The organism is Winogradskyella echinorum (assembly GCF_014297365.1).
GTDB lineage: Bacteria > Bacteroidota > Bacteroidia > Flavobacteriales > Flavobacteriaceae > Winogradskyella > Winogradskyella echinorum.
This window is the reverse complement of the sequence record NZ_JACOQD010000004.1, coordinates 57,672-173,014: the sequence shown is the minus strand read 5'-3', so window position 1 is coordinate 173,014 and position 115,343 is coordinate 57,672. Positions and strand designations below refer to the sequence as shown.

103 protein-coding genes (2 of these 103 cut by a window edge) are annotated in these 115,343 nt (G+C 32.3%); 35 read left to right on the top strand and 68 right to left on the bottom strand.

What is annotated here, in order from left to right:
• From H8K90_RS14000 to H8K90_RS13940, 13 genes are all read right to left on the bottom strand, one after another.
• Positions 1 to 578, bottom strand: partial view of an enoyl-CoA hydratase/isomerase family protein gene (locus tag H8K90_RS14000; RefSeq protein WP_186846619.1) — the 5' portion only. The gene continues 181 nt to the left of window position 1, outside the view; the window shows 578 of its 759 coding nt (coding positions 1–578); the start codon lies at positions 576 to 578; its stop codon lies beyond the left edge, outside the window.
• A 2-nt stretch (positions 579 to 580) separates the two neighbouring features.
• Complete coding sequence (gene paaZ / locus H8K90_RS13995) at positions 581 to 3,118, bottom strand: phenylacetic acid degradation bifunctional protein PaaZ (RefSeq protein ID WP_186846618.1); 2,538 nt, start codon at positions 3,116 to 3,118, stop codon at positions 581 to 583.
• 129 nt (positions 3,119 to 3,247) lie between these two features.
• Complete coding sequence (gene pcaF, locus H8K90_RS13990) at positions 3,248 to 4,459, bottom strand: 3-oxoadipyl-CoA thiolase (protein WP_186846617.1); 1,212 nt, start codon at positions 4,457 to 4,459, stop codon at positions 3,248 to 3,250.
• 90 nt (positions 4,460 to 4,549) lie between these two features.
• Positions 4,550 to 4,954: a hotdog fold thioesterase gene (locus tag H8K90_RS13985; RefSeq protein ID WP_186846616.1), complete on the bottom strand. Its 405-nt coding sequence runs from the start codon at positions 4,952 to 4,954 to the stop codon at positions 4,550 to 4,552.
• Positions 4,955 to 6,109: a 3-hydroxyacyl-CoA dehydrogenase NAD-binding domain-containing protein gene (locus tag H8K90_RS13980; RefSeq protein ID WP_186846615.1), complete on the bottom strand. Its 1,155-nt coding sequence runs from the start codon at positions 6,107 to 6,109 to the stop codon at positions 4,955 to 4,957. It abuts the gene before it with no gap.
• A 93-nt stretch (positions 6,110 to 6,202) separates the two neighbouring features.
• On the bottom strand, positions 6,203 to 7,138 hold the full coding sequence (locus H8K90_RS13975) for a threonine ammonia-lyase (protein WP_186846614.1): 936 nt from the start codon (positions 7,136 to 7,138) through the stop codon (positions 6,203 to 6,205).
• 56 nt (positions 7,139 to 7,194) lie between these two features.
• Positions 7,195 to 7,980 carry an enoyl-CoA hydratase-related protein gene (locus H8K90_RS13970; protein WP_186846613.1) on the bottom strand — a complete coding sequence of 262 codons (786 nt, stop codon included), beginning with the start codon at positions 7,978 to 7,980 and terminating at the stop codon, positions 7,195 to 7,197.
• An 83-nt stretch (positions 7,981 to 8,063) separates the two neighbouring features.
• Positions 8,064 to 8,564, bottom strand: a complete 501-nt coding sequence (gene paaD, locus H8K90_RS13965; protein ID WP_186846612.1) for a 1,2-phenylacetyl-CoA epoxidase subunit PaaD — start codon at positions 8,562 to 8,564, stop codon at positions 8,064 to 8,066.
• A 79-nt stretch (positions 8,565 to 8,643) separates the two neighbouring features.
• Positions 8,644 to 9,474, bottom strand: coding sequence for a 1,2-phenylacetyl-CoA epoxidase subunit PaaC (paaC, locus tag H8K90_RS13960; RefSeq protein ID WP_315970283.1), 831 nt, complete (start codon positions 9,472 to 9,474; stop codon positions 8,644 to 8,646).
• 27 nt (positions 9,475 to 9,501) lie between these two features.
• Entirely contained in the window at positions 9,502 to 9,789 is a 288-nt protein-coding gene (paaB, locus tag H8K90_RS13955) for a 1,2-phenylacetyl-CoA epoxidase subunit PaaB (RefSeq protein WP_173280079.1), read from the bottom strand.
• Positions 9,790 to 10,069: 280 nt separating this feature from the next.
• Positions 10,070 to 11,026, bottom strand: coding sequence for a 1,2-phenylacetyl-CoA epoxidase subunit PaaA (paaA, locus tag H8K90_RS13950; protein WP_186846610.1), 957 nt, complete (start codon positions 11,024 to 11,026; stop codon positions 10,070 to 10,072).
• Positions 11,027 to 11,098: 72 nt separating this feature from the next.
• A complete protein-coding gene (locus tag H8K90_RS13945; RefSeq protein ID WP_186846609.1) occupies positions 11,099 to 12,172 on the bottom strand; it encodes an FAD-binding oxidoreductase in 1,074 nt (357 codons plus the stop codon).
• 68 nt (positions 12,173 to 12,240) lie between these two features.
• Positions 12,241 to 12,810: a TetR/AcrR family transcriptional regulator gene (locus H8K90_RS13940; protein ID WP_186846608.1), complete on the bottom strand. Its 570-nt coding sequence runs from the start codon at positions 12,808 to 12,810 to the stop codon at positions 12,241 to 12,243.
• A 48-nt stretch (positions 12,811 to 12,858) separates the two neighbouring features.
• On the opposite strand from H8K90_RS13940, the gene H8K90_RS13935 reads away from it, so the two are divergent.
• Positions 12,859 to 13,164, top strand: a complete 306-nt coding sequence (locus tag H8K90_RS13935) for a rhodanese-like domain-containing protein (RefSeq protein ID WP_186846607.1) — start codon at positions 12,859 to 12,861, stop codon at positions 13,162 to 13,164.
• Here H8K90_RS13935 and H8K90_RS13930 read toward each other — a convergent pair.
• Positions 13,159 to 13,773, bottom strand: coding sequence for a DUF4230 domain-containing protein (locus tag H8K90_RS13930; protein WP_186846606.1), 615 nt, complete (start codon positions 13,771 to 13,773; stop codon positions 13,159 to 13,161). The two genes, H8K90_RS13935 and H8K90_RS13930, sit on opposite strands and share 6 nt — an antisense overlap.
• Before the next feature lie 224 nt (positions 13,774 to 13,997).
• On the opposite strand from H8K90_RS13930, the gene H8K90_RS13925 reads away from it, so the two are divergent.
• Together H8K90_RS13925 and H8K90_RS13920 are read left to right on the top strand one after the other, a co-directional pair.
• On the top strand, positions 13,998 to 14,768 hold the full coding sequence (locus tag H8K90_RS13925; protein ID WP_186846605.1) for a hypothetical protein: 771 nt from the start codon (positions 13,998 to 14,000) through the stop codon (positions 14,766 to 14,768).
• A gap of 329 nt (positions 14,769 to 15,097) precedes the next feature.
• Complete coding sequence (locus H8K90_RS13920; RefSeq protein WP_186846604.1) at positions 15,098 to 15,988, top strand: hypothetical protein; 891 nt, start codon at positions 15,098 to 15,100, stop codon at positions 15,986 to 15,988.
• A gap of 5 nt (positions 15,989 to 15,993) precedes the next feature.
• Here H8K90_RS13920 and gldC read toward each other — a convergent pair whose 3' ends face one another.
• Positions 15,994 to 16,329: a gliding motility protein GldC gene (gene gldC, locus H8K90_RS13915; protein WP_186846603.1), complete on the bottom strand. Its 336-nt coding sequence runs from the start codon at positions 16,327 to 16,329 to the stop codon at positions 15,994 to 15,996.
• Positions 16,329 to 17,297 (bottom strand): gliding motility lipoprotein GldB, encoded by a 969-nt coding sequence (gene gldB, locus H8K90_RS13910; protein WP_222611365.1) that lies wholly within the window; start codon positions 17,295 to 17,297, stop codon positions 16,329 to 16,331. Before gldB ends, gldC begins: the two co-directional genes overlap by 1 nt.
• Positions 17,298 to 17,381: 84 nt before the next feature.
• On the opposite strand from gldB, the gene nadE reads away from it, so the two are divergent.
• Together nadE and H8K90_RS13900 are read left to right on the top strand one after the other, a co-directional pair.
• On the top strand, positions 17,382 to 18,170 hold the full coding sequence (gene nadE, locus H8K90_RS13905; RefSeq protein ID WP_186846601.1) for an NAD(+) synthase: 789 nt from the start codon (positions 17,382 to 17,384) through the stop codon (positions 18,168 to 18,170).
• Positions 18,171 to 18,302: 132 nt separating this feature from the next.
• Positions 18,303 to 18,932 carry a response regulator gene (locus H8K90_RS13900; protein ID WP_186846600.1) on the top strand — a complete coding sequence of 210 codons (630 nt, stop codon included), beginning with the start codon at positions 18,303 to 18,305 and terminating at the stop codon, positions 18,930 to 18,932.
• A 2-nt stretch (positions 18,933 to 18,934) separates the two neighbouring features.
• Here H8K90_RS13900 and dnaG read toward each other — a convergent pair whose 3' ends face one another.
• Positions 18,935 to 20,902: a DNA primase gene (gene dnaG, locus H8K90_RS13895; protein ID WP_186846668.1), complete on the bottom strand. Its 1,968-nt coding sequence runs from the start codon at positions 20,900 to 20,902 to the stop codon at positions 18,935 to 18,937.
• Positions 20,903 to 21,357: 455 nt separating this feature from the next.
• Here dnaG and H8K90_RS13890 point away from each other — a divergent pair, with 455 nt between their 5' ends.
• On the top strand, positions 21,358 to 21,786 hold the full coding sequence (locus H8K90_RS13890; protein WP_186846599.1) for a helix-turn-helix domain-containing protein: 429 nt from the start codon (positions 21,358 to 21,360) through the stop codon (positions 21,784 to 21,786).
• Between the two features lie 37 nt (positions 21,787 to 21,823).
• Positions 21,824 to 22,993: a thioredoxin-like domain-containing protein gene (locus tag H8K90_RS13885; protein ID WP_222611364.1), complete on the top strand. Its 1,170-nt coding sequence runs from the start codon at positions 21,824 to 21,826 to the stop codon at positions 22,991 to 22,993.
• 204 nt (positions 22,994 to 23,197) lie between these two features.
• Here the strand turns inward: H8K90_RS13885 and H8K90_RS13880 are convergent, their stop codons facing one another.
• The 4 genes from H8K90_RS13880 to H8K90_RS13865 all read right to left on the bottom strand — a co-directional run bounded on the left by H8K90_RS13880 (position 23,198) and on the right by H8K90_RS13865 (position 26,818).
• The gene (locus tag H8K90_RS13880; RefSeq protein ID WP_186846597.1) at positions 23,198 to 24,304 is read right to left on the bottom strand and encodes a coiled-coil domain-containing protein; all 1,107 of its coding nucleotides are present in this window, start codon (positions 24,302 to 24,304) and stop codon (positions 23,198 to 23,200) included.
• Positions 24,305 to 24,387: 83 nt separating this feature from the next.
• Positions 24,388 to 25,173 carry a hypothetical protein gene (locus H8K90_RS13875; RefSeq protein ID WP_186846596.1) on the bottom strand — a complete coding sequence of 262 codons (786 nt, stop codon included), beginning with the start codon at positions 25,171 to 25,173 and terminating at the stop codon, positions 24,388 to 24,390.
• Positions 25,160 to 25,723: an RNA polymerase sigma factor gene (locus H8K90_RS13870; RefSeq protein WP_186846595.1), complete on the bottom strand. Its 564-nt coding sequence runs from the start codon at positions 25,721 to 25,723 to the stop codon at positions 25,160 to 25,162. The genes H8K90_RS13875 and H8K90_RS13870 overlap by 14 nt, the downstream gene beginning before the upstream one ends.
• A 117-nt stretch (positions 25,724 to 25,840) precedes the next feature.
• Positions 25,841 to 26,818, bottom strand: a complete 978-nt coding sequence (locus H8K90_RS13865; RefSeq protein WP_186846594.1) for a polyprenyl synthetase family protein — start codon at positions 26,816 to 26,818, stop codon at positions 25,841 to 25,843.
• A gap of 132 nt (positions 26,819 to 26,950) precedes the next feature.
• Here H8K90_RS13865 and H8K90_RS16905 point away from each other — a divergent pair, with 132 nt between their 5' ends.
• Positions 26,951 to 28,192 (top strand): T9SS-dependent choice-of-anchor J family protein, encoded by a 1,242-nt coding sequence (locus H8K90_RS16905; RefSeq protein ID WP_222611363.1) that lies wholly within the window; start codon positions 26,951 to 26,953, stop codon positions 28,190 to 28,192.
• A gap of 52 nt (positions 28,193 to 28,244) precedes the next feature.
• Here H8K90_RS16905 and rlmN read toward each other — a convergent pair whose 3' ends face one another.
• From rlmN to rsgA, 10 genes are all read right to left on the bottom strand, one after another.
• Positions 28,245 to 29,285: a 23S rRNA (adenine(2503)-C(2))-methyltransferase RlmN gene (gene rlmN / locus H8K90_RS13855; protein ID WP_186846593.1), complete on the bottom strand. Its 1,041-nt coding sequence runs from the start codon at positions 29,283 to 29,285 to the stop codon at positions 28,245 to 28,247.
• 92 nt (positions 29,286 to 29,377) lie between these two features.
• A complete protein-coding gene (queA, locus tag H8K90_RS13850; RefSeq protein ID WP_186846592.1) occupies positions 29,378 to 30,427 on the bottom strand; it encodes a tRNA preQ1(34) S-adenosylmethionine ribosyltransferase-isomerase QueA in 1,050 nt (349 codons plus the stop codon).
• A gap of 73 nt (positions 30,428 to 30,500) precedes the next feature.
• Positions 30,501 to 31,724 carry a 3-phosphoshikimate 1-carboxyvinyltransferase gene (locus H8K90_RS13845; protein WP_186846591.1) on the bottom strand — a complete coding sequence of 408 codons (1,224 nt, stop codon included), beginning with the start codon at positions 31,722 to 31,724 and terminating at the stop codon, positions 30,501 to 30,503.
• Positions 31,725 to 31,757: 33 nt separating this feature from the next.
• Positions 31,758 to 32,084 (bottom strand): nucleotide pyrophosphohydrolase, encoded by a 327-nt coding sequence (locus H8K90_RS13840; RefSeq protein WP_186846590.1) that lies wholly within the window; start codon positions 32,082 to 32,084, stop codon positions 31,758 to 31,760.
• 2 nt (positions 32,085 to 32,086) lie between these two features.
• A complete protein-coding gene (locus H8K90_RS13835; RefSeq protein WP_186846589.1) occupies positions 32,087 to 34,039 on the bottom strand; it encodes a DUF3858 domain-containing protein in 1,953 nt (650 codons plus the stop codon).
• A 29-nt stretch (positions 34,040 to 34,068) separates the two neighbouring features.
• Positions 34,069 to 36,129, bottom strand: a complete 2,061-nt coding sequence (locus H8K90_RS13830; RefSeq protein WP_186846588.1) for a DUF3857 domain-containing protein — start codon at positions 36,127 to 36,129, stop codon at positions 34,069 to 34,071.
• 52 nt (positions 36,130 to 36,181) lie between these two features.
• Entirely contained in the window at positions 36,182 to 38,011 is a 1,830-nt protein-coding gene (locus H8K90_RS13825) for a DUF3857 domain-containing protein (protein ID WP_315970282.1), read from the bottom strand.
• 192 nt (positions 38,012 to 38,203) lie between these two features.
• Positions 38,204 to 38,731, bottom strand: coding sequence for a metal-dependent hydrolase (locus H8K90_RS13820; RefSeq protein ID WP_186846586.1), 528 nt, complete (start codon positions 38,729 to 38,731; stop codon positions 38,204 to 38,206).
• Positions 38,731 to 39,183 (bottom strand): D-aminoacyl-tRNA deacylase, encoded by a 453-nt coding sequence (dtd, locus tag H8K90_RS13815; protein ID WP_186846585.1) that lies wholly within the window; start codon positions 39,181 to 39,183, stop codon positions 38,731 to 38,733. Before dtd ends, H8K90_RS13820 begins: the two co-directional genes overlap by 1 nt.
• A complete protein-coding gene (gene rsgA / locus H8K90_RS13810; RefSeq protein ID WP_186846584.1) occupies positions 39,180 to 40,130 on the bottom strand; it encodes a ribosome small subunit-dependent GTPase A in 951 nt (316 codons plus the stop codon). The genes dtd and rsgA overlap by 4 nt, the downstream gene beginning before the upstream one ends.
• Before the next feature lie 83 nt (positions 40,131 to 40,213).
• On the opposite strand from rsgA, the gene H8K90_RS13805 reads away from it, so the two are divergent.
• Positions 40,214 to 40,708, top strand: a complete 495-nt coding sequence (locus H8K90_RS13805; RefSeq protein ID WP_222611362.1) for a hypothetical protein — start codon at positions 40,214 to 40,216, stop codon at positions 40,706 to 40,708.
• 36 nt (positions 40,709 to 40,744) lie between these two features.
• Here H8K90_RS13805 and H8K90_RS13800 read toward each other — a convergent pair whose 3' ends face one another.
• The 5 genes from H8K90_RS13800 to H8K90_RS13780 form a co-directional block, all read right to left on the bottom strand.
• Positions 40,745 to 41,401, bottom strand: a complete 657-nt coding sequence (locus tag H8K90_RS13800; RefSeq protein ID WP_186846583.1) for a carboxypeptidase-like regulatory domain-containing protein — start codon at positions 41,399 to 41,401, stop codon at positions 40,745 to 40,747.
• Positions 41,402 to 41,554: 153 nt separating this feature from the next.
• Positions 41,555 to 42,637, bottom strand: coding sequence for a bifunctional 3-deoxy-7-phosphoheptulonate synthase/chorismate mutase type II (locus tag H8K90_RS13795; protein ID WP_186846582.1), 1,083 nt, complete (start codon positions 42,635 to 42,637; stop codon positions 41,555 to 41,557).
• Positions 42,638 to 42,659: 22 nt separating this feature from the next.
• Entirely contained in the window at positions 42,660 to 43,511 is an 852-nt protein-coding gene (locus H8K90_RS13790; RefSeq protein ID WP_186846581.1) for a prephenate dehydrogenase, read from the bottom strand.
• A 5-nt stretch (positions 43,512 to 43,516) separates the two neighbouring features.
• Entirely contained in the window at positions 43,517 to 44,659 is a 1,143-nt protein-coding gene (locus H8K90_RS13785; RefSeq protein ID WP_186846580.1) for a pyridoxal phosphate-dependent aminotransferase, read from the bottom strand.
• Positions 44,656 to 45,483, bottom strand: a complete 828-nt coding sequence (locus H8K90_RS13780) for a prephenate dehydratase (RefSeq protein WP_186846579.1) — start codon at positions 45,481 to 45,483, stop codon at positions 44,656 to 44,658. The genes H8K90_RS13785 and H8K90_RS13780 overlap by 4 nt, the downstream gene beginning before the upstream one ends.
• A 339-nt stretch (positions 45,484 to 45,822) precedes the next feature.
• Between H8K90_RS13780 and gldA the strand changes: the two genes are divergently transcribed.
• The 3 genes from gldA to H8K90_RS13765 all read left to right on the top strand — a co-directional run bounded on the left by gldA (position 45,823) and on the right by H8K90_RS13765 (position 50,163).
• Positions 45,823 to 46,719, top strand: a complete 897-nt coding sequence (gene gldA / locus H8K90_RS13775) for a gliding motility-associated ABC transporter ATP-binding subunit GldA (RefSeq protein WP_186846578.1) — start codon at positions 45,823 to 45,825, stop codon at positions 46,717 to 46,719.
• Positions 46,720 to 46,878: 159 nt separating this feature from the next.
• Positions 46,879 to 48,969, top strand: coding sequence for a phosphate acetyltransferase (pta, locus tag H8K90_RS13770; RefSeq protein WP_186846577.1), 2,091 nt, complete (start codon positions 46,879 to 46,881; stop codon positions 48,967 to 48,969).
• Between the two features lie 3 nt (positions 48,970 to 48,972).
• Positions 48,973 to 50,163 (top strand): acetate/propionate family kinase, encoded by a 1,191-nt coding sequence (locus H8K90_RS13765; RefSeq protein ID WP_186846576.1) that lies wholly within the window; start codon positions 48,973 to 48,975, stop codon positions 50,161 to 50,163.
• Here H8K90_RS13765 and H8K90_RS13760 read toward each other — a convergent pair.
• The 11 genes from H8K90_RS13760 to H8K90_RS13710 all read right to left on the bottom strand — a co-directional run bounded on the left by H8K90_RS13760 (position 50,149) and on the right by H8K90_RS13710 (position 59,867).
• Positions 50,149 to 50,898 (bottom strand): head GIN domain-containing protein, encoded by a 750-nt coding sequence (locus tag H8K90_RS13760; RefSeq protein WP_186846575.1) that lies wholly within the window; start codon positions 50,896 to 50,898, stop codon positions 50,149 to 50,151. The two genes, H8K90_RS13765 and H8K90_RS13760, sit on opposite strands and share 15 nt — an antisense overlap.
• 36 nt (positions 50,899 to 50,934) lie before the next feature.
• Complete coding sequence (locus H8K90_RS13755) at positions 50,935 to 52,026, bottom strand: acyloxyacyl hydrolase (RefSeq protein WP_186846574.1); 1,092 nt, start codon at positions 52,024 to 52,026, stop codon at positions 50,935 to 50,937.
• Positions 52,027 to 52,283: 257 nt separating this feature from the next.
• Complete coding sequence (locus tag H8K90_RS13750; RefSeq protein ID WP_186846573.1) at positions 52,284 to 52,613, bottom strand: 2Fe-2S iron-sulfur cluster-binding protein; 330 nt, start codon at positions 52,611 to 52,613, stop codon at positions 52,284 to 52,286.
• Positions 52,613 to 53,662 carry an NAD(P)/FAD-dependent oxidoreductase gene (locus tag H8K90_RS13745; protein ID WP_186846572.1) on the bottom strand — a complete coding sequence of 350 codons (1,050 nt, stop codon included), beginning with the start codon at positions 53,660 to 53,662 and terminating at the stop codon, positions 52,613 to 52,615. Before H8K90_RS13745 ends, H8K90_RS13750 begins: the two co-directional genes overlap by 1 nt.
• A gap of 4 nt (positions 53,663 to 53,666) precedes the next feature.
• Positions 53,667 to 54,245: a precorrin-2 dehydrogenase/sirohydrochlorin ferrochelatase family protein gene (locus H8K90_RS13740; protein WP_186846571.1), complete on the bottom strand. Its 579-nt coding sequence runs from the start codon at positions 54,243 to 54,245 to the stop codon at positions 53,667 to 53,669.
• Positions 54,246 to 54,247: 2 nt separating this feature from the next.
• On the bottom strand, positions 54,248 to 55,027 hold the full coding sequence (cobA, locus tag H8K90_RS13735) for a uroporphyrinogen-III C-methyltransferase (RefSeq protein ID WP_186846570.1): 780 nt from the start codon (positions 55,025 to 55,027) through the stop codon (positions 54,248 to 54,250).
• 5 nt (positions 55,028 to 55,032) lie between these two features.
• A complete protein-coding gene (locus tag H8K90_RS13730) occupies positions 55,033 to 57,126 on the bottom strand; it encodes a HEPN domain-containing protein (protein ID WP_186846569.1) in 2,094 nt (697 codons plus the stop codon).
• Between the two features lie 89 nt (positions 57,127 to 57,215).
• The gene (locus H8K90_RS13725; RefSeq protein WP_186846568.1) at positions 57,216 to 57,836 is read right to left on the bottom strand and encodes a phosphoadenosine phosphosulfate reductase domain-containing protein; all 621 of its coding nucleotides are present in this window, start codon (positions 57,834 to 57,836) and stop codon (positions 57,216 to 57,218) included.
• Positions 57,833 to 58,093 carry a DUF2061 domain-containing protein gene (locus H8K90_RS13720; RefSeq protein ID WP_186846567.1) on the bottom strand — a complete coding sequence of 87 codons (261 nt, stop codon included), beginning with the start codon at positions 58,091 to 58,093 and terminating at the stop codon, positions 57,833 to 57,835. The genes H8K90_RS13725 and H8K90_RS13720 overlap by 4 nt, the downstream gene beginning before the upstream one ends.
• A gap of 125 nt (positions 58,094 to 58,218) precedes the next feature.
• Complete coding sequence (locus H8K90_RS13715) at positions 58,219 to 58,629, bottom strand: RrF2 family transcriptional regulator (protein ID WP_186846566.1); 411 nt, start codon at positions 58,627 to 58,629, stop codon at positions 58,219 to 58,221.
• A 32-nt stretch (positions 58,630 to 58,661) separates the two neighbouring features.
• The gene (locus H8K90_RS13710; RefSeq protein WP_222611361.1) at positions 58,662 to 59,867 is read right to left on the bottom strand and encodes a polysaccharide lyase family 7 protein; all 1,206 of its coding nucleotides are present in this window, start codon (positions 59,865 to 59,867) and stop codon (positions 58,662 to 58,664) included.
• 363 nt (positions 59,868 to 60,230) lie between these two features.
• Here H8K90_RS13710 and metK point away from each other — a divergent pair, with 363 nt between their 5' ends.
• Positions 60,231 to 61,487, top strand: coding sequence for a methionine adenosyltransferase (gene metK, locus H8K90_RS13705; protein WP_186846564.1), 1,257 nt, complete (start codon positions 60,231 to 60,233; stop codon positions 61,485 to 61,487).
• A gap of 139 nt (positions 61,488 to 61,626) precedes the next feature.
• A complete protein-coding gene (locus H8K90_RS13700) occupies positions 61,627 to 62,100 on the top strand; it encodes a hypothetical protein (protein ID WP_186846563.1) in 474 nt (157 codons plus the stop codon).
• Between the two features lie 267 nt (positions 62,101 to 62,367).
• On the opposite strand, the gene H8K90_RS13695 is transcribed toward H8K90_RS13700, so the two are convergent.
• Positions 62,368 to 64,893, bottom strand: a complete 2,526-nt coding sequence (locus tag H8K90_RS13695) for a S9 family peptidase (protein WP_186846562.1) — start codon at positions 64,891 to 64,893, stop codon at positions 62,368 to 62,370.
• A gap of 183 nt (positions 64,894 to 65,076) precedes the next feature.
• On the opposite strand from H8K90_RS13695, the gene H8K90_RS13690 reads away from it, so the two are divergent.
• Positions 65,077 to 66,081, top strand: coding sequence for an App1 family protein (locus H8K90_RS13690; protein ID WP_186846561.1), 1,005 nt, complete (start codon positions 65,077 to 65,079; stop codon positions 66,079 to 66,081).
• On the opposite strand, the gene H8K90_RS13685 is transcribed toward H8K90_RS13690, so the two are convergent.
• The 4 genes from H8K90_RS13685 to H8K90_RS13670 all read right to left on the bottom strand — a co-directional run bounded on the left by H8K90_RS13685 (position 66,078) and on the right by H8K90_RS13670 (position 69,748).
• Positions 66,078 to 66,692 (bottom strand): deoxynucleoside kinase, encoded by a 615-nt coding sequence (locus H8K90_RS13685; protein ID WP_186846560.1) that lies wholly within the window; start codon positions 66,690 to 66,692, stop codon positions 66,078 to 66,080. The two genes, H8K90_RS13690 and H8K90_RS13685, sit on opposite strands and share 4 nt — an antisense overlap.
• Positions 66,693 to 66,695: 3 nt before the next feature.
• A complete protein-coding gene (locus H8K90_RS13680; RefSeq protein WP_186846559.1) occupies positions 66,696 to 67,478 on the bottom strand; it encodes a hypothetical protein in 783 nt (260 codons plus the stop codon).
• 61 nt (positions 67,479 to 67,539) lie between these two features.
• Positions 67,540 to 68,223: a response regulator transcription factor gene (locus H8K90_RS13675; RefSeq protein ID WP_186846558.1), complete on the bottom strand. Its 684-nt coding sequence runs from the start codon at positions 68,221 to 68,223 to the stop codon at positions 67,540 to 67,542.
• On the bottom strand, positions 68,213 to 69,748 hold the full coding sequence (locus H8K90_RS13670) for a sensor histidine kinase (protein ID WP_186846557.1): 1,536 nt from the start codon (positions 69,746 to 69,748) through the stop codon (positions 68,213 to 68,215). Before H8K90_RS13670 ends, H8K90_RS13675 begins: the two co-directional genes overlap by 11 nt.
• Before the next feature lie 125 nt (positions 69,749 to 69,873).
• On the opposite strand from H8K90_RS13670, the gene H8K90_RS13665 reads away from it, so the two are divergent.
• From H8K90_RS13665 to H8K90_RS13640, 6 genes are all read left to right on the top strand, one after another.
• Positions 69,874 to 70,551, top strand: a complete 678-nt coding sequence (locus tag H8K90_RS13665) for a hypothetical protein (RefSeq protein ID WP_186846556.1) — start codon at positions 69,874 to 69,876, stop codon at positions 70,549 to 70,551.
• 12 nt (positions 70,552 to 70,563) lie between these two features.
• The gene (locus tag H8K90_RS13660) at positions 70,564 to 71,433 is read left to right on the top strand and encodes a GLPGLI family protein (RefSeq protein ID WP_186846555.1); all 870 of its coding nucleotides are present in this window, start codon (positions 70,564 to 70,566) and stop codon (positions 71,431 to 71,433) included.
• 118 nt (positions 71,434 to 71,551) lie between these two features.
• Positions 71,552 to 72,409: a GLPGLI family protein gene (locus tag H8K90_RS13655; protein ID WP_186846554.1), complete on the top strand. Its 858-nt coding sequence runs from the start codon at positions 71,552 to 71,554 to the stop codon at positions 72,407 to 72,409.
• Positions 72,410 to 72,502: 93 nt separating this feature from the next.
• Positions 72,503 to 73,417, top strand: a complete 915-nt coding sequence (locus H8K90_RS13650) for a GLPGLI family protein (protein ID WP_186846553.1) — start codon at positions 72,503 to 72,505, stop codon at positions 73,415 to 73,417.
• A 101-nt stretch (positions 73,418 to 73,518) separates the two neighbouring features.
• Positions 73,519 to 76,308: a TonB-dependent receptor gene (locus tag H8K90_RS13645; RefSeq protein ID WP_186846552.1), complete on the top strand. Its 2,790-nt coding sequence runs from the start codon at positions 73,519 to 73,521 to the stop codon at positions 76,306 to 76,308.
• Between the two features lie 115 nt (positions 76,309 to 76,423).
• Positions 76,424 to 77,980 carry a M20/M25/M40 family metallo-hydrolase gene (locus H8K90_RS13640; RefSeq protein ID WP_186846551.1) on the top strand — a complete coding sequence of 519 codons (1,557 nt, stop codon included), beginning with the start codon at positions 76,424 to 76,426 and terminating at the stop codon, positions 77,978 to 77,980.
• Positions 77,981 to 78,018: 38 nt separating this feature from the next.
• Here H8K90_RS13640 and H8K90_RS13635 read toward each other — a convergent pair whose 3' ends face one another.
• From H8K90_RS13635 to H8K90_RS13610, 6 genes are all read right to left on the bottom strand, one after another.
• Positions 78,019 to 78,450 (bottom strand): carboxypeptidase-like regulatory domain-containing protein, encoded by a 432-nt coding sequence (locus tag H8K90_RS13635; protein WP_186846550.1) that lies wholly within the window; start codon positions 78,448 to 78,450, stop codon positions 78,019 to 78,021.
• 123 nt (positions 78,451 to 78,573) lie between these two features.
• Positions 78,574 to 80,385 (bottom strand): peptidase associated/transthyretin-like domain-containing protein, encoded by a 1,812-nt coding sequence (locus tag H8K90_RS13630; RefSeq protein ID WP_186846549.1) that lies wholly within the window; start codon positions 80,383 to 80,385, stop codon positions 78,574 to 78,576.
• 150 nt (positions 80,386 to 80,535) lie between these two features.
• Positions 80,536 to 82,956 (bottom strand): sodium-translocating pyrophosphatase, encoded by a 2,421-nt coding sequence (locus tag H8K90_RS13625; protein WP_186846548.1) that lies wholly within the window; start codon positions 82,954 to 82,956, stop codon positions 80,536 to 80,538.
• Between the two features lie 148 nt (positions 82,957 to 83,104).
• Positions 83,105 to 83,629: an inorganic diphosphatase gene (locus tag H8K90_RS13620; RefSeq protein ID WP_186846547.1), complete on the bottom strand. Its 525-nt coding sequence runs from the start codon at positions 83,627 to 83,629 to the stop codon at positions 83,105 to 83,107.
• 149 nt (positions 83,630 to 83,778) lie between these two features.
• Positions 83,779 to 86,289, bottom strand: a complete 2,511-nt coding sequence (locus H8K90_RS13615) for a DUF5686 and carboxypeptidase-like regulatory domain-containing protein (protein ID WP_186846546.1) — start codon at positions 86,287 to 86,289, stop codon at positions 83,779 to 83,781.
• A gap of 88 nt (positions 86,290 to 86,377) precedes the next feature.
• On the bottom strand, positions 86,378 to 87,355 hold the full coding sequence (locus H8K90_RS13610; RefSeq protein WP_186846545.1) for a pyruvate dehydrogenase complex E1 component subunit beta: 978 nt from the start codon (positions 87,353 to 87,355) through the stop codon (positions 86,378 to 86,380).
• A 119-nt stretch (positions 87,356 to 87,474) separates the two neighbouring features.
• Between H8K90_RS13610 and H8K90_RS13605 the strand changes: the two genes are divergently transcribed.
• The 6 genes from H8K90_RS13605 (at position 87,475) to H8K90_RS13580 (ending at position 94,085) form a co-directional block, all read left to right on the top strand.
• Positions 87,475 to 88,599 (top strand): T9SS type A sorting domain-containing protein, encoded by a 1,125-nt coding sequence (locus H8K90_RS13605; RefSeq protein WP_186846544.1) that lies wholly within the window; start codon positions 87,475 to 87,477, stop codon positions 88,597 to 88,599.
• A gap of 120 nt (positions 88,600 to 88,719) precedes the next feature.
• The gene (locus H8K90_RS13600; protein ID WP_186846543.1) at positions 88,720 to 89,466 is read left to right on the top strand and encodes an electron transfer flavoprotein subunit beta/FixA family protein; all 747 of its coding nucleotides are present in this window, start codon (positions 88,720 to 88,722) and stop codon (positions 89,464 to 89,466) included.
• A 112-nt stretch (positions 89,467 to 89,578) separates the two neighbouring features.
• Positions 89,579 to 90,541 carry an electron transfer flavoprotein subunit alpha/FixB family protein gene (locus H8K90_RS13595; protein ID WP_186846542.1) on the top strand — a complete coding sequence of 321 codons (963 nt, stop codon included), beginning with the start codon at positions 89,579 to 89,581 and terminating at the stop codon, positions 90,539 to 90,541.
• A gap of 111 nt (positions 90,542 to 90,652) precedes the next feature.
• Positions 90,653 to 91,267 (top strand): bifunctional nuclease family protein, encoded by a 615-nt coding sequence (locus H8K90_RS13590; protein WP_186846541.1) that lies wholly within the window; start codon positions 90,653 to 90,655, stop codon positions 91,265 to 91,267.
• 15 nt (positions 91,268 to 91,282) lie between these two features.
• Entirely contained in the window at positions 91,283 to 93,082 is a 1,800-nt protein-coding gene (locus H8K90_RS13585) for a NupC/NupG family nucleoside CNT transporter (RefSeq protein ID WP_186846540.1), read from the top strand.
• A 178-nt stretch (positions 93,083 to 93,260) separates the two neighbouring features.
• Complete coding sequence (locus H8K90_RS13580) at positions 93,261 to 94,085, top strand: thymidylate synthase (RefSeq protein WP_186846539.1); 825 nt, start codon at positions 93,261 to 93,263, stop codon at positions 94,083 to 94,085.
• A gap of 81 nt (positions 94,086 to 94,166) precedes the next feature.
• On the opposite strand, the gene H8K90_RS13575 is transcribed toward H8K90_RS13580, so the two are convergent.
• Positions 94,167 to 94,469, bottom strand: a complete 303-nt coding sequence (locus H8K90_RS13575) for an isoamylase early set domain-containing protein (protein WP_186846538.1) — start codon at positions 94,467 to 94,469, stop codon at positions 94,167 to 94,169.
• Positions 94,470 to 94,755: 286 nt separating this feature from the next.
• Here H8K90_RS13575 and H8K90_RS13570 point away from each other — a divergent pair, with 286 nt between their 5' ends.
• The 6 genes from H8K90_RS13570 to lspA all read left to right on the top strand — a co-directional run bounded on the left by H8K90_RS13570 (position 94,756) and on the right by lspA (position 103,443).
• Entirely contained in the window at positions 94,756 to 95,688 is a 933-nt protein-coding gene (locus tag H8K90_RS13570) for a dihydrofolate reductase (RefSeq protein WP_186846537.1), read from the top strand.
• A 174-nt stretch (positions 95,689 to 95,862) separates the two neighbouring features.
• Positions 95,863 to 96,747 carry an ABC transporter ATP-binding protein gene (locus H8K90_RS13565; RefSeq protein ID WP_186846536.1) on the top strand — a complete coding sequence of 295 codons (885 nt, stop codon included), beginning with the start codon at positions 95,863 to 95,865 and terminating at the stop codon, positions 96,745 to 96,747.
• 21 nt (positions 96,748 to 96,768) lie between these two features.
• Complete coding sequence (locus tag H8K90_RS13560) at positions 96,769 to 100,350, top strand: M1 family aminopeptidase (RefSeq protein ID WP_186846535.1); 3,582 nt, start codon at positions 96,769 to 96,771, stop codon at positions 100,348 to 100,350.
• 81 nt (positions 100,351 to 100,431) lie between these two features.
• The gene (locus tag H8K90_RS13555; protein WP_186846534.1) at positions 100,432 to 101,991 is read left to right on the top strand and encodes an NAD(P)/FAD-dependent oxidoreductase; all 1,560 of its coding nucleotides are present in this window, start codon (positions 100,432 to 100,434) and stop codon (positions 101,989 to 101,991) included.
• 43 nt (positions 101,992 to 102,034) lie between these two features.
• On the top strand, positions 102,035 to 102,928 hold the full coding sequence (gene fabD, locus H8K90_RS13550) for an ACP S-malonyltransferase (protein ID WP_186846533.1): 894 nt from the start codon (positions 102,035 to 102,037) through the stop codon (positions 102,926 to 102,928).
• 11 nt (positions 102,929 to 102,939) lie between these two features.
• The gene (gene lspA, locus H8K90_RS13545; protein ID WP_186846532.1) at positions 102,940 to 103,443 is read left to right on the top strand and encodes a signal peptidase II; all 504 of its coding nucleotides are present in this window, start codon (positions 102,940 to 102,942) and stop codon (positions 103,441 to 103,443) included.
• On the opposite strand, the gene H8K90_RS13540 is transcribed toward lspA, so the two are convergent.
• The 4 genes from H8K90_RS13540 to H8K90_RS13525 all read right to left on the bottom strand — a co-directional run bounded on the left by H8K90_RS13540 (position 103,440) and on the right by H8K90_RS13525 (position 107,291).
• Positions 103,440 to 103,631: a hypothetical protein gene (locus H8K90_RS13540; protein WP_186846531.1), complete on the bottom strand. Its 192-nt coding sequence runs from the start codon at positions 103,629 to 103,631 to the stop codon at positions 103,440 to 103,442. The genes lspA and H8K90_RS13540 overlap by 4 nt on opposite strands.
• A gap of 189 nt (positions 103,632 to 103,820) precedes the next feature.
• Complete coding sequence (locus H8K90_RS13535) at positions 103,821 to 105,098, bottom strand: metal-dependent hydrolase family protein (protein ID WP_186846530.1); 1,278 nt, start codon at positions 105,096 to 105,098, stop codon at positions 103,821 to 103,823.
• Between the two features lie 11 nt (positions 105,099 to 105,109).
• Complete coding sequence (gene galE, locus H8K90_RS13530; protein WP_186846529.1) at positions 105,110 to 106,129, bottom strand: UDP-glucose 4-epimerase GalE; 1,020 nt, start codon at positions 106,127 to 106,129, stop codon at positions 105,110 to 105,112.
• Positions 106,130 to 106,133: 4 nt separating this feature from the next.
• Positions 106,134 to 107,291 carry a DegT/DnrJ/EryC1/StrS family aminotransferase gene (locus H8K90_RS13525; protein WP_186846528.1) on the bottom strand — a complete coding sequence of 386 codons (1,158 nt, stop codon included), beginning with the start codon at positions 107,289 to 107,291 and terminating at the stop codon, positions 106,134 to 106,136.
• Positions 107,292 to 107,410: 119 nt separating this feature from the next.
• Between H8K90_RS13525 and H8K90_RS13520 the strand changes: the two genes are divergently transcribed.
• Positions 107,411 to 108,646 carry a 3-deoxy-D-manno-octulosonic acid transferase gene (locus H8K90_RS13520; protein ID WP_186846527.1) on the top strand — a complete coding sequence of 412 codons (1,236 nt, stop codon included), beginning with the start codon at positions 107,411 to 107,413 and terminating at the stop codon, positions 108,644 to 108,646.
• A 94-nt stretch (positions 108,647 to 108,740) separates the two neighbouring features.
• Complete coding sequence (locus H8K90_RS13515; protein WP_186846526.1) at positions 108,741 to 109,121, top strand: hypothetical protein; 381 nt, start codon at positions 108,741 to 108,743, stop codon at positions 109,119 to 109,121.
• A 74-nt stretch (positions 109,122 to 109,195) separates the two neighbouring features.
• On the opposite strand, the gene H8K90_RS13510 is transcribed toward H8K90_RS13515, so the two are convergent.
• The 5 genes from H8K90_RS13510 to H8K90_RS13490 all read right to left on the bottom strand — a co-directional run.
• A complete protein-coding gene (locus H8K90_RS13510; protein ID WP_186846525.1) occupies positions 109,196 to 110,200 on the bottom strand; it encodes a LacI family DNA-binding transcriptional regulator in 1,005 nt (334 codons plus the stop codon).
• Positions 110,201 to 110,273: 73 nt separating this feature from the next.
• Positions 110,274 to 111,260, bottom strand: a complete 987-nt coding sequence (locus H8K90_RS13505; protein WP_186846524.1) for a T9SS type A sorting domain-containing protein — start codon at positions 111,258 to 111,260, stop codon at positions 110,274 to 110,276.
• A 149-nt stretch (positions 111,261 to 111,409) separates the two neighbouring features.
• Positions 111,410 to 113,146 carry a T9SS type A sorting domain-containing protein gene (locus tag H8K90_RS13500; protein WP_186846523.1) on the bottom strand — a complete coding sequence of 579 codons (1,737 nt, stop codon included), beginning with the start codon at positions 113,144 to 113,146 and terminating at the stop codon, positions 111,410 to 111,412.
• 370 nt (positions 113,147 to 113,516) lie between these two features.
• Entirely contained in the window at positions 113,517 to 114,401 is an 885-nt protein-coding gene (locus H8K90_RS13495; protein WP_186846522.1) for a glycoside hydrolase family 17 protein, read from the bottom strand.
• Between the two features lie 11 nt (positions 114,402 to 114,412).
• Positions 114,413 to 115,343 carry the 3' portion of an MFS transporter gene (locus tag H8K90_RS13490; RefSeq protein WP_186846521.1) on the bottom strand. It continues 485 nt past the right edge of the window, so 931 of the gene's 1,416 nt are visible here — the last part of the coding sequence; the start codon falls outside the window, past its right edge; it ends in the stop codon at positions 114,413 to 114,415.

Below are 115,343 nucleotides of genomic sequence, written 5' to 3'. Positions count from 1 at the left end.
TCATCTAGTTCTTCGTTACTTTCAAATACATGTGTAAACAAACCTTTTTGTTTAGCCCATTCTGCTGGATAAAATGTATTAGCATCAATTGCGATTTGCGACATTCCGCTTAAACCTATTTTACGCTCTATTGCTGGTCCAACTACAAATGGCCCAATACCAATATTTAGCTCACTTAACTTGATGGCTGCAAACTTTGAAGCCATACAATAATCTGTTGAAGCTGCTAATCCTACTCCACCACCAACGGTTTTACCTTGTATGCGACCAATGATAAATTTTGGACATTTACGCATCGCATTAATCACGTTAGCAAAGCCTGAAAAGAAAACTTTCCCAGTTGCTTTGTCATCAATATTTATTAACTCTTTAAAACTTGCTCCAGCGCAAAATGTTCTGTCTTTTCCGCTTTTAAGCACGATTACTTTAATAGCATCGTTAGTTCCTGCATCTGTTATAGTTTGTGCTAATTCTGCTAAAACATCTCCAGGTAACGAATTATGAGCAGGATGAAAAAATTCTATGTATCCTACTTCGTTTTCTATTTTTATTTTAACGTATGGCTCTTTTTCTGACATAATTATATTAATCCAAATTGTTCAAAATGATGGTTAAGGTGTTTTCTTTCTAATAAATACGATTCGTATTTATTCAATTCTCCGAAAACTAAATTCTTTAGTTTAGCTTCTGGGTTTTCTTTAAAAAACTCTAAATACTTTTCACGTTGTGCTTTAAACTTTTCAATAGCTGTTGCTAAATCGGAATGCTTTAAAGGTTCTAAAGTATTTTTTTCTAATTGTGGAAATTGACTATTCTTAGGAAACTTATCATAGTTCCATAAACTATTATGCACTTTATCTAAAATGGTTGATGGTGTTGCAATCTCAAAATCTTGAATGTCTCCGGAAGCTATCTTATAGGTATATTCTAAATGCTCAATCATGTGTTGTGGTGTCATGATTCCCCATTTTGGTTTTGCATCTGCATTTAAATTAGAAAGACATTCCGTAATTTTATCTTCTGTCATTTCGACAAAGGTGTCTTGTTTTTTCTGAACCATTGTTAAAATGGTTGCAACAGCGACTAACGGACTATCTTTTTCGGTTTTCTGACTTTCCGGACGGTTTTCAAAATTAGCATCAAATACCTCAACGTGCCATTTTACGATTCCGCTTGGGTGTTCTGCAGAAGCTACATCTCTATCTACTTTTTCTTTACACGTTAAACGTACATAAATGGTATCGTTATGATATAATGGTCGTAAAAAACGAATACTATCTAAACCATAATTAGCTGCTACAGGTCCTTTATTTGGATACACAAACAATCCTGCTGCTGCAGAAATAATAAAATATCCATGCGCTGTTCTCTTTTCGAAAATACTTCCATCTAACGAAGTAATATCAGTATGCGCATAAAAATGGTCCCAAGTTAAATTGGCAAAATTTTGAATATCATTATCTGTTAAAGTTCGCTTGTGTGTTTTTAAAGACATTCCTGGTTGAATATCTTCCCAATGGTATTGAAACGGATGCTGTTCTGCTTCCTTGTATTCTGAATTTTGTTGATAAATTCCAGTAATTTCAGTAATTGTTGTTGGCGAACCTTGAATGGCTGTACGTTGTAAATAGTGTTTAATACCACGTATTCCTCCCATTTCTTCGCCTCCACCAGCACGTCCTGGACCTCCATGTACTAAATATGGTAATGGCGAACCATGACCTGTACTTTGCTTCGCACTTTCTCTGTTTAACACTAAAATTCTTCCATGATGAGATGCAGCATTTATCACATAGTCTTTTGCAATATTATCATCGTTTGTAGCGATTGAAGACACTAGTGACCCTTTTCCCATTTGCGCTAAAGTTATAGCTTCATCTAGATTTTTATAAGGCATTATGGTACTTACTGGACCAAATGCCTCACGCTCATGAATAACGGTGTTTTGAAATGGGTTATCTGCTCGCAATAAAATCGGACTAATAAAAGCACCTTTTTTAACATCTGCACCAATAGTTTCAATTTTATCTAAACTTCCATAAACTATTCGCGCTTCTTTTGACAAATCATTTACCGAATCGCGAACAGCTTGTACTTGTTGATGACTGACTAAAGAGCCCATTCTAACCTCTTTTAATCTTGGGTCTCCAATAGTGACTTTATCCAATTGTTTTGCTAATGCAGTTTGCACATCATCAACTAATTTTTCTGGAACAATAATTCTACGAATTGCTGTACATTTTTGTCCAGCTTTAACCGTCATTTCTTTTCTGACTTCTTTTATAAACAAATCGAATTCTGGTGTTCCAGGCACTGCATCTTCTCCTAAAATAGAAGCATTTAAAGAATCGGCTTCCATAGTAAAAGGTACCGATTCTTCAATTAATCTTGGATGCGCTTTTAGTAATCGTCCAGTTTGTGCAGAACCCGTGAAAGTGACTACATCTTGAGATTCTACGGTATCTAGAATATTTTTAACCGTTCCGTTTATGATTTGCAAAGCGCCTTCTGGTAAAATTCCAGAATCTATAATGGTTCTTGCAACTGCTTCTGCTAAATACGAAGACGAAGGTGCTGGCAACACTACTGCCGGAACTCCTGCCATCCAGTTTACTGCACATTTTTCTAACATTCCCCAAACCGGGAAATTAAATGCGTTAATATGAACTGCAACACCTTTTTTAGGCACCATAATATGATGTGCCATAAAACGTCCACCACGAGATAAATCGATAGCATCACCTTCTACATGATACGATTGATTTGGAAATAACTTACGTAATGATGCGTTGGCAAATAAGTTACCAAAACCACCTTCGATGTCTATCCAACTATCTACTTTTGTTGCTCCTGTTCTATAACTTAAGTCGTAAAAAGCATCTTTTCTTTTGGTCAAATACAATGCTAATTTTTTAAGCATGTTTCCACGCTCTTGGAAGGTCATTTTACGAAGGACTTTTCCTCCTTTTGTTCGTCCGTAGTTAAGAATTTCTGGAACGTCTAAACCTTCAATAGCAACACTTGTAAAAGCTTCGCCAGTTACAGCATCTAAAATTGGTGTTCCTTCTTCTTTACCTGTTGTCCATTGTCCTTGGACGTAGTGTTGTATTTTTTTCATTTATTTCTTCTTTATGTTCATTTTGTCTTGAAACAAAACGAACCAAAAATTCAAGTTGAAATGAGAAATTTTTAAAACTTGTTCCACAGTTTTAAAACCTATAACTGAATCGCCTATTTTCTAATTTCTTTATTCTACTCTTTCAATAATTGCCGCATAACCTTGACCAACACCAATACACATGGTGATTAATGCATAGCGTTTGTTTTGCTCTTTCAACTCTAATGCTGCTGAATATGCTATTCTCGCTCCTGTAACACCTAATGGATGACCAATTGCAATCGAGCCTCCATTTGGGTTTAATCTAGAATCATCATCTGCTAATCCCCAAGCTCTAGTACAAGCTAAAGCTTGAGCTGCAAAAGCTTCGTTAAGCTCAATAATATCGATATCGTCCATGGTTAAACCTGCTTTTTCTAATGCTTTATTAGAGGCTTGCACAGGACCAATACCCATGATTCTAGGTTCTACACCAACCACTGCAGAACTTACAATTCTTGCTAATGGTTTTAAATTATACTTTTTCACTGCATCTTCGGATGCAATAATAGTTGCAGCTGCCCCATCATTTAATCCAGAAGAATTTCCTGCGGTTACGCTTCCGCCTTCTTTTTTGAAAGCTGCTCTTAGCTTTCCTAAAACTTCTAAAGATGTTGTTGATTTTACAAATTCATCTTTTGAAAATTGAATAGGATCTTTTTTACGTTGCGGAATTTCTACAGTGACTATTTCTTTTGCTAAGCGGCCGTTTTCTTGAGCTTTAGAAGCTTTCATTTGGCTCCAATGCGCAAACTTATCTTGGTCTTCTCTTGAGATATTATATTTTTCGACCAGGTTTTCCGCAGTCATTCCCATGCCGTCTGTACCATACATCTCGTGCATTTTCGGGTTTACAAATCGCCATCCGAAAGTAGAATCATACATTTTAGAATCGCCTCCAAATGCTGATGACGGTTTTGCCATGACGTATGGTCCACGCGTCATATTCTCCACTCCTCCAGAAATAAATACGTCGCCATCACCTGCTTTTATAGCACGATTTGCGTGAATAATTGCTGATAATCCTGAGCTACATAATCTATTTACTGTTTCGCCAGGTACTGTAAACGGTAAGCCTGCTAAAAGCGAAGACATACGTGCTACATTACGATTGTCTTCTCCTGCTTGGTTTGCACAACCCATTATCACATCGTCGTAAGCTTCTTTTGGGATGTTTGGATTTCGTTTTACAATTTCTTGAATTACTAATGCGCCTAAATCGTCTGTACGAACAGCAGCTAAGGTTCCTTTGTAGCTTCCTATTGGTGTTCTAATTCCGTCTATTATGTATGCTTCTTTCATAATTATGCCCACGAAAGTGGGTGTCTGTTTAATTTTACTTCAATTTATAATCTCATTACAATTAATGAGATTCCTGCCTTCGCAGGAATTCTATTCCCAATCTTTTTGAGTTCTATAAACTACACCTTTAAAAAGTGCAACCATTTCATCTCCTCGTTTTACTTCAATAATATTGAAGCCTAATTTATTCTTTACGGTTTCTATTACAGATTCTGCTGTTAAATAATCACCTTCTTCTAATGCTTCAATATGGTTAATACTTGTTTCTATAGACACTGCATATTTACCATGTGTGTTTGCTGCAAACCCGAAAGCTGTATCTGCTAATGAATAACTAATGCCTCCATGTGCTTTATTCATGCTATTTAGCATTTCTTTTCTTACAGTCATTGCTACTTTGCAGCGACCTATTTCGCATTCTAGGATTTCTATTCCTAGCCAAGTGCTATATGCATCTTGAGATAGCATTTTATGTGGAATGGCTTCGCCTTTCATTTAAAAAAAGGTTTTATTTTCTCTGTTCATTTTTCGTAATAGCGGACTACAACGGTATCTATCTTCATGATATTCGTTGTATAAAGCATCTAACTGTTCAACACACCAATCGATGCCTTTTTCGTCTGCCCAAGCCAGTAATCCTTTTGGATAATTAACACCTTTGGTCATTGCATTATCTATATCTTCTGCTGATGCAATGTTTAAAAATAGTGCGTCTGCTGCTTCGTTTATTAGCATGACTAAAACTCTGTTGAAAATAGTTTCAGATAATGCTGCATCTTTTGTTGGTTCTGGTTTTACTGCTCCTTCAGAATAATCATAATAACCTTTTCCCGATTTGCGTCCTAAGTAACCAGCTTCAGCAAAACGTTTTTGTGTGAATGCTGGTTTGTATCTTGGATCGAAATAGAATGCAGTAAAAACAGTTTCGGTTACGGTGTAATTGACATCGTTTCCTATAAAGTCCATAAGTTCAAATGGCCCCATTCTGAAACCTCCTAAACTTTTTAAACTGTAATCTATGGTTGCAAAATCTGCAATACCTTCTTCATAAATTCTTAATGATTCTCCGTAAAATGGTCTTGCCACTCTGTTGACTATAAATCCTGGTGTGTCCTTGGCAACTGCTACTACTTTTTTCCAATCGGAAATCGTTTGAATCGACTTATCAAGAACTTCTTTAGACGTTTGAATGGCAGGAATAACCTCAACTAATTTCATTAAAGGTGCAGGATTAAAAAAATGAATTCCTACACAACGTTCTGGTTTTTGTAATGAGGCCGCTATTGATGCTATTGACAAACTTGATGTGTTTGAAGCGATGATACAATCGTCTGCAACATAACTTTCTAATTCTGAAAAGACTTTCTTTTTAATCTCTAAATTTTCAATTATTGCTTCAATCGTTAAGTTAGAATCTGCTAGATCTTTTAAAGTATCGACGTATGAAATATTAGATTGAATTCTGTTTTTTTCTTCAGTATCTATTCGTCCTTTTTCAATAAGACGATTTAATATTTTTTCAAGACTAGCTTTAGCTTTATCCAATGCTGCTTGATTAGTATCGTATAATTTAACTGTACAACCAGAAGTTGCTGCGACTTGCGCAATACCACTTCCCATGGTTCCTGAACCTATAATTCCTATGTTCATAGTCTTTACTTTTATTGTGGATTCCTGCCTTTGCAGGAATGACAAAACTGTTTCTTTTTTATAAGATCCTGAAACGAGTTCAGGATGACAAACCTAAAATGGTAGGTTTGTCACATCTACATTACCTCCAGACAAAATAATGCCGATGTTTTTATTTTTAAATTCTTCTTTGTTTTTTAAAACTGCTGCAAAAGGAACAGCGCATGAAGGTTCTATAATAATCTTCATGCGTTCCCAAATTAGTTTCATGGCACTTATAATTTCGTCTTCTTCAACTCGGATTATCCTATCGACATACTTTTGAATAATTGGAAAATTTCGGTCTCCTAAATTCGTTCTTAATCCATCAGCAACGGTATGAAAACTCTCGTTAGTTTCTATTTTACCTGAAATTAGTGAGCGATACGCATCATCTGCTTCCATAGGTTCTCCTCCAATAACTTTACAGTTGTTTGAAAAATAGTGTGCTGCCAACGCTGTGCCTGCAATTAATCCTCCACCTCCAACTGGTGTTAAAATTACATCTAAATTTGGTTGTTCTGCTAACAGCTCAATTGCTGCTGTACTGTTTCCATAAATTACCTCATCTTGATTTGATGGATGTAAAAATGTCGCTCCTTTTTCTTCTTTTATGCTATTAGCAGTTGCTTCTCTTGCTTGAGGTGTCGATTCACATTCTATGATTTCTCCTTCATACGTCCTAACACCATCTTTTTTGACTTGAGGTGCATTCTCTGGCATTACAATATAAGCTTTAACTCCTAATTTCTGAGCTGCCAATGAAACGGCTTGTGCAAAATTACCTGACGAATGTGTCACCACACCTCGTTGTCTTTCTTCTTCTGAAAGTGATAAAATGGCATTTGCAGCTCCTCGCATTTTAAATGCTCCCATTTTCTGAAAGTTCTCACATTTAAAAAACAAGTTACAACCTGCTTTTTCATTTAACAACTGCGATGTTAACACAGGTGTTTTGTGAATAAAGGGTTTTATTCGGTTGTGAACTTCTATGAGAGTTTGTTTATTCATATTTGTTCTCGATACAAAATTGCTAAAAAAACAATATCACTCGAACTAACGTTAATCTAGTTCCCTTTGAATTTTGGTTGACGTTTTTCTATAAATGCTGCCACGCCTTCTGCATAATCATTGCTTTGTGCTGCTTCTATTTGTAATTTAGATTCTAAAGCTAATTGCGATTCTAAATCGTTTGTCATGGATTTATTGAATAATTCTTTAATTAAACCTAATGCTTTGGTTGGCATATTTGCTAGTTTTACAGCTAGCTTATTAATTGTTTCTTGGAATTCTTCAGTTGGAACACATTTATAAATCATTCCCATTTTTTCTGCTTCTTCAGCTCCAATTTTATCACCTAACATTGCTAGTGCTAATGCTTTCTGAAATCCAATAAGTCTTGGTAAAAAGAACGTTCCTGCACTATCTGGCACTAAACCAATTAAACTAAAGGCTTGAATGAAGCTTACTTTTTCATGAGCGACAACTACATCACACGCTAAAGCTATATTGGCTCCTGCTCCTGCTGCTACACCATTGACTGCTGCAATAATTGGTTTTTTGATAGCACGAATTCTGGTGATAATTGGATTATAATGTTCGTCTAATATTTTTTTGAATCCTGGATTTAAATCTGGATCTGTAACTTCTTTTAAATCTTGTCCAGCACAAAACGCTTTTCCGTTTCCTGTAAGCACAATTGCTCTTACATCTTCGTTTTTTTCGCAAGTGTCTAATGTATCGTGTAATAAAAATGCCATTTCACGATTGAAACTATTGAATACTTCTGGTCTATTTAGCGTGATATACGCTACTTTGTTTTCAATTTTTAAAAGAATTGAATTATTACTCATACCTTATAAATTCTTTGTCATTGGGAATACGAAAGACGTAACTATCTATTATTAAGAGATTCTTCGCTTCGCTCTAAATGACATTATTTTAAACATTTAAAATAGTCAAAAGGTTCTTGGCAATCATCACATTGAAATTGTGCTTTACATGCTGTAGAACCAAACTGACTTACTAATCTTGTATTTGTGGAACCACAATTAGTACATTTTACTAATCGTTTTCCGTTTAATAGCACGTCTTTATCTGCTTCTGCATTTAAAGGTGCTGCAATTCCGTAATCTTCTAATGCTTTACGACCTCTTGGTGTTATCCAATCGGTTGTCCAAGCTGGATGCAAAATCAAATCAATTTTGGATTCGTATCCTGCTTTTTTTAAAGCTACTTTTATATCGTCTCCAATCACATCCATTGCTGGACAACCACTGTAAGTTGGTGTGATTTCAACTTTTACAATATTATTTTCAATAACAGCAGAACGTACCACTCCCATGTCCATGATGGATAATACTGGAATTTCTGGATCAGATACTTTTTCCAGAATTGGAATTAAGATTTGATCTATGTTTTGTTCTGTTGTTGTCATTTTATCTAAATGAGATTCTTCGCTTCGCTCTGAATGACATTTGGTTTTAATTTATGAAATATCTGCTTTCGCAGGAATTTTACCATTCCATATTAGGATAGGTTCTTTGCATGTATTGCAAATCACTTAATAAATACCCTAAATGTTCTGTGTGAATACCTTGCTTTCCTCCTTTTTGAAAGTATTTAGATTCTGGTACTTCTAAAGTAGATTCTAGCAATAAATCACTAACATTTTTATAATAGGCTTCTTTTAATTTGGTAACATCAACACCTATTCCTTCTGCTACCATTGTTTTATCTGCTTCTGTTTGATGAAACAATTCATCTGTATACGTCCACAAATCATTTATAGCTTCTTGCATCTTGGCTCTACTTTCTTCTGTTCCATCTCCTAAACGTTTTACCCAATCTGAAGAAAAACGTTCGTGATAACTTACTTCTTTGATACACTTATTAGCGATAGCTGATAAGGTTAAATCTGCACTTTTCTGTAATTCTTTTAAAAACGCTAAGTGATAAACATCGAATAAAAACTGACGTCCTAATGTGTAGGCAAAATTTGTATTAGGTTGTTCTACAAGTAATACATTTTTGTATTCACGTTCTTTACGAAGCATTGCAATATCATCTTCTGTTCTTTCATCTCCTGCAATTTTTGCAGCATATTGAAAGTAGCTGCGTACTTGACCGAATAAGTCTAATGAAATATTTGTGCAAGCGATGTCTGTTTCTAGGCTTGGTCCATGACCTGTAAGTTCTCCTAATCTTTGACCGAGGATAAGACTGTTGTCTGCGATGCCTAGGATGTAATTGTATAAGTTTTCGTTTTTCATGTTTCTTTGTTGAGATTCATCGCTTACACTTCGACTGCGCTCAGTGTGACACTCTGAATGACATTTAGATTCAATTTTGAGATTCCTGCTTTCGCAGGAATTTTACATATGTTTTACTTCGTCTGGTAAATCGTAAAATGTTGGATGACGATATACTTTGTCTTGAGCAGGCTCAAACATTTCGCCATTATTTTCAGGATTAGATGCTGTGATGTGCTTAGATTCTACCACCCAAATACTAACACCTTCACTTCGTCTTGTGTATACATCACGTGCATTTTCTAAAGCCATATCTTCATCTGCAGCGTGTAAACTTCCGCAGTGTCTGTGTTCTAATCCGTTTTTACTTCTTACGAAGACTTCCCATAAGGGCCAATTTTTTGTTGACATAATTTCTAATGCCTGTGAAAACAGGTATCTTGTTAATTATATTTCTTTTTTCTTTTTTCTTTATGTTCATTTTGTCTTGAAACAAAACGAACCAAAAGTTCAAGTTGAAATGAGGAATTTTTAAAACTTCTTTTAGAGTTTTAAAACCTCAAAATGAAATCTAAATTTTTTCCAAGGCTTCAAAAATTCTTAACGATTTCATTTTTTTATTCTGCATTTCAACGTGGTGATTATTTACTAACTGATTTTTAAATCAAAAGTCATTGCCTATTTAACTTTACTAAACCGCTTGTTTTTCTTTTCGTTCTTGTTTCTTTTCGGCGTGAGCCATTGCTGCATCTCTAACCCATTTTCCATTCTCCCATGCATCAACCCTTGCTTTCATGCGCACTTTATTCATTGGTCCATGACCTTTTACTACTTGCCAGAACTCGTCCCAATCGATTGCTCCAAAATCGTAACTTTTTCTTTCTTCGTTCCATTTTAAATCTGGATCTGGAATAGTTAAACCAATTAGTTCTGCTTGTGGAACTGTTTGATCTATAAACTGCTGACGCAAATCGTCGTTAGATTTACGTTTTAATTTCCATTTCATGGATTGTTCTGTATGTATAGACTCTGCATCTGTTGGACCTAACATCATTAAACTTGGCCACCACCAACGGTTTAAAGCGTCTTGCGCCATTTCTTTTTGTTCTGGTGTTCCGTTAGCCAACTTTATCATTATTTCATAGCCTTGACGTTGGTGGAAACTTTCTTCTTTACATACACGAATCATTGCTCTTGCATATGGTCCATACGACGTATTACACAATGGTACTTGATTAATAATAGCTGCACCATCGACTAACCAACCAATTGCTCCCATATCTGCCCAGGTTATAGTTGGGTAATTAAATATGGATGAATATTTTGCTTTTCCTGTATGCAATTGCTCGTACATTTCTTCTCTAGAAATCCCTAAAGTTTCGGTTGCGGAATATAAGTATAAACCATGTCCTGCTTCGTCTTGTACTTTTGCTAATAATGCAACTTTACGACGTAATGAAGGTGCTCTTGTTATCCAGTTTCCTTCTGGAAGCATTCCTACAATTTCGGAATGCGCATGCTGAGACATTTGCCTAATATGCGTTTTGCGATATTTTTCTGGCATCCAATCTTTTGGCTCGATTTTTTCATCTCTTGCGATACGTGCTTCGAATTGTTTTTCTAAACTTTTTATTTGTTCTTCACTCATAATTTTTAGTATTTAGTGAATAGTTGATAGTAATTAGTGGATTCCTGCTTATGCAGGAATGACAAGTTTTATTTATACGTCGAAATCGACAACTACTTTATCTGATGTTGGTACTGCTTGACAGCTAAGCACCAAATTTTGCGACACTTCTTTTTCGTCTAACGCGTAATTTATTTTCATTTCTACGCTTCCTTCTTTGACTTCACATTTACAAGTACTACAAACGCCTCCTTTACAAGCAAATGGTAAATCTGCTCCAGCTCCTAATGCTGCATCTAAAATATTATCGTACTCTTTGGTCATTGTGAAAGCAAATTCTTTTCCTCCATCAACAATTACAACTTCAATACCTTCAACATCTTGCTGTGCTAAACGCTCTGCACGTTTTATATCTTCTTCTGACAATCCAGTTACGAATAACTCAAAATGCACTAATTCTTTTGGTAATCCTGCGTTTATTAAATACTCACTAACGTAGTTTACCATTTTTTCTGGACCACAAAGAAACACTTCGTTTGTATCTGGAATATCGATAAATGTTTTTGTTAACACTTCCATTTTTTCGTCATCAAAACGCCCATTAAACAACTCGATATCTCGACGCTCTTTGGTTAAGAAATAATAAATTTCTAACCTACCGAAATACTTATTTCTAAGCTGCTCTAACGCCTCTTTAAAGATAATGGATTTTGCGGTTTTATTTACATAAAACAACTTACAAGTTGCATTAGGTTCTGCTGCTAAATGTGTTTTAATCATTGACAACACTGGTGTAATACCACTTCCTGCTGCAAAAAATAGATAGTTTTTTGATGATTTTGAGTTACACTCTACTCCAAATGTACCACTTGGTGCCATGACTTCTAATTGGTCGCCAGCTTTTAATTTTTCGTTTATATAGGTTGAAAACTTTCCGCTAGGAATTAACTTAACCGCTACTTGCCATTTATTATCTAATGGACTAGAGCACAGTGAATACGAACGACGAACGTCTTCCCCATTAATATCTGCTTTAAGGGTTAGATGTTGACCTTGTCTGAAAGAAAACACCTTTTGCAAATCTGAAGGAACATCAAAAGTAATTACTGATGTGTCCTCTGTTTCTTTATATATATCTGCAACTTTTAAGTTGAAAAATTCTGCCATATTGTTTAATTAAAAACGAAACTAACAGTTGTTAGTTAACATGACAAAGTTATAAAATATAATCTAAATTATTTGTTAATGCCATTAATCAAGATCTGGCTTAAGGTATTTGATAAGTCATTAAGGTTAATATCCTCCTTTTTAGGAATCCAAATGTAGAGTGATCGTAAGGTTGTTAGAATAGAAAACATCATCACATCTGGTTTTACATTTACGATCTCTCCCGAAGCAATGCCAGCATTGAGTATACTCCTAAAATCGTTCTCATAATCTGAGCGCAATTTTTGATAATAATCTAACTTTTCTTCTAAATGCATCCAATCATTATTAAGTGATGCCATTCCATAAATATTTTGGCTAGAAATTTTTACGTGTAGTTCAATAATTTTATTTAGTTTATCTATACAATTTTCATTAGAAGCCTGAATTTGCTGCATTCCTTCTGTAAATTCTTCAGCAAGAGAAATAATGATGGTCTTTAGAATGTCTTGTTTAGACTTTATATGGTTATAAAGACTAGCCGCCTTTATACCCATTGCTTTAGCCAAATCTCTCATAGTTACAGCACTATAGCCCTTTTCTTTAAAAAGCTTTGCAGCTACTCTTACAATTTCTTCTTTACGGCTTTCTTGTTTCAAACAACTAAACTCTTTTTATTATTCGTAAATTTAATCAAAAAAGAAACTATGGGATTTTTAGATTTTATTTTTGGCGCTAAAAAGCGTCAAGTTGAAATGTATTTAAAAAATGAAGCCGTTATTTTAGATGTAAGGACACAACGCGAATGGGATGCAGGACACATTAAAAACTCCATTCATATACCTCTAAGCGAATTAAATAACCGTGTTGAAGAGGTAAAACAATTAAACAAACCCATTATAGCTTGTTGCGCAAGTGGAGTACGTTCTGCAAAGGCTGCTAAATTTTTAAATTTAAATAATATCGACGCCATTAATGGTGGTGGATGGATTAGTCTACAATCTAAATTATAGTTTTAAAGACTGCAAACCTTCAATAGAATTTACGGGAGTTTGATTGTACTCTAAAGACCAACCCAAAGAATTGGTAAGTATAAAGAATTTTGAAAGCTCACTAATTAATCTGTTTTGAGCATTAGACTTTAAGTCTGAAGCCTCAATTTTCTTCATTAAAGAGGCATTAACAGTTTCTTTAATTTCATTATAATCTTTCGCTTCAAACTGATTTAAAAAGTCCGCTTGTATATCGTAATATTCAAAATCTGGGCTAATTTTTATTTCTTCTTTTGGTATACTTTTTATTCTTAGTGTTTTTGTTAACTCATCAACTTCGTATTCAATTTTACTAAGATCGTACCCAATAGTAACATCTGCATTTACAATAACAACAGCTTTCTTTTCTGCTTCTAATAAATCTGCAAAAACTGCTTTAGAATTTTTATAAGTGAATACCTCACTAAAATGACCTTCAGTTACCACAAGTTTTCCAACGTTTTTAATTTGCTCTTGTATTAAAGCCGTGTTTTCTTGTAGTACAATTTTGTCTTCTTGTTTATCTCCACAATATTTAAATGTGAATAAAATTACTAATGTAATAATGACGCCAAATAGTGTTTTTCGCATAGGCTAATTTAATGAAAATAGCTTTCAATAGGTGTTAAATATAACGTTTTTAAATCCTATTTTTTTGCTTTACATCGGCGATGACAGTACGTCAACTATGAAAAACGTAAAACAACTTTGATTTTTTTTAACTACGCTAATAGTATATACCTTAGAGATATAATATGCTGATATTTATGTGTTAGAACTAAATAACAAACCCTCAAATTTTAAAAGCTAATATTATGATTAAATCCATTTGTTCCCTACTCGTCCTATTTTCTACTGTAATTATTAATGGCCAAAATGCTATTCTGTTAAAAAACTTTAACCCTAAAGCTGAAGACCTAAAACATAGTCTAAATAGCACAAAAGATAGTTTGATATTAGAATATAAAAAAGCTATCCTAAATGTTGAGATTTTTAATGAAGATTATGAAAAATTAATACCTATTGAGAATTCTCAAGCTCAGATTTCTTTAAGCGATCTTCCTGCAGGAAAATTTGTAATTAACACAATATTAGAGGATAAAACTATTGTTATGGGTCTATTAAAACGCGACCCTATTAATAACGCAAACACTTCTAAGGTAATGCAGGGTGAAAAAGAAATTGCTGAGGGAAAAGGTATGATGCTAGACGAAAGTTTAAATGTTATAAAAAGATCTCCAAAACATAGTATAGAATACATCTTAACAAGAGGGAAATCTAAAAAACATGCTAAAAAAAGTCAAAAATTCTTTTGGGTTTCTCTTAAGGTGAATAATGAAAGTGGGTCTAGTAGAACGATGAGATTGGTAAATAAAGAGACTGTTGAAAAAATGATTTTTAAAAATAAAAAGGAGCATAATAACCCAACTATGAGATTCAATGAATTAACTGTTTGGGAAGTTTATAATACTACAAAATTTATGGAGCTTCAAATGGCTAATTCCGACTTTATAAATTCTACTAGCTCAGAGTATTTTAATGTTATTCCGTATTATAAATCTGAAAATAATTCGAATGATCTTTAATGAATTGAATTAATTTCTTCCTCACAATCAATAGCCTAGTTGATGTTTTTATAATAATATAGTGCAGCACATTATATATGTTGATTCTTTATTAATATGAATTAAACCACTCTACACCAACCGGTTTAAATAGTAACTTTTTACTTTTTGTACCCTTTTTATTGACTTACATCGAACCACTAAACACGTCAACCAAAAAAAAATGCAAAACATCTTAAATTTAAAATTAGTACAGTAAATGATTATACATTTGTAGGGTAAACAGTACATATTCTTAAAAATAGAATATAAATGTTTCGTTTGTTTCCCAAAAACAAAACCTACTTATTATGAGAACACTATGCACTGCCGTATTTTTGCTATTGACTATCTTTTCTTATAGTCAAAAATCTACATTATTACAGAATGTTAATATTAGAGCAAAGGAATTAAAACACCATTTAAACAAAACAGAAGATAGTCTTATCCTAGAAGGAGAACGCACCATCTATAAAGTTGAAATTTTTAATAGAGATTTTGAACGCACTATTGTTGTAAAAGATTCTAAAGTAAAAATTCCTTTAAAAGATATTCCTGTAGGGCGTTTTGTAGTGGAAGCTGTTTTACCAGACAGGCTTGTTGTTATAACACTTTTAAGAAACGAATCATTAAATCAACCGTTAAACAGACCTCTACCTAAGCGAAAAATATCGCTTTTTGGAGATGCTCCTTTAGCGTCAAACGAGCCTAAAATCACACCAAAAAAGAAAGCAATAGAGCCAAAAATAGCAGAGGTTGTAAAAAAAGCAAATGCCATTGCTAAAAAACCAACAGTTGCTATAAAAAAATCTTCAATCATTGATGCAGCTGTAATCGATATAAAAAGAAAAGCTAGAAGTACAAAATCTTCAACTTCAGATGGTACATTAGAAAACTCAACTGGTAAATCTGTACAATCTTATTGGATTGTTTATAAGACAAATAATAGTCATGGTGGTGGTAGACAAATGAGGTTTGGTGACGAAGAATTGGTAAACAAAATGATTTCACATATTAACCTAGACAGAAGAACAGTTGCAGGTAGAGATAATGAATTAATTGTATGGGAAATCTATGACGTTTCAGCATTTTTAAAATATAAAATGAGGAACCCAGATTTTAATCAACCAGCAGATTGTTTTAATGCAGTACCTTACTTTAAATCTGAAAAAGGTACAAGCGAACCTGAACCTAAACCTTAATAGTTCTACTTTTTAAGCTCTAATTTCTCGGCAAAATAATCACAGAAATCTTTCATAGTGGCTGTCATTTTTTCGTCTTGTGTTGCCCTTAAAAAAGTATCACTCATAGTTACCAATGTTTGATGAAAAAATAGTTTCATTTCATCTACAGGCATGTCTTTTGTCCATAAATCTATTTTTAGAGTCTCTTGAGCATTACTGTCCCAAACAGACAACATTATTGCTTTAGCTTCTTCATTACTAACGCCTCCATCTTGTGCAGACCATTTAAGTTTTTCTGGCACTCGGTTTTCATCGAGTTCTACGTTTAATTCTATCTTAGAGTGTATGGTTTTAGACATTACTTTTTTGGTTTAAATTTTGCATTATTAAAAATTTCCTCTGGCTCTTTTTGTAAAATAGTCATTAGATCTTCATTAGATTTATCAGCATAAGCTTTTACAATTTGCCAACCGATATACTGCCCTAATCGACCAGGAGAATCATTATCTAATTCTAAATAAAACTTAGAAAATGGTGCATCAGCAATAAAGCGATTTGGCAATTTATTATCTGTGCTAAACAGTAGTTCTTTTTCAATAAAATAACTCCATATTTGGCTTTCATTAGCTTCTGCCCATTTTATCTTCTCTTCCGTGTATCCTATTCTTTCAGCATCTGTTTTAAAAGGAATAATAACATCTTTAAAATAGAGTAACTTTCCGAAATAAATCATTTCGTCTAAAAAGGTCTTTCTATTAGATTGAGACACGTACTTTTTAGCATAAGCCTCTGCTAAATTCACAACAATTTGCTCTTTATTAAAATTTTCAGCTAAATACTCAGGTATTCCACCATCTACATAAAACCTATGATCTTGTCCCAAATAATTATCTAATGCCACCAAAGCAATTGTATCTGTTACAATTACCTTATCTCTATATTGAACATAATTTGTTAATGTTACAACTCTTGGCACTGTAAACACTTTATCATAGTATTTTATGTGCTGAAACATACTCACTAATTCCTCTTTAGTTCGTTTAAAATCTTGAAACGTTTTATTGACTTCTTGTAGAATTTCATTTTGGAGAGTATCTTCTAATCTATTTATCCAAATAGAATCTGGTGTATGTTTAGAAAACAAAAAGGGATAAGCTTTCTTTAGTTTTGGCAAATCGCTTGGTTTTGCATTGAGTTCGGCTAAATCAAATCGTTCTAAAACAAAATCTGCTTCTATGTTAGCAATTTCCTTTTCAACTTTAGATTCCTCATTACAAGACACAAACGTTAATCCTAATATTAATATTAGGTAAATTCTTATGTGCATTTGGTAAAACATTTTTAATCCTAACACGTTTCCGTTATTTTTGTTGTGCAAAGGTACACTTCTTTGTTTTAAAAATTAAAAATTATGCAAACAGAAAAGGTTGTAAATCACATCGTAGATTGGTTAAAAAATTATGCTACAAATGCTAAAGTTAATGGTTTTGTTATAGGTATATCTGGTGGTATAGATTCTGCTGTAACCTCAACACTCTGTGCTAAAACTGGCTTAGATTTATTATGTATAGAAATGCCAATTCACCAAGCAGCAAGTCATGTAACCAGAGCACAAGAACATATTGCGCAGTTAAAAGAACGATTTTCTAACGTTAAGGACGCTCGCGTAGTTTTAACCCCTGTTTTTGAAGAATTTAAAACAGAAGTAAGTCTCGACGGTAAGCAAGAAACTGTAGATATGGCCTTGGCAAACACCAGAGCACGTTTACGTATGACCACGTTATATTACCATGCTGGTTTATTAGGATTGCTGGTAGCTGGAACTGGAAATAAAGTTGAAGATTTTGGAGTGGGTTTTTACACCAAATATGGAGATGGCGGAGTTGATTTAAGTCCGATTGCCGATTTATTAAAATCTGAAGTATACGAATTAGGTGAATTTTTAAACGTACCAGATTCTATAATGAAAGCGGCTCCTAGTGATGGTTTATTTGGTGATGCACGTAGTGACGAAGACCAAATTGGTGCATCTTATCCAGAATTAGAATGGGCTATGCAAATGAAAGACGAAGGTAAAACTGCAGAAGATTTCTCTGGAAGACAACGTGATGCTTTTAAGATTTTTATGAGATACAATAGATCTAATACTCACAAGATGATCCCTATACCAATTTGTGAAATTCCTAAAAATTTAAAATAATATTTGCTTTTTATCGAATAAATTAGTAAACCCTCTTAGTTTTTCTTAATTTTACGTAACAAATCTCCACTAAACACTGACTTATTTTTTTGTTATTATATTAATTAACCCTAACCAAAAAAATCAATTATCATGATACATATTCTGATTGTTGACAGTCATCCTATTGTAAGAACTGGTTTAGAACTATATTTAAATAGCAAACCAGACCTTAAAGTAGTAGGAAAATTAAGTAGTGGTATCGAAATCTTCGAATTTGTAAGACGCAACAAAGTAGATGTTATCATTTCTGAAGTCGATTTGCCAGAACTAAATGGCATTACTGCTCTTAGAGCTATTAAAAAAGAAAATAAATCTATTAATGTTTTAATGTTTAGCCACCAACCAGAAGAGATTTATGCTATTAGCACTCTCAAAGCTGGTGCATCTGGTTATCTAAATAAAACGGCTGATGTAGAAACAATAGAAGCAGCTGTAAGAAAAATTCATTCTGGCGATGTTTCTCTCAGTGAAAAAATGGATAAACACTTACGTTATGAAGATACACGAAAGAGCCGAAGCCGAATGTTTAAAAAGCTTTCTACTAGAGAGGTAGAAGTATTAAAATTACTGTCTATCGGTAGAAAAAATAAAGAGATTGCGCAAGAGTTAGATATTAACGAAAAAACAGTTAGTACTTATAAAGCTAGACTTTTTAAAAAATTAAATGTTACTAATATTGTAGATTTAATACATCAAGCAAAACATCACAATCTAACATAAGGTTAGCCACCAATAACTTTACCAAGCTTACGAGATAACAACATTTTTAAGGCTAGATAATCTTTTACATCTTCAATAATTGACCTTGTATCAGACGGTTCTCTTAGTGTTTCGTTTTTATACTCTGCTACTTTTTGGTCTATTAAATAACACCTTAAACTCAAAATAGTTTGACTAACTAATAAGGCTACAGAATGCTCCTTTTCTTTAGGAATAATTTGATTACGTTCCCAGTCATGAAGATTGTATTTTTCATCCTCCATTAAGATACTAGTTACTGTACTAGCATCTTCTTGATCTAGATTATTTATAAAATCTTTAGTCGAAAAATTTTCGTCTTGGTTTAACTTATCTATTATAGCATAATAAAGTGTCTTAAATTTCTCATTAGAAAACATCATTTCATCTTCCTGAAGGTCTAAATAAATTTTCTCAAACACTCTAGTTTCTTGTAAAGTTGGCTCTAGAATTAGATCGCCTGTAGCTTCATCTTCCTTTAAGATTAAATCTTCAAACTGCTCAGTTCTTTCACCATAAAGCATTAAAATTTCTATAATTTTTCTTTCAAGTTCGTATTGAACATCAACCTTTTGTTTTTTCTGTGGCTCGTTCTTTACAACCTGAAAAGCTGTTTGCTCTTGTTTAAATTTTTTATTAGCTTCTTGAAAATCTTTCTTACTAATTTGCGCCAACGTACTAAATAATACATTTTCACTGATGTCCATAATACGCGCACATTCTTGTATATAAATTTCGCGCTTTATAGAATCTGGAATTTTAGCAATACTGTTTACAATTTCTCGTATCGTTTCAGCTTTTTTTATAGGATCATTATTAGCCTCCTTAACCAAAAGCGACGCTTTAAATTGAATAAAATCTTTAGCGTTTTCATTTAGATATGCATTAAGCTCCTCTAGCGTATTAGATTTTGAAAAACTATCTGGATCTTCACCATCTGGAAACGTACATACCTTTACATTAACTCCCTGTTCTAAGATTAAATCTATACCACGAATAGAAGCTCTAATACCAGCTGCATCACCATCAAAAAGCACTGTAATATTATTGGTTAGTCTATTAATAAGGCGTATTTGATCTGAAGATAATGCTGTACCAGATGATGATACAACATTCTTAATGCCTGTTTGGTGAAATTGAATAACATCTGTATAACCTTCTACCAGATAACAATTATCTTCTTTAGCTATGCTTTGCTTTGCAAAATACAAACCGTATAAAATTTTACTTTTATGGTAAATTTCACTTTCTGGTGAATTTAGATATTTTGCTGCCTTTTTATCATTAGTTAAAATACGTCCACCAAAGCCAAGAATACGACCGCTCATACTATGAATTGGGAACATTACTCTACCCTTGAACCTATCAAATCGTTTCTCTTCCTTTACAATGGTAAGCCCAGTTTGTTCAAGAAAATTAATATTATAACCCTTACCAAGCGCATCATCTGTAAAGGCTTGCCACTCATCTAAAGAGTAGCCTAATTGAAACTTTTTAATCGTTTCTTCTGTAAATCCACGCTCTTTAAAATAGCTTAAACCAATAGATTTGCCTTGATCTGTATTGTGTAGTATTTTTTGAAAGTATTCATTAGCATATTCACTTACCAAATACAAACTCTCTCTGGCATTTTGTTGTGCCTTTTCCTCGTCTGTTCGCTCGGTTTCTTCAATTTCAATATTGTATTTTTTAGCTAAGTATTTTATAGCTTCTGGATAAGTAAAATGCTCATGCTCCATTAAAAACGTCACAGCATTACCACCTTTACCACTCGAAAAGTCTTTCCAGATTTGCTTTACTGGAGAGACCATAAAACTTGGAGAACGTTCATCACTAAAAGGACTTAAGCCTTTAAAGTTACTACCCGATTTTTTTAGCTGTACGAAATCACCAATAACCTCCTCTACGCGAGCGGTTTCAAATACTTGTGCTATGGAATTTTGTGAAATCAATTTTTCTGTCATTCCGCTCTTAGTGCGGAATCTATTTTTAAGTTATTAGTATACTTTGATTTCCTGCATCACTTCAATTTCGCTCAGTGACCATTGCAAGAATGACAAGTTTGTAAATTTAAGATATTCTATTTGTATTAAAAATTAATAACCCAAATTAACTTGACTTTCTCATTTGAAACAGCGAACTTCGTATAACGACTGATATAAGTCATTAAAACAGACTCATATCACTAAAGTTGGCATTAATTCGCATATCAGAATAAATGAGCTTTCTTTTACAATAAAGTAATACTAGTCTGAAAATAAAAAAACTATCCAATCACCCATAAACAATACATTGACAAATTAATGTCGTGTAAATGACGTACAAAAAACGTGGCAATAACTAGACTTTGACGGCACATTAAAATTACTTAAGCTATATATTTGAAAAAATTAAAAATAACTTCTAAATGAGAAAAATAGAATTTTCTAATGCTGTTAAGAAAATTAGAACCGAAAAAGGATTATCACAAGAGGATTTATCTGAAAAGTCTGAATTAAGCTTAAGAACAATTCAACGATTAGAAAATGGTAAAAGTGAACCACGTGGAGACACATTAAAAAGGTTGACAAATGCTTTAGAATTACCTGCTAATTATTTTAATAATATTTTGTTTGAGAATAAAAGCAATAAAAAATCATTCAAAACCCCTTGGTTCATATTAGGTTTTCTAATTATTGGAGGTTCATCCGGTTTTATTTTAAGCTTAATTCTAGCTAGCACAGGAATTATACCCTATAATGAATTCAGTCTACCATTTGTTATTGCAATTACAATATTTTTTACTGGAATTGGTGTTATAACTGGAAACATTATAGAAAAGAAATATGGAAAATAATCATCTTTTAGATTTAAAAACACCAAAATTATCAATAATGAAATATATTAAGACTTTTTCTTTAATCTTTTTTTGTATCTCTTTTACATCTTGTATTCAAAAAAATAATCTATCTGCTGAAATTGTCGGACTTGGAAATGACACTATTTATATAGAAAGCTATAAAATTTCAAATATTGAAGAAGACCCTATTATTGACACTATTTATTCTAAAAACGGAAAATTCTTCTATGACTTACCAGTAAACGAAGCTATTATAAGTATAGTAACGCCAAGAAAAGCAGAATATACCCGATTAGATAAAAGTCCATATAGACCACTTGAAAAATCAATACTTCTAATATTAAAACCAGAAGATAGAATTTCAGTAAAAGGAAAGCTTGAAAAACTGAATCTTAAATATCAAGCTAAAGGTTCAGAAATTAATGAAGAATATAGTGATAATAGAAATGAGTATGTTGCTTCTCTAATAGAAAAATCAAAAATTGAATTAGAAATAGACTCGTTAATGTTTAATAATGGAAATAGAGAAAAAATTAATAGCCTATTTAAAAAGCGTAAAGAATACTCTATAATAGCAAGCAATTTTCAATTAAATTATATCAATAATAATTTAGACAAAAGCCTTTCTGCCTACTATTTATCAAAACAATCATTAGATACCATAGGGAAATATTTTAAAAAATTAGACAAGTCTGTAAAAGAAGGTACATTTGAGAATCTTTTAAAATATCAATTTACTAGATTTCAAAAATATACAAAAGTCAGAGAGGCTGAATCAAGAATTAAATTAGGAGGAAAAGCACCTGAATTTTCCTTAAAATCTATAAACGAAGAACATTATTCAGTAGACTTCTCACAAAACAAATTTACGATACTCGATTTTTGGGGTAGTTGGTGTGCACCTTGTATTTCTGGATTTCCAAAAATGAAAAAACATTTTGAAAAATACAAAAATCGAATTGAGTTTATTGGCATAGCTTGTAATGATACAGAAACAAAATGGAGAAATGCGGTTAATGAATACGAATTAAAATGGAAAAACCTTTTCAATGACAATGCACTTGACAAAGATGTTTCTGTTAAATATGCTGTAAAAGGTTATCCAACAAAAATAATAATAAATTCAAGTGGAATCATAGAAGGAATATTTAATGGAGAAGGAGAAGATTTCTATAATAGACTAGATGAATTAATGAAAAATTAAAAAACTAATGCCAACAACATATATAATTTATTGCTAGTTCTCGCCTACTTACGAAAATCCTCGCGGATTTTCTATTCGGTTTTTATTTGCTAAATTAGGTGCTTATACACGCAACAAACCATATACAACAACGTTATACGAGATCAACAAAAAGCCTCAATCCATTTCTAGATTAAGGCTTTTAACACTCAAAAATTGGTTGATTTAATCCATATCAAAACGGACACCGACTGAAATATTATTTTGATCTATTACTTGATCTTTAAACAATGGGTTAAGATCGTACTTTACATATAAAGCTATATCACCTAGAGCCACATAGCCACTTACACCATATACAAACTCATTCACTTCAAAACCTCCACGTTGTTTATCTTTAATTCTATTACCATCTTCTTTATACTTTAGTTTTTGCATGCTACCTATATTTAAACCTGCATAACCTCCTAAACCAACTTTTAATTTATTGTAAGTTGAATATCTAAAATAATCTTTCTTTTCTATTTTTTTAGATGGCCCAAATTCTAGGTGGACAGGAAAAACTAAATTTGTTGTTCTAAATTTTGCTTTGCTTATATCCGACGGAAACTCTTGCAATGAAATTTCACCATCTGTATTTACTAAGTAATTGTTATCCTTAATATCAAACTTGTTCCACTGAAATGAAAAACCATACTTTATTCTCCAAAAATTTGTATTATCGAAGATTCTAGTTTTCCAGGCGTAACCTAATTCCATAAAGCCAGAACCCCAAACTTTATAAGGTGAATCATCAATATCTTGCCCATCGATTAAGGCATTATTAAGTCCAAAAGCAAATACAATATCTTCAGTGGTTCTTCTATCGTATTTTCTAGGTTTGTCTTTAGATTTTTCACCAAAATAAATAAAGCTTTCATTAGTATCTTCACCTCCACCTATTCTAAACACAAAACCATCATCACCCGAATCGTATTTTCTATATTGGTATGCGTCGTAACCATTTCTTTTTAACAAATCTATTCTCTGATCTATTATTGCCCTTCTATTTTCAATATTAAGAGCTGCAACTTTTGCTGCTTCTTTTTTTAGATTTTCAGCTTCTTCTGCCGTGATTTCTTTATTATCTAACCGCTTATTAATCTTTGTTATTTTTAATTTTAAAATACCTTTTTCCTGCTCTTCAATTTCAGCCTTATCTTCTTCTAATAGACTGATTTTATGATCTACTTTTTCTTTTCTAATTGAATCTAATTCTTTGTTTTGTCCATGTACTGTAGCAAATGTTAGTGATATTACTAAGTAAACTACTAATCTTGTAATTGTATTCATAACTGTTCGTTTTTTGATTTATTGATGTTTAATTTGATTCTTGTTTTTGGTTCTCATAATGAGATCCCTTTTTTCAAAGGGACTTAGTTATTACGATCTGCGACTGCTGTTTTTACAGTTTTATAACTTTCTTTTATCGCTTCGTATACTTTACTTCTAAAGGATTGTCCCATATCTTCTTCTACACTCATTAGTAATGCATTAGCATCAACTGTCATAGATGAATTTTTTAATAATTTATCATTGAAAAGTTCTTTACTTGCAACCTTTAATAGTGAATCTATTTCTTTGTCTGTTACAGTTATGTTTTCAGCATTAAATTCACTTTTTGCTTTTGCAACTGCATTTTTCATTACTGCCTCATCTAATAGATTATTAACTTCTTTATTAATCTCATCCTCTTGTTTAAAATTGCTGTTTTTAGTCTCCAAATTGTTTTGAACTGCAAGTTTTGTTTCTACTTTAGACTTTTTTTGAGTTACTTTTTTATAATCTATAATTTGTGGTTGTTTAATAATTTGCGAGTCTTCTTTTTTCTCTTCAAAATCATTTTCTTCATTTACTAACTCTATAGATTTTGTTTCATTTAGCTTTTGTTCTTTATTATCTTTAAGTTGTTCTTCAACTTCATCTTTAACTACTTGAGGCATAACTTCATTAGTTTCATTTCCTCCAAAAAACTGTGCAGATAACGCTATCATAATTATAATCGCTGCTGCTATACTTAACCACCAAAAGATTGGGTTTTTAGACTTTTTATTATCCTTATCTAAACGCTCAGATAATTTATCCCAACTTTCTGATGATGGCAACAATGTGCGCTTTTCGAGCTTGTCTTTTATATTTTCTTCAAATTTAATTGGTGCCATAACTACTGTTATTTAATTCTTTTATTTTCTTTTGAAGCATTTGTCGGGCTTTAAATAATTGCGATTTTGATGTCCCTTCAGAGATGTTCAATAATTCTGCAATTTCATAGTGTTTATAACCTTCTATAGCATACATTACAAACACCATTTTATATCCTTCTGGCAAACTATCTATTAGCTGCTGTATTTCTGCAACTTCAATATTTGTGTTAATATTATTAGAGTAATCGTGCTCTAAATATTCATCTTCTGCAGCAAACTCTATTTGCTTTTTTTGTCTTAAAAACGATATGGCTTCTCTTACCATAATACGTCTTATCCAACCTTCAAAACTACCTTCGTTTTTAAATGATTTTAAATATTTAAATACTTTAAAAAACCCATTTAACATTACTTCTTCTGCTTGGTGTACGTCTTTTATATAGTATCTACATACACTTAGCATTTTTGGCGCATGCAACTCATACAACACATGTTGTGCTTCGCGATTTTGTTTCGCGGCTCTCTGTATTAGTTTCGTTTCGTTTTTATGAAGTTGAATAACTTTCATTAAATTGATTTGTGTTGCGCTTCTATTTATAAAGACGCAATTTTATTACCATGGGTTGTCTGGAAAGTGAAAAATAATTAAAATAATTTTTAACTATTTGATAACAAGGTATTTAATTTATTTTTTTCTATCAATAACGTAATCTACCATAAGCTTTAAAGATGCTTTGTATTCGGATTCTGGGTGTTTTTCTAATAGATCTAGAGCTTCTTTTTGAAATGCTTTCATTTTTGAAACCGCATATTCTAAGCCTCCGTTAGACTTTACAAAATTGATAACCTCCTTTACACGCTTTTTATCCTTGTTATGATTTTTAATGGAATTAATAAGCCAAGACTTTTCTTTCTTAGTACAGTTATTTAAAACATGGATTAAAGGCAATGTCATTTTTTGTTCCTTTATGTCTATACCAGTTGGTTTTCCTATAGCCTCTTCACCATAATCAAACAAATCATCTTTAATTTGAAACGCCATGCCTATAAGCTCTCCAAACTTACGCATAGTTTCTACCTCAGGAGAATTTGGTTTTACAGAAGCAGCACCTAAACTACAGCAGGCAGCAATTAGGGTTGCCGTTTTTTGTCTTATAATATCGTAATAAATAGCTTCCGTAATATCTAGTTGCCTGGCTTTTTCGATTTGAAGTAATTCTCCCTCACTCATTTCGCGCACAGCAACAGAGATAATTTTGAGTAAATCAAAATCATTATTATCTATTGAAAGTAATAACCCTTTTGATAACAAATAATCACCTATTAGTACAGCAATTTTATTTTTCCAAAGTGCATTTATAGAAAAGAAACCGCGTCTTCGGTTACTATCATCCACTACATCATCATGAACTAATGTAGCTGTATGAATTAACTCTATAACCGAAGCACCTCTATATGTACGCTCACTAACCTCTCCATTATTCATCATTTTAGCAACCAAAAACACAAACATTGGTCGCATTTGTTTGCCTTTACGGTTTACAATGTAATGAGTTATTCTATTGAGAAGTGCAACCTTACTAGCCATAGAGAGTTGAAACTTTTGTTCAAAAAGTTCCATCTCATAAGCAATTGGTTGTTTTATTTGTTCGGTTATTTTCATTTAATATTAAAAACAATGCAAAATTACGAATAAACACGCTTTAAATTACTAAAAGCTCAATTAGTAGTACTTTAACATTATTAATGAACATTTATTTGTAATTTTAATTCTATTAATCAATTCATTGAACTTATGAAAAAAATTACTTTACTAGTATTAGCTTTATTAGCTTTTCAATTTAATTACGCGCAGGATTCTTGTGCTACTTCTGGTACAGCCGCGGTTGGAGTAACTTCTGTTGGTGCTGTCGATGGGACTGCGGATAATAGTTGTGCTTGGGATACACCAGGGACTTTTGGTGAATGGTATACCTATACTGCTACTATTGATGGTATCGCAACAGTATCATCTGATTTACCTCAAAATGATGGTATTACTAATAGTGACGATACAAGATTGAGCATATTCACTGGCGCATGTGGAAGTTTAACCTGCCTTGGTGGTAGCGATGATGTTAGTGATATTAATTATCTAACAACAACTAGTTTTACTATAGAATCTGGAACTACATATTATCTGCATTGGGATGATCGTTGGTCTGCATTACCATTTGATTTTGAATTAACTGAAGAAATTGTTAATTGTCCTAATGGCAATTTACCATATGCAGACGATTTTACAGATCCAAACACATTATTAGTCTGTTGGGAAAATATCGATGACGATGGTGATGGACAGGCTTGGTTTACGGCGGATTATGATTCTAATGGTGATGATTTACCTGACGGAAATCCAATGTTAGGTTCTGCATCATATGACAACAATACTGGTGCCTTAACTCCTGATAATTGGCTTATTTCTCAGGCTTTGGATTTGTCCTCTTATTCAACTAGTGACAACATCAATCTAACGTGGGATGCACGAGGAGTGGATGTTAATTTTGCTGATGAAAATTATACGGTTTATGTTGCTAACAGTAACCAAATTGTAGATTTAGCTGCAAGCTCAACTACATTTAATGAAATTGTTGGTCAAAATGGTGGTGCAGGAACATTTGTAAGCAGATCTCTAGATATTAGTGCACTTGCTGGCCAAGCTGCAGTATACATCGCTTTTAGACATCATAATGTAACTGATGAATTTGTATTGAATATAGACAATATCGCCGTTAGTGCGATACTGGGAGTAAATGACTTCGATTTAAACACATTTACTTATTATTATAATAAAGATATTGAGGTGCTTAATTTAGAGTCTTCAAATGTTGCGATGACGAGCATAGAAATATATTCTATTTTAGGTCAAAGTGTTATCTCAAGATCATTGGAAAATGCAACTGAATCTATCGATATTTCTTCTTTAAATAATGGAGTTTATCTAGCAAAAGTTAATATAGATGGTAATTTCAAAACGATTAAGTTTGTTAAAAATTAAATCATATAAATAGATTATAAAAAAAGCGACCAAATGGTCGCTTTTTTTGTTCTTAACTCTTATTAGCCAACTGCCCACAAGCTGCATCAATATCCTTTCCTCTACTTCGCCTTACGGTTACTGTAATATTGTTTGCTTCTAAAACATTTACGTACATATCTATCGCTTTTGAATTGGCTTGTTGAAACTCGCCATCGTCAATAGGGTTGTACTCAATAAGATTAACTTTACTTGGTGCAAATTTGCAGAATTCCACTAAGGCATCAACGTCTTTTCTTTTATCGTTAATACCATCCCAAACGACATACTCATAGGTAATTCTATTTTTTGTCGCCGCGTACCAATATTGTAATGCTTCTCTTAAATCATTTAGCGGAAAGGTTGCATTAAAAGGCATAATTGAAGTTCTCACTTCGTCTATTGCAGAATGTAAAGAAACAGCTAGCTTAAATTTTACGTTATCATCTGCCATTTTCTTAATCATTTTTGGCACACCAGATGTTGACACTACAATACGTTTAGGCGACATCCCTAAACCTTCTGGAGATGTAATTTTATCTATGGCTTTAAGTACGTTATTATAATTCATGAGTGGTTCTCCCATTCCCATAAACACAATATTACTCAAAGGTCTGTTGTGGTATAATCTACTTTCGTTATCAATAGCAACAACCTGATCGTAAATTTCATCTGGATTTAGATTTCGCATTCGTTTTAGCCTTGCTGTTGCACAAAACTTACAATCTAAACTACAACCCACTTGAGAAGACACACAAGCTGTTGTACGTGTTGCTGTTGGAATTAAAACTGATTCTACAATTAAATCATCATGAAGTCTAACAGCATTCTTAATTGTACCATCAGAGCTACGTTGCATCTGATCTACTTTAATATGATTAATTACAAAATTATCTTGAAGCATTTGTCGAGTTTCTAAAGACACGTTAGTCATATCTTCAAAACTATGCGCAGATTTTTGCCACAACCATTCGTATACTTGATTACCTCTAAAAGCTTTATCTCCTTGCTTTACAAAGAATTCTCTTAGTTGCTCTTTAGTTAATGCACGTATGTCTTTTTTCTTTACTTCCATTTAATGCAAAAGTACTTAAATGATATGGGTTTTTTCTTAAAACAAAAAAAGCCTCATCTAAGAGGCTTTTCTATATGATTTATTATTCTTAATTAGATGATAAGCATAGCATCTCCATAAGAATAGAATTTATACTTTTCTTTTACCGCTTCTTCGTACGCCTTTTTCATAAAATCATGACCAGCAAAAGCAGATGTCATCATTAACAATGTAGATTTTGGTGTATGAAAATTAGTAATCATACAATTAGCAATACTAAAATCGTAAGGTGGAAATATGAACTTATTTGTCCAACCATCAAATTCATTCAATCTTCCGTTAGATGATACAGAACTTTCAATAGTACGCATTGATGTTGTACCTACGGCACAAACACGTTTTTTATTATCAATCCCTTTATTTATTTTTTCTGCTGCTCTTGGTGTTATAACAATCTCTTCACTATCCATCTTATGCTTAGATAAATCCTCAACTTCTACAGGATTAAAAGTACCTAAACCAACATGCAATGTTACTTCTGCCATTTCTACACCTTTAATTTCTAAACGCTTTAATAAGTGTTTAGAGAAATGTAAACCTGCAGTTGGTGCTGCAACAGCTCCTTCATTTTTGGCAAAAATTGTTTGGTAACGCTCTTCATCTTCTGGCTCAACTTCTCTCTTAATGTATTTAGGTAAAGGAGTTTCACCTAATTCGGTTAATTTTCTTCTAAAATCTGTATAAGATCCATCATAAAGAAAACGTAAAGTACGACCTCTAGAGGTTGTATTATCAATTACCTCTGCAACCAAAGTTTCATCATCACCAAAATAAAGCTTATTACCAATTCTTATTTTACGAGCAGGATCTACTAAAACATCCCAAAGACGCTGATCTTGGTTTAACTCACGTAATAAAAATACTTCGATACGTGCTCCTGTTTTTTCCTTGTTTCCGTATAAACGCGCTGGAAAAACTTTTGTGTTGTTTAAAATCATCACGTCACCTTCATCAAAATAGTCGATAATGTCTTTAAATTGCTTGTGCTCAATAGTTTGTTTTTCTCTATTTAACACCATTAATCTAGACTCATCTCTGTGTTCTGCAGGATGTTCGGCTAATAATTCTTCTGGTAAATCAAAATTAAAGTGTGATAATTTCATGTGTATTTTTTATTTTTTTAACGAAGTTGCAAATATACAATCTCGACATAGGCCTTGTCAAGTAAATAGGTGTTTATTTTAAATTGAAACCAATCTCCTTAAAATCCTCCCAAAATTGTGGGTACGATTTACTTACCACATCTGCATTTTTAATAATAATAGAAGTTTTTAGCCCTAGTGGTGCAAATGCCATCGCCATTCTATGGTCATTATATGTATTTATTGAAATATCACTTTTTATTTCTTTTGAAGCATTTACTTTTAATGACGCTTCAGTAATATCTATTTCTGCTCCTAATTTTTCTAGTTCAACCTTAAGAGCTACCAAACGATCTGTTTCTTTAATCTTTAGTGTATGCAATCCTGTCATATAGCATTCTACACCAAGACCAAAAGCAGTAACCGCAATAGTTTGAGCAATATCTGGAGCATCACTAAGGTGAAATTCCAAATTTGAAGTTTGTGCTTCTTCAACTTTTACTAATCTAATACTATGCGCATCAAAATGAGTAGCAACACCAAAGCTTTGATATATTTTAGCCAAAACCGAATCACCTTGCAAGCTATGTTTCTTATAAGATGATATGGTAATCTCTGTTCCGATATCGCTTAGAGCTATGATACTATAAAAATAAGATGCTGAAGACCAATCGGACTCTACGACCAAAGTTTGAGGTAAAAGTTTTGTAGTGTTTGGTTTAACTGTAATTTTATTTTCAACAAAACTGGTTTCAACACCAATTTCGTTGAGTAAACTTAATGTCATTTTAATATAGGGAACAGAAGTTATTTTGCCATTTAGAGTTAACTCCAAGCCATTATCTAATTTTGAAGCAATTAGCAAAAGTGCCGAAATATATTGGCTACTAACGTTAGCTTCTAAACTTACTTTATGCTTACTAAGTTTTTTACCTATTATTTTTAAAGGAGGAAAACCTTCGTTTTCTACGTACGAAATATCAGCGCCCAAACTTAACAAAGCATCTACCAAAATTTTTATTGGTCGCTCTTTCATACGAGAAGAGCCTGTAATTACAACTTCTTCACCATTTTGTGTCGCTAAATAAGCTGTGAGAAATCGCATTGCTGTACCAGCATGATGAATATCTATAATAGATTCTTTTGTAGCCAATGCTTTTTGCATTAATACAGAATCGTCGGAATTAGATAAGTTGTTTATATTAATTTGAGGGTACAATGCTTGTAATAACAACAATCGATTAGACTCACTTTTTGAGCCTGTAATTTTAATCTCTTGATGATTATAAAGCTTAGATTTTTGGATACTAATGTCCATGAGAAAACGCTAAAATAAAATGAAGCTACAAATCTACTTTAATTTCTCGTTATTATGATGCCTATCGTGATCGCGTTTTGCTTTTTTATCCATTTTTTTATCAAATGCGTGTTGTAAATCTATTCCTGTTTGGTTGGCTAAGCACAAAACTACAAACATAACATCAGCAAGTTCTTCACCTAAATCTTTATCCTTGTCGCTTTCTTTTTCGCTTTGCTCGCCATAGCGACGAGCAATGATACGTGCTACTTCACCGACTTCTTCGGTAAGTTGTGCCATATTGGTAAGTTCATTGAAGTATCGCACTCCGTGTTCTTTAATCCAATCGTCAACTTCTACTTGTGCGTTTTTGATATTCATAATTAGGCTTTAGTTAATACAATTTGCTCTGCTTGTTTTTCTACAATTTTAGAATAAAAATCTTTAAAATCTTTATAATCTGCAGGTAATATAAGTGGATTATTTATTTCTAACTGAACACTAAGCTGTAAATATTTTCCATTTTCTTTTGCTATATATGTAAACTTAGCTTCCCCTGCCTTAAACTCCATTCCTCTATTCTCTGGAAGTGATTCTACTTTATAGCCCTCTGGTAACATAATATTTATCTTATATTTATCTGCAAAAGGTATTACAAAGTCTATAGGATATTTACGCTCTTCTAATTTAAAAGGGCTTTCTTTGATCGCTAAGAAAAGGAGTGGCGAAAAATAGAGTTTATCACCTATCTCATCTACACCATCTGACAATTTATAATTGTAAGTTACTTTAACTGGCTGACTATTATCATTACCGCTTTCATAATTTAATTCACTAATCTCTATATCACCTTTATTAGATTCAAGAGATTTAATGTGCTCTTCATTAGTATGGTTAAAATATTTTTTTCTGTAGTCCAATGCTCGATAAAATGTCATGTTTTTTCTAACTTTTCCCGAAACACTGTAATCATCCTCTATTTTGATATTTAAAGCTGTAGCATCAATTGAATTATTATTTGCAATTAGATCAACCCATTTATTGGATCCTTCTTCTAAAACTACCAAACCTTGCCAATTGAGCACTCTTTTAGGAAGTAGGTTATTAATAGCATGAGGTTCGGTTGCATCTATAAATAGGTGGTTTGAGCCAATTTTCACCATACATATTACATAATTAAACCCATTTTTAGTTGGGAATAGTGGCACTCCATTATTTCTTGTACTTACTAAAACTGGATTTGCGTCTATACCTCGAGAACGCAACATGGAAACGACTAAAAGATTAATATCTGCAACATTACCTTCTCCTTGTTTATATGCTTCTCTAATGCCTTTTTGTGTATACTTTCCGTATTGGTTATTCCATTTTACTTTAGATTTAACATAATTCTCGACTAAATTGGTCACCTTTAGCTCATCAACCGTATCTCCCAAAAGTTCATTTAAATCTTTTTTATAAAAACCTTTTTTTTCCGATTCTAATCCAAACCTACTACTCTCAGAAATAGTTTTAGATATTTTTTCCCAACTTGCTGAAAAATCTCTGGATACTGTACCATACTGGGTTAAAGTTCCTGATAACTCAAAATTTAATTTAGCTCTATAGTTATTAACATTTCCTGAAAAAGGTTCTGTTTCTAATGAAGGAACATCATTTTCTAAGATTTTAATAACTCTATCGTAATTAACCTGCATACCCTTATTTTCTGAATAATCTAGGTATTTTAGTTTAGGCTGAAAATGTGACTTAGGATTTAAAACCGTATTATATTTATAAGTTTTTGGCTTACTTATTAATACATCTAATTTTTTTATCGGAATACTATATTGCAACGCTACTTCATCAATTGCCAAATAAGGAGATATTATAGAGTACTTATATTCTATAATTGATCCTTTTTGTACATTAGGGAACGTGAAAGAAATGGCTTTAAAATATTTTGACATATTCTCCTCAAATATTCCATCATCCTTTAAATTCTCTATTTTGATTGCTCCATTTACATAATTATATGTAGAACCTGTTAGATCAACTAGTTTTTCTCCTCTACTTCTAGTTTCAAATAAAGTTACTTTCCTAGTTGCCCATTCAAACCCTTCTTTATCATATATTTTAATCCTTACATGAACATCCCTCTTTTGTTTTAATCCACTAGTTTGATTATGTTCAAAATCTATTGTCTCCTTAAGGTATAAAATGGCTGCATGAGCTGATGAATCTTGTGAGTAGTAATTTTCTTGTAATTCTTCAATAGAAACGGAACCAAACTCAATATTTTGACCTGTTATTGTATTGATCAATAATAATGTAACTAATATTATGAAATATCTCAAAGTATAAGTTTTTAAGGTAATTTTAATTCTTATCCTTTAGTTAGTACTATCTGCTCAGCTTGTTTTTCTATTGTTTTATTAAAAAAATCTTTAAAATCCTTATAATCTACTGGCTGTATAATAGGGTTATTTAATTCTAACTGAACACTTAGTTGCAAATATTTTCCATTTTCTTTTGCAACATACGTAAACTTAGCTTCCCCTCCTTTAAATTCCATTCCGCCACTTTCCGGAAGTGATTCTACTTTATAACCTTCTGGCAACATAATATTTACCTTATATTTTTCATCAAAAGGAATTACAAAATCTATTGGGTATTTACGTTCTTCTAATTTAAAAGGGCTTTCTTTGGTGGCTAAGAAAAGTAGTGGTGAAAAATAGAGTTTATCACCTATCTCATCGACACCATCTGACAATTCGTAATCATATGTCACCTTAACTGGCTTACTAATATCTTTATCATTTTCGTAGTTTAACTCACTTATCTCTACATCACCTTTACCATTTTCTAATGACTTAATATGATCATCCATACTTAAGTTAGTATATCTTTTTCTGTAATTAAGTGCTAAATAGGACGTGTAGTTTTTTCTAACTTTACCTGTAACCGACAAATCTTCATTTATCTTAACATTTAGCATGGTAGATTCTACAGATTTTTTATTCGACTTTAGATTAATCCATCTCGATGTTCCATTTTCCATTAACACTCTACCTTGCCAGTTAAGAACGCGCTGTGGCAACACATTATTTGTGCTAAAAGGCTCAGTAGCATCAATTAACATGTAATTTGCACCACTTTGTATCATACAAATTACATAATTAAAGCCTTCCCTAGTTGGAAAAAGTGGAATTCCATTGTTTCTTGTACTAACCAAAACAGGATTTGCTTTGACGCCAACAGAGCGTAACATCGACGTCACTAATAAATTTATATCCGCCACATTACCTTCTCCTTCTTTGTATGCTCCTCTAATTCCTTTTTGTGTATATTTACTATACACACCATTCCATTTTACCTTCGATTTTACTAAATTTTCTACTAAAAATGCTTTTTGAAAATCATCCTCTACACCATTTAGCAATTCACTTAAATCGTTTTTAAAAAAGCTTGATTTTGTTAATTGACCACCAAAGTCATTATTTTTATATATTTCTTCTGAAACCTTTTCCCAACTTGAAGCAAAAGATTGTTGCACTACTCCTTCTACAGACAAGTATGCATCAAATTCCATACTTAGTTTAGCTTTGTAATTATTGATATTTCCGGCAAAAGACTCCGCCTTTAACGCAGGTATATTTTCTTCAGAAAACTTAATAACGTTATCATGATAATCAGTTGTACTCGTTCCATAAGAAACTAGATTTTCTTCCAAGCCCTGATATGTTTGTCCATTAGACGTCCTATATGTTGGTCTATAACTTGAAACTTCTTTAGTAGTAGTACTTATTGTTCTTGGGATTATAGATTCCTTATAGTTTAACACATAAGATGCTTTAGGATTTAAAAATTTATTATAACTATACATTCTTGGAGTGGCAATTCTAACATCTAATTTTTTTAATGGAATACTAAATTGTAATTCTACATCGTCAATTAAAGGAAGTTGAGATGCGATTTCATATCTATATTCTAAAATAGATCCTACTTTTACATTTGGCATTGTAAATGTGTTAGACGTGTAAAACTCTGACACTTTTTCTTCAAAAACACCATTGCTTTTTAATTTATCTTTATTGATTTTTCCATTTTCTAAATTATAAGTATATCCTTTAAGCCCCTTAATTTGGTCATCATTCCCATTTCCCCCTTTATATAGAAAAACTTTTTTATTTGCCCAGTTAAACCCTTCTTTATCGTATATTTTTATTCGGACATGCACTTCTCTTTCTTGAACAAATCCATTGTTTTTATTGTAATTGAATTTTATCGATTCATTTCTATATAGAATCGCTGCATGAGCAGAGGAATCTTCTGGATGAAACTTCTCTTGAAGCTCTTCTTTTGAAACTTTACCAAAGTCATAATTTTGAGCTTCTAGTTGGCTGAACCCAAAAACAAGTGTTAAAACAAAAATTAAGTTTTTCATAAATAGCGGTTTGTTGATTGTTAAAATTAAATTTTATTAGGGTTAAAATTTATTAGTTTCTTATCAGTACAACTTTAGTTTTATCGTTCTTAACGATCTGTTTTCTAAAATCTCTAAAGGCTTTATAATCTTCTTTTTCGTAGTTGCCCTTATTTAAAATGTATTTTCTTGTATATTTTAATTTATTTCCTTCTAGAGCTTCTATCTTAAAATTGTAAGTTCCGAATTTAGTATCTATGTCTTTACCTTCAGCCATGGCTTCAACCTTAAGACCTTCTGGAATTTGAATTATAAATTCGTCTATGTCTTTAAAAGATCTATCTATTTTAAATTCTAATTTTCTTTCTGAATATCTCGGTGGAATATTGGTGACTTTATTAAACATATTAGGCTGAAAAATAAGTCTATTCCCACTTTTAGAAGCATAGTTCTCTGATGACAATTTTAAAGTTTCTTTGTAAACTATATTATCCTTGTCATTTTCTATGGCTATATTACCTATTGTAAGGGCATTTATATTATCCCAATATTCTTTATAGTGTAATTGTTGATCTTTTTCAGTTTTATTTTCAATCCCTTCATGGATATTATACTGAAACCCAGTCGTTGTAATATCTACATCTGCAACAAAACCACCAGCGTCATTCAAACTAATATGAGCCATTGTTTTTTGCACACTATCATCAGCATTATATACCTTAGTATGCACAATCTCTCCACCTTCAGGTTTTACCAATAGCACATCTCTATCGTCTGTAAAACCAGCAGTAAACCCAAAAGGATTGGTTTGACTCGTACATTCTAAAAATATATTTTCATCGTTGTTAGGCACACAAAGTATAACATGATTACCTTCTATAGATGAAAATTCAGTATCAATACTTCTTATACCATTGCCACCATAAACAACTGTATAATACGATGGAACTTCTACAGCTTCTAATAATGCTTTGGTATAATTTGTTAAACCTTTACAATCTGCATAACCAAGCTTATCAACATCATTAGCCATCATAGGTTTCCAACCTCCAATACCTACTTGAATGCTTATATACCTAGTTTTATCTTGCATATATTGATACACAAGTTTAGCTCGTTCTATTTTATCATCTACTCCAGCAGTTAAAGCTTTGACTTCATCAATAGTTGATTGTGGTATTTGATCTGTACCAGTTAATAATTTATCGTACATCCATTTACCAAAGTCGTTCCAGTTGTTATTTACACCTTTAACGCCAACCATGCTAAAATCTTTGAGTGCAACTTTATAACGAGGTACAATACTTGCTAACTCTGGTGTGTACACTTCGTATTTAATTCCTTGAATATTATCTGCAATAAAATGATGTTCGGAAGTTTCCTTGATGTTATAATTGCTAAAATTCTCCTTTTTTACTTTTATATCTACACCAGCTGTATTTATAATTTTATATTCGGCATGTTGAACACTTACATAGTAATCATCTATAGGTTGCCAATTGGGAAAAAATGCAGTACTCTTAAAGATAATTTCAGAATCATATTCTACAGTATACGGGTACTTAAGTGGTATATAACTTAGATATTTAACGCGATCGTCTTCATAAATTGAAATTTCGCTCACAGCACTGGCATCTGTAAAATCCCTCTCTTTAATTCGTTTTATTTCTTCACCAGTAGCATCATAGATATGTGCTTCCATGTTTTCTATTTCTCTATTTGCATCATAAAACGCTACAGCATTAACATGTCTATTACCATATTTATTAAATACAGTTGTAATTCGTTTTGTGGATACTTTTATTTCATCTATACCTAAAATTTCTACTGTTTTTTTCTCAAATCTAACCACAGCATTTGCTTTGGTCTTTAGATCTGCAGGAACAAAAAGAGAGTTATACACATCTTCTGTTTGAGAAAAGCTATAAAGTGAAATAAAAAATAAAAAAATAGGGAGCTTTGATTTGAAGCTAAGCATGATTGATTTACATTGAGTTAGGGACTACAATATAAAAAGTAAATTTAATCTATCAAATCATTTACATCTTATATTTCCTACACAATTCAATTTTTCGATTATCGGCTATTTTTTTAGTTATTTTATATAACTACCTGATTTCCTTGCAATAGACATAGTTATTAAAATTAGTAAACAAGGAATACCAATATATTTTAGCTCACTAAGAATAACATTAACACCCCATTCTGAAAAGAATTTTTCTATACCAATTGGTGATACTTTTATTTCTCTAAATGGGAAGAAATATCTCGAATTTTCAAAGGGAATAAAAAAACCAACGCCTTTACCTCCAGAAGTCATAGCATCTAAAAGACCGTGAGATAATGTTGAGAGGAATAAAACTATAGCAAAAATTAGTTTTCTAGTTTTTCCGAATAAAAATGCTAATGATATAGACCACAACACAGCAAACACTATAGAATGTGTAAAACCTCTATGACCAAATGGATGTAAATAATCGATCCCTAATTTAAATGCCAAAACATCTAAATCGGGTAACATTGCAGATCCTATTGCTAAATATAAAAGTAGTTTATTAGATTTAGAATCAATAACTTTTGAAGTGGTAAACGCAACTAATCCATGACCAAAAATCGATGCCATTAGTCTCTATTTTTAGAATCTATGATTATGGTTACAGGTCCATCATTAATTAAATGCACTTTCATGTCCGCACCAAACTCTCCTGTTTGTATAGGCTTTCCTACTTCTGATTGTAATGATTTTACAAATTGCTCATAAAGCGGTATAGCCACATCTGGTTTTGCAGCTTTAATATAACTAGGACGATTTCCTTTTTTAGTACTAGCATGGAGCGTAAATTGACTTACAACTATAATATCACCTCCGAAATCTATTAAGGACATATTCATAACGCCATTTTCATCTGGAAAAATGCGAAGGTTTAAAACCTTTTTGCAAAGCCAATCTATATCTTCTTGGGTGTCTTCATTTACTATTCCAAGCAGTATTAGAAGTCCATTATCAATTTCAGCAACTTTATTACCCTCAATTACAACATTTGCTTCAGATACTCTTTGTATTACAACTTTCATTCGTTATCCCAATTATCAGTTCTATAATGCTCGTCTTCACCTTCTAAAATTTGAATATAACTGCGGTATCTAGAGTAAGATATTTTATCCTCTTCTAACGCTTTTTTTATTGCGCATTTAGGTTCTTTGAGATGCAAACAATTATTGAATTTACAATCTTGTTTAAGCGCAAAAAATTCAGGAAAATAATCACCTACTTCTTCTCGTTCCATATCCACAACACCAAAACCTTTTATTCCAGGTGTGTCAATAATTTTAGCATCAAAACTTAAATCAAACATTTCAGCAAAGGTCGTTGTATGTTGACCTTGCATATGTTGTTGAGAAATAGTTTTAGTTTTTAAATCTAGCGAAGGTTCAATTGCGTTGACTAAAGTAGATTTACCAACACCAGAATGGCCAGCAAACATGCTCACTTTTCCTACCATTAAGGCTTTTACCTTATCAATATTTTTTCCTGTTGTTGCAGAGATACCAATACATTCGTAACCTATTTGTCTATAAATACTTTTTAAATACTTAACTTCTAGTAGAGTTTCTTCATTATAAGCATCTAGTTTATTAAACAATAATATTGTTTTAATTGAATAAGCCTCTGCAGTTACTAAAAACCGATCTATAAAAGGTGTAAATGTTGGAGGATTATCTATTGTTACTAGTAAAAACACCAAATCAATATTAGAAGCAATAATATGTGTTTGCTTAGACAGATTAACAGATTTGCGAACAATATAGTTTTTTCGTTCTTCTATTCTATTAATAACACCTGTTTCGGTATTATTTTTTGTTTCTAATTGAAATTGAACAATATCACCAACAGCAATAGGATTGGTACTTTTAATACCTTCTAACCTAAAACGGCCTTTAATTCTACATTCATAGAACTTACCGTTTAAGGTTTTTACAGTGTACCAACTGCCTGTAGATTTATATACTGTTCCTGTCATCCAAAAAAATTAGTAATAACAAAGTAACAATTTTTAACTAAAAAAGTCTTTACTTTAATGACATAAAACTTAAAACAATTATCATGAAAAAAAATTTCTTATTTATTGCAGCAATTGCTGTTGGCCTAATTTCATTTTCTTTTATCAATAAAGAAGATTCTAATAATAGTGAGACTGTTGCGCAAGTTGAGTACAAAGTTGTAACGGTTGTAGAATCTATAGTACCTAATGGATTAGGTAGATCTCGAATGATTTCAGCAAACGAATCTAAGGACTATAAAGAATTTACAACTGTAAGATCTGGCGATAAGGATAAGGATGAAAAAAACAAATCTAAAAGAGGTGAAATAAGAGTAAAAGATTATGAAGAAACTAAATTATTAAACTTCTATAACTTAGGTGGTATTCGTTTTCAAAATATTGCTGCTAATGATGCTGTAATGACCTCTAAAGTTAATACTATGATTGCTGAAGGTTGGGAACTTGCATTTATTAATACAGGTGTTGAGAGTTCTGGTGGTAAAGGTGATGGTCAGGGTATTTTTATTACACGTTATACTTTTAAAAGATCTATTTAAGATAAAAAAAGGCTCGCTATTTGCGAGCCTTTTTTTTCAACTTTTTATAGCTTTAACTGCCTTTAAACGTTTTCCATCTGCTACTATATTTATAATGTAGATTCCAGCAGAATGCTCAGACAAATCTACACTAAGCTTTTCTCCAAATTTTTGATGTGTTGAATTTTGTATCGTTTGACCAGACATATTTGCTATTGAAATTTTAACGTCGTTATAATCTTCTACAAACATTAATTGAAAAATTCCGTTTGAAGATGGATTTGGATAGAGTTTCAATGCATCAGCTTCAAAAATTTCTTTAGATTCTAACACTTCTTCAGAGTAAATACCGCATTTTGTAACACAATAACAAACACCGCAAGTTACTTTGCGTGCAATCCCATATGCATTTACAACAACTTCATCTAAATTGCCTCCTTCCTCTAGTTTAATTCTAAAAATCTCATCTTGATTAACAACGATGTCTTTTGTTTTATAGCCTATGTAAGAAATAGATAAGGTATCTCCTTTTTTTGCTTCAATTTTAAACTCACCAATCATATTGGTAATAGTACCTTTTTGCGAATTTTTTATAGCAATGCTAGCCGACTCTAACGGTATAGAATCATTTTGAACTTTACCTTTTATAGTGATTTGCCCGAAACTTAAAGTTGAAACCGATAGAGCTAGAATTATGAATGTAATTTTTTTCATTTGTAATTAGTATTGGTTAATAGACCAAACCTACTATGAAACTTCATTTTATAAAATGAGCAATACGTAAACCTACCTTTTCAGTTAGTAAAAGCATCTAAAAAAAAAAAGGCTCGCAAATTGCGAGCCTTTTTTTTTAAAACATTTAATATTCTAGTTATTAATAATCTTTTCTTGATGATTAATAGATTCTTGGTGAATGGCCTTAAACATCTTTAAGATAAACTCTTCACTTAATCCTCTCTCTTCTCCTTCTAACACCATTTTACCTAAAATCTCATTCCAACGTTTGCTTTGTAACACAGCAACATTCTTTTGTTTTTTTAGTGTACCAATGCCATCTGCAACTTTCATACGCTTGCCTAACAAATCTATAATCTGATTATCTACAACATCTATTTGCGCTCTTAAATTATTAAGTTCAGAATTGTATTCAGCTTCTGGGTCAGACTCTTTTCTAATCTTTAAATCTTTCATCATCTGCACTAATGCATTTGGTGTTACTTGTTGTGCTGCATCACTCCATGCATTATCCGGATCGAAATGAGTTTCAATCATTAAGCCATCAAAATTAAGGTCTAATGCCGTTTGAGACACATCAAAAACCATATCTCTTTTCCCTGTAATGTGAGAAGGGTCGTTTATTAATGGTAAATCTGGAAACTTATTTTGAAATTCTATAGCCAATTGCCATTCTGGTATATTTCTGTATTTAGATTTCTCATAGGTAGAAAACCCTCTGTGAATTGCACCTAAGTTTTTAATTCCAGAACTATGTAATCTTTCAATACCACCTAGCCATAAAGCCAAATCTGGATTTACAGGATTTTTAACTAAGACAATTTTATCAGTTCCTTCTAAAGCATCAGCAAGCTCTTGCATTATAAAAGGACTCACTGTAGAACGTGCACCAATCCAAAGTAAATCTACATCGTGCTCTAATGCTAATTCTACATGATTTCTATTGGCAACTTCCGTACAAGTTTTCATACCTGTTTCTGCCTTTACTTTTTGCAACCATTTTAAACCTAATGCGCCCACTCCTTCAAAATTTCCTGGACGTGTTCTCGGTTTCCAAATACCAGCTCTGTAGTAATTAACATCTGTATCTTTTAGCTCGTGGGCTATTTTTAATACTTGCTCTTCTGTTTCTGCACTACATGGTCCTGCTATTACTAGTGGATGATCAAGCTTCATATCATCCAACCATGTTCTCATTTCTTTTTTGTTTTCCATTTTTGCTTATTAATCTAATTTTCTATTGTATTCCGTTTAATATATCTTTTATATGATTCGTTGTTTCCATTTCGTTATAAACTGCTTCAAAATTTCCATCTTCCATTAAACTTTTAAAATGCTTTAAGTTACTTATGTATTCATTTAAAGTTTCGATAACGTTGGTTTTATTTTGCTCAAAAATTGGTGTCCACATTGCTGGCGAACTTTTTGCTAAACGCACTGTACTTTCAAATCCACTACCAGCCATATCAAAAATATCGCGTTCGTTTTTTTCTTTTTCAATTACAGTTTTTCCGAGCATAAAGGCACTAATGTGCGATAAATGCGAAACATAAGCAATGTGTTTATCATGTGCTTTGGGATTCATATAGCGAATGCGCATGCCCAAATCTGCAAATAACTTTAAAGCTTTTTCTTGAAGCTTAAATGCAGTTTCTTCAACTTCACAAATAATATTTGTTTTGTTTTTATACAATCCATGTATTGCTGCGCTTGGACCAGAATATTCAGTGCCTGCTATTGGATGCACGGCTAAAAAATTTCTTCGTTTTGGGTGATTTTTTACTTTAGTACAAATATCTTCTTTCGTTGAGCCAGCATCAAATACAATAGCATTATCCGAAATAGCATCTAAAACCTTTGGTAAAACACTTAAAGTTGCATCTACAGGTATTGCTACAATAACTAAATCGGCTTTTTCTAAATCATTAAAACCCGCTTTTTCATTAATTACACCAAGAGTAATCGCTTCATCTAAATGTGCTTCGTTATTGTCAACACCATAGATTGTGCATTCTGGATTTAGCTTTTTTATATCTAATGCAAAACTTCCACCAATTAACCCAACTCCAACGACAAAAATATTCTTCATACTTATTAAACTCTTGCTATAGCTTCCTTAATTATTTCTTCTGATGCACATAACGAAAAACGCACATAACCCTCACCATTACTACCAAAAACTGTTCCTGGAGTGATGAAAATTGAATGCTCTTTTAATACTAAATCTGTAAACTCCTCAGATTTTAAGTGAGGTGGTAATTTTGCCCAAACAAACATACCTGTTGTATCTTTCTCGAAAGTACAATTAAGTCCTTCTGCTAATTTCCAAATTAACTCTCGTCTTTGTTCGTATACACTGTTTAAACTTACAAACCACATATCTGAGCACTTTAATGCTTCAATTGCTCCTTTCTGAATGCCGTAAAACATACCAGAATCCATATTACTCTTTACTTTTAAAACAGCACTTACTAAATCGTAATTACCAACTAGCATACCTACACGCCAACCAGCCATATTAAAAGTTTTACTTAAAGAATTCAGTTCTAAACAAATATCCTTAGCTCCTCTGTAACGCATAATACTTATAGGTTTTTCATTGAGCACAAAACTGTAAGGATTATCGTTTACTATAAGAATATTGTGACGCTTACCAAAAGCAATAACATCATCATAAAACTTGTTATTTGCGTTTGCACCAGTCGGCATATGCGGATAATTAATCCACATAATTTTTACCTTTTTTAAATCTAATCGCTCTAACGCTGTAAAATCTGGCTGCCAATTATTACTTTCCTTTAAATCGTAAAATATTGGTTTAGCTTCTAACAGTTTTGTTACCGCTGAGTATGTGGGGTAACCAGGATTTGGCACTAATACTTTATCTCCTTTATTTAAAAATGCCATAGAGATATGCATAATACCTTCTTTACTGCCTAGTAATGGTAAAACTTCGGTTTGCGAGCTAATATCTACCTTATAATGTTTTTTATAAAAGTTAGAAATCTCTGTTCTTAATTCTGGCAAACCTTGGTAACCTTGATATTTGTGAGCACCTTCTTCTACTAAACTATCTTGAAGCAGCATCGTAGCTTTAAAAGGCGGTTCTAAATCTGGACTCCCAATACCTAAATTAATTATCGGTTTCCCTTGAGCTTTTAATAATGCTACTTCCTTTAACTTTTTTGAAAAGTAGTATTCTTCTACATGTTTTAAACGATTAGCAACTTCTATCATAATCTTGCATTTTTATATTCACCCAACACTTTAAAATTCTCTGCCATTAACTGCATTATCGATAGTGCTTTTTCGTAGTCTTTATAATCTTTAAAAGTAACATCTACAAAGAAAGCATACTTCCATAGCGTTTCTAATTTTGGTAATGATTGTATTTTGGTTAGGTTGAGTTTACAATCACTCACAACATTGAGGATTGTAGCTAAGCTACCACGTTTATGGTCTAATTCAAATTTTAATGAAGCCTTATTAATTGTTTTTCGTTTAATTTCAAGATTTTCGCGCTTAACAATAGCAAAGCGTGTTTCGTTATGCTTTATAGTTTGAATACTTTCTGCTAAAATATTAAGTGTATATAATTGAGCAGCATTTTTACTAGCTATTGCCGCAATCCCTTTTAGATTTTGTTCAGAAATTTGTTTAGCAACATCTGCCGTATCCTTTGCTTCCACCAATTTTATATGCGGATAATCTTTAAAAAAGATTTTGCATTGTAACAACGCCATAGGATGGGAGTGAACTTCTTTAATTTCTGAAATAGATTGCCCTTTTAACGCTAACAAATTATGCTGAATATCTAAATAATGCTCTCCAACAATACTTAAATTATGAGTGTCTATAAGCGCATAATTTGGTATAATAGAACCTGCTATAGAATTTTCTAAGGCCATTACGATAAAATCTGTATCTCCTTTTAAAAGGCTATCAACAGTACCATCAAACGACATGCACTCTACAACTTCTGCTTTTTCATTAAAGTAAAGCTGAGCTACTTCGTGATGAAACGATCCTTTAATTCCTTGTATGGCAATTGGTTTTGTCAATTTTCAATTTCTTTAATTATATCTCGACATAAAATCGAAAAACTTTTCAACCCAAAAAGGTTAAAAATGAAAAAGTCCCGATTTAAAATCGAGACTTCATAATTTATATTTTAATTAAAACATACGTAGTCTCGTTCTTTTAGCTAAAAAAGAAATAAAACCAGTTATAATATGTTTTAGATGTGTTCATTGTAATAATATGTGGCTAATGTAATTATTATTTTTACAAATCAAAATTGTTGAATTGCTTTTTTAATAATTATTTTGAAATTTTAAAGAATTAATAATAATAGTGATACAATATTCTGAAATCCCTATTTTTGAATAAAATCTTTCTGCATGTCTATTGAAGTTACAAACATTACTAAAGTTTATAAGGATCAAAAAGCACTTAACGACATTTCTTTTAAAGTTAATGATGCTGAAATTGTTGGGTTTTTAGGCCCTAATGGTGCTGGAAAATCTACTATGATGAAAATCTTAACTACATATATTGAAGCCTCAGAAGGCTCTGCAAAAGTTAATGGATTTAACGTCTCTTCAGATAAAAAGAATGTACAAAGTAGTGTCGGTTACTTGCCAGAACACAATCCGCTTTACACAGATTTGTATGTTAAAGAATATTTAAATTTTAATGCCAATGTTTATGGCACATCCAAATCTAGAATTAATGAAGTTATTGAGTTAACGGGATTAACACCAGAAGCACATAAAAAAATTAGTCAACTTTCTAAAGGTTATAGGCAGCGTGTTGGTTTGGCAAATGCATTACTACATAATCCTGATGTTTTAATTTTGGACGAACCAACAACAGGTTTAGACCCAAATCAATTGGTTGATATTAGAAACTTAATTAAAAATATTGGTAAAGAAAAAACAGTCTTTCTATCTACACACATTATGCAAGAAGTAGAAGCTATGTGCGATCGTGTGATTATTATAAATAAAGGCGAAATTGTGGCTGATAAATACTTAAAAGATTTAAGAGAAGGGCAAGAACAAATTGTTATTGTAGAATTTGATTATCGAGTTGAAGATGCCTTTTTACTGAAGCTACCAAAAGTAACTTCTGTTAATAACACGCACGATTTCACCTATGAAATTACTTTCTCCACAAAAGAAGATATGCGTTCTCATGTTTTTGATTTTGCACACGATAATGACTTAAAGATTTTACAACTGAATCAGAAAAATGCGAGTTTAGAAAGTTTGTTTAGAGACTTAACAAGTAAATAAAACTTTTGCATAATTCCTTAGATTGGTTAACCAATTCTTTATTTTCGTAGAATCCATGACAAATATCATCTTTATAAAAGGATACTGATGCTAATTTTGTCACCTTTATTAAATTCAATGGTTAACTATAATTAACCTTACTTATAAAATACAGGTATAATGAGCAAAGGAATTTATGTAGCAACCATAGAGCCTAACAGTGGTAAATCTGTAGTGGTTTTAGGGCTAATGCGCATGCTTTTAGGTAAAACAGCCAAAGTCGGTTACTTTAGACCGATTATAGAAGATACAAAAAAAGGAGAACTAGATAATCACATCAATACGGTTCTTACTCATTTTGAATTAGATATAAATTATAAGAAAACGTTTGCATTTACTAGAAGCGAAATACTCGATTTGTACAATAAAGGCAAGTCGGGAAAAGTAATTGATGAGATTATAAAAAAATATAAGTACTTAGAAGAACGCTTTGATTTTATACTTGTTGAAGGCACAGACTTTTCTAATGAAAACACCAATTTAGAGTTAGATATTAATATCCTAATATCAAAAAACTTAGGGTTACCTGTAATTATAGTTGCTAATGGCTTTAATAAATCATTAGATACTATTGTAGAGAATATACAATTGGCTTATAATACATTTAAAGAAGAAGTTAAAGTACTTTCTTTAATTACAAATAAAACAAATCCTGAAGATGAAATTACTCTAAAGGCGCTTCTTAATAATCGCATAAAAGAAACTACTAATGTTTCAGTAATCCCAACTATAAAAAGTTTATCGTCTCCAACAATTAAAGAAATATCAAAAGCCTTAAATGGGACCATTCTTTTTGGAGAGGACATGATTAATAACGAATCTGAAAACTTTGGTGTTGGAGCTATGCAACTACGAAATTATTTAACTCATTTAAAAGATAATACATTAGTAATTACACCAGGAGATAGAGCAGATATCATTTTAGGTGCATTGCAAGCCAACATATCAAAAAACTATCCAAAAATATCTGGTATTATACTTACTGGCGGAATTGTTCCAGAAGAACCAATATTAAAATTAATAGAAGGTTTATCTAGCATTGTACCAATAATCAGCGTAAAAAATGGAACCTACAAAGTTACGAATGCCATTGGTAAGGTTAAATCTAAAATTTATGCGGATAACACCGAAAAAATAGAAACCTCAATAGCTACATTTGAAAAGTATGTAGATACTGATAAATTATCTAATGATTTAATAACCTTTAAATCTGAAGGTTTTACGCCAAGAATGTTTCAGTATAATCTCTTACAAAAGGCCTTAAAAGACAAAAAGCACATTGTATTACCAGAAGGATATGATGAACGTATCTTAAGAGCTTCTGCCAGATTAATTGATGCACAGGTTGTTAATCTAACATTAATTGGTGATAAAGAAAAAATACTAGAGCGTGTTAAAAAGTTAGATATTCCTTTAGATACAAATAAACTTAACATCGTTTCGCCTCAACAATCTGAGCATTTTGACGATTACGTAAATACGTTTTACGAATTGCGAAAACACAAAAATGTAAACTTAGATATGGCAAAAGACATGATGTCTGATGTATCTTATTTCGCAACTATGATGATCTATAAAGGTCATGCAGACGGTATGGTTTCTGGAGCAGTACATACAACGGCACATACACTACGTCCTGCATTACAATTTATTAAAACAAAACCTAATGTTAAGATTGTTTCTTCTGTGTTTTTTATGTGTTTAGATGATAGAATATCCATATTTGGTGATTGCGCTATAAACCCTAACCCTAATGCAGAAGAATTAGCAGAAATAGCAATTTCATCTGCAAAGACAGCCCAAGATTTTGGTATCGAACCTAAAGTTGCCATGCTATCTTATTCCTCTGGCGCCTCAGGTAAAGGCGAGGATGTCGATAGAGTTAGAAAAGCCACAGAAATTGTAAAGAAAAATGCGCCACATATAAAAATTGAAGGACCAATTCAATATGATGCTGCTGTTGATATGCGTATCGGAAAAAGTAAATTACCAGACTCTGAAGTTGCAGGTCAAGCTAGTGTTTTAATATTTCCTGATTTAAATACTGGAAATAATACCTACAAAGCTGTGCAAAGAGAAACAGGTGCATTAGCCATTGGACCTATGTTACAAGGGTTAAATAAACCTGTAAACGATTTAAGTAGAGGTTGTACTACAGATGATATATATAGTACGGTTATTATAACTGCCATACAAGCCCAAGAATTTTAGCCTATGCAACAAATATTGATACTAAACTCAGGAAGTTCGTCACTAAAATTTCAATTATTCTTAATGCCAAATGAAACGGTTTTATGTTCTGGATTAATTGAACGTATTGGCAATGAGAATTCAAAATTCATATACGAAAAAGAAGATTATAAATATGAAATCGAAATCCCGATTCTAAATCATAAAACTGCTTTACAATTAGTAGCAAAACAATTATTAGATAAAAACACCGGAATCATAAAATCTTCTGAAGACATCGATATTGTCGGACACAGAGTTGTACATGGCGGAAAATACTTTAGTAATACTACGGTTGTAACAAAAGAAGTAAAAGACAAAATTAACGAGTTATCTTCATTAGCTCCATTACACAATCCTGCTAATTTAGAAGGAATTAATGTTGCTGAGGACATTTTTAAAGAAGCTAAACAGGTTGCTGTTTTTGACACTGCTTTTCATCAGTCTATACCAGATTATGCCTATAAATATGCAATACCAAACGAATATTCTAATCAGCATAATATTCGTTTATATGGCTTTCATGGCACGAGTCATAAATATGTGAGCGAAAAAGCCATTGCATATATCAATAAACCAAACTCTAAAATTATAACTATTCATTTAGGTAATGGTTGTAGTATGACTGCTATAAAAAATGGTAAAAGCATTGATCATTCTTTAGGTTTTTCGCCAATTACTGGGTTAATTATGGGAACACGCTGTGGAGATATAGACCCAACAATAATTTTTCATTTAGCTAAAAACTTTAATCTAACCTTAGAAGAAATAAACACTATGCTTTTAAAGAAAAGTGGTATGCTAGGATTAACTGGTCATAGTGATTTAAGAGATATACAAGCAAAAGCAGATAAAGGAGATAAGGCCTGCCAACTAGCACTTGCAATGAACACTTATCGTATTAAAAAATATATAGGTAGTTATTCTGCTATTTTAAATGGTTTAGACGCTATAGTATTTACTGCTGGTATTGGTGAAAACTCTAGCTATATTAGAGAAGCTGTTTGTAATGATTTAGATTTTTTAGGAATAAAAATTGATGCTAATAAAAATAATGAATTACTTAAAACTACAAGAGCCATTAATACTAAAGATTCTAAAGTAAAAATTCTAGTAATACCTACAAATGAAGAATTAGAAATTGCTAAACAATGTTTTAATTTACTCAAAAATTAAACGACCAGTATAAATACGCTCAATATCTATAACAGGTGGCTCGTTAACCGAAATTAAATTACCTGTACCTCTAAGTTCTCCAGTTAAAGATAGTTGCGGATTTACCTTCATGTCATTACTTCCTCGATGATAAACACTTACATTTTGGGCTACTAAATTCTCACCTTCAAACCGCCCAGCACCAGCATAAAAGCCAACAAACAAATGTTCCACTGTACCATCAATATAAAAGAAGGATAAATTATTAGCTGTAATCGATAAGTTTTCAGAATTTATTGTGAGTCTAAAATCACCAACTGTGAATTCATTCTCTTCATTATAGTCTTCAGAATTTAGGGCTAGATTATTATAATTTAAAGGTCCATCAGAAGATATTTCATATTGCGAAGACGTTCTTATTTCGGTGAGATTTGGGGCATCTACATATACTTTTGTTATCCCATAATCTCTTACATAATTACAAGAATTATTATCTGTAAGTATTAGTTGGTTATCTATAATTTGTACAATAACATCGTTCAATAAATTTGCACCAGTCTCTATAGTTACAGCATATTCTGGTGCCTCTTTAATTATTACTTCTATATCTCTATTAACAAAAATCTTATCGAAACTTGAAACATCAACCGTTTTTTGAATTATTTTACCAGAAGTTTGAAAACAATTATTTGCATCTTCACTATTACAGGCGAAAAACAAAAATAAGGTGAGTATGAATATATATCTTCTATTCATAATTTTTAATTCAAAACATTTATGAAGTTACAAAAACTATAACCTAACTCCTACTCCAAATTCAACAGCTTCTGCCCTTGCACCATGAGATTTTAACGTTACTGACCCAAAAAATTTATTTCCAAAATAATGCTTTAGACCTATTCTCATATAAACGCGAGTCTCAAAATTAAAAGGGTAATATACATAATAACCTAATTGAGTTATTAAGGACATTTTATTAACAAACAATTCGTGCCCAGCAAACAACCCAACACGCTTATGGTCTTCATTACCGCTTAGGTTATCCTCAGGAAAAGCCACAGATCTGTAATAAATAAACTCTTTTAAAAAATTAGAAAAGAATACATCAGTACCAAACTGAATTGCACTATAATGACTCAATCGCTTATCGGCATATGCAGATAGAATATAAAACGGAAACTGATCGCTACCAATGACATCACTTTGATTAATTCCTGTTCTAAATGCAAAATTATACTTAATTGGTTCAGTGATTTTTTTTGTATCAGAATCTTTAATAAATTCTTGACTTCCATCATCTAAATTATAATGTAAGCCAACATTAACACCTACGGTATTAATACTTGTATTAGGTGCTTTTACGTTAGCATTTGAATAATGAATTAATGTTAAACCCGTTTGAAATCCGACACGATTAAATAAATTCTCTTTTTTATAGTTTAACATAAAATATGTTGAACTTAAAATATGAGAGCCTAAAGCCACATTCTTTGGGTTATTATATTTATCATAAGGATTGGTATTGTAGGCTAGACCTTGACCTACACGAAACATTACATTTCTCTTAAAAAAATAAAAGTTGTAATGGCCGTAAATTCCATAGCTATGACCTAAAACGTCATTTTTTAAATCTTGATAAATAAAGGAAGCACCATAGTCTGGATAGTTATAGCGCTGTTGCCAAGTCTCATCTCCAAAGGTTTTTTTATTCCAACTGAAAATAAAACCTTCCGGATGTCCTTTTATGAGGTGCAATAAATCGTTATTATGTAGCGAAATATTACCTCTAATGTAGTTTAAATCGAAATATGAATTATTTGTCCCTTCTTGGGCGAAAAGCGTAACTGATGTAAAAAATAAAACTGCACAAATTAATCTTCGCATTCTCTTTTATTGAGCAGCAAAAATAGTCAATAATTCCAATTTTAAAATCTATTGTAAAATCGGGTTATTAAATAAAAAGAGTTATAATTAAAGAAGTCGCAGTTAACGCTAAAATTTGCATTGCAAATATAAATTCAGTTCTGTTTTTTTTAATTCGTTTCATTTTTTGAGGCTTTAAATATTTAGTTCAAATATCTAAATTAAACTTAGCCTTTTTGTTAACTTAAGCCTAAGAAATAGTTATCATTTACATGAATTTAATATTCTGGAGCTATCTCAATTTCTAACTCGTTTAACGTTTCGGAAATTGGTATTTGGCAACTTAAACGACTATTATTTTTTACATTAAACGCTTCTGCTAACATAGCATCTTCTTCAGCTTCTTTCTCGTTTAGTTTGTGATTTGAATTAATATAGCATTGACACGATGCACACATGGCCATTCCTCCACAGATTCCTATTGTACCCTCTGGTGCTAACTCGTAAGAACGTACAACTTCCATTAAATTCATGGCCATATCAGTAGGTGCCAAAACAGTATGTTTTATTCCTTCTCTGTCTGTGATATGTATGGTAACATCTTGCATTAAACTATTGCTTTTACTATAGCTTTTGGTGACTCTTTTCTACTTCCATCAAATCCGTTAATACCACTTACTGTAGTGTATTTTAGAACAAATTTTTTGCCAGGATTTAATCTCTTGTATGCAGATTGGCACATTAGAGTCGCTTCATGAAATCCGCATAAAATCAACTTTAATTTACCTTCGTAAGTGTTAACATCTCCAATGGCATAAATGCCCGGAATATTAGTTTGGTAATCTAAAGTATCTACTTTAATAGCGTTCTTCTCTATCTCAAGACCCCAATTTGCTATTGGACCTAGTTTTGGAGATAAGCCAAAAAGTGGAATAAATGCATCTGCTTCTATAGTTTGAGTTTCACCATCTTTAGTTACAGAAACACCTTCAATCTTATTCTCACCGTGCAATGCTGTAATCTCAGCTGGAGTAATTAAATTGATTTTATTCAGCCATTTCAATTCTTGCACTTGTTCTACAGAATCTAATGCACCTCTAAATTCATTTCTTCTATGAACTAAGGTAACTTCTGAAGCTACATCTGCAAGAAAAATACTCCAATCTAAAGCAGAATCACCACCTCCTGCAATCACTACTTTTTTATCTCGATATACTTCAGGGTCTTTAATAAAATAGTTAACTCCTTTGTCTTCGTACTTTTCAATATGTTCTAACTTAGGTTTTCTAGGTTCAAAACTACCTAAACCACCTGCAATTGCTATAATTGGTGCATGATGCTGTGTTCCTTTATTTGTTGTAACAATAAAGCTACCATCATTTTGTTTTTCTATAGTTTCTGCCCGTTCACCAAGTGTAAAACCAGGCTGAAATTGCTTGCCTTGTTCAAGTAAATTAGAGGTTAAATCACCTGCTAGAATCTCTGGAAAACCTGGTATATCATATATCGGTTTTTTAGGGTACAATTCGGAACATTGACCACCAGGTTGTGGCAATGCATCAATTAAATGGCACTTTAATTTTAACAATCCAGCTTCAAATACTGTAAATAAACCTGTTGGTCCCGCTCCTATTATTAGTATATCTGTTTTAATCATGGCGTTATATTTTTTCTACTAAACCTTTAGTGAATTCATTTAATTTTTCGACTTTCTGCTCAAAGTCTCCTTTTATTGTTTTTCTATAGCTATTGAGATTTTTTACTAAATCATCTATGTTTTCTGGTATCACATCTTCAAAAAATTGACGCAGTCGTTTTGCCGTAGTTGGTGACTTTCCGTTGGTAGAGATGGCAACTTTTACATTACCTTTTGTTACAATGCCTCCCATATAAAAATCGCAATATGGTGGATTATCCGCTACATTTACTAGTTTGCTTTGTGCTCTGCAATCTTCGTAAACTTTTATGTTAACTTCAGGATTATCTGTTGTGGCAATAACGATATGATTATCTTTTAAATAATCACTATTATACACATCTGTAATTCGTCTTACATTTCCTGAATTAGCGATTTTAATTGTATCTTCTCTAAATTCTGGTGCAACCATAGTTACATTTGCATCTGGACTAGATTTTAAAAGAAAAGTTAATTTTTCTTCAGCAACATAACCACCTCCAACGATTAAAACATTGAGATTTTTTGCTTTTAGAAATATGGGATATAGATTATTCCTTTCCATTGTTAAACACTTTGTTGTTTAGAATTGCGTAAAGCCAAATCAGCTTTCTTATAAATATCAGTAAGATCTACACGTTGGTTTACTACTTCGCCAATGATTATAATTGCCGGATTTGATAATTTCTTTTCTTCTACAATATCTACAATCGTATCTATAGTGCCAATGCCTATTTTTTCACTTTCTCGTGTACCATTCTGAATAACTGCAACAGCCGTTTTAGCTTTTCCTTGTCTTTTAAATATTTGAACAATTTCGGATAACTTACTCATTCCCATCAAAATAACAACCGTTGCTGTTGATTTTGCTGCAAGTGTAATATCACCTGAAATTTTATGAGATTTCGTTGTCCCTGTAATCACCCAAAAGCTTTCTGATGCATTACGCTTTGTTAACGGAATTCCTTGATAAGCTGGCACAGCAGCCGCTGATGAAATACCTGGCACTACTGCCACTTCTATTGCATAATCTTTTGCATATTCTAATTCTTCTGCACCTCGTCCAAAAATAAATGGATCACCACCTTTAAGACGCACTACATGACCACATCTTAGGGCACGCTCAACAACCAATTCATTAATTTGTTCTTGTTGATATGCGTAACATCCTTTTCGTTTACCAACAAATATCTTTTCAGTTTTAGGTGAAGCATACTGAAGTAATTCTTCATTCACTAAAGCATCAAACAAAATAACATCTGCAGATTTTATGGCTTTAATTGCTTTTAAAGTAATTAAGTCTGCATCTCCTGGTCCTGCGCCTACAACGGTTAATCTTGGTGTCATGTTTTTTAGTTTTTTAATACAACTTGAGTTTCTCTAAAGGCTTTCACATTTTTAAGAAATTGTTCTGCAGCTTTTATATAATTACTTGCAAAGTCTTCCGTTGGAGGATACACTTTAATTTGATAAATAATATCCGAAAATGAACTCCCTAAATCTATTCGATCGGTATCTATAAAGAGTTCATCGAATTGTTTTATAATTCCGGCTTGCGTGTTTGTTTTAATGTTTTCAGATAATAAGATGGCTTTAGCAGAATTTACCATAGAACGATAGGCTTCATAAATAGCACCAGAGTAAACTGTGTTATTGTAAGCGTCTTTTGCCTCCGCAATTTTCTCATCACTTTCTAAGAATAATGTTGCTATTAAGTCGATAACAACTCCAGCACATTCTCCAATTCCGATAGCCTTTACATATGGTTCTTCTGTTCCCCAGTCAATAAAATCTTCTTGTGTAAGATTTTCAATATCAGATAAGTCTGTCAGTAATTGGTAAAAGTATTTTTCACCTTTGTTTATATAATAATCTACAAATAGTTTTCCGTCTGCATTTGCTTCATAATCATTTAATATTCTGCGTAAAGCTTCAGGTCCTCTTCGACTAGGTACTTTAACCACCTTGTCAGCGAAATAAGCCTTACCGTTTCCTAAATTTCCACCTCCTAACAGCACCTGTAATGCTGGCGCCACTAATTTATCTTTAGTACGAATGGACATCCCTTGAAACCCAATATTTGCCATATTATGTTGGCCACAAGCATTCATACATCCACTAATTTTAATAACTAAGTCTTCGTTTTTTAGATATTGAGGGTATTCTGCTTTTATAACACGTTCTAATTCCTCGGCAATTCCTGTACTACTTGCAATACCTAAATTACAGGTATCCGTTCCAGGACATGCGGTAATATCCACTGCCTTATTATATCCTGCTTCTACGAAACCTAGTTTTTCTAATTCGGTATAGAAAAACGGAAGCAAATCTTCTTTTACAAATGGAATTAATATGTTTTGACGCAGCGATAAACGAATTTCTCCAGCCGCATATTTCTCTACTAAATCGGCTAATAATCTCGCTTTATCTGTGTAGAAATCGCCCAATAAAACTTTAATACCAATAGCAAAATAGCCTTTCTGTTTTTGAGGAATAACATTTGTTGATTTCCATAGTTGATATACTTCAGCATTTTTAATTTTTACAATTGGTGCAGTTACAGAAACTGGTTGAGACGCTGTATACTTAGCTTCGTCAATCGTAACTGTTTTAAATTCTATAGCATTTTGTTCTGCTTCAACAAGTTCTTTAAAAGCATCTAAACCAATATCTTTTAATAAAAATTTTAATCTTGCTTTGGCTCTACTTTTACGTTCACCATAGCGATCAAACACTCGTAAGACACCTTCCATTAAAGGAATTATTTTATCTGAGGGTAAAAATTCATAGAACAAATCTGCGTGTCTTGGCTGCGAGCCTAAGCCACCAGCTAACATTACTTTAAAGCCTTTTACACCATCCTTTATTTTGGCAATAAAACCTAAATCGTGCATATAAGATAAACCTGTATCTTCTTCGGTGGCAGAAAATGAGACTTTAAATTTTCGTCCCATTTCTTGACAAATTGGGTTTCTCAAAAAGAATTTAAATAATGCATCTGCATAAGGAGAAACATCAAAAGGTTCGTTAGCATCTATACCTGCAGTTTCACTAGCTGTAACATTTCTAACGGTATTTCCACAAGCTTCTCGCAATGTTACATTATCACGTTCTAATTCTGCCCAAAGCTCTGGCGTACGATTTAAATCGACATAATGAATTTGAATATCTTGACGCGTGGTAATATGCAATCTACTTCTAGAATACTCATCTGAAACCTCAGCAATACGATGTAATTGATGACTCAACACTTTACCGTAAGGCAACTTTATACGAATCATCTGAACACCTTCTTGGCGCTGACCGTAAACACCTCTTGCTAAACGAAGACTTCTAAACTTTTCTTCGTCGATTTTTCCATTATGAAAAAGCTCAATTTTATTAGCTAACTCTATAATATCTTTTTCTACAACTGGATTTTCTAATTCTGTTCTAAAACTTTGCATTACTTTTATATTATTCCTATAGACTTACTAGGATTTTATTTAAAAAATTACAAAAAATGCTTTTGTAATTCGTTACATATTTTTAAATATTATTGCAGATGTATTCCACATTCTCTATTAAGCAAAGCCTTTACCGGGTCAAAGTAATATCCATTTTTTTCTAAATGGTTCGCTTCTATATAGGCATCCAAATCCGCATCGCTCCAATAATAGAATGGACTCACTTTAAGGATTCCATCTTTACTATAACTTAAAATATCTTTTTTGTCTCTATACTCAGTTTGTCTCACTCTAATGTTAGTAAACCATATATCTGGATCTTGTTCTTTTAAAGCTCGTCTAAAAGGTTCTAACTTTACGGCTTCTGAGAAAATCGCATGATTATCGTCTTCTAAGCTTGGTAAACCAATTGTAGCATCAATTTCTTCTTTTGTATATAAAGATTGATATTTAAGAATATTAAGGTTATACTTTTTTATCAATTTAGATGCATGCTCATAAGTAGTTGGCTGATTATACAACGTATCGCACCAAACCACTCTGATATATTTATCGAGTTGAGACATTGTACTCAATAAAACTGAAGAATATACTCCAAAACTTGTAGTTACTATATAATTATCGGATAGCTTTAATGCCCATTGTGCAATTTCAATAGGCGTTTTATCCTTTAGTTTTTTATTCCAATAGTCAATATCAATTTTTATCATTTTCCCCATTTTATGTTATTCCAAGCACGCTCATGAAAAAAGTATAACACCATTTTAGATACTAATTCTATGCCGCCTATTGAAAATGCTAATGCCATTGTACCAGTGATTATATAAGAAATAGTTACAGTTGCTATTGTTCCTACAGCTCGCCAACTAATTGTTTTTACAATACTTCTCTTAATATTTTCTTGAGACGAATTAAGTCCTTTTTCATCTTTTTTCAAGCTTAAATCTGCTTGTATTACATTTCCCATAATTTCGTTTGAATTTTTAAATCCTATTACCCTATCGATTTAATAGGATAATGCAAACATAGAATTTATTTTAAAATAACGGAGTAATAATTTCGAAAAAATAAATGTAAAAAATTGAGAATCTACTAATTTGATAAATCAGCCAAGGTGGTATTTCTGAAAATTTCTAAAGTGTTATCACGCACTTTAAGCATAATTTTATGAACTGCACAAGCGTTTTCATCTGGGCAGTCATCACATTTTTCATAAAAATTAAGGCTAACACATGGCACCATAGCTATCGGTCCTTCGAGAAGTCGCATAACATCTGTCATAGGAATATTTTTAGGATCTTTTAATAAGTAATATCCTCCACCCTTTCCTTTTTTAGAACCTAAAACACCATTTTTTCTAAGCGTTAATAAGATACTTTCTAGAAATTTTCTAGAAATATTCTCTGATTGAGAAATAACAGAAATCTGAACAGGAGCTCGATTCTCTTGTTTCGCTAAATAAACTAAGGCCTTTATTCCGTATTTGGTTTTCTTAGATAACATTAGTCTATTATACGTATTTTAAAAACTAAATACTAATTTGTTGTGTGTGATTTTTCTAAAGCGTAAAAGGTGGCTTGCACATAATCATTGTCATTTCCTGTATTGTTAGCTTGATAAAGTCCAGCTTTAAAATACATATATTGACCACCAACATTAAAACCGCTATTTACCATATTTACAGTATTAACAACGTCATCCTTTCCTTCTCTGATAATTGTAACGGTTAAAATATCGCCAACAACCTTAATGTTATAGCTAAATATCTCATCAAGTGCTATTCCGTCAGTAGGATTAGAAGCACTATTACTTCTGGAACCTATCATTTCGTGCCATTGTTCATCTCCATTTCCATCGGTAGGTTCGTGAGCAAAGTAAATAGAACCTAGTGAATTATTTGGTAGTTTTCTATAATAAAGTCTAATAGGCTCATCATTATTGGCATGTATTTGCCCTATAATAACACGCCCTACATGACTATTACTCCCCGTTGTTGTTACATGGTTTACTGCAAGGGTGGCATTCATTTCACCATCATATGCTGCAGCAGCATTTATATCTGAAGCAGGAGCAGAACCAAAAACCCAGTTGTTTCCGTTAACACCTTGTGTACTTATACTTGTGTTAGTACCTCTTAGCATTTCACGTAATTCTACTCTTGTATAACTTGTATTAGCCGAAGTTGTAAAGCCAGCTACTGGACATTTAAAAACCATACCACCATCATTACCAGTATAAAAATAGTTACTGTTTTCATAACCTGCATTAATTTCTGCAACAGAAATAGTTTTAGAAAAACCACTACCATTATTCTCAGGTGTATTTAATTTCCAAGTAGATAAATCAAAGTTTTCTGAAGGCGCTTTATTTGGATCTAATTCATTATTTTGTGCTTCTCCACCTGCTTGTATAACAGTCATAGTTCTCGAAATACCACTACCAGAAACTGTAACTATACCTTCACGACTATTTTCTGTTGGATTTGCCTCTACATAAATACCAAAGATACCATTATCAGTTCCATTTGAGGGAGTAGTGGTAATCCAGTCCGCATCTACACTTACTACCCAACTTACATTAGACGTTACAGTTACCGATTGCAGTTCTTGATTTGCAGAAAAGGTTGAAATAGAAGATAGCTCTAAACTATCTATAGATACATCGTCGTTAGAATCTTTAGAACTACAGCTGTATATAAATGTTAGCGCTAAAAAAGTAAAAACTATATAAAATGGCTTCATAATATATTTTTTCAAAAGTATAATCATGTTATAGGAATACAAAACCTAACGAATTTAGAATTCAAAATTAAACAATTTTAAACTTTCATAATTCTCTTTAGTTTCCTTAATTAATTTAAACATTTTAGACATATTGATAATTATTAAATAATTTAAATCACAAAAAAAAGGAAAAAAATTTCCTTTCCATTTAATTTTTCTACTTTTGCACCAATAATTTAAGAGGAAAAATTTGTCTGATTGCAACCTCTTATTCTGAAAACAATTCAGAATAAAAAAAATGCTAAAGCAGTAAGTATTGTACTTCTCTAGCGACCTTGTAATCATAATTTTCCTTATTAACTATAACCTAAATTAGGATTTATGCCATATTTATTTACGTCGGAAAGTGTTTCAGAAGGACATCCAGACAAAGTAGCAGACCAAATAAGTGATGCTTTAATTGATAATTTTTTAGCTTTTGATCCTGAATCTAAAGTTGCTTGTGAAACCTTAGTAACTACAGGACAAGTTGTACTTGCAGGAGAAGTAAAATCTAATACATATCTCGATGTGCAAAAAATAGCAAGAGATACGATTAATAAAATAGGCTACACTAAAAGTGCCTATATGTTTGATGGTAATTCTTGTGGAGTATTTTCTGCTATACACGAGCAATCTGAAGATATTAATCGTGGTGTTGATAGAGCTTCTAAAGAAGAGCAAGGCGCTGGTGACCAAGGAATGATGTTTGGTTACGCAACAAACGAGACAGAAAACTACATGCCGTTAGCTTTAGATTTATCGCATAGAATTTTAAAAGAATTAGCTGCATTACGTCGCGAAAACAAGGATATTACTTACTTAAGACCAGATTCTAAAAGTCAGGTTACTATTGAGTATAGCGATAATAATACACCTCAGCGTATTGATGCTATCGTCGTCTCTACACAGCATGACGATTTTGATAGCAAAGACGAAGTAATGCTAGACAGAATTAGAAAAGACATTGTTACTATTCTTATGCCAAGAGTAGTTGCTAAATTACCTGAAGCTATCCAAGCCTTATTTAATAACGACATTAAATACCACATTAACCCAACTGGTAAATTTGTTATTGGTGGTCCTCATGGAGATACTGGATTAACAGGTCGTAAAATTATAGTAGATACTTATGGAGGAAAAGGTGCACATGGTGGTGGAGCATTCTCTGGTAAAGACCCAAGTAAAGTAGATCGTAGTGCAGCCTATGCAACGAGACATATTGCCAAAAACCTAGTTGCTGCAGGTTTATGTGAAGAAATTTTAGTCCAAGTGTCTTATGCTATTGGTGTTGTGGAACCTATGGGGATTTTTGTTGATACTTACGGTACTTGTCCATTTAATTTAACTGATGGTGAAATTGCAAAAAAAGTAGAAGAAATTTTTGATATGCGACCTGCTGCTATAGAAAGTCGTTTAAAATTACGTCAACCTATGTATAGCGAAACAGCAGCATATGGTCATATGGGAAGACAACATGAAATTGTAAATAAAACATTTGAGCAACCCAATGGAGATCCTATTACTTTAGATGTAGAATTATTCACTTGGGAAAAATTAGATTATGTTGATAAGGTAAAAACTGCTTTTAATATTTAAAAATTTTAATTTTACAAACCTAGAAACCCTTATAATATGATTATAAGGGTTTTTTTATTATATTAAGTAATAAATCCAACAAATTTTATTGAACCTTTCTATGATTTATACCAAAATTGCTTTAAATAAACTAACCGCTATGAAACCAACAAAATTTACTTCAACAATATTTCTCGTAGTTCTTTCATTACTTATATCATGTGAGACTGAAGACGACATTCAAGACAATGAGCCAGAATATATAGAATATACCATTGACGACGAAGATAGCGTACTCATAACTGAAAATATATCAGCGACTTATAATCCAAATGAATTATACATCCGAGATCAAGATAATTGTTTTACTCTATATGGTTTTTTACCTGACCCTTATAATTTAGGTGAATATGACACATATATTGTTACAGGTGAAGCTCCTATAAACACCGGTTTTTTTATTACTCGTCCATGCTTAATGGGTATTACTAATTTGCAAGATATTGTCTTCACTTTAAATAATTGGGGAGAACCAGGTGAATATATTGATGTAAACTTCAGTGGTACTTTTTTAAATGGTGATTTAAATCAACATTCTATAACTGGTGCTTTACATGTGTTAAGAGATGAATAATAAAATCAAAATGCCTTTTCAATTGAGAAGGCTTTAGTTTTTTTTTGTGGAATATACGAGATACTACAAGTTATAAATCTTAACAATATAAATACTTTGTCTACCACAATAGAGGTTAAATAATTTACTTAGAAAAAAATGGCTTATGTCCATAAGATAAAAGCTACTTAAAACATAGAAAAATTATATAATAGAAAAAACCACGCTGTTATCCATCGACTTTACTTAGGAAACAACGTGGTTTTTTTATACCTAAAAAATTAACACTTATTTTTTCTTAGGCTTGTCTCTATTCATTTCTGTGATATCAACACTAGATGCTTCAACACCTAAAAAGTGTTTACTAAAATGATCTGCTCTTAACCAAAACGAATACTCTGTCATATTTCCAAAACCATGACGTTGGCCTGGCATAAGCATAAAGTCGAAACGTTTATTCGCCTTAATCAAAGCATTTGCCATTCTTATGGTTCCACCAGGATGCACATTATTATCTACATCACCAGTAATTAACATTAGTTTTCCTTTAAGGTTATTAGCTAAAGACTGATTATTATCAATCATGTACTTATATTTTACATTACCATCGGCATCTTTCTCTTCTTCTACACCATGGTGAGTTTCACTCCACCAACTGTTATAGATAGCATTATCATGATTTCCAGCAGAAGAAACTGCAGCTTTAAAGAAATCTGGGTATACAAGCATTGCTGCAGTTGACATAAAGCCTCCACCTGAATGACCATAAATACCCACTTTATCAATATCAATATAATTGTACTTATCTGCTAATTGCTCAGCCACATGTCTTTTATCAGCTAAGCCATAATCTCTTAGATTGCCGTAGCCATAATTGTGATACCATTTAGAACGATCTGGATGCCCTCCTCTATTACCCATGGTTACCACAATAAATCCAACTTGTGCCATTCGGTCTAATCTATCCATTCTTACAGAAAACGATTTATTCACAGCTTCTGTCTGCGGTCCTGGATAAACATATTCTAATAAAGGATATTTCTTGGTAGAGTCCATATCAAATGGTCTATAAATAACACCGTAAATATCTGTAATACCATCATCTGCTTTCATCTTAAAGGGTTCAGGGAATTTATATCCTGCAGCCATTAATTGAGATAAATCTGCTTCTTCTAATTGCATAACCACATTACCAGCACTATTTCTTAACTCAGATTTAGGCACTGTATTAACTCTAGAATAATTGTTTACAAAAAAGCGATTAGAATCTGCCATGTCGCTACTGGTGTTGTAATCTCCTGGATTAAGAGCTTTTAATCCACCTCCATTGAGGTTAATCTTGTAAAGATGCTCATAATATGGGTCTTCATCGTTAGGTATACCATGCGCTGTAAAATATAGTGTACGAGATTTTTCATCTACACCAATTGCTCTTTCTACATGGTATGATCCTTTAGTAACTTGATTTTTTAAATTGCCATCAGTATCATACAAATAATAATGTGCCCAACCAGATCTCTCTGCCCAATGCAACATTTCTGTTTCATTATTAAATAATACTAGTGGACGCGATTCTATATAGGTATTAAAGCGCTCTTCAATTAACACTTTTACCTCGCCTGTGTTAATATCGGCTACACAGATATCTAGCTTTTTACGATCTCTACTTATGGTATTAAAATAGATTTTACCTTTTTTAGACAACAGTAACGATGGACTAAAATCATCATCATAACTCGATTTTTTTCGAGGTGCTCTATACACTTGAACACTTTGTTGCTTTACAGTATCTAACTTAACTTGGATACTACTTTTTGAGGGCATATCAAACACATGAAGCTCTGTTTTATAAAAATCATCTTCGCCTGGCATATGATATTTATACGTTTCAAGTGTTGGACGTTTACCAGATGTAGTATTTATAACCCATAGATCACCAATGTGCCTAGAATCTTGCCTTTGGAATACAAACTTTTTAGAATCGTGCGACCAGATACCGCCAACATACTTTCGTTTATCTTTATCCTTTATTTTAGTTTCATTGTTTTCTCCCCAACTTCTACCACCATAGCCATAATTCTCTTCACCATCAGTTGTCCATTGGTTTTCAACTATAGTAGTATCTTTTTCATTTTTTACTGCTTTAAGAAAATTTTCTTTATCCATCCAATACAAATTGTAATGTTTAGAAAATAATACGATAGAACTATCTGGCGCTATATTTGCCCATCTTTTCCAATCTTCTTTTTCTTTCTTTTTGTTATCTAAGACAGTTAAAGAGTTACTTCCAAGTTTATATTCAAAATGATAAACTTTATTTACCATTTTAGGTTTACCCTTTTTCTTTTTCTTAGTTTTTGTAGAGTCTGTTTCAGTTTCTTTTGTATCCTTTTCTTCTTCTTTAACTTCCTCTACTTTTTCAGTTGATGTTACATAAAATCTAATAGCAGTTTCGTTTTTAACAAACTTAAAATTAAAACGTGGTAAGTGTTTAGCATCATAAGGATCTTTGGTAATTTCAGTTAACCATTGTGCCATTTTTTCATTATCAAATAGTTCTTTTTTACTTCTATTATCTGCATCAACAATATAGTATTTTGAACCTTCGGTAGTTTTGTACTGATACCAAAAACGGTTACCGTTTTTTAACCAATGTGGCCTTACAGAAGTAGAATGAACCAGCTTCCCTAAATTAGTAGGAGAAAATTTAGCAGCTGCTCTGTAATTGGGCTTTGGTAAAGTACTACTATCTTCTTGGGCAATACCAAAATTAAAGGTGAGCCCTAAAAAGAGCAATAGAATTATTTTTTTCATTTTTGAGTTGGTTTGAGTTAGGATACTAATTAAATTTAGCTACTAATGTAGTAAATCTAATTATGCATATAGATTCATCAACTGTATCTTAAGAAAATTTAAAGAAATATTTAACATTTATGGATAAGTTGCTATTAACTTTTACAGATTTTAGTATCTTGAAATCTCTAATACTTTTAAAGTTTGAGCTGGTTTAAAAAAGACCCATTACAAATTATTTCATTTCAGAGTTACGGAACAGACTCACATTTTTATGCAAGAGGTAGAGCACTAGAAGATGAATCTATTGATTTAGAAGAACAGCACATTTGGCATCTAATTGTAAATACTTGGAAACGTTTTGAAACAGATGAAATTAAACATGTTGGATTAGATGTAAAATTACCTAGTGGTAAAATCATTAAAGTAACTACTGATGATCATGGTTATTTTGTCGCTGAAGAAAACATCGAAAATTTAAAAGCGTTTGCAAATGAAGAAGGTTGGTTGTCTTTTGAACTCTCTTACAATAGTGTTAATATTAAACGCACCATACAAAATCAAAATAGGTTTCCTGGAGAATTATTAATCCCATCTAGCAAAGCTCAGTTTGGTGTAGCCAGCGATATCGATGACACCATTTTACATACAGGAGTAGTCTCTATACTAAAATGGAAAGTAATATATAATTCTATTTTTAAACATGCTAAGAATAGAATACCTTTAGAAGGTGCTGCAGATTTTTATCATAAACTGCACAGAGGTATTTCTGGTAATAATGCCAATCCAATATTTTATGTCAGTCATAGTCCTTGGAATTTGTATCGTTATTTAGAACTTTTTTTAAGGCAAAATAATTTTCCTAAGGGTCCTATCTTATTGAGGAGTCTTAATAATTTCCTTAGAAAAAAATCAAAAGAGGAAAAGCCTCAAAAACAAAAAGAAATCCTCAATCTATTAAAAACATATCCTAGCTTACCTTTTATTTTAATTGGAGATAGCGGAGAACATGATCCGGATATTTATATGGAAATTGCCGAGGAGTTTCCAGATCGTATTTTAGCCATTTATCTTCGTAGTGTTAAACACAAAAAGAAAATGATTAGGGTAAAAGGACTTATTGAAAACTATAAAACAACACCTGTATTAATCGTAGAAAACAGTAATCAGGCTATAGTCCATGCCAGAAAAAATGGTTTTATTGATTAAAACAAACCGTTGATCTGAGCGTCAATTTTATTGATGATTCCTCCTAAATCTTCCGGGTTAGCAACAAAATCTAAATCATCTACATCTATTATTAATAGATTTCCTTTATTATATTTTGTAATCCAAGCCTCGTAACGCTCATTTAATCTGCTTAAATAATCAATACTAATTGTATTTTCATAGTCACGTCCACGCTTATGAATTTGTGCTACTAAATTAGGAATTGAACTACGTAAGTATATTAATAAATCTGGTCCTTTTACAAAAGACTCCATAAGCTCAAATAGTGAAGAATAATTTTCGAAATCGCGATTGGTCATTAAACCCATTGCGTGCAAGTTTGGTGCAAAAATATGAGCATCTTCATAGATAGTTCTATCTTGTATAATGTCCTTACCACTATCATGAATTTGATTGACTTGGCGAAATCTACTGTTTAAGAAATAGACCTGTAAGTTAAAGCTCCAACGTTCCATTTGATTATAAAAATCGTCTAAATATGGGTTATCAACAACATCTTCTAATTGGGCTTCCCACTTATAATGTTTAGCGAGTAATTTGGTGAGCGTAGTTTTTCCAGCTCCTATATTTCCTGCAACAGCAATGTGCATATTTTATTCTATTTTTAATTGGTATTGTCTTAGCGTTTCGCTGTCGTAAATATACAAGGTTTCATTGGTTACCAAAAACTGATTTATTAACAAATTTTGATGCTCAATCTTTTGGATTTCAGTACCATTTTTAGGTAAAACATATAGCTGTTCTGCTTTTTTTAATATAAGATGAGCCTTACTGTAAGCCAAACTTTCGTAACCTTCATTTTTAAATTTAGAAATTAAGCTTCCAAAATAATTATAGATATACAAATACTTTTCTGTAAGCATATAGCAGTTATTATAATCGCTTTTTAAATCCAAAATGTTAGACTGAACTGGTACTGTTTTCAGTCTAGTTTTATTGGTTTTGTAATCATACAATTCTAGCTGCTGTAAATCTTGATTGAAAACCCAAAGTGTATTATCAAATCCTGTAGAAACAAAACTTATATTCTTATATGGAGAAATTGTATTAAAATCTATTTTGAAGATTTCAGCCAAACGATTATCTAAAATTATAACCGTATTAAAATCACTGTAAAACAGATTTATTTTTAAAGAATTAAATGTATTTGCAGATGTAATTTCACCTAATTGAAAATTAGAATAAGTAATAATGGTGTCCTTTGTTTTTTTATGAAACGTATTATTCTTAGTGGTATAATAAAGTGTACCAAAGGTGTCAACACCAAAAATCTTATCAGCCTTAAAGATTGTTGAGTCTTTTATACTAGCTTTTATTTGCTCTTGAGCAACTAAAGAAAAACTGAATAAAAAAAAGAAAACTACTATCTTTTGCATACGAACTAGAAAAATACAAAAATTGCACCAATATAAATATAGGTGTAGCTTCAATATTTCTCTACACAATTAATTTATAACCAAATCCGCGAACATTTATAATTTGAACACTTTCATCTTTCCTAAGCTTTTTGCGTAGTTTAGAAATAAAGACATCCATACTTCTTGCAGAAAAGAAGTCATCTGTTCCCCAAAGTTTGTTGAGTATTAAAGAGCGATCTAAAACCCGATTTTTATTTTTTATTAAATGAAATAATAGATGTGCTTCTCTGTGAGTTAATTGTAAAACTTCTTCATTTTTAAACTGTAAGTTTTGTTTAGGAAAATTGAAAGTATAATTACCTATTTCTAAAATTTTAGATGTTTTTTGCACCTGAGTTCTACTAATAAGATTATGTATTCTAACAATAAGTTCTTCCATGCTAAAAGGTTTTTTAAGGTAGTCGTTTCCACCGATAGAAAAACCTTCAACAACATCTGCTGTTTGTGATTTTGCAGTTAAAAATATAATCGGAATTGTATCATCAATAGCCCTTATTTCTTTTGCTAAAGTAAAACCATCCTTTTTTGGCATCATTACATCTAAAACCAATATTTCTGGTGATTGAGAATTATAAGCCTCAAATGCTTTTTCACCATTATCACACAAAATAACCTCAAAATTTCTGGTTTCGAGACTCTCTTTTATAATTTGTCCTAATGCTGCTTCATCTTCAGCTAATACTAATTTTATGCTATCTGCCATTTGGAAGCGTAATTTTAAAGGTCGTTACATTTTTATTTAAATCTAATGCTATTGAGCCATTATGTTTATCAATAATAGTCTTTGTATAGTAAAGTCCAATTCCAAATCCTTTAACATCGTGAGTATTCCCTTTTGGTACGCGATAAAATTTTTCGAAAATGCGTTCTTTATTACCTTTGGTTAATGAATTACCATTATCTGAAATTAAGACATTAAACATATTTGCTTTTGGAATTAAATCTATAGAAATAATGTTTCCACCATATTTAACTGCATTATCTAAAATATTATTTAAAGCGTTTTCAAAATGAAAGACATCAACATAAGCCTCTAAACTTTCAACCTTGAAGCTTAAATTAAATACTTTCTCCCGAAATTGAATTTTATATCGATTTACCAAAGCATTAACCAATGCTACTACATCAATAGGTTCTTTATTCAGTTCTAAATTATCACTATCTAAAGTTGCGGTTTCTAATAATTTCTCAACCATAACATTTAGTTTTCCTAATTGCTGAGAAGACATATGAATATATTTTTTTGTCTTCTCCTTATCTTCAATGGCATTAAAACTATTAATACTCTCTAATGCCACACCAATGGTAGCAATTGGTGTTTTAAACTCGTGTGTAATATTGCTTATAAGGTCGTTCTTCACTTCGGCTAATTGTTTTTGGTGCTTTATTATTTTGAGCAGATAAAATAAACAAGATATAATAGCAATAGAAAGTAAAAATGATATTATAATACCAGAAAAACTCAACCTCATTGCATCGTTAAATGGGTTTTCAAATTGCAGCCTTATGCTTTCGTTAGATTTTAAATAGGTAGATTTTGAAACGACTGATAAAGCGGATTGAGAATCTAATTTTTTATTAGATTGATGCACTATTGAATCTCCCTCTAAGTGCATTAACGAATAACGGGCTGAAATATCTTTTTGTTTAAATTGAATGTCTATTAGAGAATCAATCTTACTATATTCTAATGTATCTCGATCTATAGAAATAAGAATTGATCCAATTTTTCTCTGTAAAACTTTTAAACTATCAAAAGCCTTTTTGCCTTTTAAGACTTGAACATCACTAATGTTTTTACCATATTCTAAATGGAAACCTTTGTTAGGCTCGCTAAATTGTGTATAACCAATAATACTGTCTATTGGTTCTTTATTTTCTGAAATTAACTGTTCATTTAGTTCGTGTTTTATACTAAATAAAATAGAATCATTTTTTATCGTTGTTTTCTTATTGATAGTAGTATACTGACTTTCAATTGTATCTTTTAAGCTATTTTGCCAAATAGCTGTATCTGAATCAGTATTGATTATTGTTAAAAAATCAGTCTTAGCAATTTCAGCATAATATTCCTCTAGAGCATTATCTAAACTAAATTGTATCTCATTTGTAACACGTTGCTTATTGCTTTGATAATTTTTATAATTCCAGTAGAACTGCACAGCAATAGTAATTATGATCGTAACAGCAATACTATATAAAATCCAATTAATGTTTTTAATGGTCATATATCAAATATAGGGTGTTAAAACCTATTCGTCATAATTGGTTAACACACGTTAACACAAGATAACATTTGTAATGCATTTGATTTTGGATATTTGAAAAACAACAAATACCAAAAATTGATTTTATGAAAAATATAATTTTAGTGACAATTTTGTTAAGTACCATTTTGTCTTGTTCAAGTAATTCAAAAACTAAAGAACCTTTAACCGATCTTAAAAAACAAGAATTGATTTCTGAGTTACAAGACATGTTACAAAAAGATCAGTATAATAGATCCTTTCTTTCAGCAGGATCATTAGACAAAAAACTAATAGATAGTTTGAATGAATTAACAACCGAAAACTATATTGCATTTAAGCAATCACATAAATCTGAACTTTCAAAGCAACAAAAAGACTCTTTATGGAATATCCAAAATAAGATTGATTTAGACAATACTAATCGCCTTTATGAAATAGTTGTAGATTATGGATGGCTTAGCAAAACCCAACTAGATTCAATGGTTGATCCAATGGTATTTTTATTTCATACACCCAAAAAGACTATTGTGAAGATGCAAGATATTCTATTGAAAGAAGTACAGGCAAAAAGAATGGAACCTATAAAATATGCCATGTATGTAGATAACATGAGAAAAAAAGCATTTGGAAAACATCAACTGTATGGTACAGGAGATGAATATGATAGTAAGACAAATACGATAGCGCCACCGATTATAGAAAATATAGACAGCACCAATTTTGAAAGAAAAAAAATAGGTTTATTGGCATTAAAAAAAGGAGAATATCGAACAAATAAATAACACAAATCAATTATGAATAAGTACAAAACACATTTGGTAATAATGTTACTTTTGATAACAATTACGACGTCAGCTCAAGATTTCCAGGGAGTAGCAACCTACAAAACACAACGTAAAATTGATATTAAAATGGATAGCACTCAAGTAAATAATGAGATGCAAACCAAGATGATAGAAATGATGAAAAAACAATTTCAAAAAACATACAATCTTACCTTTAATAAAGAAGAGTCCTTGTATAAAGAAGAAGTTAGTTTAGATAAACCACAAACTGGTATGGGAGGTGAATTTCAGATAGTATCTTTTGGAGGTGGAGGCGGAACTGATGTGTTATATAAAAACACAAAAGACCAACGTTATGCAGACCATAAAGATACTATGGGCAAACTCTTTTTAGTAAAAGATGACCTCGAAAAAATAGATTGGAAACTAGAGGCAGATACTAAATATATAGGCGAATATCAATGTTATAAGGCCACCTATACTAAAATGGTGGAAAAGCCTAGATCATTTTCTAATAGCGTTACAACCATAAAAGATGAAGAAGAAAAAGGAGAGGATAAAGAACCTGAAATGATTGAGCGAACTGTTACTGCTTGGTATACACCTCAAGTTCCTGTAAACAATGGTCCAGCAATGTACCAAGGTTTACCAGGATTAATTTTAGAAATTCATGATGGTAAACTCACCATAATCTGTAGCAAAATTGTATTAAATCCTGAAGAGAAAATTTCTATTGAAGAACCTACTAAGGGTAAAACTGTTAACCAAAAAAAGTACGACGAAATTATGGAGAAAAAAACAAAGGAAATGATGGAACGTTATGCACCTAGAAAAGGTAGTAGAAATGGTGAAAGCATTGAAATTAGAATTGGTGGCTAACTATTTCATATATACCTTTTAGAAAGCTGAAAATAAAACACTTAGTGTTAATATTTTAATAAACTAAATAATTTTGTTTAATTTTTAGTTAATTTTGTTAAACAAAACTAACTAAGCCATGAAAACAATTTTATTAAAAATAAGTGTTCTAACATTTATAGTTTTATTTTCCACAAATTCATATCAAATTAAAAATCGAGATGATCAAGAATTTCAAGGGCAAGCCATTTATATTTCTAAATCGAAAATGGAACTTGGTAATTGGGGAGCAAGATTAAGTGAAGAGCAAAAGAAACAAATTGAAGCTCGAATGAAAAACAGACTCGAAAAGGAATATATTCTTAATTTTAATAAAGAAGAATCAATATTTTATGAAGATGAGAAATTAGATGCTATTTCTGGTGCTACTGATTCTTGGGGAAAAAACTTTGCACCTGGCAAACAATATAAAAATGTAAAAATAAATTCGCAGATTCAGAGTCAAGAATTTTACGGAAAACAATTTTTAGTTAAAGATCAACTGCAAGCTATAAAATGGAATCTAGGTTCAGAAACTAAGGAAATTGGAAAATATACTTGTTTTAAGGCAACAGCTTCCATCCCAACAAAAGAACTAACATGGTATAATTTTTCATGGGATAGATTGAGAAATGTAAATGAGAAAAAAGCAGATTCTAATGGTGTTAAAATTGAAAACACTAAACCAATTGATTTTACCGAAGTAGAAGCTTGGTACACACCGCAAATACCTGTTGGTCATGGTCCGCTAGAATATTGGGGACTGCCTGGATTAATTTTAGAAGTTAGTGCTGGTAATACTACAATGCTATGCTCTAAAATAATATTAAATCCTGCAGAAAAAGCTGAGATTGAGGCACCAGCAAAAGGAAAGATTGTTACCAAAAAAGAGTATCAAAATACTGTTGTTGAAAAAATGCAAGAATTCCGCAACAATCGTGGTAGACGACGAGGTTAATTTATTAACATAAGTTTAACTAAAGTCAATTTAACTTTCTATCATCTTTGGAGTCTTACTCTCAACAAAACAAATTAACATTCAACTATAAAGATGAAGAAATCAGTTTCAAAACTCGCATTATTACTTTTTACTATATGCTTTAGTTCTATAGCTTTTGCTCAAGATTTTCAAGGCAAAGCTTATTACATGTCTAAAACAACAATAGATATGGATCAATTTGGTGGTGGACAAATGAGTGCTGAGCAAAAAAAGAGAATGCAAGATCGTATGAAAAGCTTTTTAGAAAAGCAATACGTACTAACTTTTAACAAAGAAGAGTCTATTTACAAAGAAGAGGAAAAATTAGAAGCACCAGGCGGAGGTCGAGGATTTAGAGGTTTTGGCTCTATGACTGGAGGTCCTCAATACAAAAACGTAAAATCTAAGGAAGCATTACAAGAACAAGAGTTTTTTGGCAAACAGTTTTTAATAAAAGATGAGCTCAAAGACCTTGAGTGGAAAATGGGCACTGAAACAAAACAAATTGGTCAGTATACTGTTTTTAAAGCCACAGCTACTAAAGCTATAGACGAGTCAGATTTTACTAGCTTTAGAAGACGAGGAAGAGACAATGATCAAAAGAAAGAAAACGATAAAGCTAAAGATTCTACAAAAACAGGAGAAAAAGCTGATACAGATTCTAATAATACATTAGATGAACTAGAGATTCCAAAAACCATAGAAGTTGTAGCTTGGTACACACCACAAATACCAATTAACCAAGGACCTGGTGATTATTGGGGTTTACCTGGTTTAATATTAGAAGTTAATGCAGACCGAACTACTATACTTTGTACTAAAATTGTAATGAATCCTGAAGAAAAAGAAGATATTGACAAACCAAAAAAAGGTGATGAAGTAACTCAAAAAGAGTATGCTGAAATCATTGCCAAGAAAATGAAAGAAATGCAAGAGATGTATGGTGGTCGTGGTCGTGGAGGCCGTGGCGGAGGTCGTAGAAATTAAGACTTAAATTTAATAAAGAGGTTTTAAAATCCTTAAAGCCTCTTAAAACTTTACTTAGTCTTCACTAAGTATAACCAATCTAATAAACCAAACAGTTACAGATGAAAAAATTATTAATACTACTATGCTTAGTAGTTGCAGGAAGTTCCTTTGCTCAAATTAAGATGCAAGGTGTTGTAAAAGACAGTATAGGTGCGCCTTTAGAACTTGCCAATATTATTGCTATTAATGAAGATACAAAGGCATTAGAATCTTTTGCTACTACTAATGAACAAGGTAAATATGTATTGTCTCTAGGAAAAAACGGTAAATATAAAATACAAGTAAGCTACATTGGCCTAAAAACCAAAGAAGAGATTATAACAACTCAAGAAGTAGATATTAATAAAGATTTTACATTATTACCAGATAATTCTTTAGATGCCGTAGAACTGACTTATGATATGCCAGTAACTATAAAAGGAGATACTTTGATCTATAATGCAGATTCTTTTAAAAATGGCTCAGAACGAAAATTAGAAGATGTCCTAGAAAAGTTACCAGGAGTAGAAATTAATGCAGATGGTAAAATAGAAGTTGAAGGAAAAGAGGTAAGCAAATTGATGGTAAATGGTAAGGATTTTTTCGATGGAGATACTAAATTAGCAACAAAAAACATCCCTTCAAATGCCGTAGATAAAATACAAGTATTACGTAATTATGCTGAAGTTGGTCAATTAAGTGGTGTACAAAACAACCAAGATAATGTGGCAATAAACATTAAGCTTAAAGAAGGAAAAGAAAACTTCTGGTTTGGTGATGTTACCGTTGGTGGTGGTGTAGCTCCTTCCCCAAATGATGAGCTATATTTAGCACAACCAAAATTATTTTATTACAGTCCTAAATACAGTATCAACCTAATTGGTGATTTTAATAATATTGGTGAAGTCGCTTTAACTAACAGAGATATACGAAATTTTGGTGGTGGGTTTAGGCTTCCAAGTAACAATAGTGGAACCAGTATTAATTTAGGTGACAATGGACTAAGCGGTCTAACAAATATCTCCAATGCGCAAGAAGTTATCACTAAACTAGGGGCAACAAACTTTAGTTATTCACCTAATAAAGCTTTAGACTTAAGTGGTTTTATAATCTATAAAAGCAGTCGACTAAACACAAGAGAAGAAAGTTTTGTAGATTATATTGAAATAGCTGATGACCCAAGTACACCAGAAGATGAGTCTTTAGGTCTTCCACCAGACGAAGCTACTGCACAAACAGGTAAAGAAGCAACTAATCAATTCCTTGCTAAATTAAGTGCTAGTTACAAGCCAAATGTTAACAATCAATTGAATTACGATGTATTGGCTAGAATTTCTGATGACGAAGAAAAACAAAACTTATTTTCTTCTGTTGTTGGTAATACAGATCAGTTAAACAAAGCAAAGCCTTTTAGCATAAACCAAAATATAAATTACTATTACACGCTAAATGAAAATAATATTTTTGCTTTTGAAGCTCAACATTTAATAAAAGACGAAGATCCTTTTTATAATGCCCAATTAGTTAACGATCCAACAAATAATAATGATCCAGACCCTAGTAACAGAGATGCTTTTGATAATACTGCTGCAGGCTTAGGCCTAGACCAAGATCAATTTGGGTATAATCTAAATCAAGAAAGGCGTGTAAAATCTAATCAATTAGATGCTAAACTAGATTATTATAATATCTTAAACACCAAGAGTAATATTAACTTAACTCTAGGTACTATTTTAAGCAGACAAGATTTTAATTCTAATATCTTTCAATTTTTAGATGATGGTTCTACGGTTAATCCAACTCCTACAGGACAAGATGATAATGGTAATGACTTTGTTAACGTAAACGATACTCAGTATAATTTTAGCGATGTTTATTTAGGTGTACATTACAGATTGAAGACAGGTAAATTTACATTTACCCCAGGATTTTCATTACATGCTTATGGAAACAAAAACACACAATTTGGTGAAACTTACGAAGACAATTTCTTTAGAATACTACCAGATTTTGAAACACGTATTCAATTTAAAAAGAGTGAAAGCCTAACGTTACGTTATAATATGCGTAATTCATTTACAGATGTAACTAATTTAGCACAAGGTTTAGTATTAAATGATTACAATAGTATTCAATATGGTAATCCAGAATTACAAAATGCTTTATCACATAATGTAAACTTGAGTTATTTTAGCTTTAATCTCTTTAATTACACCAATGTATTTGCATTTGTTAATTATAGTAAAAACATTGATCAAATTAGAACTCTCACTGATTTCGACAATGTAATTAGAACAAGCACATATTTTAATTCTAACTTTGCAGACGAAAGTCTTTCAGCTTCTGGCCGTGTTCAACGTACTTTTGGTAAGCTAAGAGCTAGTCTTAGAGGAAACTTCAACTACAGTAAGAGCAATCAGTTTGTACAAGGAAGTAGAACTTTAAATGAAAGCTATACACACGGATTTACACCTGAGTTACGTACCAATTTTAGAGAAGCTCCAAATGTTAGTTTGAAATATGGTTATACTGTTAGAAATAATGATCAAGGAACCAATACAACTAAGTTTGTAACAAATACTCCATCAATAGAGTTTGATGCTTACATCTGGGATTCAGTTACTTTTTTAACAGACTTTAGTTATACAGAACAAGATAGCAACGGACAAATTGATACGTTTAGAACATGGAATGCTTCGTTAAGATATAGAAAAGATAGAGATGCAAAATGGGAATATTCATTAAGAGCGTCTAACTTATTAAATATTGATTCTAATATTAACAATGGTGCAGGCGCAATTTCTGTATATAGTTCAGAAACATTTGTTCAACCACGATTTGTAACTTTTAGATTGACTTATTCATTGTAAAAAACAAAATACTTTATTTAAAAAACCCATTAGTAGATTTAATACTAATGGGTTTTATTTTTTAACATAAAGTGTCACTCAAAAATTGTAATTTAAAACCCAAAACCAACTAAAAATGAAACAATTATTAATCACCACTGTTTTAGCATTAGGCTTTTGCTTTAGCAGTTTAAATGCGCAAGACAAAAATCCAGTTATTGAAAGTATAATTAAAGAAGCCAATGAAAACTCACAACTAGAACCTTTAGCACACGAAATGTTAGATATCATAGGTCCACGATTAGTAGGTACACCACAAATGCAACAAGCACACGATTGGGCTGTTGCAAAATATAAATCTTGGGGAGTTACGGCTCGAAATGAAAAATGGGGAGAATGGCGTGGCTGGGAACGTGGCATTACTCATATTGATATGATTTCACCAAGAGTGCAATCCCTTAGAGGTATGCAACTCGCTTGGAATCCTAGCACATCAGACAAAGGAGTTACAGCAGATGTAATAACACTACCTGAAAACATAAAAGATTCATTGTCATTTCAAAAATGGTTGCCTAATGTAAAAGGAAAGTTTGTATTAGTATCCATGAAACAACCAACTGGTCGTCCTGATTATAACTGGGAAGAATTTGCAACTGAAGACTCATTTGAAAAAATGAAAGATGAACGCAACGCACAATCTAAAGAGTGGAGAGAAAATATTGGTAGAACTGGCTATAACACGAGGTCAATTATAACAGTGTTGGAGGACGCAGGAGCCGCTGGCATTGTTGCAAGTTATTGGTCTAGAGGCTTTGGTGTAAACAAAATTTTTAGTGCTCGGACTAAGAAGATTCCAACGGTAGATTTAGAACTTGAAGATTATGGAATGTTATACCGTTTAGCAGAATCTGGTAATACACCAAAATTGCATGTAGTTGCCAAGTCTAAAGAATTAGGACGTATACCTACATTTAATACGATTGCAGAAATAAAAGGCTCTGAGAAGCCAGATGAATATATTATTCTTTCTGCACATTTCGATTCGTGGGATGGTGGAACTGGAGCTACAGATAATGGCACAGGTACCTTAGTTATGATGGAAGCCATGCGTCTACTCAAAAAATACTATCCTAATCCAAAACGTACAATTTTAGTCGGTCATTGGGGAAGTGAAGAACAAGGACTTAATGGCTCTAGAGCTTTTGTAGAAGATCATCCTGAAATTGTAAAGAATGTACAAGCACTGTTTAATCAAGATAATGGTACAGGGCGTGTTGTAAATATTTCTGGTGCCGGTTTTCTACATGCTTATGACTATTTATCGAGTTGGTTATATGCAGTACCTAGAGATATTACAAAACATATTGAAACTAATTTCCCAGGCAATCCAAGTGGTGGAGGTTCTGATAATGCCTCATTTGTTGCCGCAGGTGCACCAGCGTTTAATTTAAGTGCTTTAAATTGGTCGTATTGGAATTATACTTGGCACACTAACAGAGATACTTACGACAAAATAATTTTTGATGATGTTAGAAACAATGCTATTCTCACTGCAATTTTAGCCTATATGGCTTCTGAAGATGATGAAACCACATCAAGAGAAAAAATTGTATTACCTATGAATCCTAGAACAGGGAAACAACGTACTTGGCCTTCACCTCGCTCACCACAACGTGATGGTGGTAGAAATTAAAATAAAAGCCTTCTTTATTGAGAAGGCTTTTTTATTTATTAATTAAGTAATGAATGGTTATGCCTACAAAACCAAAATAAACATTGCTCATCTATTTTAGATAGTATAATTGATATATTGTTAGAGGCATCATCAATACTTCTAGAGATGTCTTTATAACCTTCCTTTTTAACTTTTAAAAACGCAGCATTTGTATTGATAGTAGCCTCTTTAATTGTAAAAGCTCCATTACTGTTAGTCATCGTAGATTTGCCACCTATTATAATAATAGCGCTTTTTAGTGGGTTTCCTTCGTCATCAACAACATTACCCTCAAAATCTTTTTCAATTTTTTCACCTAAATATTCTGATAAGGTATTAAGGCTGTCAACCTCTTCCTTTTCATCTGAAGAAGCATTACTTTTTATACAAGCAGATATGCTAAGAAAAGATATAGCTAGGACTATAGAAATTGATTTGATTGATTTCATAACTGATTGATGATAATTCTCACTTATAAGATGTAAAAATCTCTAAATGGTTGCGTTAAAAGTCTTACAAATAAAATAGCCTTCAAAAAATTGAAGGCTATTTATTATTTATTTAACGTTTGGCTAGTTATCTCTTAAAACATGAACTACACCAGAAATTGTATGTGGATTCCCATCATAATCTTCGTAAGAGCCACTAAAATTAACGTCTATATATTCACCTATTTGGCCAATAGTGGTTAAATTGTAAGTTACATTATTGTTAATATTAGACATGTTAATACATTCAGCAATATTAAAACCTGTATCAGTATTATCATTCCAATCAAAAAAATCGTAAGTTCCTTCGTAAGGTTCTTCCGAAAGCCTGCCTTCCATATAAAAGCAATTACCATCACTTCCTGAACCTCCAATATTAACGGCTGGACCATTATAGTTTGGCGAATCAGGATAAAAATTAGCGTAAATGTTTTCGAATACAATAACACTATCTCCATTATCAATAGAGTATTGTATAAATTCAGTTATAGAGTTACAGGCACTTATCGTTCCAATATTAGTTAATGGAGTTGTAAAAGTATAACTAATACTATCTGTTGTCTGTAAGTTTACGTAATCGCTCGCTTTTATATTAAAGGTATTGTCATCTTCGCAACGTAACATATTAATTTCAAATGTACCATCATTAACAGCATCTATAAATGTTTGGTAACCATAACGCAATTGCACATAACCATCAGTTACCGCATTACCATCGCAAGTATTAAAGTTTCCAATAACAGTTTCTGCAATAATGTCTGTACTATAAGGTACTACTACTGAAATACTAGAATCCACTGAAAATGGTCCTATAACTTGAGAATATAAAGGCTCACTTCCACAGAAATCATAACTAAAAATAGCTAACTCTAAAGTTTCACCACTTGGTACAAAACCGCAAACTTCTCCACTATCGTTAATATAGCCTCCACGAGACCCAAAAGTGGCACTTGTAATACTTGTATATAAATTATTTAAAATATTACCGTCTTCATCTGTGGCTGTTACACAAAGTGTTATAGCCTCTGCTGGTATATCGCAATTCCAGAATGAAAAATGGGCTACTGTACCAACATACATATTTCCTTGTAAAGTTGCTTGTCCTTCTTCTTTCCAATAGCCATTTACTTCATCAAAATACCAAAGTGGAATAGTTGAAGGTGCTATACCCATTAAACTAGCATCGACAGGAATTTTAATTTCAGAAGAAGAACCTTCTGGTAAATTTAAGTCTTCACCATTTGTGCCTCTTAATTCTACAGCTAACATGCCTAACGTTTGAAGCATTCGCTCTGCTCCATTTTCATTTTCAGCATATAACATACCTGGCATTTGCACAGCCATATCGTCATCCGCAGGATCTAAATGGTGCATAATTACATCTACTGTGCCAGAATATTCAGAACCATCAGCCTTAACGAAATTACCGTCAAAACTCACTGAACTTCCGTTACCCATAGAAACCGTTTCGGCAGAACCACTATTTATTGTACCTGCAACTGTAGCTTCCAGCAGCATAATAGTCACTTTATTGGTTCCATTAGAAGGAACAACACTTCGAGAGCCATGGATATAACCAGCTTTTTCAGCTTTAACATAACCAAAACGCTCTTTTACGTTTGCATTATTAATCATAAATACACCATTACTGTCTGTAGTGGCAGTTTCATTACCAATTGTTACTGTAACACCTTCAATAGGATTTTTATTTATATCAATTACATTACCCAAGAAATTTCTTGAAACTTGATTTCCAAAATATTCTGAAAACGTATCTGGTATAATTTCTTGTTGTTGATCTCCTGAATTGCCATCATCCTTTTCACAAGATGTTATAGTAGTTAAAGCAAATAGAAGCATTAAAATAAGATTGGGGAATTTTTTAATGTTTTTCATAAAGTGTTGGTTTAATAAATTGATGGTAGTCAAAATATATTGACTCTTTTATATATAACAGCTTAAATTATTAAATTCCTACTTCATATTATAAAACAAAAAACCCTCATAAATAATATATGAGGGTTTTTAACAGTTATTGTATTAAGCTTATTGTTTAGTTATATCAACTTTTTCAATTTCTTTTTTAATATCATTCGTTTGATTTTTCAAACTTGCTTCAAAAGCTTTTAATTCTTTTTCTACTTCAGCTTGTGTACCTTCAAAAACAATGGTCTCCATAACTTTCTCACCATTTTTTATGGTAGAAAAATCAACTGTTGCTTTAGCTATATCTTGAGACTCTACCGTCATCTCTATATTAACCTCATCCGAATTATTAGCTAATGCTGTATCATCAGTATGACCACCTAAGATTGGAGCAATAACTAAACCAATAAGACATGTTAACTTAATTAATATATTCATTGAAGGGCCAGATGTATCTTTAAATGGATCTCCAACAGTATCACCTGTTACGGCTGCTTTGTGGGCATCGGATCCTTTATAAGTCATTTCTCCATTTATCTCAACACCAGCTTCAAAAGATTTCTTAGCGTTATCCCAAGCTCCACCAGCATTGTTTTGAAAGATTGCCCATAGTACACCTGATACTGTAACACCAGCCATATAACCACCTAACATTTCAGCTATGGCAATATGACTCATACCAAATAACATTGGCACAAAAGCTATTACTAATGGAAAACCAATAGTTAATAAACCTGGTAGCATCATTTCTTTTAAAGAAGCTTGTGTAGAAATTGCTACACATTTGTCATATTCTGGCTTCCCAGTTCCTTCCATAATACCTGGAATATCTCTAAATTGACGACGTACTTCTTCTACCATTTCCATAGCTGCTTTACCAACGGCATTCATTGCTAATGCAGAGAATACTACTGGCACCATACCACCAACAAATAGCATAGCTAATACTGGTGCTTTAAATATGTTAATTCCGTCAATACCTGTAAAGGTTACATATGCAGCAAATAATGCTAAAGACGTTAAAGCTGCAGAAGCAATAGCAAATCCTTTACCAGTTGCAGCAGTTGTATTACCAACTGAATCTAAAATATCTGTACGCTCTCTAACGATTGGCTCTTGTTCGCTCATTTCTGCAATACCACCTGCATTATCAGAAATTGGTCCGAAAGCATCAATAGCTAACTGCATTGCGGTAGTTGCCATCATTGCAGAAGCTGCTAAAGCAACTCCATAAAATCCTGCAAAAGCATAAGATGCCCATATAGCGCCAGCAAATAATAATACTGAAGGGAATGTAGAAATCATACCTGTTGCTAAACCAGCAATTATGTTTGTACCTGCACCTGTAGATGATTGTTGTACAATATTTAAAATTGGTTTTTTACCTAAACCAGTATAGTATTCAGTAACAGAAGAAATCATAGCACCTACAAATAAACCTACTAAAGTAGCATAGAATACGCGCATTGAAGAAATTTCTTGTAAGCCTTCCCCAAAGAAATTCATTTTCATAGTTTCAGGAAGCATATACATACACAATGCAAAACATGCAGCTGCAACCAAAACAATAGAAGTCCAGTTACCTATGTTTAAAGCTCCCATTACTTGAGCCTCTTTAGCATCATTATTTTTAATTTTCACCAACATAGTTCCGATAATGGAAATAATAATACCTGCACCAGCGATTGCCATTGGTAATAATATTGGACCAATACCTCCAAAGGCCTCACCAATATTTCCACCCATATCTTTAATCACATAGTTACCAAGTACCATTGCAGCTAAAACTGTTGCAACATAAGATCCAAACAAATCAGCTCCCATACCTGCAACATCACCTACATTATCACCAACGTTATCTGCTATGGTAGCAGGATTACGAGGGTCATCTTCTGGAATACCAGCTTCTACCTTACCAACTAAATCGGCTCCTACATCTGCAGCCTTAGTGTAAATACCACCACCTACTCTTGCGAATAAGGCAATAGACTCTGCTCCAAGTGAAAAACCTGCAAGTGTTTCTAATACTATGGTCATATCCATTGTATTTGTCCAAACACCGTCCATAAACACATGGAAAAATATGATAAAGAATATTGTTAAACCTAATACAGCTAAACCTGCAACTCCAAGTCCCATTACAGTACCGCCTCCAAAAGATATTTTTAGTGCATTTGGCAAGCTTGTACGTGCAGCTTGTGTAGTTCTAACATTGGTTTTTGTTGCTATTTTCATACCGATGTTACCAGCGAATGCCGAAAACACAGCACCAAATATAAAAGCAATAACAATTAACCAATGAGTTGTTGGCACAACAAATGATACCACTGCTAATAATGCCGCTACAATAACAACAAAAATTGCAAGTAGCCTATATTCAGCATTTAAGAAAGCTAAAGCACCTTCGTAGATGTGATCTGAAATTTCTTTCATCTTACCATCTCCAGCATCTTGTTTCATAACCCAAGATTGCTTTACAAGCATGTAAATTAACCCTAAAAGTGCCAACGCTATTGGCATGTAAATCATCATTGATTCCATATTATAAATATTTATTTCGATTTATTTTTAGCTGGGCAAAAGTAGTAAATTCAATCAAATATTACGAAAAAAGCAATATTAATTACTCAATATTGCTTTTCTCTTATTTAAATACTATATAAATATGTTGTTTCTACAATATCTATAATTATATGGTAAACGTGCGTTTCTTTTTGTGTTCACTTTCATCATAACGCTTAACACATTCGTGATAGATTTTTACAGCTTCATCTGCATCTCCCCATCCACCAACATCTACTTTCTTTTCTTCTAAATCTTTATATACTTGAAAAAAATGTTCAATTTCCTTTAATCTATGAGGATTTAAATCACTGATATCTCTGTTATTACTCCATATAGGATCTGATACTGGTACGCAAATAATTTTCTCATCTGGTCCTTTTTCATCTGTCATATGAAACACTCCTATAGGTCTCACCTCCATTACTACCATAGGATATGTTGGTTCTGTACCTAAAACCAGTACATCTAAAGGATCACTATCTAAAGCTAAAGTTTCTGGAATAAAACCATAATCTCCAGGATACATCATAGATGAAAATAACATACGATCGAAACGTATCTTATTTAATGTAAAATCGTATTCGTATTTATTACGGCTTCCTTTCGGAATTTCTATTAAAACATCAAAGGTTAATTCTGTTTTTGACATGGTCTATTTGATTTGTTTTACTGTAATTATCAGTAGGTTATATTTCTATTCTTCAGTGGGTGCAAATATAACGTATTGTTTGATTTTTGCAATGAATTAAAGCGAATTCAAATCAGACATCTAATTGATTTTGTAATATAACTGTGATTCTAAAAGTAGAAACCAAAACTGCCTGTTACCCCAAATTTACGAGCATCTGGATTATCTAGGTAATTACCTCTAAAGTTAAAATCTATACGCAGTATCTTAAAAATGTTAGCAACACCAATACTGTATTCGTAGTAGATACGAGAATCTGGTGCTACAAGAGGAATCTCGGCTAAATTGCCTGTTGTGCTTAGTGCAATATTTTCATCTGATAACTCACCCCAAACACCTCTTACACTTGCTATAGCTCTAAGGTTATATTTCTTTAAAAATGGAATTCGAGAAAACAAACGTCCATTAAAATTATGCTCAATATGCATAGAAGTATAAGTATCTGTAACAAACTCGTAGAAATCGAGTTGAGAAAAAGTATTGTAAATTGAAAAATAAGTTTGGTTTCCTGGTACAACACTTAATAAAGCTAATGGTACTTCCCCAAAAGTTTTACCAGCCTCAATTGAAGTAGTTAAACGACCAAAGCCGCCAACTTGCCATGGTTGTATATACGAAAATTGTACTTTAGTATAATCAAAATCACTATCAAACCAATTGCGATCACCACGACTTACTTGGGCGAATAGTCTTGCAAAATTATCGTTCTTATTTTTACGCTCTACACCAAACCCTGTCATTTGACGCTTTGGATAATAAGCCAAAGACAATCGACTTTCAAATTGTTTTACTTCAGATGAAATACCTGTGGATGATTCAGAATCATTATAATCTAAACTAAATGTTGGTGAAGCAGAGCTCAATGTTCGGAAACTACCGTCTAGTCTTACTTCAAAATTTCTTGCTGGCTCAATTGACATTCCAAAATTAGTTAACGTGATATTTGTTAACTTATCATTTGCACCAGTTCCTATTACAGAAGAAGATGCTAAGCTACGACCTAAGACATCGGTAGAACTTGTTAAACTTGCTCCAATTTGCTCAACATCGCGCCTATTACCTCCAAATAAAGTAAACCTACTCCTTTTATCTAGTAACCATTTACCTGAAATTCCATATTTAAACTTATCGTCTTTAAATCCATAGGCTAAAAATCCTTCAAGCCTCCATAAATCATTAGGTCCAAAATAGGTTCTACCACCTGTTCGTAATCTTAAGCCTTCAACTTCATTATATCCAAAGGTTGAAAATATTGGACCATAATCAAAATTGATACTTGGAAACTCAATGTAACCGGATGCTAAAATGCTACCTAAATTATACAGACGCTTAAACTTTTTAACCGTTTTTAAGGTGTCTAACATTTTATAAACCCCTTTTTCGTCTTTATTTAAAGCCTCTAATCTATTGTTTTGCCAAAAGTCGTCTTCTCTATTATAAACATCCTCATCGTAGTTATAAACCACTTTGTCATAATATTCTTTATCCTTTGGCTGATTGAATTTATAATTATCAAAAAGTGTGGTTCGCTTGCCGTATACACCTCTAGATTTTTCTTTCTTATTTAAAGCAAAATCAGATAAAAAGTAATCGCGTTTAATTAAGAAAACAGAATCGTTTAACACTTCAAATTCTTGCTCTATATAAATCTCTTTCACCCAATTTATATTAGCACTTTTAGAAGCCTGAAGATTAATCTCCTTTATAGCATACGTAGAATCATTTACCCAAAAATCCCCTTTAAAAGTCAGCTCGTTTTTACGTCTCGGATAGTATATAATATTGTAACACCATTTATTGTCTATAAAAGCACTATCGGACAACACGTAGTTATATGTCTGCACTCCTGTTCTACTAAGTGGACTCACAAAGCTTTTATCGAAAAACTTAAGATAATTATCATACACATTGTATTCGGAGTATAAATCATCTATAAAATCAATAATTACCTGATTGTTGCTGAACCCAGAGTTTTTATTTCCTTTTAAATCTTCGCGTTCTTTATTGAGAATATTGTCTCCAGATATCTTTTTTACAGATTCGTTTAAGAATATTGGTAGATAGGTTTTTCCAGTAACACTAGACGTATCAACTTCTTCAAAAACAAACTCCATACCTTTAAAAAGCTTACTTTTTATTAAAGCACTGTCAATGGTATTAAGATCGAACTCAACTTTTTCGTACTGGTCGTATTCGTATTGCTTAAACTGCTTTAAACCATTTTTTCGTTTGCGTTCCCAAATCTTTTTTAAGATTCTAATGGCCGGATTCTCAGAAGCCTTCTTAGATTGTTTACCTGTAACTATTAAAACTTCATCTAATGAGGATGCCTCTTCTTTGAGTATAAACTTTAAATCGTAATTAACTCGTTTGGTAAGTTTCAATTCTTGAATTTCGAAACCCAAAAAAGAAACCACTAGTGTATCCCAATTTTCATCAGATTCTAAATAGAATTTACCATCTTCATTAGTAATAGTACCTTCTGTAGACCCTTTAAATAAAACATTAGCAAAAGGAATTGCTTCATTGTTTTCATCGTACACATAGCCACTAACCTTAGTCTGCGTAAAAGCAGAAATAACATTGAGGCATAAAAAAGCTATGAATAATCTTATCTTCATATTAAAAAATAAACTTCATCAATAACCATGCTAAAAATAGCTTAAGACTTATTAATGAAGTTTAAAAACGCAGAAAACTGCAATTTATTTATTTGTACATTACTTTTTTCACTGCCTTTACAACAGAATCACTATTTGGTAGCCATTCTGCAAGTAATACAGGTGAATAAGGTGCTGGAGTATCTGCTGTATTTATTTTTACAATTGGTGCATCTAAATAATCAAATGCTTCAGATTGTACTAAATAAGTAATTTCAGTCGCTACACTACCAAATGGCCACGCTTCTTCTAAAACTACTAAACGATTCGTTTTTTTAACCGACTCTAAAATAGTATTTCTATCCATAGGACGAACTGTACGTAAATCTATAATTTCACAAGAAATACCTTCTTTTTCTAATTCGTCTGCTGCTTTATAGGCTTCTTTTATAATCTTTCCAAAAGATACTATAGTAACATCTGTTCCTTTACGCTTTACATCTGCAACACCAATTGGCACAACATATTCTCCTTCTGGCACTTCTCCTTTATCACCATACATTTGCTCACTCTCCATAAAAATTACTGGATCATCATCTCTAATAGCAGATTTTAAAAGTCCTTTTGCATCATATGGATTAGATGGTACAACCACCTTTAATCCAGGTGTGTTAGCAAACCAATTCTCAAAAGCTTGTGAATGTGTAGCTCCTAATTGACCTGCAGAACCTGTTGGACCTCTAAATACAATGGGACACTTAAATTGTCCACCAGACATTTGTCTAATCTTAGCTGCATTGTTTATAATTTGGTCAATTCCAACTAAAGAGAAATTAAAGGTCATATACTCTACAATTGGTCTATTACCTGTCATTGTAGAACCTATTGCAATACCTGCAAAACCTAATTCAGCAATTGGAGTATCTATTACACGCTTAGCGCCAAACTCGTCCAACATACCTTTTGAAGCTTTATAAGCTCCGTTATATTCTGCTACTTCTTCACCCATAAGATAAATACTTTCATCTCTGCGCATCTCCTCGCTCATAGCTTCGCAAATAGCTTCTCTAAATTGAATTGTTTTCATTCTTTAATTTTTATTCGAAAAACAAAAATAATAATTATTGATTATATAATGACATTAAATCGAATGCGAAAAAACAAAAAAAAATGTAACTTGTTTAGGAATTCCTTAAATAAGATTTAATGAGTTATAGAAAATATATTTTTAGTATAATCTTTATAGCGTATACTTTATTCGTTATATCTCAAGAAACCATACTATGTCCTTTGCAGAATGAAGTTTTTAAAATTGAAAATTCAATAAATGTGCCCATTGTAACATACAACGGAGATAACACTATTTCGTTAACATTTCAAGATAATAACGCTACAGAGGTATTTAGTAATTATACCATCTACGACTTTTATCAAACTTTCCCTAATTCTTCTGAAACTTTGCAGAAGTATTATAATATAACATTTGACACCAACAATTTACTTGAAGATATGTTCGCAAGTGTACCTGCAGATATTATTGTGTACTCTGGCTCTGCAGTAGACACTACTAATTTTCCTTTTAAAACCGATATTAACCCAACTATTATAGATAATTTAGATGGTAACACCTATAGACTAACTAAATACATCTCCACTTCCGATACCAACCCATGTAGCAATACATGTATATTGCTTGATGTACCTGAAGCTTTTAGTTTTATAGTAAGTTTCAACTATGATACAACAGAGGAAATTTTATATATGGAAAGTTATGAACCTACAACATGTGGAAATTCATTTTTAATTGGTTTAACTGGTGGTAATCCAAATTTTATAGGCAATACTGATGATACGTTACAATTATGGAATACTACTCCTGGTGTTTCTGCAGTATATGAAGATCCTCAACCTTGTATTGGTTTTGAGTCACAAGTTTTCTCAGTTTTAGGAATTTCATGCGGTGATTTTAATTTTGGAAATATTGATGTTCAATTTGATGAAGAAACAGAATCATTTCAATTCTATAGAGAACATATACTTTTCGGGTATCATATCCTAGAGTTTTCATCCACTAATCTTTCTGTAATGGAAGATGTTTTCAAGAAAACTAAACCATTTCAAATTGAAGGTAACCCATATTTGCAACTTTCAAATCAAAACAATCAAACCATTAAAATCGAAATATTTAATACTTCGGGACAAGAAATAATTAAATCCACAACTTTTAAAGAAAATAGTCTAGATCTCTCAAATATGTCAAGCGGATTGTACTTCATTAGACTCTCAAACTTAAACAATCAACAAAAAGTCTTTAAATTTTTGAAAAATTGACACTTTAATCGAAAATTATTGAATTTTTAGAAATTTTACTATGCATGCATAGTAAAATTTAGATTTTTATATTTATCTTCGTGCTCAGTAAAAAAGACGTTTAAAATAAATCATTTTTATATGAAGATATTAGTATGTATTAGCCATGTGCCAGATACAACATCAAAAATTAATTTCACTGATGGTGACACTAAATTTGACACTAATGGTGTGCAGTTTGTTATTAATCCTAATGACGAATTTGGACTAACTAGAGCCATGTGGTTTAAAGAAAAACAAGGTGCAAGTGTGGATGTAGTTAATGTTGGTGGACCTGAAACAGAACCTACTTTAAGAAAAGCTTTGGCTATTGGTGCAGATTCTGCAATTAGAGTAAATACTGAAGCTACAGATGGTTTTGCCGTTGCTAAACAATTGGCTAAAGTAGTTAAAGATGGTGGTTATGATTTGGTAATTGCTGGTAGAGAATCTATAGATTATAACGGAGGTATGGTACCTGGAATGTTAGCGACTATGATAGACGCTAATTTTGTTGCTAATTGTATAGGTCTTGAAATTGATGGCACAAATGCAAAAGCTGTAAGAGAAATTGATGGTGGAAAAGAAACCGTTAGTACATCCTTACCACTTGTAGTAGGTGGGCAAAAAGGTTTAGTTGAAGAAAGTGATTTACGTATTCCAAATATGAGAGGTATTATGATGGCTCGTAAAAAACCTTTAACGGTTTTAGATCCTATTGATTCAAGTGCTGAAACAAAAGCTTCTAGTTTTGAAAAACCAGCCCCTAAAGGTGCCGTAAAATTAGTGGATGCAGATAACATTGATGAATTAGTAAACTTACTTCATAACGAAGCTAAAGTGATTTAGTCTGTCATTCCTGCACAAGCAGGAAATCGCAGATTCAGCGCAAGCTAATCCACAAAATAATTTATAATAAAATAGATTCCTGCCTTCGCAGGAATGACAAAAAGAAGAAATTATGTCTATTATAGTATATACAGAATCAGAAAAAGGAAAGTTTAAAAAAGGAGCTTTAGAAGTTGTATCCTATGCAAAAGCTATTGCAGACCAGATGGGTACATCAGTTACTGCGGTTACAATTAATGCAGATAATGCTGAAAGCTTAGGAAACTATGGTGCATCTAAAGTACTTTCTATTAAAAATGATGCATTAAACACATTTAATGCTAAAACGTATGCTTATGCCATTGAGCAAGCTGCAAAGCAAGAAGATGCAAAAGTGGTGGTAGTTAGCTCTAGTGCAGATAGTAAATATTTAGCACCAATACTAGCTGTTGGATTAGATGCTGGTTATGTTTCTAATGTGGTTGAAGCACCAACCAATGTATCGCCATTTACAGTAAAACGTACTGTTTTTACTAATAAAGCCTTTGCAAACACAGAAATTACAACAGATGTAAAAGTTGTTGGCTTATCTAACAATTCTTTTGGTTTAGTTGAAACTGGAGGAAGTGCTTCGGTTGAAGATTTTTCACCGTCATTACCAGATTCTGGTGTTTCTGTAGAGTCAGTAGATAAAGCGACTGACAAGGTGAGCATAGCTGATGCAGAAATTGTAGTATCTGGAGGAAGAGGTTTAAAAGGCCCAGAAAATTGGGGAATGGTAGAAGAACTTGCAGAAGTTTTAGGTGCAGCAACAGCTTGTTCTAAACCAGTATCTGATTTAGGTTGGAGACCACATAGCGAACATGTTGGCCAAACAGGTAAACCTGTAGCGTCTAATTTATATATAGCAATAGGTATTTCTGGAGCAATTCAGCATTTAGCCGGTATTAACTCTTCTAAGGTAAAAGTTGTTATCAATACCGACCCAGAAGCACCTTTCTTTAAGGCTGCTGACTACGGTGTTGTTGGTGATGCTTTTGAGGTTGTACCTCAGTTAATCGAAAAATTAAAAGCTTTTAAAGCTGCAAACGCATAATTTTATTACCTTGTAATTACAAAAGGGCTGTTTAAATTAGCACCAAATTGAAATCCTATGGATGCAGTTTGGTAAAGTCCTAATTTAAACAGTTCTTTGTGTTTTTAATTTATGAGTTTAGTACGTTTAAATATCAAGGGCATTTCATACAGCCAAACGCAGAATGGTGCTTACGCTTTAATTCTTAATGAAGTTGATGGAGATAGAAAGTTACCAATTGTTATTGGTGCTTTTGAAGCGCAATCTATTGCTATTGCATTAGAAAAAGAAATTCGCCCACCGCGCCCACTTACTCACGATTTGTTTAAAAATTTTGCTGACCGCTTTGATATTGTTGTTAAGCAAGTGATTATTCATAAACTGGTTGATGGTGTATTTTATTCGAGTTTAATTTGTGAACGTGATAAGATTGAAGAAATTATAGATGCTAGAACTAGCGATGCTATTGCATTAGCCTTACGTTTTCAAGCGCCAATTTTTACTTACAAAAATATTTTAGACAAAGCCGGAATCTATCTTAAAGTAAATCCTAAAAAGGAAGACGAAGAGCAAGATAGTATTCTTGTAGATGATATGGTTGCAGAAGAAATTGAAGCTGCAACAGTAGAACAAGAAGGTTATAAAGACGTCCCTTTAGAAGAACTTCATGCATTATTAGAAGAAGCCGTTAACAACGAAGATTACGAAAAAGCAGCAAAAATAAGAGACGAAATTTCTAAACGTTAATCAACACTTTACTTTATGAATTATTTTTTCAAAGCCCTTATTGCTATTTTTATTGGATTTTCATCAATAACAGCACAAGAGTTAGAAAAACCAAAAAACGATTCAATTTATATTGAAGTTGCAGAAGAAACGCCAACGCAAATATCAGAAATTGAAGATTTCAAAATCAACAATTGGCAATTATCTAAAAATGTAACATACGAGAGTTATCCAGACAGTATTTTAGCAATAAATGAATTTGTTAAGGGCAAAGAATTCTTAGACCTAAAAAAAAATGGTGAATATGAATCTGTTCTTAATAGCGCTTTTAATAAAGGGGTCTGGCTACAAAACAACAATCTTTTAGTTTTTAAACAAAAAGCTCCTTCAAATGTTGATATCTATTACGAAGTCTTAAAACAAGACGCTACAATCTTACAATTAAAAAATGGGGATAACGTTCTTACTTATGTTTCAAAAGAACATCCCAATTATATAACACAAGCAGCTACAAATGAAGCAATAATAGAAAGTGAAGGTTTTACATTTACTAGCCTTTGGCGTGGTGTCTTAGGTATGGTTTCATTAATTTTTATCGCTTTTTTATTTAGCAGTAACCGTAAAGCCATCAATTGGAAAACAGTTGGAATTGGATTAGCATTTCAATTACTAATCGCAATAGGAGTTTTAAGAGTCGAGTTTATCAAAAATGCTTTCGAAAGTATTGGACAAGTATTTATTAATATTTTAGATTTCACCAGAGCTGGTAGTGAATTCTTGTTTAGTGGAGTTATGTATGTGAATTCTTATGGATTCATATTTGCATTTCAAGTATTACCAACCATATTATTCTTTTCTGCCCTAACATCTGTTCTTTTTTACCTTGGCATTATACAGAAAGTTGTAAAAGCAATGGCTTGGTTATTATCTAAGACTTTAAAAATATCAGGTGCAGAAAGCTTGAGTGTAGCAGGAAATATTTTCTTAGGGCAAACAGAAGCTCCTTTATTAATAAAGGCGTATTTAGAAAAAATGAATAAGTCCGAAATTCTTCTAGTAATGATTGGTGGAATGGCAACGGTTGCAGGAGCAGTACTTGCAGCATATATAGGTTTTTTGGGAGGTGATGATCCTGCTTTAAGATTATTTTATGCTAAGCATTTATTAGCAGCTTCAGTAATGGCTGCACCTGGAGCGATTGTTATTTCTAAAATACTATTTCCACAAACCGAAAAAGTAAATACTGACGTTACTGTATCTCAAGAAAAAATTGGTGCAAATATTCTCGATGCCATTGCAAACGGAACTACAGAAGGCTTAAAACTTGCTGTAAATGTTGGAGCTATGCTTTTAGTTTTCGTTGCATTTATAGCTATGATAAATGGTATTTTGGGTTGGGTTGGAGATGTCACATCTCTAAATGGATGGATGGCAGATAATACACCTTACAAGAATTTTTCACTCGAAGCAGTTTTAGGAACTGTATTTGCACCACTAATGTGGTTAATTGGTGTTGCCAAAGAAGACATGATGTTAATGGGACAGCTTTTAGGTATTAAATTGGCAGCGAGTGAATTTATAGGTTACATACAATTAGCAGATTTAAAAAATGTTTCTAATGCAACGCATCTTACTTACGAAAAGTCAATTATTATGGCAACGTACATGCTTTGTGGTTTTGCCAACTTTGCTTCTATTGGTATTCAAATTGGTGGTATTGGATCTTTAGCACCTGGACAGCGTAAACAACTTTCAAAATTTGGTATGAAAGCCTTAATAGGTGGAACAATTGCATCATTAATATCTGCGACTATTGCAGGAATGATTATTGGGTAAATCCCGTTTGTCCTGCGGACATTTCCCCAGAGGAGAAAACTCATAATGTGTAGTTAATAACTTTTCATATTTATGACTTCAATATTTAAGTTTCGAACTTACATTTTAATTAAATTCGTTCATTCAATTTATTTTAATTAAAAGAAAGTTTCTTCCCTCTGGGAAGACGGAAGATGGGATGAAACAATATCACGACTTAGTAAAACACGTTTTAGCAGAAGGGAACGAAAAAGGAGATAGAACAGGCACAGGAACAAAAAGTGTTTTTGGTTACCAAATGCGTTTCGATTTAAGCGAAGGTTTCCCAATGGTAACCACTAAAAAATTGCACCTTAAATCTATTATATACGAACTACTTTGGTTTTTAAAAGGCGATACCAACACAAAATATTTAACCGAAAACGGAGTCCGTATTTGGAATGAATGGGCAGATGAAAACGGAGACCTTGGTCCTGTTTATGGTCACCAATGGCGTAATTGGGCTAGTGAAGAAATAGACCAAATAAAAGAAGTGATTGCTACACTAAAAAATAATCCTAATAGCAGAAGAATGTTAGTTTCTGCTTGGAATCCTTCAGTATTACCAGATACTTCTAAATCATTTTCTGAAAATGTAGCCAATGGAAAAGCCGCCTTACCTCCATGCCATGCTTTCTTTCAGTTTTATGTAGCAGATGGCAAATTATCTTGTCAGTTATATCAACGTAGTGCAGATATCTTTTTAGGTGTACCATTTAACATTGCATCTTATGCTTTATTTACAATGATGATGGCTCAGGTTTGCGGTTTTGAAGCTGGAGATTTCATCCACACGTTTGGTGATGCCCACATATACAACAACCACATGGAGCAATTAGAATTACAACTCTCTAGAGAGCCTAGACCACTTCCAAAAATGATTTTAAACCCTGAAATTAAAGATATTTTCGATTTTAAATTTGAAGATTTTACTTTAGTAGATTATAATCCACACCCACATATTAAAGGGGTAGTTGCCGTATAGATTTATTCAATTTATTATAAAACAAAAGCGTCTCGAATATTCGAGACGCTTTTTTTAATGTCTTAATTTTATAAGATAATCTTATAAATTGATTATCCCATTCTCTGCACCCGCAAAGTCATTCCAAGCATAAGAATCTGCTTGCTCATCGTTGATGTAAGATGTACCATCAACTAAGTATCTAAACTCATAAGAGTTGTCTTTTTCTAAATCAACAGTTCCTTTGAAAGTACCGTTTTTTAATTTCTTTAATTTAGTAGCTTTTTTAGCATTCCACTCGTTAAAGTTTCCAACAACCGCTACACTTTTCGCCTCCTCTGCAGGTACAGAAAATGTTACCTTACAAACGGGTTTACTTTTTAAATACTGCTTTTTAATTGCCATAAGAATAAATTTAATTACCAAGCAAAAGTATAAAAGAAAACTGCATAAAAATTCGATTAAAAGCTTAAAAATTAAAGAATTATCATTTTCATAATATTGAGATTGCTTTTTGTTAACTACATAAAATTCATCAACTAATTTTAAAGTATTAATAACATTATTAACGGCTCCTTACTGACTGATTTTCAACTAAATCGTTTTCGAAATTATATAATATTAAAACTCTCAAAATTACAACACCCATAAAATGAAAAAAAAAGTATCTTTATACTATTAAACAAGGATCATGTTCGGCAAGAAAAAACAAGTTACAACAATAGATAAAGATCAACTTGAGCTTATAGAGAATGCTCAAAAACGTATTAGACAAAAAAAGCGTTTATATATTCATTTTGTTATCTTTTTAATAGGTGCTGTATTCTTAATTTTGGCCAATACGGTTTTAGGTATTGCCAAAGATTTTACAATTGCTGGTATAGATTGGTTTGTATATGCAATTCTTGCTTGGTTATTTTTATTTGCATACCATTTTTTCAATGTTTTTGTTACTAATAAATTTATGGGTAAAGACTGGGAAAAACAACAATTGGATAAATTAGTAAACCAACAACAGCATAGAATAGAAAAACTAAAGCAAAACTTCTTAAAAGAAGAAACCAAAATAGCGCAAACCGAAGCTTACAATGAGACTTTAAAGCAAGGGGAGGTATCAGAAAAAAAAAAGTCCAATGAACTAACAATAATAGTTGCTGCTGGTGAAAATAATGCTATCGGCAAAGACAATGATTTAATTTGGCATTTAAGTAACGATCTTAAACGCTTTAAATCCTTAACTAATGGTCACCATATAATAATGGGACGCAAGACTTTTGAGAGTTTCCCTAAACCGTTACCAAATAGAACACATATCGTTATTACAAGGCAGTCAGATTATAAAGCTCCAGATGGTGTTATTATAGTTAATAATCTCGAAGATGCACTTGATGCAGCAAGAAATGATAAGCAGCCCTTTATTATTGGTGGAGGTGAAATCTATAAACAAGCTATGCCTATTGTAGATAAATTAGAAATTACGCGAGTACATGCCTCCTTTAAAAATGCTGATACCTTCTTCCCTGAAATTGATGATAGTAAATGGCAGGAAGTCAGCAGAACAACTCACGATGCTGATGAGAAACATGCTTATGCTTTTTCTTTCATAACGTATTTAAGAAAATAAAAAAATCTTAAATCATTTTTTATATTTTAATTTTATCTCAAGGCAACCCTCTACCCTTTTTTAGCGTCTTTATAAATAAATGGCTATTTTGTAAAAGAGTAAATCAATTTTAAATTGTAACTCTTTTAAAAATAAGTCGTCATATTACTAACTAATCAATCAAAAATCACTTATATGAGTACGCTAAAAATTCACAATTTATCTAAAACTTATGCAAATGGTGTTAAAGCCTTAGACAATGTAAACCTAGAATTAGAAAATGGTATGTTCGGCCTTTTGGGTCCAAATGGAGCCGGAAAATCGTCATTAATGCGCACGCTTGCAACGTTGCAAGAAGCCGATTCTGGAACTGCAACTTTAGATAACATCGATATATTAAATCAACCAGCAGAATTAAGAAAAGTACTAGGTTATCTACCTCAAGAATTTGGCGTTTATCCTAGAATTACAGCAGAACAATTATTGACGCACTTAGCAATACTTAAGGGAATTACCAATGCTAAAGAACGAAAACTTCTCGTTGATTATTTATTAAATAAAGTTAATCTCTACGATAAAAGAAATAAATCTGTAAAAGGCTTTTCTGGCGGAATGAAACAACGTGTTGGCATAGCACAAGCATTGATTGGTAATCCAAAATTAATCATCGTTGATGAGCCAACCGCAGGACTCGATCCTGGTGAACGTAATCGTTTTTATAATTTATTAGCAGACGTAGGTAAAGATGTCATTGTTATTCTTTCTACACATATTGTAGAAGATGTGCACGAATTGTGCACCAAAATGGCCATAATGAATTTTGGCGAAATTGTTTATCAAGGGTCTCCTAAAGATGCAACCGAAGCGCTTAATGGTAAAGTATATCAAAGAATTGTTAGCAGAGATGAACTAGAGAAATATGCTAGCGAGTATAAAATTATTTCAAATAAAATGGTAGGTGGACAACCACTTATACATGTATTTAGTGAAGAGCATCCACAAAACGGATTTGAACAAGTATCCCCTAATTTAGAGGATGTCTTCTTTTCTAAAATCAACACGTCTAACGTACTTGTATAATTAACCCTAACCATTTAAATCATGTTTAAAACATTCTTTATATCAGAATTAAAATATACGCTTAAGCAACCTATGGTGTATATTTTTATATTCATATTGGCATTGATGGAATTCTTTGCTACAGTGAGCGACAACGTGCAAGTTGGTGGAGCTATTGGTAATGTATACCGTAACTCACCATATACTTTAACACTGCATGTTACAATCTTTTGTATTTTCAGTTTATTGATGGCTGCAGCATTTTTTAATAATGCAGCTTTAAGAGATCATAACAATGAATTTAACGAAATCTTATTTACAACTCCACTAAGCAAACCTGGCTACTTTTTTGGTCGCTTTTTTGGAGCTTTGTTAGTTTCTACCTTACCTCTTTTGGGTGTATTTATAGGTATGCTTTTAGGAACCTATATGAATTCCATTTTCGGATGGATGGACACCTCTCGGTTTGGAGATTTTTATTTAGAGACATTTATTAATAATTACCTATTATTTATTCTTCCAAATATGTTTTTAGCTGGAGCTGTTATTTACGCTATGGCAAACAAATGGAAGAGTACTGTTATTTCTTTTGTTGGTGGTTTGGTGATTATAGTTGCTTATATAGTTTCAGGCTCATTAATGTCTGATGTTGATAACGAAACCATTGCTGCATTATCAGACATTTTCGGAATTAACACTTACGCTATTGAAACTAAATATTTTACACCTGCTGAGAAAAACACCGTTAGTCCAGGATTTTCTGGTGTACTTTTTTGGAATCGATTAATATGGACAGGTGTAGGAATTATAATTTTAATGCTTTCTTACTTTAGTTTCTCTTTCAAAAAGAAAAATAAAAAAATAAAGAAAGAGAAGGTTAAAACTTCAAACAAAAGTACTGTATTTACACTTCCAGAATTAAACCCTTCTTTTTCAAAAGCTACAAATTGGGTTCAGTTTAAAAGTTTCTTTTACACTAACTTTTTGAGTATTATAAAGAGTGTCACTTTTAAAATATTATTCCTTTTTTGCATTATTATATTAGTGGCAGATTTAAGTGGTGGTTTTGAATATTTTGGTCTCAAATCCTATCCGCTAACGTATAAACTTATAGATTCCATAAAGGATAACACAGACATCTTTATCATCATTATTGTGGTGTTCTTTAGTGGAGAGCTAATTTGGCGCGATAGAGATTATAAAATTAATGAAGTAATTGATGCTACAGCACACACTTCCTTTATTTCTATGTCGGCAAAAGCACTGTCTCTAGTGTGTATTGCTTCTATTTTAAATATATTCTTTTTAGGTATTGGTGTTATTTATCAATTACTACATGGTTTTACGCGTATAGAAATCGACGTTTATCTGCTAGATTTTTTCTACGATAATCTACCACTATTTATAGCCTTTGGAGGTGTAACAATTCTTGTTCAAGTTCTGTCGAGTAATAAATACATTGGATATTTTATTTCTATTCTTATACTCCTTGTTTGGGAAATTGTACTAAGCATTTTAGATTTAAATTCTAACATGTTAGATATTGGTGGTGCACCTTCGGTATTCTACTCAGACATGAATGGTTTTGGACCAGGAGTAAAAGGAGCATTATGGTTTAATTTATATTGGAGTTTACTTGCAATTTTAGGATTACTTGTTGCTGGTGCATTGTGGAATCGTGGCTCTAAAAGTTCGTTAATAAACCGCATTAAAACAGCTAAAAAAGAAGTCCCTAAAAGTTATAGAGGAATTATCGCTATCGTTGGAGTTATATGGCTTGCAGTTGCTGGTTTTGTCTATTACAATACACAAGTATTAAACCCTTATCGATCTAATGATACGACCGAGCAATTGATGGCCGATTTTGAAAAGAAATACAGCAAATATAGAGATGCTGTGCATCCTAAAGTCACCGATGCTAAATACTATATAGATATTTTTCCAAATAAGAGAGATATTTATGTTAAGGCAGACATTGAATTAACCAACGAATCTAATCAAGCAATTGATTCACTACACTTTTTTAATGGTGAAGGTTGGGATACAAAGCTTAATATTCCAAACGCCAAACCTGTTTTTAAAGACACAACCTATTTGTATACCATTTATAAATTGAGTCCTGCTTTAAAACCTGGTGAGACCATTACTATGAAACTAGATAATAAATATATTACTAAAGGTTTTCAAAATGGTTCGGGTAATACCATGATTGTAAAAAATGGAACCTTTTTTAATAATGGCGAAATATTGCCAACCATGGGATATAATGAGGCTTATGAACTGAGTGATAAAAATACACGTAAAAAGTATGGTCTAGAACCTAAAGAACGTACCCCAAAACTAACAGGTGAACTCAGTGAACTGCACAACCGTAATTATATAAACAATGGTCAGTCCGATTATATTAATGTGGAAAGTATTGTGTCCACAATAAAAGGACAAACCGCAATTGCACCTGGTTCTTTGATTAAAAAATGGGAAGAGAATGGTCGAAATTACTATCATTATAAGACTGATACTCCTTCATTAAATTTTTACTCTTTTATGTCTGCCGATTACGAAATTAAAAAACGAAGATGGAATGGTATTGATATTGAAGTTTATTATGATGAAAAGCATCCAGAAAATGTAGATATGATGTTAGACGCTGTTGAACGTTCTTTAGCTTACTATACAGAAAATTTTGGTCCTTATTTTCATAAACAATGTAGAATTATAGAGTTTCCAAGATATGCATCATTTGCACAAGCATTTCCAGGAAGTATGCCTTATTCTGAATCTATTGGATTTGTTATAAATCTTGAAGATGAAACTGGAAATAACGTTGTTGATGCTGTTATTGCACACGAAATGGGTCACCAATGGTGGGCGCATCAAGTTATTGGTGTAAACATGCAAGGTAGTACTATGATGAGTGAAAGTTTCTCTGAATATTCCTCTTTAATGACTATTAAAAACATTACTGAAAACCCAATGAAAATGAGAGAGTTTTTAAAGTACGATCATGATCGTTATCTAAGAGGTCGAAGTGGTGAACGCGAAAAGGAATTACCATTATACAAGGTAGAAAACCAAGGCTATATTCATTACGGTAAAGGGAGTTTAATTTTATATGCCCTTCAAGATTATATTGGCGAAGACAAGGTTAACTTAGCGATGAAAAATTTCTTAGAAGAATATCGCTACAAAAAACCACCTTACCCAACATCATTAGATTTTTTAAGGCATTTAGAACCTCAAGTTCCGGATTCATTAAAGTATTTAGTAAATGATTGGTTTAAGGAAATAACACTTTATGATAACCGTTTAAAAGAAGCTAATTACAAAAAATTAGATAATGGAAAATATGAAGTCACTTTAGAAATTGAAAGTGCAAAAATTAAATCTGATAGTTTAGGTAACGAAACCAGAACTACCATTAATGACTGGATAGATGTTGGATTCTTCATGGACAATGCAGAAGAAAATTTATATCAACAAAAACGCATAAAGTTTAATAAAGAAGAAACAATATATACTGTTGAGTTAGATTCTCTACCTGTAAAAGCAGCTATAGATCCTAGACATATATTAATAGATCGCGTTTATAAGGATAACATTAAAAGTATTAGCTTAAAAGAATAAGACTGATTAATTTTTTTTAAAGTGCTCTAGTTAAAGATATAGCTAGAGCATTTTTGTTCTATTAATTATTAATTTCGCAATATGATAAAAGCCTTACAATTACGAATTAATCTTCATCAAGAAGGACAACCAAACGGCCTGCTTAATAAAGCTGCTTACGATTTGGGCATGCAACCTTCAGACATTTCCGGAATTAAAATTCTAAGAAAATCAATAGATGCTCGTAAGCGTAACATAATGTTTAATTACAAAGTTGAAGTTTATATCAACGAACCGGTTCCTGAAACTTCAGACTATCATTTTGATTATAAAGATGTATCAAATGCAAAACCTATACATATCATAGGTTTTGGACCAGCAGGCATGTATGCTGCTTTACGTTGTATTGAGCTTGGTTATAAACCTGTTGTTTTAGAACGCGGAAAAAACGTTCAAAACCGTCGTCGCGATTTAAAAGCTATTAATCAAGACCATTTTGTAAACGAAGATTCTAACTATTGTTTTGGTGAAGGTGGTGCTGGAACCTATAGTGATGGTAAACTCTATACAAGAAGCTTAAAACGTGGTGATGTTCGCCGCATATTCGAAAACTTAGTTTTTCATGGAGCTACTGACCAAATTTTAGTAGATGCACATCCACACATTGGCACCAATAAGTTGCCAAAAGTAGTTCAGAACATTAGAGAAACTATTTTAAAATATGGTGGAGAAGTACATTTTGAAACGAGAGTTACAGACTTTACAATTAAGAGTAATAAAATAGTTGCTATTCAACTTCAAAATGGTAATGAACTCAACGTTGAAAAAGTAATTTTAGCAACAGGTCATTCGGCTAGAGATATTTTCTATTTATTGAATGACAAAAACATTGCTTTAAAAGCAAAATCATTTGCCATGGGAGTTCGTGTTGAACATCCTCAAGAAATTATTGATGGTATTCAATATCATTGTTCCGGAGAACCGCGAAACGAGTTATTGCCACCTGCCGCTTATAGTTTGGTAGAACAAGTTAATAACAGAGGAGTTTATTCATTTTGCATGTGTCCTGGTGGATTTATTGTACCTGCTGCCACAGCTAATGGAGAAGTCGTTGTCAATGGTATGTCACCTTCTAAACGAAATAATAAATTTGCTAATTCTGGCATTGTCACTGAAATTAATGTAGATAAGGATTTATATAAATACGAACAATTTGGTGCTTTAAAAGCTTTAGAATATCAGAAGAATTTAGAACGTTTGGCTTTTACATCTGGAGGAAGAACTCAGTCTGCGCCAGCACAACGACTCACGGATTTTGTAGAGGGGAAATTATCTTTGAGTTTAAACGAAACTTCTTATCAGCCAGGTTTAAAATCTGCACCATTACATTCATTATTACCAAAAATAATTGGTGGTTCTTTACGCAAAGGCTTTAAAGCTTTTGGTGATAAAATGAATGGTTATTATACGGAAGAGGCCAATATTATTGGCGTAGAGTCTCGTACCTCATCTCCTGTAAATATTCCACGAACTGATACTTTAGAACATCCCGAAATCACCAATTTATATCCTTGTGGTGAAGGTGGTGGATATGCTGGTGGTATTGTTTCTGCGGCTATGGATGGTGAGCGTTGTGCAGAAGCTGCAACTTCATCCATATAAGTTTAATATTATTCCTATTTTTGCAACTTAAATTGAAACACAAATGAACGCATATATATTTCCAGGTCAAGGAGCACAATTCTCAGGAATGGGATTAGATCTTTATGAAAATTCACCTTTAGCACAAGAGCTATTTGAAAAAGCTAATGATATTCTAGGGTTTTCTATTACAGATATAATGTTTGAAGGTTCTGCTGAAGACTTAAAAGAAACTAAAGTTACACAACCTGCTATTTTTTTACACTCAGTAATATTAGCTAAAACTTTAGGAGATAGCTTTAAACCAGATATGGTGGCTGGTCATTCTCTTGGAGAATTTTCTGCTTTAGTTGCTGCTGGTGCTTTAACCTTTGAAGATGGTTTAAAACTAGTATCTCAACGTGCCCAAGCCATGCAAAAAGCATGCGAAATACAACCTAGCACAATGGCTGCCGTTTTAGGATTAGATGACGACGTCGTTGAAAAAATATGTGCTACAACTGATGGTGTTGTAGTTGCGGCAAACTATAATTGTCCTGGTCAATTAGTAATTTCTGGAGAAGTTGAAGCTATAAATAAAGCTTGCGAAGCTATGAAAGAAGAAGGTGCAAGACGTGCTTTAGTATTACCAGTTGGTGGTGCTTTCCACTCGCCAATGATGGAGCCAGCAAGAGAAGAATTAGCTGCAGCTATTGAAAACACAACATTTAGTAAACCAACTTGTCCTATATACCAAAATGTAACAGCTTCGGCTATTACTGATGAAAACGAAATAAAAGCCAATTTAATTTCGCAATTAACAGCTCCAGTACGATGGACTCAATCTGTACAGCAAATGATTGCAGATGGTGCTACTCATTTTACAGAAGTTGGTCCTGGAAAAGTACTACAAGGCTTAGTAAAGAAAATACATAGAGAAGCAGAAACGGCTTCAGCAACTTTAGAAACTAACGCCTAAATAATTCTGCTTTGAATAGAAATCTTTTTATTGTACTTCTTATAGTTTTCAATATTGCTATTGATCAAATTTCTAAAATTATTGTAAGATCTACATTAACATTTAAAAAGTCCGTTGATGTAATTGGAGAATATTTTCAGTTAATTTGGGTTGAAAATGAAGGAGCTTTTTTAGGTATGGGAAGCGATATGAACCCGACTTTAAAACTAATTTTTCTTCTTATACTACCAACTTTAGTTTTAGGCTATGTGATTTATTACATCTTTAAAACAAAAGAATTAGACCGATTAAGTTTAATAGCATTCTGCTGCATTATTGGTGGAGGTATTGCCAATGTATTTGATAGAATAGTTTTTAAGCAAGTAACAGACTTCTTCTTTATAGATTTAGGCGGTGTTTTTAAAACAGGTATTTTTAATGTAGCTGATCTTTCAGTAACTACAGGAATGCTAATATTATTATTTAGTGGTGTCTTTGCTAAAAAGAAGAGTAAAGAAGTTTCTCAGGAAGCTTAACGAGCCAATTGGCAGTCTTCACAGTCTTTAATTTCTCCATAGTAAGTTTCACGATACTTGTGAATTGTCTTATAAGGAATACTCAAGAATTGCTTTTTAATGTAAGTGACGTTAGTTAATAAAACGCCCATTTTTTTTGTGAATCGACCTTCAAGTTTGGTCTCTCTTTTAATGCTTATCAGTTTCATGTTATTCAATTATCATTAGCTACAAAACAACAAAGACTTATACGCAATCCCAAGGAATAAGTGTTAAAACCTAGTTAAGCATTTTTAACATTATCATATTGAAAATCAGACACTAGAATAGTTAACAGATTCTTAGCGAATTGTACCTAAGGTTATTAGTCTGACAATTGAAATATTAACAGAAATGAATTATTTTTTATAAATAACACCATTCTTCATCACAAAAGTGACGTTTTCCATAGTAGAAATATTTTTAGTAGGATCATCATCAACTGCTATAATATCTGCAATAAAACCTTCTTTAATTTGCCCTAATTGGTTGTCCATTTTTAAAATCATGGCATTGGTAACCGTTGCACTTTGTATAGCTTCCATTGCTGGCATACCAGCCTCAACCATATAGCCAAATTCTTTACCATTATCTCCATGATAAAAAACAGCAGCATCGGTTCCAAAAGCAATACCTACACCTGCTTTATATGCTCTACCAAACATATCCTGAATTTTTGGTCCAATATCTAAAGCTTTAGGCACAATTACAGCTGGATAATAATTAGGAATTTTAGCTTTATCTGTCACAAATTTTCCTGCGCTAATTGTTGGTACTAAATACACATCGTGTTTTTTCATAAGCTCCATAGTTTCAGAACTCATTAATGTACCATGTTCAATAGTTTTTACACCACCTAAAATAGCACGTTGCATACCTTCGTCACCATGTGCATGCGCTGCAACATGAAAACCATAATCTTTAGCTGTTTCGCAAATGGCTTTAATTTCTTCTACTGTAAATTGCGGATTCTGACCACTTTTAGCAACACTCAATACTCCACCAGTAGCTGTAATCTTAATTAAATCTGCCCCATTTTTATAACGTTGTCTAACAGCTTTTTTAGCATCTTCAACTCCATTAACTACACCCTCTTTTGGGCCAGGATTTCCCATTATACTTTTTTTCGATCCATTTGTCGGATCTGCATGACCACCTGTAGTAGCCAAAGCTTTTTCAGCAGTAAAAATTCTCGGTCCTTTTACCTTATTGGCATTAATAGCATTTCTTAATGATACATTAACACCAGAACCACCTAAATCTCTAACAGTAGTAAAACCACTCATTAAAGTAATCTCGGCATATTTTATAGAATTAAAGGCAACATCAGCATCATTAAGCGTGTATTCCTCTAAATACGATTTTGGATTCGTTTCACTTTCAATATGCACATGCATATCTATTAAACCAGGCATAACCGTTTTAGACTTTAAATCTATTATTTGGTCCTTCGAATTTTTGGATTTAGTATATCCATTTTCAACAGATACTATTTTACCATCAGAAACCACTATAGTTTTTTCTGTCAATACTTTCCCAGATTTAGTATCTATTAATTTTCCACAGTGCAAATACGTACTTTGTGCTGTAAGTGTAACGGTAAAGAGTAATACTAAAATTCTGAGTAAAGATTTCATAGTTAATTCTTTTATTTATTTCTAACTTTTTGTTCCCATTTCCAAGCTGAATCCATAGCGTCATCTATAGTTAACTCTGTTTTCCAGCCTAAAACTTCCGAAGCTTTTGATGTATTTGCATAAGCAGCTGTAATATCACCTTCTCGTCGGTCTACTATTTTGTAATTAAGAGATTTTCCAGAAGTACGCTCAAACGATTGTATCACTTCTAAAACTGTACTTCCTTTGCCAGTACCTAAATTGAAAAATTCAAAATTCGAACTATTTTTTTCTTCTAACAATCTTTGTAAAGCAACTACGTGAGCTTTAGCCAAGTCGACTACATGTATATAATCCCTAACACAGGTACCATCTGATGTTTTATAATCACCCCCAAAAACCGAAAGCTGTTCTCGAAGGCCTATAGCCGTTTGTGTAATAAATGGCACTAAGTTTTGAGGCACACCAATTGGAAGTTCGCCTATTTCAACCGAAGGATGAGCACCAATCGGATTAAAATAACGCAAGGCAATTGCCTTCATGCCCTCTACAGCCTTACATGTATCTCTAATAATTTCTTCGCCTATTTGCTTTGTATTTCCATAAGGTGACTCAGCTGGTTTTACAGGAGCATTCTCCGTTATTGGCAGTTCGTCTGCTTGACCATAAACCGTACATGATGAACTAAAGATAAAATTCTTCTGATCTAAGCCAGACAATTCTTGAAGCATATAAACTAGAGTTGTAATATTATTTTCATAATATTTTAATGGCTCTTTTACACTTTCTCCAACAGCTTTACTGGCTGCAAAATGAATAACTCCGACAATATCGTTATGACGCTTAAAAAAATCTTGAAGGTCGGACTTTACTCTTATGTCTAGTTTTTCAAAAATAGGTTTACGGCTTGTTATTGCAGTTATACCATCTAATACTTCTAATGAAGAGTTAGATAAATCATCTATAATTACAACTTCATAACCTTCATTTTGCAACTCTACAACTGTATGTGAACCAATAAACCCTAAACCACCAGTTACTAATATTTTCATATAATTAATTTGCGTTTATAAAATTTAATACTGTACTAGTAATAAAATCAATTTGCTCATTGTCTAATTCTGTGTGCATTGGTAGAGAAATTACAGACTTTACCAATTGATTAGTTACTGTAAAATCAGCTTCGTTATAGCGATCGTCAGTATAGGCTTTCTGTTTATGCAAAGGTATTGGATAATACACACCACAAGGAATTTGTTTTTCTTGCAAATGTGCCACTAGAGCATCTCTATCAACATTCTTTAAATTTAAGGTATATTGATGGAACACATGGCAATCACATGTGTCGCAAATACCATTGCATACATCTAGTCCACTTGGCACCGTAATATTGGGATGGTCCTTAAATGCTTCATTATATTTTTTTGCAGCACTTCTTCTTGCCTTATTATAATCGTCTAGATGTGGTAATTTAGCATCTAAAACTGCAGCTTGTATAGAATCTAATCGCGAATTAACACCAACAACATCATGGTGATATCGTTTATACATACCATGATTAACAATTCCTCTTATGGTATGCGCTAAATCGTCGTTATTGGTAAAAATGGCTCCACCATCTCCATAACAACCTAAATTTTTAGAAGGAAAAAAAGATGTTGAAGCTACATCACCAATTACACCAGCTTTTGTTTTTCTACCATCTTTATGTGTATAATTAGCACCAATTGCTTGTGCATTGTCTTCGATAACATATAAATTATGTGCCTTTGCCAAAGCCATTATCTCATCCATTTCTGCTGGTAAACCAAATAAATGGACAGGCACTATGGCCTTAGTTTTTGGTGTAATTGCTTTTTTAATAGCATTAACATCTATATTAAAAGTCACAGGATCTACATCTACTAAAACTGGAGTTAGTTGCAATAAAGCAATGACCTCCACGGTTGCAGCGAAGGTGAAATCTGCAGTTATAACTTCATCGCCTGGCTTTAAACCCAAACCCATCATTGCAATTTGCAATGCGTCTGTTCCGTTAGCACAGGGAATTACATGCTTTACGTCTAAATAATCTTCAAGATTTTTTTGAAATCGATGTACCTTTGGACCATTAATAAAAGCCGCACTATTCATCACTTCCTCAATTGAAGGATCTACAATAGCTTTAATTTTCGCATATTGACCTTGAAGGTCTACCATTTGGATTTTTTTCATTCTTGAAGACTACTATTTAGTGTATAAATAAAAAAGCAAAATGCTCTAAGCGAAAATACAAAATTGTAATCGCTATGACAATAATTGAAAGAAATGTATTTTAGCACAAATCTTTGTCTTTGAGAATACTTTATTCCATAGGAATTTATATTACAAGTTTTATTTTAAAACTGGCTTCTTTATTTAATACCAAGATAAAACTAGGTACAGACGGTAGAGCGGAAACATTTCAAACACTTAAAAATTCCCTTAAACACGAAGATAAAACCATGTGGTTTCACTGTGCATCGTTAGGTGAATATGAGCAAGGCTTACCTGTTTTTGAAGCCTTAAAAGAGAGATATCCCAATTATAAAGTTGTTTTATCTTTTTTTTCACCTTCGGGCTTTGAGGTTAGAAAAAACACAAAAATTGCTGATGTTGTTGTTTACCTTCCATTAGACACTAAAGCAAATGCTAAACGCTTTTTAGATATTGTAAATCCGGTTTATACCATATTTGTTAAGTATGAGATTTGGCCAAATTTTTTAAATGAAATAAAAAAGCGCAATTTAAAAGCTATACTGATTTCTGCTGTTTTTAGAAAAGATCAAGCCTTTTTTAAATGGTATGGTGGATTTATGAAATCTTCATTATTAGCTTTTAATCATATTTTTACTCAGGATGAAAATTCTAAAATATTACTTAAGCAAATCAACTACATTAATGTTTCTGTTTCAGGAGATACACGTTTCGATAGAGTTTCAAATCAATTAAAAGTTGACAACACAGTATCATTTATTGAAACGTTTATTAATAAAAAACTATGTATTGTGTTTGGTAGCACATGGCCCGAAGATGATAAATTGTATCTAAATTTTATAAATAAATACTCAAATAAAAACATAAAATTTATCATTGCTCCGCATAATATAAAAGCGCGTTATACGTCTTCTTTAAAGTCTCAAATAGATTTAAAAACTATCAGCTTTTCTGAAATGGAAAATCAAAACTTAGCCAATTACGAGGTATTTATTTTAGATACTATTGGATATTTAAGTAAGATATACAGCTATGCCGATATTGCTTATGTTGGTGGTGCGGCAGGCTCAACTGGATTACACAATATCTTAGAACCTGCTATTTTTGGAGTTCCGATAGTGATTGGTAAAAACTTTGAGAAATTTCCTGAAGCCAAAACACTTGTTGAACTTGGTGGTGTAAAGTCAGTTTCTAATTCTACACAATTAGAGTCTATTTTATCTCAACTACTCGAAGTAAAATCTGATAGAACTAAACTCGGCTCAATTAATAGTAGTTTTATCGAAAAAAACAGAGGTGCCGTCATCCAAATACTTAATTATATACGTATATAGCACAGATGTACGTTGAAAAAATCAAAAAATAATGTTAAAATTTCAATGAAATTAGTATTTTCGTACATTAACAATTAACACTAAAACTATAAAAATGAAAAAAGTTGTATTAAGTTTAGCACTAGTTGCAGTACTTGGATTATCATTTACTTCATGTAGAGAAACAGCAGACAAAGCTGAAGATGCAGTAGAAAACGCAAAAGATGCTGCTGAAGAAGCTGCTGAAGATGCAAAAGATGCCGCTGAAGATGCTGCTGACGCAGTAGAAGATGCTGTAGATGATGCTGCTGAAGCTGCAGGTGATGCTGTAGATAGCGTAAAAGAAGGAGCAGAAGACATGGCAAATGATGTTAAAGATGCTGCTAATGATGCAGTTGACAATGCAAAGGAAGCTGGAAAAGATGCAGTAGATGCAGCTAAAAAAGCTGGAAACGATGCTGTTGATAAAGCTGCTGAAAAAGTAAAAGGCAACTAATCACCTTTTATTTATAAAAACTAAAAAGCCTGATGTAAATCAGGCTTTTTTTATTTAATATTTATTTCTTTCATCTACTTTGTAGATTCACTCAATTTAACCTCACTAGGCACAACTATAGTTTGCAATTTGTGCTCGTTGTTTTTCATATTATCAATCAGTAACTCAATAGACATTTCTCCTATCTTATGAGCCTTTTGATGGATTATAGAAATTTTAGGAGAAGATAATAGTTGTGTGTGCTCATAGCCAAATCCCAGAACAGACAATTCTTCAGGTATTTTTTTACCTATTTTTTTTGCCATATTAATAGCAACTATCCCAGTAACATGGTCTATGGATATTACGGCATCAATATGTTTATGCTTTTTTAAATAATTGTATGTTTTTGTTTCAATATCAAGATCAATAGCGTTATCGAGTTTTAGAATATTAGGATTTAAATTATGCTCTTTTAAAGCTTTAGAATAACCTTCTATTCTTAACTTACCAACGCTTAGCTCCTCAATATTACTTACTAATAGAATGTTCTTTCTTTTTTCTTTTTTAATTAAATATTCAGTCGCTTCATAAACAGATTGAAAATCATCGACAATTACCTTATCGCAATTAATTTCATTAACAACCCTATCGAACATTAATACAGGGATCTTACGGTCAATCACAGTTTGTATATGTTCTGTTTGCATCTTTACTTGGCCTTCCCTTGCTACAGCCATTATAAATCCATCGACACTTCCGTTAGATAATAGCTCTAAGCTTCGCTTTTCTTTATGTAGAGTTTCGTTGGATAAACAAACGATAATATCATAATCGTTGTTAGCAGCAGCCATCTCAATACCATGCAATACTTCAGCAAAAAAAGGGTTTGTAACAGTTGGCAGTATAACACCTATTGTTTTAGTTTTATTGGTCTTAAGCTGTTGCGCTATCCTATTGGGTTTATAATTTAGCTTTGTTGCTAATTCCTTAACTCTAACTCTTGTGTTCTCACTAATTTCGTGGCTATCATTCAATGCTTTAGAAACCGTTGAAACAGAAATATTTAATAGTGCAGCTAATTCTTTAAGTGTTGTCATGTTTTTTTAATCTTTCAATAAAAAAGAGCGTAGAATATACGCTCTTTATTTTTATTATAAAACAAACATCAAATTAGTTTTTAATCAGTTTTACTGTTTTAACTCCTTTTTCTGATGTGATTTTTGTTAAATATATTCCGCTTTTTAATTCTGAAGCATCTATGAAAACATTAGAATCGTTAGGCTGAATTTTAAGTACTTGTTTTCCTAAAATATCAAAAACTTCAATATTTGTTACGTTTTGATTTGAGCTAATATTCCAACTATCTAAAGTTGGATTAGGAAATACTTTAAAATTATCTGTCTTAAGAGCTTCTGGAGTACTTAAAGCTTGTTGTGGAGCATTCCAAACAAAATTTACAGTTTTATTGCCATCTACTTTAATATATCTATTTGTAAAGGTTCCATCAGTAGCAGTTTGCACATCACCAGGATTGAATGCTTCTTGATCATCCCATCCATTAACCGTAAATTTAAATTGGTAAGAGTATTCTTCTAATGATAAAGTTGTCTCCCAAATACCACTACCCATATCTGTCAGTTCGTTTCCACAAGCACCGCACCAAGCTCCAAAACCTTGTGAATTATGATTTTCACCATTAACATAAACAGTTCCTAAAGTTCCTCCGTATCCACTCATATCTATGGATAATGTTACTGTAAAAGGACCATCATTACCATCATTAGTTTCGGCACACGCACCAAACATAGTTGTTGGCAATACTATATCAGAACCTGCAACAACTAATCTTCTATTTGTGTTTCCATAATTAGTAATGGTACAAACATCTCCTTGGGTAAAGGTATCTTGTCCTGCCCAATTATCGAAAGTAAACTTATACTCATGTTCACCATCCATTACTGGTAAGGTAGCTTCCCATATTGTACCAATGGTATTTGTTAATGGATTTGCATCTCCGCTCCAAGAATTAAAACTTCCACTAACATAGGCTTGTGTAAATGTTTGACCAGCCATATCTACACTAAAAGTAACATTGCTTTGTGCAAAAGAAACCATACTAATTATTAGCATAGAGATTAAAAAAGTAGTTTTTTTCATATTATTATTTATTTAGTTAATTCTGTTAAAGATATTGAATGATCTCTATTTTAAAAAAGAAATCACCTATACAAAACCCATACAACTATAAATACAAAAAAGAGCATATACTGACATACGCTCTTTAATTGCAAATGAAATATGATAATCTAGTTTTTAACTAGCTTAATAGTTTGATCACCGTTAATGGTTGAGACTTTAGCTAGATAAATACCATCATTTAATCCCGAAGCATCAATTTCAACCTCTATTGCATTCGGCTTTATGGTTAAAACTTGTTTTCCTAAAATATTGAATACTTGAACAGAAACAATATTATGGTTTTTAGTTTTTAAATTCCATACATTATTTGTTGGATTTGGATATATGCTATATTCTGACAATTCGAAATTATCATCGCTTAATGTAGGTGCAACATTAGAAAAATACAAATTATCTATATATACAGTCCCAGAGAATAAATCTGATGGTACATCGAATTTGTATTGAAACCAATTTACAGGATCAAAGTTTGGATAATTAGTTGCAAAAAATGAACGTGGAATAACCACTTGTTTCCATTCTCCTAAAACAATTGGTTCGTCAACTCCAATAGTATAAAATGCTTCTTGATTTGGTGCTCCTTGACTGATAATATCTAAATAAAATTGTGTAGCGTCAGTCGTATAATATTGAAATGATATAAAATCATCAAAGCCCGAGACATCAGTTGGGTTATTTTGACCAGCACCCCAACCTGGAGCAAAGTCAAACCATAATGCTAAATTAGTTACTGTAGGACTTGAATCAAAATCTTGATCGGCTCCCCCTAATTCTCCAAAAGTATAGTCATATTGCATATTATTAGTATAACCTGGTGAATCACTGTATAAATTAAATACATTAGCATCTGGTGTACTAGGTGTTGGAGCCGGTGTTGTAGGTGGTATAGCTGGTGTAATGTTTGTTCCTCCTGCTAAATCATCAATTAAATATGTATCTATGCTAGTATTATTAAAATCAGTGAATATGACCACAAGGTCGTAAGTACCCAAACCAGGTCCAAAATCTAATGTGATGTCTTGCCAATCAGTCCCTGTGGTAGTAAATGGTAATTCTGTAATTGGACCAGAACCACCTTCAAATTTTAACAAATGACTACCGCTTCCTGTTCCATTAACTGGTTTAATTCTAAATGTAATGGTATTATTAGCATCATCTGAAAGATCTAAGAGCGTTCCTAAAGTTAACTGCGCCGTGTCAAAAGGTAAACCTCCACCTATTACCTGCCCAACTTGGTTGCCTGCGTCAACTATAATACTAAAGCCACAATCATAGCAGATAAAAGTATCATCAGCTATTTCAAAATCAATAGGAAACTCTGTTGAAGGTGGTGGTGGTGGCGCCACATTTGTTCCACCTGCTAAATCATCTATTAAATAAACATCATTACCTCCATTATTAAAATCAGGAAAAATAATTAAGTTATCATATACTCCTAAACCAGCTCCAAAATCAATTGAAATGTTTTGCCACCCTGCACCAGTAGAAGTAAATGGCAGCTCAACAGCAGGTCCCGAACCTTCGAACTTTAATAAGTGTGTTCCGCTTCCTGTTCCATTAACAGGTCTCCATCTAAATGTTATAGTGTTATTGCTGTCATCTGAAAGATCAATATTTTCTGCTAAAAGCCCTATAGTTTGAATGGTATCGAAATTAGCTCCAGAACCTGAAATTGAACCAACAGCATTACCAGCATCATCAGGATCTACGGTTAAAGCAAATCCGCAATCAAAACCGGTAAAAAAGTAACTTGGATCAGAAGATTCATCAAATGAGTACGGCAAAGATTGGGAAAGCCCAACATATCCAGTACATAACATAAATAATAAAGTAATTTTTTTCATAGTCAAGGATTTAATTAATATTGCTTGTGAATTTTATGATTACATCAAAAAAACTATTATAATAATGCAATCTTCGTAAATATAGAGTCAATAAATTAGCAAATTGATAATTAGAACTATATCAAAACCATACAAAACTCTATTTTCTAATTTATCAATTACCTATATCTGTTTAGCCCAATGAATTAGGGCAGAATACCAGCTTGAAAAGCAGAAACAAAAACTCTTAATTACTTAAAACACTGAAAATGTAGTGTTGATGTATTGGTGAAAATTTAAATGAAGTGGAAATGTTGTAGTGAATCTAAAGGTGAGAACTCAAATATGTGTGATTTTAGTAAGGTATTAGTTAAATTTTGAATTGCAATCGCTAATATTTTAATTTTTCATTTTTATCCCAAATTCCCCAATAAGCCCCTACATCTCCTTCTTTATCAACTTTCCAAGATTCATCAAAAGATGAAAAATAAAACATCTCAATATCTTCTTCTTTAGACCATTTTTGAGAATTTATAAAATATTTAATAGCATTCTCTTCTGACGGAAATGCACCTTGTAAACTAGAACCTTCACTTGGCCAACCTGTTTCGGTTATAATAACTTTCTTACCATTACCTGCTCTTAATGCTCTATTGTACATGTCCTTCATGTAAAGTAAAGAGTAATCTTGATCGCATCCCTCCCAAAATGGATAGCAATTCGCCAAAATAATATCACAAGCCTCTGTAAGATTAGGACGATCTGCAAATTCGTAGTAAGCATCTACATAGCCTACAGGCACCTTTTTAATGTGCTTTTTTACACAGTATATATGCTCTATTAGTTCTTCTTCTGATAAATCTCCACGATACATAACTTCATTACCAACTGCTGCAACATCCACGTAACCTTGGTTGGCAAGTTCAATGAGTCCTTCGATTTCATTTTCGTTAACTTCAAGATTATCACCTAACCAGGCGCCAACGAGTGTTTTTATACCCATTTCTTTAGCAATTATAGGAATGAGTTCATTGCCTTCAGTACATGAAAAAGAACGAATCCATTTAGTATATGGCTTAATTATTTCTAATCTGCGACGAATCTGTGATTCGGATAAACAATCGCCAGGTTCTTGTCCTTCTTCATAAGGACTGGAACATAATCCATGTACACCTGATTTTAATACTTTTCTGAATAATGTTCTTAACGCCTCAATGGTCATCCCTTCATAATCGATGGATGCTAATGCCAAAAATTTTTCTTCTCTTACTGACATTAATCTCTATTTTATTTCGTTTTGCGCTTATCTAACTGTGTGCGGATTTCGTTGGCACTGTCTTCAGTAATATTATAATTTCTCATAATGTACATAGCCACTAGTGTGCCTACCATAGGGAAAAAGCAAAAGAAAGCATGCAAACCATCTACGGCAGATTGTTGATCTGTAGTAGCTAACTCTGAATTAAAACCAACAATCCAAATAATAAGACCACTCAATGCACCAGCAATTGCAAAACCTACTTTAACCATCCACCAATAAATCGCACCAAAAATTCCTTCTCTTCGTTTGCCTGTACTTAATTCATCAACATCAATAATATCTGCAGTCATAGACATCATTATTGTAAATAAACTTCCTATTCCAAAAGAAAAAAATGGAAGCGCTATAATATACATCCAAGGTTTTCCAGGTACAAACAGAAACCATAGCATTATGTAGCCAATAATTGATATTCCTTGAGCATACATAAATGCTTTTTTCTTTCCTAAAATCTTAGACATCCAAGTCACTACAGGTATCACAATAAATGTAGTTCCGAGAGCTCCCAAACAACCAAATAAAGACACCCATATACCAGTTGCTTCAGCATCACCATTGAATAGTTTATATACAATCACAAAAAATGTAAGTGCTGCTACAGTATTAAATGCATTAAAAATTAAAAAGGTAGCTCCGCATATTTTTCTAAACTCTTTAATCTTAAAAGCTTCAGAAAAACTATCCAATATTTTTTTAAAACTATTACCAATATTCGCTGAGTTTAATGGCTCATAATCTTTTTGAAGGGTTGACTCGCTTTTTATAAATAGTGCTGGTACCATTGCACAAATTGCACATGGGATTGCCACCCAAACTGACAATTGTCTTACAGCTACATCAGCAGATGAAAACCAATTAGGGTCGTACATAATGATCCAAAATAAGGGCGCTATTACC

Bases quoted from the DNA above. Each gene is read 5' to 3' on its own strand.
- H8K90_RS13945 (WP_186846609.1), bottom strand. From the start codon at position 12,172: ATGGCAGAATTTTTCAACTTAAAAGTTGCAGATATATATAAAGAAACA.
- H8K90_RS13980 (WP_186846615.1), bottom strand. From the start codon at position 6,109: ATGAACATAGGAATTATAGGTTCAGGAACCATGGGAAGTGGTATTGCG.
- H8K90_RS13970 (WP_186846613.1), bottom strand. From the start codon at position 7,980: ATGAGTAATAATTCAATTCTTTTAAAAATTGAAAACAAAGTAGCGTAT.
- H8K90_RS16905 (WP_222611363.1), top strand. From the start codon at position 26,951: ATGAAAAAAATTACTTTACTAGTATTAGCTTTATTAGCTTTTCAATTT.
- H8K90_RS13865 (WP_186846594.1), bottom strand. From the start codon at position 26,818: ATGAAAATAACCGAACAAATAAAACAACCAATTGCTTATGAGATGGAA.
- H8K90_RS13730 (WP_186846569.1), bottom strand. From the start codon at position 57,126: ATGCAAAGTTTTAGAACAGAATTAGAAAATCCAGTTGTAGAAAAAGAT.
- H8K90_RS13625 (WP_186846548.1), bottom strand. From the start codon at position 82,956: ATGGAATCAATGATGATTTACATGCCAATAGCGTTGGCACTTTTAGGG.
- H8K90_RS13595 (WP_186846542.1), top strand. From the start codon at position 89,579: ATGTCTATTATAGTATATACAGAATCAGAAAAAGGAAAGTTTAAAAAA.
- H8K90_RS13755 (WP_186846574.1), bottom strand. From the start codon at position 52,026: ATGCGAAGATTAATTTGTGCAGTTTTATTTTTTACATCAGTTACGCTT.
- H8K90_RS13500 (WP_186846523.1), bottom strand. From the start codon at position 113,146: ATGAAAAAAATTACTTTATTATTTATGTTATGTACTGGATATGTTGGG.
- H8K90_RS13875 (WP_186846596.1), bottom strand. From the start codon at position 25,173: ATGGCACCAATTAAATTTGAAGAAAATATAAAAGACAAGCTCGAAAAG.
- gldB (WP_222611365.1), bottom strand. From the start codon at position 17,297: ATGCACATAAGAATTTACCTAATATTAATATTAGGATTAACGTTTGTG.
- H8K90_RS13745 (WP_186846572.1), bottom strand. From the start codon at position 53,662: ATGATTAAAACAGATATACTAATAATAGGAGCGGGACCAACAGGTTTA.
- metK (WP_186846564.1), top strand. From the start codon at position 60,231: ATGCCATATTTATTTACGTCGGAAAGTGTTTCAGAAGGACATCCAGAC.
- dtd (WP_186846585.1), bottom strand. From the start codon at position 39,183: ATGAAAGTTGTAATACAAAGAGTATCTGAAGCAAATGTTGTAATTGAG.
- H8K90_RS13685 (WP_186846560.1), bottom strand. From the start codon at position 66,692: ATGCACATTGCTGTTGCAGGAAATATAGGAGCTGGAAAAACTACGCTC.
- paaB (WP_173280079.1), bottom strand. From the start codon at position 9,789: ATGTCAACAAAAAATTGGCCCTTATGGGAAGTCTTCGTAAGAAGTAAA.
- H8K90_RS13840 (WP_186846590.1), bottom strand. From the start codon at position 32,084: ATGAATATCAAAAACGCACAAGTAGAAGTTGACGATTGGATTAAAGAA.
- pcaF (WP_186846617.1), bottom strand. From the start codon at position 4,459: ATGAAAGAAGCATACATAATAGACGGAATTAGAACACCAATAGGAAGC.
- H8K90_RS13630 (WP_186846549.1), bottom strand. From the start codon at position 80,385: ATGAAAAACATTAAAAAATTCCCCAATCTTATTTTAATGCTTCTATTT.
- H8K90_RS13845 (WP_186846591.1), bottom strand. From the start codon at position 31,724: ATGGACATTAGTATCCAAAAATCTAAGCTTTATAATCATCAAGAGATT.
- galE (WP_186846529.1), bottom strand. From the start codon at position 106,129: ATGAAAATATTAGTAACTGGTGGTTTAGGGTTTATTGGTTCACATACA.
- queA (WP_186846592.1), bottom strand. From the start codon at position 30,427: ATGAAATTATCACACTTTAATTTTGATTTACCAGAAGAATTATTAGCC.
- H8K90_RS13765 (WP_186846576.1), top strand. From the start codon at position 48,973: ATGCAACAAATATTGATACTAAACTCAGGAAGTTCGTCACTAAAATTT.
- H8K90_RS13900 (WP_186846600.1), top strand. From the start codon at position 18,303: ATGATACATATTCTGATTGTTGACAGTCATCCTATTGTAAGAACTGGT.
- H8K90_RS13795 (WP_186846582.1), bottom strand. From the start codon at position 42,637: ATGGAAAACAAAAAAGAAATGAGAACATGGTTGGATGATATGAAGCTT.
- H8K90_RS13615 (WP_186846546.1), bottom strand. From the start codon at position 86,289: ATGAAGATAAGATTATTCATAGCTTTTTTATGCCTCAATGTTATTTCT.
- H8K90_RS13675 (WP_186846558.1), bottom strand. From the start codon at position 68,223: ATGGCAGATAGCATAAAATTAGTATTAGCTGAAGATGAAGCAGCATTA.
- H8K90_RS13590 (WP_186846541.1), top strand. From the start codon at position 90,653: ATGAGTTTAGTACGTTTAAATATCAAGGGCATTTCATACAGCCAAACG.
- H8K90_RS13880 (WP_186846597.1), bottom strand. From the start codon at position 24,304: ATGAATACAATTACAAGATTAGTAGTTTACTTAGTAATATCACTAACA.
- H8K90_RS13635 (WP_186846550.1), bottom strand. From the start codon at position 78,450: ATGAAATCAATCAAATCAATTTCTATAGTCCTAGCTATATCTTTTCTT.
- H8K90_RS13535 (WP_186846530.1), bottom strand. From the start codon at position 105,098: ATGAAATCTTTACTCAGAATTTTAGTATTACTCTTTACCGTTACACTT.
- H8K90_RS13830 (WP_186846588.1), bottom strand. From the start codon at position 36,129: ATGAAAAACTTAATTTTTGTTTTAACACTTGTTTTTGGGTTCAGCCAA.
- H8K90_RS13975 (WP_186846614.1), bottom strand. From the start codon at position 7,138: ATGAATAAACAAACTCTCATAGAAGTTCACAACCGAATAAAACCCTTT.
- H8K90_RS13580 (WP_186846539.1), top strand. From the start codon at position 93,261: ATGAAACAATATCACGACTTAGTAAAACACGTTTTAGCAGAAGGGAAC.
- nadE (WP_186846601.1), top strand. From the start codon at position 17,382: ATGCAAACAGAAAAGGTTGTAAATCACATCGTAGATTGGTTAAAAAAT.
- H8K90_RS13650 (WP_186846553.1), top strand. From the start codon at position 72,503: ATGAAGAAATCAGTTTCAAAACTCGCATTATTACTTTTTACTATATGC.
- H8K90_RS13740 (WP_186846571.1), bottom strand. From the start codon at position 54,245: ATGGAAAGGAATAATCTATATCCCATATTTCTAAAAGCAAAAAATCTC.
- H8K90_RS13525 (WP_186846528.1), bottom strand. From the start codon at position 107,291: ATGAAAAAAATCCAAATGGTAGACCTTCAAGGTCAATATGCGAAAATT.
- H8K90_RS13790 (WP_186846581.1), bottom strand. From the start codon at position 43,511: ATGAAGAATATTTTTGTCGTTGGAGTTGGGTTAATTGGTGGAAGTTTT.
- H8K90_RS13560 (WP_186846535.1), top strand. From the start codon at position 96,769: ATGTTTAAAACATTCTTTATATCAGAATTAAAATATACGCTTAAGCAA.
- cobA (WP_186846570.1), bottom strand. From the start codon at position 55,027: ATGACACCAAGATTAACCGTTGTAGGCGCAGGACCAGGAGATGCAGAC.
- H8K90_RS13505 (WP_186846524.1), bottom strand. From the start codon at position 111,260: ATGAAAAAAACTACTTTTTTAATCTCTATGCTAATAATTAGTATGGTT.
- H8K90_RS13820 (WP_186846586.1), bottom strand. From the start codon at position 38,731: ATGGCATCGATTTTTGGTCATGGATTAGTTGCGTTTACCACTTCAAAA.
- H8K90_RS13670 (WP_186846557.1), bottom strand. From the start codon at position 69,748: ATGACCATTAAAAACATTAATTGGATTTTATATAGTATTGCTGTTACG.
- H8K90_RS13935 (WP_186846607.1), top strand. From the start codon at position 12,859: ATGGGATTTTTAGATTTTATTTTTGGCGCTAAAAAGCGTCAAGTTGAA.
- H8K90_RS13920 (WP_186846604.1), top strand. From the start codon at position 15,098: ATGAGAACACTATGCACTGCCGTATTTTTGCTATTGACTATCTTTTCT.
- H8K90_RS13565 (WP_186846536.1), top strand. From the start codon at position 95,863: ATGAGTACGCTAAAAATTCACAATTTATCTAAAACTTATGCAAATGGT.
- paaA (WP_186846610.1), bottom strand. From the start codon at position 11,026: ATGAGTGAAGAACAAATAAAAAGTTTAGAAAAACAATTCGAAGCACGT.
- H8K90_RS13660 (WP_186846555.1), top strand. From the start codon at position 70,564: ATGAATAAGTACAAAACACATTTGGTAATAATGTTACTTTTGATAACA.
- H8K90_RS13555 (WP_186846534.1), top strand. From the start codon at position 100,432: ATGATAAAAGCCTTACAATTACGAATTAATCTTCATCAAGAAGGACAA.
- fabD (WP_186846533.1), top strand. From the start codon at position 102,035: ATGAACGCATATATATTTCCAGGTCAAGGAGCACAATTCTCAGGAATG.
- H8K90_RS13680 (WP_186846559.1), bottom strand. From the start codon at position 67,478: ATGCAAAAGATAGTAGTTTTCTTTTTTTTATTCAGTTTTTCTTTAGTT.
- H8K90_RS13925 (WP_186846605.1), top strand. From the start codon at position 13,998: ATGATTAAATCCATTTGTTCCCTACTCGTCCTATTTTCTACTGTAATT.
- paaD (WP_186846612.1), bottom strand. From the start codon at position 8,564: ATGACAACAACAGAACAAAACATAGATCAAATCTTAATTCCAATTCTG.
- H8K90_RS13570 (WP_186846537.1), top strand. From the start codon at position 94,756: ATGTTCGGCAAGAAAAAACAAGTTACAACAATAGATAAAGATCAACTT.
- rlmN (WP_186846593.1), bottom strand. From the start codon at position 29,285: ATGGAAGTAAAGAAAAAAGACATACGTGCATTAACTAAAGAGCAACTA.
- H8K90_RS13805 (WP_222611362.1), top strand. From the start codon at position 40,214: ATGAAAAAAAATTTCTTATTTATTGCAGCAATTGCTGTTGGCCTAATT.
- H8K90_RS13585 (WP_186846540.1), top strand. From the start codon at position 91,283: ATGAATTATTTTTTCAAAGCCCTTATTGCTATTTTTATTGGATTTTCA.
- H8K90_RS13725 (WP_186846568.1), bottom strand. From the start codon at position 57,836: ATGATAAAAATTGATATTGACTATTGGAATAAAAAACTAAAGGATAAA.
- H8K90_RS13695 (WP_186846562.1), bottom strand. From the start codon at position 64,893: ATGAAAAAAATAATTCTATTGCTCTTTTTAGGGCTCACCTTTAATTTT.
- H8K90_RS13930 (WP_186846606.1), bottom strand. From the start codon at position 13,773: ATGCGAAAAACACTATTTGGCGTCATTATTACATTAGTAATTTTATTC.
- H8K90_RS13715 (WP_186846566.1), bottom strand. From the start codon at position 58,629: ATGTTATCTAAGAAAACCAAATACGGAATAAAGGCCTTAGTTTATTTA.
- paaZ (WP_186846618.1), bottom strand. From the start codon at position 3,118: ATGAAAAAAATACAACACTACGTCCAAGGACAATGGACAACAGGTAAA.
- gldC (WP_186846603.1), bottom strand. From the start codon at position 16,329: ATGTCTAAAACCATACACTCTAAGATAGAATTAAACGTAGAACTCGAT.
- H8K90_RS13605 (WP_186846544.1), top strand. From the start codon at position 87,475: ATGAGTTATAGAAAATATATTTTTAGTATAATCTTTATAGCGTATACT.
- H8K90_RS13610 (WP_186846545.1), bottom strand. From the start codon at position 87,355: ATGAAAACAATTCAATTTAGAGAAGCTATTTGCGAAGCTATGAGCGAG.
- H8K90_RS13540 (WP_186846531.1), bottom strand. From the start codon at position 103,631: ATGAAACTGATAAGCATTAAAAGAGAGACCAAACTTGAAGGTCGATTC.
- H8K90_RS13700 (WP_186846563.1), top strand. From the start codon at position 61,627: ATGAAACCAACAAAATTTACTTCAACAATATTTCTCGTAGTTCTTTCA.
- gldA (WP_186846578.1), top strand. From the start codon at position 45,823: ATGTCTATTGAAGTTACAAACATTACTAAAGTTTATAAGGATCAAAAA.
- H8K90_RS13750 (WP_186846573.1), bottom strand. From the start codon at position 52,613: ATGCAAGATGTTACCATACATATCACAGACAGAGAAGGAATAAAACAT.
- H8K90_RS13760 (WP_186846575.1), bottom strand. From the start codon at position 50,898: ATGAATAGAAGATATATATTCATACTCACCTTATTTTTGTTTTTCGCC.
- H8K90_RS13510 (WP_186846525.1), bottom strand. From the start codon at position 110,200: ATGACAACACTTAAAGAATTAGCTGCACTATTAAATATTTCTGTTTCA.
- H8K90_RS13645 (WP_186846552.1), top strand. From the start codon at position 73,519: ATGAAAAAATTATTAATACTACTATGCTTAGTAGTTGCAGGAAGTTCC.
- H8K90_RS13870 (WP_186846595.1), bottom strand. From the start codon at position 25,723: ATGAAAGTTATTCAACTTCATAAAAACGAAACGAAACTAATACAGAGA.
- H8K90_RS13495 (WP_186846522.1), bottom strand. From the start codon at position 114,401: ATGTCAGTAAGAGAAGAAAAATTTTTGGCATTAGCATCCATCGATTAT.
- rsgA (WP_186846584.1), bottom strand. From the start codon at position 40,130: ATGACAGGAACAGTATATAAATCTACAGGCAGTTGGTACACTGTAAAA.
- H8K90_RS13720 (WP_186846567.1), bottom strand. From the start codon at position 58,093: ATGGGAAATGTAATACAAGCAGATTTAAGCTTGAAAAAAGATGAAAAA.
- H8K90_RS13885 (WP_222611364.1), top strand. From the start codon at position 21,824: ATGAAATATATTAAGACTTTTTCTTTAATCTTTTTTTGTATCTCTTTT.
- H8K90_RS13620 (WP_186846547.1), bottom strand. From the start codon at position 83,629: ATGTCAAAAACAGAATTAACCTTTGATGTTTTAATAGAAATTCCGAAA.
- H8K90_RS13710 (WP_222611361.1), bottom strand. From the start codon at position 59,867: ATGAAGCCATTTTATATAGTTTTTACTTTTTTAGCGCTAACATTTATA.
- H8K90_RS13655 (WP_186846554.1), top strand. From the start codon at position 71,552: ATGAAAACAATTTTATTAAAAATAAGTGTTCTAACATTTATAGTTTTA.
- pta (WP_186846577.1), top strand. From the start codon at position 46,879: ATGAGCAAAGGAATTTATGTAGCAACCATAGAGCCTAACAGTGGTAAA.
- H8K90_RS13600 (WP_186846543.1), top strand. From the start codon at position 88,720: ATGAAGATATTAGTATGTATTAGCCATGTGCCAGATACAACATCAAAA.
- H8K90_RS13785 (WP_186846580.1), bottom strand. From the start codon at position 44,659: ATGATAGAAGTTGCTAATCGTTTAAAACATGTAGAAGAATACTACTTT.
- H8K90_RS13515 (WP_186846526.1), top strand. From the start codon at position 108,741: ATGAAAAAAGTTGTATTAAGTTTAGCACTAGTTGCAGTACTTGGATTA.
- H8K90_RS13890 (WP_186846599.1), top strand. From the start codon at position 21,358: ATGAGAAAAATAGAATTTTCTAATGCTGTTAAGAAAATTAGAACCGAA.
- H8K90_RS13665 (WP_186846556.1), top strand. From the start codon at position 69,874: ATGAAAAATATAATTTTAGTGACAATTTTGTTAAGTACCATTTTGTCT.
- H8K90_RS13575 (WP_186846538.1), bottom strand. From the start codon at position 94,469: ATGGCAATTAAAAAGCAGTATTTAAAAAGTAAACCCGTTTGTAAGGTA.
- H8K90_RS13985 (WP_186846616.1), bottom strand. From the start codon at position 4,954: ATGAAAGGCGAAGCCATTCCACATAAAATGCTATCTCAAGATGCATAT.
- H8K90_RS13800 (WP_186846583.1), bottom strand. From the start codon at position 41,401: ATGAAAAAAATTACATTCATAATTCTAGCTCTATCGGTTTCAACTTTA.
- H8K90_RS13640 (WP_186846551.1), top strand. From the start codon at position 76,424: ATGAAACAATTATTAATCACCACTGTTTTAGCATTAGGCTTTTGCTTT.